The sequence below is a fragment of the Streptomyces sp. YIM 130001 genome, from assembly GCF_003574445.1.
In the GTDB taxonomy this organism is placed as follows: domain Bacteria; phylum Actinomycetota; class Actinomycetes; order Streptomycetales; family Streptomycetaceae; genus Streptomyces.
This window is the reverse complement of the sequence record NZ_KZ984548.1, coordinates 551,395-660,213: the sequence shown is the minus strand read 5'-3', so window position 1 is coordinate 660,213 and position 108,819 is coordinate 551,395. Positions and strand designations below refer to the sequence as shown.

The window sequence follows — 108,819 nt, the reverse complement described above, 5'->3', positions numbered from 1 at the left end:
GTCCCGGCCGGGGGTCTTCGTCGTCGCGTACGTGTGCGGAAGGCGCAGGACCGAAGGGACGGGCACCGACCTCAGGACTCGCTGAGCGCTCCCGCGAGCTTGGTCAGGATGCCGATCGAACCGGAGCCGGTGACCACCGTGGTGGACCCCTTGTCCTCGCGCACCAGGGCGTCGTACTCGGAACCCGAGTAGCGCTTCCAGGTGTGGCCGCCGATCTCCTGCGTCACCGAGGTCGCCCGGGCGCCCTGGCTGACCTCCTCGATGAACTTGCGCGGCGTCCGCGTCGACTGCTCGACGGCCGCGTACTGGCCGTTCGGCGCGTGGAAACCGAGGTGCCAGTGATCGTCCTCCTCGCCCCTGTACCGGACGGAGGTCGCCTTCCACTTCGGCGAGAGCCCGTCGGGCGCGAGGACCGGATACGCGGCCGCGCGCCGGGCCGTCGACAGCTCGACCGTGTAGTCCACCTCCTGGACCGGTTCCGTGTCCTTGTCCTTCGGGACGAAGACGTAGACGAAGGCCACGATCACACCGATCACTGCCATCGACAGGATCATGTCCCGGACGGTCTGCTTGCCTTTCATACCTGCCACGCCCCCTATCGTCGCAGGTGCACGCTCCGCTCATGCGTGGGCCCCTCTGCTCAAATTGTCGGCTTGGCGATAGAGTCACGTCGGGATGCCGTGCGGGTATCGGCAGGCGTCCCCTCGAACCCTCGACCGACCGACCGCCCATCACGCCACCCTCGCGGGGACCCCTCCGGGCGCAGGTTTTTCTCGTATCAGAAAGGTGCGCTCTGATGACCGAGCATCATCTCCCGTCCGCTCTGGAGGTCTCTCCCGAGGCTCCCGACCGCAACCTGGCTCTCGAACTGGTGCGCGTCACCGAGGCCGCCGCGATGGCCGCGGGCCGCTGGGTGGGCCGCGGCGAGAAGAACGGCGCGGACGGCGCGGCCGTGCGTGCCATGCGGAGCCTGGTCCACACCGTCTCGATGAACGGCGTCGTCGTCATCGGCGAGGGCGAGAAGGACGAAGCCCCGATGCTCTACAACGGGGAGCGGATCGGCGACGGCACCGGCGCCGAGTGCGACATCGCGGTCGACCCGATCGACGGCACGACGCTGACGGCCCGTGGCATGCCGAACGCGGTCGCGGTGCTCGCGGCGGCCGACCGCGGCGCGATGTTCGACCCGTCCGCCGTCTTCTACATGGACAAGCTCGTCACCGGCCCCGAGGCGGCCGACTACGTGGACATCAACGCCCCGGCGTCGGTGAACATCCGCCGGGTGGCCAAGGCCAAGCGCTCCGCGCCCGAGGACGTCACCGTGATGATCCTCGACCGGCCGCGGCACGACGGGATCGTCAAGGAGATCCGCGAGACGGGCGCCCGGATCAAGTTCATCGCCGACGGCGACGTGGCGGGCTCGGTCATGGCGGTGCGCGAAGGCACCGGCGTGGACCTGCTGATGGGGATCGGCGGCACCCCCGAGGGCATCATCAGCGCCTGCGCGATCAGGTGCCTCGGCGGCGTGATCCAGGGCAAGCTCTGGCCCAAGGACGAGGCGGAGAAGCAGCGCGCCCTCGACGCGGGCCACGATCTGGACCGGGTCCTGTCGACGACCGATCTGGTCTCCGGCGACAACGTCTTCTTCGTGGCCACCGGCATCACGGACGGCGAACTACTCCGGGGCGTGCGCTACCGCGCGGAGACGGCGACGACGCAGTCCCTGGTGATGCGCTCGAAGTCCGGCACGATCCGGCAGATCGACTCGACCCACAAGCTGGAGAAGCTGCGGGCCTACAGCGCGATCGACTTCGACCGGGCCAAGTAGTCGGTACCGGTCGAGCGGCCGCCCGGGCCAAGTAGCCGGTCCGGGCGGGCCGTTCGCCGGACGGACGCTGCGGGGGCGTTGAACGGACGGACTCCGCAAGGACGTTGAACGGACGGCCCGCCGCGCGCGTATCCATGGACGGCGCGCGCGTGGTGGGCCCGCGCGTGAAGAGGGCGCCCCTTGTGCGGAGGGGCGCCCTCGTCCGATTTCCGGGTGCCGACGGCCCGCACTCGCGGGCCGGTGGCGGCGGTCAGCCGGCGGCTGCGATGCGGTCCGTCGCGCGGGTGCTCTGCTGCAGCTCCATCTCACGCCGGCGGCGCCGGGCCAGGACCACTCGGCGCTCGGCCGCGGTCAGCCCACCCCAGACGCCGTACGGCTCGGGCTGCACAAGGGCGTGCTCACGGCACTCGGCCATCACCGGACAGCCTCCGCAGACCCGCTTCGCGGCGTCCTCACGGGAGAGCCGGGCGGCTGTGGGTTCCTTGGACGGTGCGAAGAAGAGTCCGGCCTCGTCCCGCCGGCACACGGCCTCGGTGTGCCACGGAGCATCCTGATCTCGCGCAGGCCCGCGCTGACTCGGAATCGCAGCGGCCCGCTGAGTCGGAACTGCGGCGACCTGCAGGGACTGATGCGGCGTTTGCAGCACGGCCTACTCCTGACGACGGCTTCGCGGCGGGGGTGACGATGCAGCAAGGCCTACCCGCTGTACGCACGCCTATGCACTGAGTTCCGATGAACGGAAGTTCAGACTCATGCCCCCTCGTGCGACCGGGGTGCGCCGTCACCCGCCGCGAAGCGCCGCCGTCAGCCCCCGAGGTGCTTGCGCATGTGCTTGTCGACGTATTTGCCGACGTACTTGTGGAGGTCGGCGATGAACTTGCCGCGCTTGGGCTTCGCCTCGATGTTCCCGAAGACCGAGTAGCCGTCGATCAGGACGACGGGGGCGCCCGGATCCGGCGCCTCCAGGGTCTCCACCTCGAAGTTGCCGAAGACGCCGCTGCCGTTGCCCTTCAGCGTGATGTTCTCCGGAACGGTGATCTCGACGTTCCCGAAGATCGAGAAGCACTTGACGAGGATCTGCTGGTGCTCGAAGACCGCCTCGGTGAGGTCGATCTCGATGTTCCCGAAGATCGAGTACGCGTGGGTGCGGCGGCCCACGCGCCAACGGCCCTTGCGGGTGCTGCTGCTGAAGACCGCGACCAGGTTCTCGTCGGGCTCGTCGGGGATCGGGCCCGGGCGGTACGAGGAGGGCGCGGACGTGGCCGTGCCGCTCCGGGCGGCCGGCAAGTCCCGGACCAGCGGCTCCAGTTCGCCGACCGTCTTGGCGCTGTAGACGCCCTCGACGCGGTCCGTGAACTCGTCCGCGGTGAGCCGGCCCTCGGCCATGGCGTCACGCAGGATGTCCGCGAAACGGTCGCGGTCCGCGTCGGAGGCGCGCAGGTCCGCCTCCGCGACGGGTTCTGCGGCAGCGGCCGGCGCGGTGGGGGCTTCGGGCTTCTCGGGTCGCTTTTCGAGGTCCACCTGAGCAGCGTACCGAAACGCGATAGATCGCGACTAGGGGGAACGTCCCTGATGTTTCCCGGGGCCCACCCCGAGACGACCCCCGGGACCGCCCCCGAGACGCCCCCGAGAGACCGCGGACAGCACCCCGAATCGCACGGACGGGACCCCGGGGACGGGAGGTGCCGGGTGGGCTGCCGGGTGAGCCTCACCTCACCGGAGCGGTCCGCGCGCGAGGTTCTACTCTGGAGGGCGCTGCCCAGGAGGCGCAGCCGTCTGCCGAGTGAGGAATGGCCGAAAATGCCGGAGTTCGCGTACACCGATCTGCTTCCGATGGGAGAGGACTCCACGCCGTACCGGCTGGTGACCTCCGAGGGCGTCTCCACCTTCCAGGCCGACGGGCGCACCTTCCTCAAGGTCGAGCCGGAGGCGCTGCGCAAGCTGGCGGAAGAGGCCATCCACGACATCCAGCACTATCTGCGCCCGGCCCACCTCGCCCAGCTGCGCCGCATCATCGACGACCCGGGGGCCTCGGGCAACGACAAGTTCGTCGCGCTCGACCTCCTGAAGAACGCCAACATCGCGGCGGCGGGCGTGCTCCCGATGTGCCAGGACACCGGCACCGCGATCGTCATGGGCAAGCGCGGCCAGAACGTCCTCACGGCCGGCGGCGACGAGGAGGCCCTGTCCCGGGGCATCTACGACGCGTACCAGAACCTGAATCTGCGCTACTCGCAGATGGCGCCCGTGACGATGTGGGACGAGAAGAACACCGGCTCCAACCTGCCGGCGCAGATCGAGCTGTACGCGACGGACGGCGACGCCTACAAGTTCCTGATCATGGCCAAGGGCGGCGGCTCGGCCAACAAGTCGTTCCTCTACCAGGAGACGAAGGCCGTCCTGAACGAGGCCTCGATGATGAAGTTCCTCGAGGAGAAGATCCGCTCGCTCGGTACGGCCGCCTGCCCGCCGTACCACCTGGCCATCGTGGTCGGCGGCACCTCCGCCGAGTACGCCCTGAAGACCGCCAAGTACGCGTCCGCGCACTACCTGGACGAGATCCCCGGCGAGGGCTCCGAGCTCGGCCACGGCTTCCGGGACCAGGACCTCGAGCAGAAGGTCTTCGAGCTGACCCAGCAGATCGGTATCGGCGCGCAGTTCGGCGGCAAGTACTTCTGCCACGACGTGCGGGTGGTGCGGCTGCCGCGGCACGGCGCCTCCTGCCCGGTCGCCATCGCGGTGTCCTGCTCCGCCGACCGGCAGGCCACCGCGAAGATCACCGCGGAGGGCGTGTTCCTGGAGCAGCTGGAGACGGACCCCGCGCGGTTCCTGCCGGAGACCACGGACGAGCACCTGTCCGAGGACGCCGCGTCCGAGGACGCGGTGAAGATCGACCTCGGCCGGCCGATGGACGAGATCCTCGCCGAGCTCACCAAGCACCCGGTCAAGACCCGCCTCTCGCTCACCGGCCCGCTGGTCGTGGCCCGCGACATCGCGCACGCCAAGATCAAGGAACGGCTGGACGCGGGCGAGGAGATGCCGCAGTACCTCAAGGACCACCCCGTCTACTACGCGGGCCCGGCGAAGACCCCCGAGGGCTACGCGTCCGGCTCGTTCGGGCCGACGACCGCCGGGCGGATGGACTCCTACGTGGAGCAGTTCCAGGCGGCCGGCGGGTCCAAGGTGATGCTGGCCAAGGGCAACCGTTCGCAGCAGGTGACGAACGCGTGCGGCACGCACGGCGGGTTCTACCTCGGCTCGATCGGCGGACCGGCGGCGCGGCTCGCGCAGGACTGCATCAAGAAGGTCGAGGTCGTCGAGTACGAGGAGCTCGGGATGGAGGCGGTGTGGAAGATCGAGGTCGAGGACTTCCCTGCGTTCGTCGTCGTGGACGACAAGGGGAACGACTTCTTTCAGGTCCCTGCCGCTGAGCCGACGTTCACGTCGATTCCGGTGCGGGGGCCGGGGCTGGCGTAGCGCCTCCCACGGGGGAAGGCCCGCCCGCTCCCGAAGAACTCCTGCCGCAGGGGCCTCCTCGAACGCCGGAGGGACTCCCGAGGGCCCGCTCCCCCGCCGACGGTGCCGCGCGGGACAGGTCACGGTGGGTGCGACGGAGCATCGTACGGGCCATGAACGGGTGGACGCGGCCGACCACGGCCCAGTAGAGGCGGGCGCGCGGTGAAGGCGTGGCGGCGACCGTGCTCAGGGTGATGTGGTCCCCGTCGATCAGGATCGAGGCGCGGGCCTTCACCCCGTTCGTCTCCACGCGCAGGAGCAGTTCCCCGTCCTCGTGGGCGATGACGGGGAAGGCGTCGCGGAGGATGCCGGTCCACTGTGCGGGGTCGCGCGGCAGGCCCGGCTGGAGCGGCATGCGGTACGCGTCCTCGTAGGCCGGGCTGTCGAGTGCGGAGCGGATGAGGCGGGCGCGCTCGGGGATCGCGACCGTCTCCGGCCTCGCCCACATGACCCTGCGCAGCAGCCGTACGCGTGCGGAGTGGCGCACCGGGTGGGCGAGCGAACCGGTCGCGACCCGCTCGATGTTGTCGAAGAGCTCCTCGATCATCGTGTCGTGCACGGGCCTGATCCCGGCGGCCCAGGCGAGGTACCGGCTGCCCCTGAACTCCATCTCCAGGACGTGCCGCACCCGGCACCGCCCGTCGTCGAGCGGCGCGACCGACACCTCGTGGTGGCCGACCCAGGGCGGTGTCCCGTCGAAGCGGATCCGCCGCCCCGGTTCGTACTCCGTGACCCGGTAGGTGACCGGGCCGTGGCCGCCGGTCGCACCGACGCCGAGCGGCCTGTCGAACCGCATCGCGTCCCAGACCGGCACCGGGAAGATCGGGTCGTCCGCGGCCGACAGGCGGTCGAGCAGTGCGCCCACCACTGCCGCGGGGACCGGGATCTCCCGCTCGTGGACGTTGTGGATCCAGCCCATCACGCACCTCCATACGCTGCCGTATGGTTTTACCGTACGGTACCGTATGGTCATGGCGCAACGGCAGCAGCGGACGCAGCAACAGGGCGGGAAGAAGCCCAGGTTGACGGCTCAGGACTGGGCGGACGCGGCGCTCGCGGCGATCTCGGAGGGCGGGCTCGCGGCCGTCGCGGTCGAACCGCTCGCCACCCGCCTGGGCACCACGAAGGGCAGCTTCTACTGGCACTTCGCCAACCGCGACGCGCTCATCGACGCCGCCCTCGACCGCTGGGCCGAGATCAACACCGAGGGCACCATCGCCGAGGTCGAGGAGGAGACGGACCCGGAGCGGCGGATCCGGCGGCTCTTCGCCTTCGCCGTCCGGGCGGCCACCGAGGACCCGCTCGAGGTCTCGCTGCTCGCGACCGCCGGACACCCTCGGGTGGCCGAGGCGTTCCACCGGGTGACCGAGCGCCGGGTGGCGTACGTCGCACAGCTCTTCGCCGAACTCGGCTTCCCGCAGGCGGAGGCGCGGCAGCGGGGGCTGCTCGCGTACTCCGTGTACCTCGGCCATGCCCAGCTCGGCCATGCCGCACCTTCCGTGCTGCCCGCCTCGGAGGGCGGGGAGTTCAGTGCGTATCTGGACGATGCGCTCGGCGTCCTGATGCGGCGGTGACGCGGGGCGACCGCCGGAAGGGCTCGTTCTTCAGGTCTCCCGTCAGCAGCGGCCATTTCCCCGGTCGGCCCGGGAACAGTGGCGCCCGTCCCGCGCTTTGTACTGGGTGAGGACCGCCAGGACAGGACAGCTGCTCGAGTTTCCAGGAGGATCGGGGACCATGACCACCGAAGACGGCGCACCGGCGACGGACGAGTTCCGTATCGAGCACGACTCGATGGGCGAGGTCCGGGTTCCCGCCGGCGCCAAGTGGCGGGCCCAGACCCAGCGCGCCGTGGAGAACTTCCCCGTCTCCGGGCAGCGCATCGAGCGCGCCCACATCGAGGCGCTCGCCCGCATCAAGTCCGCCGCCGCCAAGGTCAACGCCGAACTCGGCGTCATCGACAAGGACATCGCCGGCGCGGTCCAGGACGCCGCCGCCGAGGTCGCCGACGGCCGCTGGGACGAGCACTTCCCGGTGGACGTCTTCCAGACCGGCTCCGGCACCTCGTCCAACATGAACACCAACGAGGTGCTCGCCACTCTGGCCACCGAGCGGCTCGGCCGCGAGGTCCACCCCAACGACCACGTGAACGCCTCGCAGTCGTCGAACGACGTCTTCCCCTCCTCGATCCACATCGCCGCCACCGCAGCCGTCACGCACGACCTGATCCCCGCCCTCGATCACCTGGCGGCGGCGCTCGCGCGCAAGTCCGAGGAATTCGCCGACGTCGTCAAGTCCGGACGTACGCATCTGATGGACGCGACTCCGGTGACCCTCGGCCAGGAGTTCGGCGGCTACGCGGCGCAGATCCGCTACGGCGTCGAGCGGCTCCAGGACTCCCTGCCGCGGCTGGCCGAACTCCCGCTCGGCGGGACCGCGGTGGGCACCGGCATCAACACTCCGCCCGGTTTCGCCGCCGCGGTGATCGCCGAGGTGGCACGGGCCACCGGACTGCCGCTGACCGAGGCCCGCGACCACTTCGAGGCGCAGGGCGCCCGGGACGCCGTGGTGGAGACCTCGGGCCAGCTCAGGACCGTCGCGGTCGGCCTGACGAAGATCGCGAACGACCTGCGCTGGATGGCGTCCGGACCGCGGACCGGCCTCGCCGAGATCAACCTGCCGGACCTGCAGCCCGGTTCGTCGATCATGCCGGGCAAGGTGAACCCGGTCGTCCCGGAAGCGGCCCTGATGGTCGCCGCCCAGGTCACCGGCAACGACGCGACGGTCGCGGCGGCCGGCGCCGCGGGCAACTTCGAGCTGAACGTGATGCTCCCGGTGATCGCCAAGAACGTCCTGGAGTCGGTCCGCCTCCTCGCCAATGTCTCCCGGCTGCTCGCCGACCGCACCGTCGACGGCATCACGGCGAACGTCGAGCGGGCCCGGGAGTACGCCGAGTCGTCACCGTCCGTGGTCACCCCGCTCAACAAGTACATCGGGTACGAGGAGGCCGCGAAGGTCGCCAAGAAGTCCCTGGCCGAGCGGAAGACCATCCGCGAGGTCGTCCTGGAGTCCGGTTACGTCGAGCGGGGCGACCTGACCGAGGAGCAGCTGGACGCCGCACTCGACGTCCTGCGGATGACGCGTCCGTAACGCCGTGCCGAGGCCCGTTCAGGACGCTGCGTAATATCTGTCCATGACAGGCCACACGACGCAGACGACGGACGGCGGCGGCACGGGACGCTGGGAGCCCGGAAGCCCGATCCTGTGGCGCTACCGGGAGAACGGCGGGCACCGCCCGCACATCTGCCGCCCCGTGACCGTCGTCTCCGACACCGCGGACCTGCTCGTGGTCTGGCTCGCGCCCGGCACCGAGTGCATCAAGCCGGTCATCGCGGACGGCACCCCCGTACACCGCGAGCCGCTCGCCACCCGCTACACCAGGCCGCGCACCGTACTGCGCGACCAGTGGCACGGCACCGGCGTCCTGAAGCTGGCGCGGCCGGGCGATCCCTGGTCGGTGTGGCTGTTCTGGGAGCCTGGATGGCGCTTCAAGAGCTGGTACGTCAACCTGGAGGAGCCGCATACCCGCTGGTCCGGCGGCGTCGACTCACAGGACCACTTCCTCGACATCTCGGTACGCCCCGACCGCAGCTGGCGCTGGCACGACGAGGACGAGTTCGCCGAGGCGGGCCGCGCGGGCCTGATGGACGCGGAACAGGCGGCCGCGGTACGGGCGGCCGGCCGTGCGGCGGTGGAGGTGATCCGGGCGTGGGGCGCCCCCTTCGCGGACGGCTGGCAGCACTGGCGTCCCGATCCGGGGTGGCCGGTGCCCGCGCTGCCGGCCGACTGGGACCGTACGCCCGCGCAAGTGTCCACATGAGACCCTTGATGCGCCCCCGTGGTCCAAACGTAGGATCGTCCTCCGCAAGGGCGCACGGAAGCAACTTGCAGTGCCGGCACAGCGCTTGACCGTTCGTCATGAAGGGGCAGCAGCACGTGAGCGAGGGATACGAGGACTGGTCCGCGGAAGGCGGGCCCGACCGCAGAGGTCAGGCCGAGGCGTTCGACGCCCTCGGCGAACGGTACGACGAGGCCTTCCCGCACAAGGAGGGTCAGCTCGCCGGTGGTGAGTGGCTGATCAAGCGGCTGCCGCCGGGCTCCCGGGTCCTCGACGTGGGCTGCGGCACCGGACTGCCCACGGCCCGGCAGCTCACCGATGCCGGGCACCACGTGGTGGGTATCGACCTGTCGACGCGGATGGTGGAGCTGGCCCGGCAGAACGTGCCGGACGGCGAGTTCCTGCAGCGCGACATCGCCTCGCTCGAGGCCGAAGGACCGCAAGGAATCGGCCAGTTCGAGGGCATCGCCTGCTTCTTCTCGCTCCTCATGCTGCCCCGCGGCGAGATCCCCGAGACCCTCGTGAGGCTCCGCGAACTGCTGGTGCCACGCGGCCTGATCTCGCTGTCCATGGTCGAGGCGGACCTCGACGACGCGGTGATTCCGTTCATCGGAGAATCAATCCGGGTATCGGGATACCTGCGGGACGAATTGCGCCAGGTTGTGCGCGACGCGGGTCTGGAGATCGCCGGGGAGGACTCGTACGCGTACGCTCCGGCGAGCGCCACCACGGCACCGGAGCACCAGCTGTTCCTCAACTGCCGACGTGTGTGAGAACCACCGAAAGGCTCGTACTGCACGGCGCGCGCTGCGCGCAGCCCCGGACGGACGGATTCTGAACGCGTGACGGAGCACCCCACCTCGCACGAGGGCCGGCGACCGACCACCGCCCGCCCGACCGCCCCCGCGGAACCCCGCGGGGCGCAGCTGCGTTCCCAGGACTCCCCCGAGCACGCACAGCCGCCGGCGCCTGAGGAGCCCGGCGGGCACCGCCCGAGGCCCCGCGCCGCGGGCGAACAGCCGGCGGCCGCCACGGCGGACGCGCAGGCGGCCCGGCGCGAGGGCGACCGGCTGCGGTTCGTGGGGGCGGCGACGCGGCGCATCGCGCGCGGTATCGACCTCGACGAGATCGTGATGGGCCTGTGCCGGGCGACGGTGCCGACGTTCTCCGACGCGATCCTGGTGTATCTGCGCGATCCGCTGCCGGTGGGCGACGAGCGGCCGATCGGGCCGATGGTGCTGCGGCTGAGGCGTACCGACCGGCTGCGCCTGATAGGCGAGGACACCGACACCGAGGGCGGTGGTGTGCTGCTGCCGTCCGCGCAGCAGCAGCTGCAGCCCGAGATGCCGGCCGGCGCCGAGCTGTGCGAGGTGCGCTCCGGCGGCGCCCTCGCCGAGGTCCTCAGGGGCGTACGCCCGGTGTTCACGGACGGGCAGACCGCGCGTGACGCGCTGCCCGAGCTGCTCGGTCCCGGCCGCGTGGTGCCGACAGGACAGCGCACGATCCTGGCGCCGCTGCGGGGCCGGCGCCGGGTGATCGGTGCCGCGGTCTTCGTACGACGGGCCGACAAGCCGGCCTTCGAGCCCGACGATCTCCTGGTCGCAGCCCAGCTCGCCACCCACACCGCGCTCGGCATCGACAAGGCGGTGCTCTACGGCCGCGAGGCCTACATCGCCGACGAGCTGCAGCGCACCATGCTGCCCGAGACCCTGCCGCAGCCCACCGGAGTGCGCCTGGCCAGCCGCTATCTGCCGGCCGCCGAGACGGCCCGGGTCGGCGGCGACTGGTACGACGCGATTCCGCTGCCCGGCAGCCGGGTCGCCCTGGTGGTGGGCGATGTCATGGGGCACTCGATGACATCGGCCGCGATCATGGGCCAGCTCCGGACGACCGCGCAGACCCTCGCCGGACTCGATCTGCCGCCGCAGGAAGTCCTGCACCATCTCGACGAGCAGGCCCAGCGGCTCGGCTCGGACCGGATGGCGACCTGCCTGTACGCGGTGTACGACCCGGTCTCGCACCGCATCACCATCGCCAACGCGGGCCATCCGCCGCCGGTTCTGCTGCACATCGGCGGCCGTGCGGAGGTGCTGCGGGTGCCTGCGGGCGCCCCGATCGGCGTGGGCGGCGTGGACTTCGAGTCGGTGGAGCTGGACGCGCCCGCCGGGGCGACGCTGCTGTTCTACACCGACGGCCTGGTCGAATCGCGGCTGCGGGACGTCTGGACGGGCATCGAGCAGCTGCGTGAACGGCTCGCCGCCACCGCCCAGTTGACCGGCCCGGACCACGCCCCGCCGCTCGAGGCGCTCTGCGACGAGGTCCTCGACATGCTCGGCCCCGGCGACCGGGACGACGACATCGCGCTGCTCGCGGCCCGCTTCGACGGGATCGCGCCGAGCGATGTCGCGTACTGGTACCTGGAGCCGGAGGACTCGGCGCCCGGGCGGGCCCGCCGGCTCGCTCGCAGGGCGCTCAGCCGCTGGGGCCTGGAGGAGATGACCGACTCGGTGGAGCTGCTGGTCAGCGAGGTCGTCACCAATGCCGTGCGTTATGCGTCGCGCCCGGTGACGCTCCGCCTGCTGCGGACCGACGTCCTGCGCTGCGAGGTGGGCGACGACGTGCCGCAGCTGCCGCGCCTGCGGCAGGCCCGGGCGACCGACGAGGGCGGGCGCGGGCTCTATCTGGTGAACAAGCTGGCCCGGCGCTGGGGTGCGACCCGGCTCTCGACGGGCAAGGTCGTCTGGTTCGAGCTGAACCAGAACGGTCCTCAGAGCTGAACCGGAGCGAAGTCCGGCCGCGAGGGAGCGGCCGTCACCGAGCGGCGTGAACGAAGGGCGCCCAGAGCCCGATCGAGGCTCCGGGCGCCCTTTCGCGTGGCGCGTCCCGGCCGGCCGTCAGCGCTCCCGGCGGTCCGGCTGATCCGGGATGCCGATGGTGGGCTGAGACGGGTCGGGCTCCTGCGTCGGCGGGCTGAACGTCGGGGCGTCGGTGACCGGCGGATCCGGCGTCTCGGCGGGCGGCTCCTCCGGCTGGTCCGGCTCGTCGTCGGGAGGTTCGGGAGCGTCCGGGGTCTCGGCGGGCTCGTCCGGCTTCTCCGGCTCGTCCTCCTCCTCGCTCCGCGTCGGCTCCGGCGGCGGGGCGACCCCCATACCCATGTCGGTGTCCAGGTCGAAGCGCGCGTCCGAGCCGCCCTCGAGCGCACCCAGGGTGTACGCGGCCCAGATCCGGGACGGGAAGCCGCTGCCGTGGATCTTGCCCTCGCCGCCGGCTCCGGCGAGCGAGACGTGGTCGAACTCCTTGGCCGGGGTGCCCTCGGGGTTGTTCAGCTCGGCGACCTTCGGGTCCGGGGCCTCGCCGAACATGCCGACCACGGTGACCAGTTCGGGTGTGTAACCGGCGAACCAGGCCGAGACGTTGCTGTCGGACGTGCCGGTCTTGCCCGCCGCCTGGTACTTGCCGGAGCTCACGGCGGCACCGGTGCCGTCGCTGACGACGCCCTGCATGACCGAGGTGACCGAGTCGGCGGTCTGGCGCTTGAGGACCTGATCGCCGACCGGGTCGGGCTTGACGTCGTCCGGACGGTCCTTGTGCGAGGCCTGCTTCACGATGGACGGCGTGACCTTCTTGCCGTGATTGTCGAGGGTCGCGTAGACCCCGGCCATGTCCATCGGGCTCGCGCCCATGGAACCGAGCGTCATCGCCGGGTCCCTGCCGACCTCCTTCATGCCGAGATCGGTGGCGGTGCGCTGCACCCGGTCCATGCCGACGTCCGCACCCATCTGCGCGTAGACCGAGTTGACCGACTGGTCCATGGCCCGCTGCACGGAGATGCTGCCGTAGTCCTTCTTGCCCTCGTTCGGCGGGGCGTAGCCGGACTCGCCGCCCTTCACGGGGCGGCCGCTGGTGCCGTCGTAGACCGTGTTCGCCCGGATCGTCTCGCCGTCCTGGGTCTTGGCGTCGTTGTCCAGGGCGGAGGCGAGGATCACCGGCTTGAAGGTGGAGCCGGGCTGGAAGTCTGCGCGGGTGGCGTTGGACGTGTAGTGCTGTGCGTAGTCCTTGCCGCCGTACAGCGCGACGACCTTGCCGGTCTCCGGGTCGACGGAGACGGCGCCCGCCTGCACGGCGGCGTCGACCTTGCGCTTGTCCTTGTCGAGCTTGTCGGTCAGTGTCTTCTTGACCGACTTCTCCAGCGACTTCTGCTTCTTGCGGTCGACGTTGAGGGTGACGGTCCAGCCGCCGGCCTCGATCTCGGCCTCGGTGACGCCCTCTGCCTTGAGCTGCCGGTTCGCGGCCTCCACCAGGTAACCGGTCTGCCCCTTCAAGCCCTTGGCGGCCTTGGGCTTGTCCGGGTACGGGAACTTCAGGCCCTCGCGCTCGCTCGCGTCGAGCCAGTTCTCCTCGACCATGTTGTCGAGTACGTAGTTCCAGCGGGCCTCGGCGCGCTCCTTGCCCGACTCGGTCGCCGACGCCCAGTCGTACTGGCTCGGGGCCTGCAGCAGCGCCGCCAGGTAGGCACCCTCGCCGACCGTCAGGTCGTCGGAGTCCTTGCCGTAGTAGGCCTGGGCGGCGGCCTGGATGCCGTAGGCGCCGCGGCCGTAGTAACTGGTGTTGATGTAGCCCGCGAGGATGTCGTCCTTGGACTTCTTGCGGTCCACCTTCAGGGAGATGACCAGTTCCTTGAGCTTGCGGCTGACCGTGCGGTCCTGGTTCAGGTAGTAGTTCTTGACGTACTGCTGGGTGATCGTCGAGCCGCCCTGCTTGCCCTTGCCGGAGACGGTGTTGATCAGGCCGCGGGCGGTGCCCTTGAAGTCGACGCCGGCGTCTTTGTAGAAGGACTTGTTCTCGGCGGCGACGAAGGTCTTCTGGACGTCCTTGGGGATCCGGTCGAGGCCGACGATCTCGCGGTTGACGTCGCCGGTACGGGCGAGGACGGAGCCGTCGCTGTACTTGTAGACGTTGCTCTGCTTCTTGGCGTCCTCGGCGGCCGCGGGCACGTCCACATACAGGTAGAGGCCGACGAAGCCCGCCATGGCGATCAGGCCCAGGCCGAAGAGCGTGCCGAGTATCCGCTTCAGCGAGAAGACACGGCGTATGCCCCCGCCGGACCGTTCGCCCCGGCGAGCACCCCCGCCCTGCCTCGTTCGTTGTCCGTCCGCTCGGCCCATTGCCCAGTCGCTCCAGTCAGTTCGGCTCCCCCCGGGTCAGCTCATGAAGCTAACACCGGCCAAGTGGGTCAAGACGCCCCAATCCGGTCGTACCGGGGCGTGACAATCAGCACCCACTCCTAAGGGAACCGACGATCGAGAGGTGCGAAGGGTTGCCGTATCCGTTAAAGTGATATCACTTTGCTTGACCGGTGAAAGCGCGCCGCCGACTCACCGCGCGCCGACCATGACGGGGGACCACCATGTCCGCACAGCACGACACCCCACCCACGACCGAGCCCTCCGCCGGCCCCGAGATGCCCGCGCCCCGGGTCCGCGAGCAGCAGGCGCACTCGATCGGCGGCGGCCTCGCGCTGCTGCTCGGCCTGATCGGCCTGATCGCCGGTGCGGGCCTGATCGTCGTCGGCTCCGTCTCCGGATCGAACGCGGTCAAGGTCACGCTGATCGTCGTGGGCGTACTCGTGGCGATCGCCGCGTTCTTCGCCATGTGCGGCCTGAACATGGTGGCGCCGGGCGAGGCCCGCGTGGTCCAGCTCTTCGGCCGCTACCGGGGCACGATCCGCACCGACGGCCTGCGCTGGGTCAACCCGCTGACCACCCGCACCAAGATCTCCACCCGGGTGCGCAATCACGAGACGGCCGTGCTCAAGGTCAACGACGCCTACGGCAACCCGATCGAGCTCGCCGCGGTCGTGGTGTGGAAGGTCGAGGACACCGCTCAGGCCAGCTTCGAGGTGGACGACTTCCTCGAGTTCGTCTCCACGCAGACCGAGGCGGCCGTCCGGCACATCGCCATCGAGTACCCCTACGACGCGCACGACGAGGCCGGGCTCTCGCTGCGCGGCGACGCCGAGGAGATCACCGAGAAGCTCGCCGTCGAGCTCTCCGCGCGGGTCGAGGCGGCCGGCGTACACATCATCGAGTCCCGCTTCACCCACCTCGCGTACGCCCCCGAGATCGCGTCCGCGATGCTGCAGCGGCAGCAGGCCGGCGCCGTGGTCGCAGCCCGGCGGCAGATCGTCGACGGAGCGGTCGGCATGGTGGAGGCGGCACTCGCCCGCATCACCGAGCAGGACATCGTGGCACTGGACGAGGAGCGCAAGGCCTCGATGGTGTCCAACCTGATGGTCGTCCTGTGCGGAGACCGCGCCCCGCAGCCGGTCATGAACACGGGCTCGCTCTACCAGTGAGCGACGAGTCGACGGGGGCCGCGGCCCCCGACCCCGAGTCCCGGGCGCCGGCCGAGGGCCGGCGCCGGGCCAAGGAGTCGCGCAAGCAGGTACTGCTTCGCCTCGACCCGCACGTGTACGAGGCGCTGGCGCGCTGGGCCGGGGACGAACTGCGCTCGGCGAACGCGCAGATCGAGTTTCTGCTGCGGCGGGCCCTGAAGGAGTCGGGACGGCTTCCCGGCTCCACAGGGCCCATAGCGCGCCGCGGCCGGCCGCCCAAGTCCCCGCCGGACGGCGGGGATTCGGCTCCGTAGTCGCCCGTTCAGCCTCGATCGACGCCCGTTTCGCCTCCGCTCCCCGACCGTTCGCCGCCCGCGCCCCGCTTGGGCCCCGGCCTGGGCCCAAGCGCCCTGGGCCGCCGCTGCCGCGGCCGGCTGCCTTCGGCGCCCGGCCAAGAAGTTCCACTGGATGGAAGAGCCGGACCAGTTCATCAACGCGAACACCCGGTACGGGCCGGGCCGCGCGGCGACGGATGAGGAGGGCGGCGGCCTTCCGGCGGGGCGGGTCGGAGTGTTCGACGCGTACGTCTTCGAGAAGGGCGAGTTCGAGCTCGACGGCGACGGCGGCTTCCAGACGGGCACTACTACGGGAGCGGCGACCGGACCGACAAAGTGGTGGACTTCGACAGGCCGAGGCCGGCCGACCTGAAGAACACCCGCGACCAGCCCGGCACGGGCAAGGTCGACTTCAACGACGCCGACCCGAAGTACCTGGAAACCGACGAGAGCGAGTTCCCCGGCACTGACTATGACGGCGAAGTCCCCAAGGTCAGGGCCGAGTTGACGCATGTGCTCGTCGACGAGCACAGCAGGAGCTTCCCCGGCAAGAACATCTTCGTGGCGAAGTCGTTCAACGAGCTGACCTTCGCCCAGGTGTCCGGGCTCGAGCACTTGGCGGTGGTCGACGGGCACGACGTGTGGGCCGTCGACGACGGCACCAGCAGCACCGAGGGCGACGGCGGCTGTACGAAGCCGGGCCGGCAGGGCGACTTCGAGGCCGACGAGGCCGACGAGGCCGACGAGGCCGACGACAAGACGGTGACGTTCAAGAAGCAGTGAGCGGCCGGGACTTCCGGGGCCGAGGTCATATCCCGGCCCCGGCGCGGGAGTTCGGGCACGCCCGCGGTGCCCGCGGGCAAGGATCCCCCGCCCGCTCCAGGAGCGGCGCCCGCGGGTCGGCCGGCCACCTCCCACCGGTTGGTTTCCCGGGTACGGCCGCATGTGAGGGTGCACGCTCGGCCGGACGCCTCTTGCCCGTTTCGCCTCGCCTCCTGCCCGTTCCGCCCATCGATCGTGCCCGATTGCCCCCCACTTGCACTTTGGGCCCTGGTCTGGGCCTTGGAGCCCTGTGCTCCGGTTCGGCCTCGTGGCACGTTCGGCACTCCCCCCGCCGATGAGCCGCCGACACGGCGAGCGAATGACCAACGAGGTGACCCACGTGAACCGCAGAGACCGAACCGGACACGGTCTGCGCTACGACGCCGGTGCGGGGACCGCCGAATACCTGGCGATCCTCGGCGTCGTCGCGACGATCGTCGGTGCCGTCGTCGCCCTGAACATGCCGGGCGATGTGTCCACGACCACCTCGCAGGCCGTGTGCACCATCCTGGGGAACGGCGACGACTGCGGAGAGAGCTCCGACGGCGACAACGATGTCGGTGGCGGCGGCGACAAGCCGGGCGGCGACGGACCGGACGTCGATCCCGACGACGCCGAGCCGGCGTCCGAGGACCAGCCCGACGAGGACGCCGAACCCGGCGACGACAGCGGGAACACCCTGCCCAGCCTCTGCAACACCCCGCAGGAGCGGTCCTCGAACTCGAACGTGTCCGTCCCCGGCAACGGCCCGACCAGTACGGCAGCCGCCTGGGGCTACTCGCAGCTGGCCAACCTGGTGATCGACAAGATCAACAACGAGAAGAACAAGGAGAAGCGGGTCAAGGCCGCGCTCGACGACCTCTCCTACTGCCTGCCGGACTACAACATCGTCATCGCCAAGGCGCAGGACGGGAACCTCCAGGAGATGGACGGTTCGGCGATGATCCAGACCGTCGAGATCAGTGGCGAGAAGTACCGCATCTACGCCTTCAAGAGCGGCAAGTTCACCTGGGCCGAAGGCAACGACCTCGGCTGGAAGAACCGCGGCTTCCACGGGAACTTCGAGGTCAGCGAGGACCGGCGCACGGTCACCTTCGAGGAGAAGCCCCGCCCGAAGCGCAAGCCGGACTGGAAGCCAGGAGACGAGGGCTGCCAGGTCGAGGGGCAGGAGCCGCCCGACCGGAGCCGCTACTACAACACCTACAGCCCGCTCGACAACGAGGGCTCTTCGGCATCGGTCCGGATGCTCGTGAACGACATGCGCCGCTGCTACCCCGACTACAACGTCGTCGCCATGCACTCGGAGCAGAAGTCGCACTGGGAGGAGGAGCCGGACCAGTTCGTCAACAAGAGCCGGTACCGCCTGAACTCCACCGAGTACCACGACGACGAAGAGGGCAACGACATCGAGTCGGGCCGCGCGGTCTTCGACGTCTACGTCTTCGACAAGGGCAAGTTCAAGAACGACGGCGACGGCGGCCACAACAACTGGGCGCTCTACGGCGACTTCGAACGCGGCGGCAAGGACGACAAGGAAGTCGAGTTCGATACGCCCGACCCCGCCGACCTGAAGAACACCTCCGAGAAGCACGGCAACGGCAAGGTCAACTTCAACGACGGCGCACCGAAGTACACGGACACCGACAAGAGCAAGTTCCCCGGCACGGACTACGACGGCAAGGTCCCGGGTGACAAGGACAAGCTCAACCAGTCCCTGATCGAGGAGTACCGCAAGAGCTTCCCCGACAAGAACATCATCACGGCGAAGTCGTTCGACGACATGGCCTTCTCCGAGGTCTCCGGTCTCGAGCACCTCGCCGTCGTGGACGGGGTCGACGTGTTCGCCATCGACGACGGCACCGTCACCAACAAGGGCGACGGCGGCTGGAAGAACTGGGGCTTCGGCGGCAACTACGACCGCGACGAGGACGACGACAAGACGGTGACGTTCAAGAAGCACTGAGCCCGGCTCCCCCGCGAGCCGTCATGCGATCGAGCGCCGGACAGTCCGTCACGCGGCCTGTCCGGCGCTCGCACATTCTCTATACATGGGGGGTATACACGGCAGGTATACACCCCGTGTACAGTGCTCCGCATGTCCATCGGTCACACCTTGCTCGGACTCCTCGAGTCCGGCCCACGCCACGGCTACGACCTCAAGCGCGCCTTCGACGAGAAGTTCGGCCACGACAAGCCCCTGCACTACGGCCAGGTCTACTCGACGATGTCCCGCCTGCTGAAGAACGGCCTCGTCGAGGTCGACGGGATAGAGGCGGGCGACGGCCCCGAACGCAAGCGCTACGCCATCACCGAGGCCGGCATCACCGATGTGGGCCGCTGGCTCGCCTCGCCGGAGAAGCCCGAGCCGTATCTGACATCGACGCTCTACACCAAGGTCGTCCTCGCGCTCCTCACCGGGCGCGACGCCGGCGACCTGCTCGACACCCAGCGCGCCGAACACCTGCGGATGATGCGCGCGCTCACCGACCGCAAGCGCAAGGGCGACCTCGCGGACCAACTCATCTGCGACCACGCCCTGTTCCACCTGGAAGCCGATCTGCGATGGCTCGAACTGACCACCGCACGACTCGGCCAACTCGCTAAGGCGGTCACCGTATGATCCCCGCAGGCTCCCTCCTGGTCGCCGAAGGCCTCCGCAAGACGTACGGCCCCACGGCCGCGCTGGACGACGCCGGATTCTCGATCCACGCCGGCGAGACCGTCGCCGTCATGGGCCCCTCCGGCTCCGGCAAGTCCACGCTCCTGCACTGCCTCGCCGGCATCGTCACGCCGGACGCCGGCACCATCCACTTCGACGGCCACGAGCTGTCCGCGATGAGTGACGCCGAGCGCAGCACCCTGCGCCGTACCGAGTTCGGCTTCATCTTCCAGTTCGGCCAGCTCGTACCCGAGTTGACCTGCGTGGAGAACGTCGCCCTTCCGCTGCGCCTGACCGGCACCAAACGCAAGGAGGCCGAACAGCGGGCCCTCGGCTGGCTGGAGCGCCTCGAGGTCGACGACGTCGCCGCCAAGCGGCCGGGCGAGGTCTCCGGCGGGCAGGGCCAGCGCGTGGCCGTCGCCCGCTCCCTCGTCACCGGGCCCCGGGTCGTCTTCGCCGACGAGCCGACCGGCGCGCTCGACTCCCTGAACGGCGAACGCGTGATGCAGCTGCTCACCGAAGCGGCCCGCTCCACCAACGCCGCCGTCGTCCTCGTCACCCACGAGGCCCGCGTCGCCGCCTACTCCGACCGCGAGATCGTCGTACGCGACGGCCGCTCGCGCGACATGGAGCACGCCGTATGAGCAACCCCCGCATCTGGGCACGCGACCTCGGCCTCGGTATCCGCTTCGCCGTCACGGGCGGGCGCGAGGCCTGGGTCCGCACCCTCCTCACCGCGGTCGGCGTCGGACTCGGCGTCGCCCTGCTCCTGGTGACCGCGGCCCTGCCGACCGCGATGAACTCCCGCGAAGCCCGCGGTGACGACCGCAACGACAACACCTTCTCCTCGCAGAAGGTGCCTGCGGCCGAAGACACCCTCGTCATCTCCGCCGTCGACACCGACTTCCGGAGCAAGAGCGTCCGGGGTCGGCTCGTCGCACCGGACGGCGCGAAGGCGCCCCTGCCGCCCGGTGTCTCCGCGCACCCGAAGCCCGGCGAGATGGTCGTCTCCCCCGCACTCGCCGAGCTGCTGAAGTCCGACGACGGCAAGATGCTCCGCGACCGGCTGCAGGCGAAACAGGTCGGCACCATCAGTGACGCCGGCCTGATCGGCCCCGGCGAACTCGCCTACTACGCGGGCGCCGAGAAGCTGGTCCCGAACGGCTACCCGACCATGCGCATCGACCACTTCGGGCCTGCCGACTCCGCGGACGATCCGTTCGACCCCGTACTCGTACTGCTCACGCTGCTCGTGTTCGTGGTGCTGCTGATGCCGGTCGGTGTGTTCATCGCCGCCGCCGTACGATTCGGCGGCGAGCGTCGCGACCGGCGCCTGGCCGCGCTCCGCCTGATCGGTGCGGACGGCCGGATGACCCGCAGGATCGCGGCCGGTGAATCCCTCGCGGGCGCCCTGCTCGGCCTCGCTGTCGGCACCGGCTTCTTCCTGATCACACGCGCCGCAGCAGCCGACATCGAGGTCCTGGACGTCAGCGTCTTCCCCGCGGACCTCGACCCGTCGCCGGCTCTCGCCCTGCTCGTCGGCATCGCCGTACCGGCCGCCGCCGTCGCCGTCACCCTCTTCGCCCTGCGCAGCGTCGTGATCGAGCCGCTCGGTGTGGTCCGCACGGCCAAGCAGCCCCGGCGCAAGCTCTGGTGGCGGCTGCTGCTGCCGATCGCCGGGCTGGCGATGCTGTACCCGATGGTCGGGCAGGGCCGTGACGGCGGACGGTTCAACGAATGGCTCGTCACCGCCGGCGTGGTGCTCCTCCTCGTCGGCATCACCGCCCTGCTGCCCTGGCTCGTCGAGGCCGTCGTCGTACGCCTCGGCAGGGGCTCGCTCTCCTGGCAACTGGCCGTACGGCGCCTGCAGTTGAGCAGCGGCACCGCTGCGCGCATGGTCAACGGGATCGCGGTGGCCGTGGCCGGAGCCATCGCCCTGCAGATGATGTTCGCCGGCGTACAGGGCGACTACACCTCGGCGACCGGCCAGGACCCGCGCCGTGCGGAACTCGAGGTCCACGTACCCGACTCCGGGCAGGCCGAGCAGCAGATGCAGGAGACCCTGCGACGCCTGAAGCAGACCAAGGGCATCGACCGCATCACGGCCCCCCTGATGACCATGGAGGCCGCCGACGGCAGGACGGAGCCGGACCGCAGCACGACGTTGAACACCGGTACATGCTCGGCGCTGCGCGAACTCGCCCGGATCACCTCGTGCAAGGACGGCGACGTGTTCATCGTCTCGCGCACCGAGGACATCGGCGACGACGAGGACGCGACCCGTCTCGCCAAGGCCGGCAAACAGCTCTACCTCGACCCGAGCTACGACGGCTACCGGGGCAAGCAGGTGCCGTGGAAGGTTCCGACCGAGGTCCGCGAGGTCACGGCCCGCGACAGCCCCGGCGGCTACGCGAACACCGGCATCCTCGCCACCCCCGGCGCGCTCACCGCTTCAGGCACGCCCAACCAGAGCGGCACACTCTGGGTCAGCACCGACAACTCGGACCGGGACGCCGCCGAGCGGGTGCGCAACGCCGCGGCCGCCACCTCGCCCTTCATCGACATCTACCGCTACAAGGCCAGCGACGAGACCGACCGCTTCGCCTCGCTGCGTACCGGGCTCTACGTCGGCGCCATCGCGGTCCTGGCGCTCATCGGGGCGAGTCTCCTCGTCTCCCAGCTGGAACAGCTGCGGGAGCGCAGGAAGCTGCTCTCCTCCCTGGTGGCCTTCGGAACCCGCAAGCGCACCCTGAGCCTGTCGGTGCTGTGGCAGACCGCTCTGCCCGTCGCGCTCGGCCTGACCCTCGCCACCGTCGTCGGACTCACCCTCGGGTCCGTACTCCTGAAGATGGTGGACCGGCCGATCTCACCGGACTGGGCCTCGTTGGGGGCGATGACCGCCGCCGGCGCCGGAGTCGTCCTCGTGGTGACCGCGCTCAGCATGCCGCCGCTGATCCGCCTGATGCGCCCGGACGGGCTCCGGACGGAGTGACCTCCTGATACCAGGAAGGCCCCAAGTACCCGGATTGCCGGGGTACTTGGGGCCTTCCTGGTTCGTCGGGGCGCGGTCGCCTAGGCGGGGTCCCGGGAATCCTCCGGGTCCGCGCCGACCGCCCGAGCCGGTGCGGCGCCGGCGGCCGTCGCGCCCTGCGGCTGAGCCGAGTTCCGCAGGGACTGCTCCGCCGCGTAGGCACGCAGATAGCCGACCACGGTGTTGGTGACGGCGACCAGCGGTACGGCGACCACGGCACCGCCGATACCGGCGACGAAGCCGCCCGCGGCGACGGACAGCACGACCGCGAGCGGGTGGACCCGCACGGCACGGCCGAGGATGAACGGCTGCAGGATGTGGCCCTCGATCTGCTGCACCGCGAGCACCACGATCAGCGCCATCAGCGCGGTGAACACGCCCTGCGTCACGAGCGCGACGACCACCGCCAGCGCCCCGGAGACGACCGCTCCGACGAGCGGGATGAACGCGAACAGGAAGATGAAGACGGCGAGCGGTACCGCCATCGGCACATCGAGGAAGTAGATGCCGAGTCCGATGAAGATGGCGTCGATCAGAGCCACTATCACCGTGCCGCGCACATACGCGGTGAGGGTGCGCCAGGCACGCGGCCCCGCTCCCGCGACGCCGGGGCGCGCCTGCGACGGGACGAGCTTGAGGCACCACTTCCAGATGCGCTTGCCGTCGTAGAGCAGGAAGAGGGTGGAGAACATCGCGAGGAGGATGCCGGTGAGGATCTCCACCATGACCGTGACGCCTTCGAGGCCGGCGGTGGTGATCTCCTCGGTGTTGGTGCCCACGGCTTCCCGCAGGTTCTTGGCGATGTCCTTGATCTGGTCCTCGGTGACGTGGAACGGGCTCTCCAGGAGCCACCGTTGGAGTTCGTCGATGCCCTGCTGGACGCGGTCGGAGAGCGTGTCGATGTTCTCCATGACCTGCCACACCACGAACCAGCCGACGAGACCCATGATGACGAAGCCGGCGATGAACGTGACGGCGGTGGCCAGACCGCGCGGCAGGCCGAGGCGCTTGAGCCAGGCGACCGTGGGCTGCAGCAGCGCGGTGATCAACAGAGCTGCGACGAAGGCGAGTACGACCAGCTGGATGGCGCTGATGGCCTGCATCAGAACCCAGAGCGCTCCGGCGAGAACGAGCAGCCGCCAGCCGGCCTCGGCGGCGACGCGCAACCCCCACGGGACGGCGGCGGCCGCCTCGGGCTTGGCCGCTATGGCCGGTGCGTAGGCCGGGGGTGCGGGTACCTGGACTCCGGAGTCGTCGTTGTCGTCGGAGTCGTCGTCGGAGTCGTTGTCGTCGTAGTCGTAGTCGTCGTTGCCATAGCCGTCGCGACGGGAGGCCAGGCGGGCACGGGACTTGAGGAACGCGCCGGAAGTACGGGGGCGTTCGCCGGTGCCGCGGTGGTCCGAGTCGCGGTGATCCGAGTCGCCGTCGTGCGAACCGCGGCCGTCCGTGGCGCGGTCCTCCGGGGCGTCGTCGCTCGCCTCGCGGGCGGTCCGTTCACGACGCTCCTCCAACCGGTCCCCCACACGCGTCAGTCCAGCGCCGAGCCGGCCGAACCACCCTGGCAGTCTCGACATGATCTTTTCCTTTTCCCCCACCACATGACCCCGGAATTCCGTCTCGACGACCGTACACGCGCGAAGCCCCCCACCGAAGGACGGTGGAGGGCTCCGACAAGTTGAGCGCGTGAGCGACTCAGTACCAGTTGTTCGCCTGCCAGAACTCCCAGGCGCCGCACGGGCTTCCGTACCGGTCGTTCATGTAGTTCAGGCCCCACTTGATCTGCGTGGCCGGGTTGGTCTGCCAGTCGGAACCGGCGGAGGCCATCTTGGAACCCGGGAGCGCCTGGACGAGGCCGTACGCACCCGAGGACGGGTTCGACGCCTGGTAGTTCCAGGTGGACTCGTGGTCCACGATGTTGCTGAAGCACTGGAACTGGCCGCCCGGCACCATCTGCCGTGCCATCGCCTGGACCTCGGAGACGCTGTAGGAGCTCTGCGGCGCGAAGTCGCCCGAGTCGGCGGTGGCCTGGCTGCGTGCCTCGGAGCGGCTTGCCTTCTCCTCGGCTTCGCGTGCCTTGGCCGCCTTCTCGTCGGCGACCTTCTTCTCGGCCGCTTCCTTCTTGGCGACCGCGTCCTTGGCAGCCTGCTGACGGGCGGACTGCTCCGCCGTCTTCATGGCTGCCGAGTCGGCGGCGACGGCCTGGGCCTGTGCCTGGTGCGCGAGCGAGTCCGTCTGCACCTCGGCCTGTTGGCCTGCGGGAATGTCAGCGAGGAGAGTCGCGCCGTCGGCTGCCGTTGCCTCCATGTCGTTGGAGGAGTCGGTGTTGCCCGAGGCAACGCCGACGACAGCACCGACGGTGGTGACCGCGGTGGCTGACGCCACTGCGAATCCCCGGACCGAAATCCGGCTCACACGGTTTCCTTCCAGCATCGCCCGAGAGGTGACCCGGCGGGCGCTAATCGTGCCCCTGACACTGGCCTCCCCCTGATACACGGTCACGGGAGGCACGGACCCGATGGACAACCCTGTGGTGCGGGTGGCCTCTTGGAGCTCGGGTGGCATGCGGCTTCGCTGTGAAGTTTGTGTGGTGCTGCACCTCCCCCAGCGCTGAACGCCTGGGAGGCGCCCCCAGGGGGTGCCCTTGTGCCGCATGCGGGGCCTGACAGGACCCAGACTCTGCCGGAAGCGGACGCCCCGAGGCAATTCTGCGTTGCGTGTTAAAGCTCACACCCCGTTTGCCCCAGGAGTTTTGAGGAAATGCGCGCGTGTCACAACGCCGCCCGGCTAGGCTCTTCGCCTTTGCCGGGCGGCGCATGTTTCGGCCAACTGGGGTAAATGGGGCACCCTTTGCACCCCGGGCCTTACGGCTCAGATATGGCCGTCCTCGAGCATTTCGGTCACCAGGGCCGCAATCTGCGAACGCTCCGAGCGCGTGAGCGTGACATGCGCGAAGAGCGGATGCCCCTTCAGTTTCTCGACCACGGCGACGACTCCGTCGTAGCGGCCGACCCGGAGGTTGTCCCGCTGCGCCACATCATGCGTGAGCACAACGCGGGAATTCGCCCCGATCCTGGACAGAACGGTCAGCAGGACGTTCCGTTCCAGGGACTGGGCCTCGTCGACGATGACGAACGCGTCATGCAGCGACCGGCCCCTGATGTGAGTGAGCGGCAGCACCTCGAGCATGCCGCGCCCCACCACCTCCTCGATCACCTCACGGCTCGTCACCGCGGACAGGGTGTCGAAGACCGCCTGCGCCCAGGGGCCCATCTTCTCGGCCTCGGAGCCCGGCAGATAACCGAGTTCCTGTCCCCCGACCGCGTACAGCGGCCGGAAGACCATCACCTTGCTGTGCTGCCTGCGCTCCAGTACGGCGTCGAGTCCCGCGCACAGCGCGAGCGCCGACTTGCCGGTGCCGGCCCGGCCGCCCATCGACAGGATCCCGATCTCGGGGTCGAGGAGCAGGTCGAGCGCGATGCGCTGCTCGGCGCTGCGGCCCTTGAGGCCGAACACCTCGCGGTCGCCGCGCACCAGCCGCACCTCGCCGTCCGGCGTGACGCGGCCGAGTGCCTTGCCGCGCTCGGAGTGCAGGGTCAGCCCGGTGTGCACGGGCAGCTCGGCCGCCTCGGGCGCCAGGATGGATCCCTGCTCGAAGAGCAGGTCCACCTGCTCGCCGGAGAGCGTGAGTTCGGACATTCCGGTCCAGCCGGAGTCCGTGATGGCCAGCTCGGCGCGGTACTCCTCGGCGAGCAGGCCGACGGACGAGGCCTTGATCCTGAGCGGCAGATCCTTGGAGACGACCGTGACGTCGTACCCCTCCGCCTGCAGATTGCGGGCGACCGCGAGGATCCGTGAGTCGTTGTCCCCCATTCGATAGCCGGCCGGAAGCACGCCGGGATCGGAGTGGTTGAGCTCGACGCGCAGCGTGCCGCCCAGGTCGCCGAGTGGGATGGGGGCGTCGAGACGGCCGTACCGGACGCGGTAGTCGTCGAGCAGACGCAGCGCCTGCCGGGCGAAATAGCCGAGTTCGGGATGCTGCCTCTTGGCCTCCAGCTCCGTGATCACGACGACGGGGAGCACCACTTCGTGCTCGTCGAATCGGGCCAGAGCGCCCGGGTCGGCGAGCAGGACGCTGGTGTCGAGAACATAGGTGCGCCTGTCGGGCATGCGGCGCTTAGTGCTGGTCACCACGGAAGGACGTACCCCCTCGGATGAGGTCGGGGAGCGACGGCGTCGCGGGGGACTGGACCGGGCTCTGGCGCCCATGCGCGGGCCGAGCTCCGGCCCTCCGCGGGTCCGTACTGGGTACGGTCCATCTGGTGCAAGGGGCCTCCCGGGCGGACGGTCACGTACCGTCCGCTGAGATGCGGAGCCCCTTGGCGCGGGGCGCCGATCTGGAAGGGATATTCCCTCGAACACCCGAAGCCATGCCACCGCTTGTCACGGCGGGTGAGTGAAATCGGGGTGACGGTTGTCACCGGGGTGCGCGAGCCGCCCGCTCGGGGATGCCGGCCGCGCCCGTGGAGAGGGGCGGAATCAGGCGCCGTAACGCCGGTGACGGGCCGCGTAGTCGCGCAGCGCGCGCAGGAAGTCGACCTTGCGGAATGCGGGCCAGAAGACTTCACAGAAGTAGTACTCGGCGTGGGCCGTCTGCCAGAGCATGAAGCCGGACAGCCGCTGCTCACCGCTGGTGCGGATGACGAGGTCGGGATCCGGCTGGTCGCTCGCGTAGAGGTGGCTGCCGATCATGTCGATGTCGACGATGTCGGCGAGGCTCTCCAGGCTGGTGCCCTGCTCGGCGTGGGCGTGGAGCATCGAGCGCACGGCGTCGGCGATCTCCTGACGGCCGCCGTAGCCGACCGCGACGTTCACCACTATTCCGTCGACGTCGGCCGTGGTCTCCTCGGCCTCCTTGAGCGCGTTCTGCATCGGCGCCGGCAGCAGGTCGAGCGTGCCGACGTGGCGGACGCGCCAGCGGCCGTCGGAGGACAGCGTGCGCACCACGCCCTCGACGATCTCCAGGAGCGGGACCAGCTCCTCCTGCGGACGGTCGAAGTTGTCCGTGGAGAGCAGCCAGAGTGTGACGACCTCGACATCGGTCTCGGTGCACCAGCCGAGGAACTCCCCGATCTTGTCCGCACCGGCACGGTGGCCGTGGGCCGCCGTGCTGCCGGAGGCACGGGCCCAGCGGCGGTTGCCGTCCATGATCACACCGATGTGCTTGGGCACGGAAGCGGTGTCGAGGCGGCCTTCCACCCGGCGTGCGTAGAGCCGGTAGACCAGGTCGCGCAGGTTCACTCTCTTCAGCCCCTCTGTGCAGACGGCAGTCCGGCGGTCGAACCCGGTGGTCACACGGATCGACGACGGGCCGGCAGTGTCCAGCGGGCGTCCGCAGAGCCCGGTGCGGTGCCTGCCTGGCGCCGCGCGGGGGCCTGCCTGACACCCTCAGGGCCGACACACTACCGCTGCGGGTCAGGGAACCGGGACCACAGGTACGGGTGGCCCTGACGTAGCTTCGTCACATGAACGACGCCTCTTTGTACCGCGCATCCGCGGACCGCTATGACTCCATGGAGTACCGCCGCTCCGGTCGCAGTGGCCTGAAACTGCCCGCCGTCTCGCTCGGCCTGTGGCACAACTTCGGCGACGACCGCGCACTCGACTCGCAGCGGGCCATTCTGCGCCGCGCCTTCGACCTCGGGGTCACGCACTTCGACCTGGCGAACAACTACGGCCCGCCGCCCGGCTCCGCCGAGCTGAACTTCGGCAAGCTGCTCCGGCAGGATTTCGCCCCGTACCGCGACGAGCTGCTCCTGTCGACCAAGGCCGGCTACCTCATGCACCCCGGCCCGTACGGCGAGTGGGGTTCGCGCAAGTACCTGCTCTCCTCGCTCGACGCGTCCCTGAAGCGGATGGGGACGGATTACGTCGACATCTTCTACTCGCACCGTTTCGACCCGAACACGCCGCTCGAGGAGACGATGGGCGCGCTCGCGTCCGCCGTCCAGCAGGGCAAGGCGCTCTACGTGGGTGTCTCCTCGTACAACGCGGAGCAGACGCGTGAGGCGTCCCGGCTGCTGAAGGAGATGGGGGTACGGCCCCTGATCCACCAGCCCTCGTACTCGATGATCAACCGCTGGACCGAGGACGACGGGCTGCTCGACGCCCTGGAGGCGGAGGGCATGGGCTGCATCTCCTTCGTGCCGCTCGCCCAGGGACTGCTCACCGGCAAGTACCTGAAGGGGATCCCGGAGGGCTCGCGGGCCACGCAGGGCAAGTCCCTGAACCCGGACCTGCTTTCGGACGAGGTGGTGCGGCGCCTCAACGGTCTGAACGACATCGCCCAGCGGCGCGGCCAGTCCCTGGCCCAGCTGGCGCTCACCTGGGTGCTGCGGGACGAGCGGATGACCTCGGCGCTGATCGGGGCGTCCAGCGTCCGTCAGCTCGAGGAGAACGTCGCGGCGCTCGATGCGCCGAAGCTCACGGCCGAGGAGCTGACGGAGATCGACACCTTCGCGGTGTCGACGCCGGGCACGAACATCTGGGCCGGGCGGAACTGACGCACTGCCCGCAGCCGGGCCGCCCGAGGTGGTCCGGCTGCGCGGCGCGGCCCGTCACGAGCCGCTGTCGTCAAGGGAATTGCACGGCGTACGGGGCCGGGCTCGGCACGCAACGGCGGCCGGGCATGCGTCGGACCTGGGAGAAAGCCGGGGAACGGGGTGCGCTCGCCGGGCCGGACGGCGCGGGAGAACGGGCAAGAAAAAACGGGCCGGTCCGTGGGGGGGATACGGACCGGCCCGAGGGGGGGTTTCCACCATAACCCTTCGTGAGCGATGACGTGTGCATCGGCGTGGCGTAATTACACTCCGAGACCGCCGAGCAACAGCGCGGTGAAGGATCCGGCCAGCATGCTCGGGCCCAGCGGCATCGCCGTACGACGCCCCGCCCGCTTGGACGACAGCAGTGCGAACGCGTAGGCGCCGCCGTAGAAGATGCCGAGCACGAAGCCCCTCGTGACGGTGTCCCAGCCGTACCACCCAAGAGTTACACCGAGTACGAGCGCCAGCTTGACGTCGCCGAAGCCGAGGCCGCTCGGGTGGATCAGGAAGAGGATGAAGTAGGCGGCGCCCAGGGCGAGTCCGCCGAGCAGGGCGGTGGCCCAGGAGCCGGCCGCGGCGTCGCCGAGGGCGGCGAACCCGAGCAGGACGGCGCCCGCACCCGCGGCGGGCAGGGTGAGCATGTCGGGCAGCCGGTGGACCGTGGCGTCGATGACGGCGAGCAGGATGCCGAGCGGCAGCAGGAGCAGGAAGGCGGGCGTCTCGGGGCGCAGCCCGGAACTCGCGGCGAGGGCCGCGCAGAGCAGCGCGGTGACCACGGCGACCACGGGGGTGCGCGGGCCGAACCAGGGTGCTGTGGCGCGGCTGTTGACCGGGGCGACGGCCTCGGGGGCCTCGTCGTCCTCGGAGTCGTCCTGTGAAGTGGTCTCCTCCGCCGGGTCGGTGGCGTCCTCGTCCCGGCGCGCGGGCTCGGGGATCGTCGGCCCGTCGGGGCTCGCGTCCGGGTCCGCGTCGGTGCCGGTGACCCTGCCCGCGTCGGCGGTGCGGGGGGTGTCCGGCACGGTGGCCGGGACGGTGGCGGCGGGCGCCGGGGCACCGTCCGTGGCGCAGGCGCGGCAGCGGGCCGTGCCCAGCCAGGCGCGCGCGGGGCCGGTCAGCTCGTGGCCCTGCGGGCAGGTGGAGCGCCACGGCTGGCCGGAGCGCACCGAGAAGCGGTACGCGACCCGGGGCAGCAGAAGTCCGGCCAGGGCCCCGTAGGCGACGGATGCGGCTATCAGAAGTGCGAACACCCGGCGACCCTATGCGCACCGGTACCTCGGGTCATGGGTCCGGGGACCCAACCTCTGCGCGGCCGGCCGGGGGTACTGTCCGGGCATGGCGACGCTGACGGTCCTCGACGGGGCAGGTGGAGCGGGCACTGTGGTCGCGCTGGAGATCGCGGACTCCGCACGGGCCCGGCAGCGCGGGCTGCTCGGGCGGGACGGGATCGACGGGGCGCTGCTGCTGTCCCCCGCGTCGTCCGTGCACACGGTGCGGATGCGATTCGCCATCGATGTGGCCTATCTGGACCGGGAGTTGAGGGTGCTCGCGGTCCGCACCATGCGGCCGGGGCGGATCGGGGCGCCGCGACTTGGCGCCCGTCACGCACTCGAGGCGGAGGCGGGGCGGATGGCCGAGTGGGGTGTGCGGGCGGGGGCTCGGGTCGCGATCGGCCGGGAGCCGCTCTAGTCGGTCCGGTGCGGCCTACTGGGGCCCCTGGTCGCGTCGATCGATGCTCACGTCGACGACGACGGCGGCGAAGCAGCCGACGGCCACGGCGAGGCTGGCGAAGAGGATGCCCTCGGCGACCGCGTCCTCCCACAGGTACGTGAAGTTCACGGCGAAGGCGCCGAGCGGCACCGTCATCGCGGCGAGCAGGTGCTGCACGGGAGAGTTGCGGAACGGCTCGGGGTGCAGGCGCGCGGCGACCAGGGTGACCAGAGCGCAGGCGGCGGCGGTCGGCAGGTAGAGGACGAGCATGCGCCAGGCCAGGGAGCCGAGTTCGGTCTGGTCGACCAAGGGCTCCTGCAGGTACAGGTCCCGGAAGTAGAGGACGAGCGCCAGCGTGACGCATCCCGCAACCCATGCCCTGACGAGCGCGAGCAGCGCGGCGAGCGGTCCCGCCCGTCGCGTCCCTTGTCCGGATCGGCCCGCACCCCGGTTCCCTCGACCGGACCTGACCGTCCCGCTGTCTCCGTAGCCCATGTACGGAACGTACGGAAGGAGTGGGCCCAGTCACATGAGCCCGGGGGCCCAACATCTCGCGAAAGGGCCGCCCACCGGCGGAAAGACGCCTCACGGGCCACTCGGGCCCGGGCTGCACCACCTCCCCCGCCAGTGACAGAACGTCACCGAGAGTGGAGGGGGCGGCCCCACGGCACCGCGCGGTCCCCTCCACTGCGCGGTGCCGGGTCACGTCGGCGTACCGACGTGATTCAGCCAGGAATCGAACTTACGTCACACTCACACCTGATTCACTGGATCCGCATAACGATGCGGAATCAACTGAGACCATTTGCCCGTTTTGACGGGATTATGTGGTGAGTTACGCGGATTGGTGACCACCGTGCCCTGTGGCCGGAATCTCACCGGCGCCCCTCCGGGCCGCTCCCGTACCTTCACTCCCAGCACCGCCCTTCCGGCCCCGGCCGGCACCCGGGGCGTCCCGCCCGTACCGCCCCTGTCCTGTCCCTCACCACCTCCGGAGGCCGTGACCGATGACTCTCCGTGTCAGCTGGACCGCCGCGTACGCCCGGCACCTCGATCGGCAGGGCCCGAGCGGGACGCCGTCGTCGGATTCCGGCCCGCCCGGAGACGCGGCGGTCGTGACCGACGGCCTGACGGCGGGTGCCCATGCCTGAGGGACGGGGCAGTGCGGACGGGGCGGAACCCATGGTGATCGACGGCAGCGAACTCGTGATCGTCACCGGCGGCCCGGGGTCCGGGAAGACCACCCTGGTCGATGCCCTCGAGCGGACCGGGCTCGCCCGTACCGAGGAGGCGGGGCGGGCGATCATCCAGGATCAACTGGCGGTCGGTGGACGGGCGTTGCCGTGGCAGGACCGGGCACTGTTCGCCGAGTTGATGCTGGCCCAGGAGTTGCGTACGCACCGTTCGGCGCCGCGCGGTGGCGGGCCCGTGGTGTGCGATCGCGGGGTACCCGACCTGGTCGGCTATCTGCGGCTCGAAGGCCTGCCGGTGCCGGCGCATGTGACGGCCGCGGCACGGAAGTTCCGTTACCACCGGCTGGTGTTCGTGACGCCGCCGTGGCCGGAGATCTACGAACAGGACGCCGAGCGCAAGCAGAGTTACGGGCTCGCGGTGCGCACCTGTGAGGCGATGGAGACGGCGTATCCGGAGTTCGGCTACGACCTGGTGCACGTCCCCCGGGTTACGGTGCGGGAACGCGTCGCTTTCGTGCGCGAGGCGCTCGGGCTGCCGGCCGTGAGCTGAGGGTCAGCGCGGCTTCGCCGCCTCGAAGAGGGTGCGGGAGCTGTGGGCGACGAACGAGCCCTCGGCGACGATGAGTTCGTGCAGCGTCCGCAACCGGTCGCGGTAGGCGTCGACCGTGAATCCGGGGACCATCCAGACCACCTTGCGCAGGAAGTGGACGACGGCGCCGATGTCGTGGAACTCGATGCGCAGCCGCTCCGTCGTCACGTCGACGATCCGCAGGCCGGCCGCCTCGGCCTCGGCACGCTCTGCGTCCGGGTGCCGGCCGTTGCGCACGTCGTCGGGCTGCGGGCCGAGGAAGTACTCGACGAGTTCGAAGACGCTGGCCGGGCCCACGTGTTGGGCGAAGTACGTGCCGCCGGGGGCCAGTACGCGGGCGATCTCGTCGAAGTACGGGCGCACCGGGTGCCGGCTCACGACCAGGTCGAAGGCGCCGTCGGCGAACGGCAGCGGCGGCTCGTCGGGGGCTGCCACCACGGCCGTGCCGAGGGGGTGGAGCAGTGCGGTGGCCTTGGCCACGTTCGGCGGCCAGGCCTCGGTGGCCACGCACAGCGGCGGGCGGGCGGGCACACCGGCGAGCACCTCGCCGCCGCCGGTCTGGATGTCGAGGGCGGCCGAGGCACCGGCCATCCGCTCCCCCATCCGTCGCTGGTAGCCCCACGACGGCCGCTGCTCGGTGGCACGGCCCTCGAACCAGGAGAAGTCCCAGCCCTCGGTCGGCTCCGCCAGGGCCTCGGCGACCAGTGCCTCGAAGTCGGGAGTGGGGTCGGAACCGGGACCGGCCGGGCGTTTCGGGGACATCCCGCGATCGTGCCACCGCGGTCCACGGGCGTCCAACGCATTCCGGAGCACGTCCCCCCGCGGCTGGACCCGGCGCCGGACCGGGCGCCGAGCCGGCCGGAGAACACCGGCCGGCCCGGTGAGGACATGTCCTCACCGGGCCGGCCGACGCGTGTGCAGGAGGCGGTCAGCCGTCCGACACCTGTACCGAGTCGATGATCTCGTCGACCTGGGCGGCGGTGAGCTCGCCCTCCACGTAGTTGATGCGTACGAGGAAGAAGGACTTCTCCTCCTCGGTGCCGACGATGTCGGTGCCGGCGACCATGGCGCCCTTGGGCGCGAGCTTGTCGCCGCCCGGCGACTCCCGCAGCGGGTAGTCGTTGCGGCGTGCGTCGCCCGGCGCCCCGTCCAGCTTCACGTCGCCCACCTTGTCGGTGGCGCTGCCGAAGATGTACGTACGGGCCGCGTCCGCGGCGGCGAACTTGACCGTGCTCGCGGTCGAGAAGTCGCGCCGCACCGAGATACGGCCCACCGTGTCCTCGCCGTCGCGGAGTTCGGCCATCGCGTCGATGTCCTTGCCCGGCTCGGTCTTCTCCCAGCCGTCGGGCACCGCGACGGACACACTGCCCGCGGTCAGCGCCGATCCGTCACCCTCGCCCGAGCCGGAGCCCGAGCCGCCGGATGCGCCCTCGTCGCTGCCGCAGCCACCGGTCAGAGCGACCGCGGCGACGGTCGCGGCGGCCGTGAGGGTGCGGGCGATGGTGCTCCTCATGGGGGTTCCTCTCGGGCTCATGGTGCTCATGTTCCTCGGGGCTCAAGGCTCTCAGGCTCTCGAGGGGCTCGGGGACATCGAGGTCGTGCACGGTGTGACTCGTACGGGGCGGGGTTCGCGGGCCAGGGTCGTGGGTGTGGATCGTAAGCCGTCACCGGATTGTGGGCGGCGGCCCGCCATGGGGGGAGCGGACCGCCGCGGAAGGCAGACCCACCTGGGGGGCGTAAACGGTGAGTCCGCCGCTCTGGAGGCCCGGTGCCGTACCCGATGGCCGGGACGGCAGCCGGGCCATGCCGGTCATCCTTCGCAGAGCTGGTTCGGGATGTAGCGGCGGCTGTCGCCCTCGGGTGCGGGGGCGCCCAGGTAGTCGCCGGTACGGATCTTGGCGTCGGTCTCCGTCATCGTCCGGTTGTAGCCGAGGCTCGCCATGACGTTGAGCTCGAAGCCGAAGTCGTCCTTGCTCTCGACGGAGTCGTAGGTGACCTTGCTGCTCTCCGCCTCCTCGAAGAGGAGGTTGCCGAACTTGTCGTTCGCGTCCTTCGGCCGCTCGGTGGGCGACGGGTCCATGAACGCGGTCTCGAAGGGCTTGGCGGCGTTCGACGGGTCGTTCAGCCAGTCCTCCGCGGTCTTCCGCATCTCGTCGCCCTCGGGGCCCTTGGGAATGTCCAGGGTGGTGGTGACCACCTCGGTGTCGCCGATCTGGCCGCCGACACTCGTGGAGCCCGAGTCCTTCTCGCCGTCCGGGCCCTTCTTGTCACCCTCGGCACCGACGCCCGCCTCGGCGCCGGCCTTGGTGTCGACGGTCCGGGTGATGGTGATCTTCTGGAGCTCGTTGGAGTCCGCGTCGCGGGTGACACCGATCGCACCGTTGCGCTTCTGCCCGGCGTACGCACCGGCGTTGGCCACACCGGCGTCGATCTCCGCCTGCAACTCCCCCTCGAGGCTGAAGCCGTAGGTCTCCGTCGTGGTGTTCTTGATGTGGTCGTCGGTGACGGTCATCTTGCCGGCGACGTCGATGCTGCCGCTCGCGCCGACCTCGATGTCGTCGCCGACCGCCGGTCCCGCGAGGTTGCCCTCGACGCCCGCGCTCAGCTCGACGGAGCGGAAGTCGATCTGGTTCAGCTCCATGCTCTTGCTGATCCGGTCGCGCAGCTCCGGGTTGGACTTCGACACGTGCTCGCGCCAGCCGTCGCGGATGAGCTTCCAGCCCGGCTTCGTCCAGGCGCTCTCCTCGGCCTCGTGCAGCCGCTGGAGGTCGTCGCGGAAGCTGAGCGCCTCCTCCTCGCTGTCGAAGACCCAGGTGTTGCCCTGGGAGATCTCGACGTCTCCGCCGATGCTGACGCTGGCCTTGGCCCCCGCCTCCGCGTCCTCGCCGCCGGCCTTCGCGCCGCCGCCGGCCTTGAACTCGGCGCCCGCACTGTCTCCGTTGACGAACGTCATGTGGTACTTCTTCGAGACGTTGCCGTTCGCGTCCTCGACGTTGAACTCTTCCATCTTGAAGTCGAACTTGTCGCCGACCGTGAACCAGAGGATCTTCGCCTCGTTGCTCACGGTCTCGGTGTGGGCGCTGACCTTGCAGCGGTCCGGGCGGTAGTCCTCGTCCGTCTTCTTGTCGTCGGCCTCGTCCGATGAGCTGCCGCAGTTGCCACCGCCCTCCCCGACGATGCTGCTGACGGCACAGCTCACCCTGTCGGCCACGGTTCCGGCCAGGCCGAGCCCGCTGACGGCCACCACGATCGCGGCCACCACGACGAGTACGCCGGCCAGTTCGATGGTGCTCACGCCCTGGTCAGGGGCGAACCTCCGCCGCGCGTACCGCTTCGGTGTGTGCCGCCGGAGTGCCCGGCCGCCGGGGCCGCTCCTCGACGTCGTGACTTCGGCGCCCCCCGTACCGGCGCCGATGTCCCGTCCGTCCGCCTTGCGCGGCATGCCCATCCCCCTCGCCCCGACCCGGCCTCGCGGACGCAGGTGATGACTGTGATGAAGAGGAAGCTACGGTTCGGACCACCTCGAGAGGATGGGCCCCGGGGCCCAACTCCGGTTCCAAAGCCCCGTGGCCTGGGCCCACGCCTGCCGAAGCGTCCCTTCTGCCAGATCCGCGCCGAACGCCGCGTGAGCTGCTGCCCTGCCGCCCCTCTCGCGCACCGGGCACCCCGAGACCTACTCCGCGTACGGAGCTATCGGACCAGTGCGGCGGCGGACGGCTACCAGGGGGACCCGTCCGACTGAGAGCGGCAGGAGCGGCCCGCCGACACCGTGGACGATCGCTTATGGGGTCGAGCGTCACAGCGATGTTCCGGCCCGGGCCCGCGCAGTTGACTGACGGGCATGACAAACACCCAGAACGCACAGAACACCCAGAACGCACAGAACACGCAAAGTACGCAGAACACGCAGCACATACCGAACTCGCAGTACGACCGCACGCGGAATCGTGGCCGGCAGGCCACCCCCGAGGGCACCACCCTCGTCATCGGCGGCACCGGCAAGACCGGTCGCCGTGTCGTCGAGCGGCTGCGCGCTCGCGGTCTGCCCGTACGGGTCGGTTCGCGCTCCGGTGCACCGGCCTTCGACTGGGAGGACTCCCGCACCTGGGAGGCCGCCCTCGACGGCGTGGGCTCCGTCTACGTCACCTACTACCCCGACCTGGCCTTCCCGGGCGCCGCCGAGCACATCGGCGCGCTCTCGAAGCTCGCCGTGGCCAAGGGGGCGAGCCGTCTCGTCCTGCTGTCCGGCCGCGGCGAGGAGGGTGCGGTGCTCAGCGAGAACGCCCTCAAATCGTCAGGCGCCGACTGGACGGTCGTCCGGTCCAGCTTCTTCCACCAGAACTTCGACGAAGGCTTCTTCGTGGACCCCGTACTGGCCGGTGAGCTCGCACTGCCGACCGGGCAGGCCGTGGAGGCCTTCGTCGACGCGGACGACATCGCCGACGTGGTGGTGGCCGCGCTGACCGACATCCGGCACATCGGCCGGACGTACGAGGTGTCCGGGCCGCGGCTGCTCGGATTCGGCGAGGTGGCCGAGGAGTTGAGCCGGGCCACCGGCCGCGACATCCGGTACGTGCCGGTGAGCAAGGACGAGTACCGGGCGGCGCTGGCCGAGCACGGGCTGCCCGAGGACTTCGCCGACCTCTTCGAGACCGTCCTCGACGGCCGCAACGCACACCTGGTGCACGGCGTCGAGGAAGCGATCGGCCGCAAGCCGAAGGACTTCGCGGACTTCGCCCGCGAGACCGCGGCCCGGGGGGTGTGGGACGTCTGACGCGTGGCCCCCTTGCACAGGTGGCGATGAGTTTCCGTCCGAGGACCGGTCTAGCTTGATGACTCACTCGACTACGGAGGACACGGCCATGGGCGTACGGATCAAGGACTTCGACCACCTGGTGCTCAATGTGCAGGACGTCGAGCGGGCCCTGGAGTTCTACTGCGGCCCGCTCGGCCTGGAGCCGGTGCGGGTGGAGGAGTGGCGCGCGGGCAAGGTGCCCTTCCCCTCCGTGCGGATCAACGCGAGCACGATCATCGACTTCTTCGCGCATCCCCGCTCGGAGTCGAACGTGGACCACATCTGTCTGGTCGTGGAGCCGCTGGACTGGCACGAGGTGATCGACTCCGGCACGTTCACCGTGCTCGACGGCCCGGTGGGGCGCTTCGGAGCCCGGGGCGACGCGCAGTCGATCTACATCCACGACCCCGACAAGAACACGATCGAACTTCGCTGGTACCCCGAGGACGTGAACGACGGCCCGCAGTAGACCGCCGGCGGCCCGAGGCCCTGCCGTAGCGGGCGGCGCTTCCGCCGCCCCGGCTCACCAGGTGCGCGGGGCAGTCAGTTCCTCGTCGTCGGCGTCCTCGAAGCCGTACGCCTGGGCCACCAGCCAGAACCCCTCGCCGATCTCCTCGCGGGCCGTCGTCTCCAGCTCGCTGCCCGCCTCGTCGAACTCACCCTCCAGGGCGTTGAACTCCTCCGTGGCCGCATGCGTCAGCACGTACAGCGCGGGCAGGTCCGCGGGGCGCTCCGCCTCGATGCGCTCGCACAGCCTCAGCAGGATCGCCTTGCCCTTGTCGACGAGATGGTCCGGGAAGTACGAGTCGTCGTAGAGCATGCGCAGCAGATCGTCCTGCGCCAACCGCTCGTTCGTGACCGCCATCGTGCCGTCCCCCTTCTCCGCCGAACCGGCCGAATCCCGACCGGCACCGATCATGCACCCCGGCACTGACAGCCGCCCCGGCCGGGGCAGTTCAGACCTCGGCGTCGTCCTGGTCGTCGTCCTGGTCGTCGTTCTCGTCGTCGGCCTCGGCGTCCTCGTCGTCCTCGCCCTGCGACCAGGCCGCGACCGGCAGCGTCAGGTACACCCCGAAGTCCTCGAGACCGGTCGCGTCCGCGATCGCGGCGTGGAGGCCGTCCGTGCGTTCCTGACGGTCGTCGGCCCGGCTCGCGAACCACTTGGACCGCACCTCGATCACCACGTCAAGACCCGAGCGGTCGAACGGTCCGAGCGCACGGAAGCGGATCTCCACATCCCCGGGCCCGAGATCCCCGTCGTACGGCTCCTCCGGGCACTCGACCGCAACGGACACCAAGTGCGGCAGCACCGAGGAGAGTTCACGGAGCTCTCGCTCGGACACATCGGAGGAGTAGGTCACTTCGACAAGCGGCATGGGGCCACCCTAAGAGGCCACGCCGACAGCTCCGGCCCTCAGCCACGACGCGCCCGGAGGGCCAGATGGAGGTCAGCGCGCCGAGGACCGCTCCGAACGGCGGGCCGACGATCCGGCGCGGATGTCACACCGCAGGCTTCGGCTCCGAACCCGCCAGGTCCTGCAGCCTCTCCAGGTCGCCGCCGACCGACTGCCGTTCCTCATCGGTGAGTTGGACCGCGGCGGCCTTCTTCAGCGTGGACACCGCCGTCACCTCGTCACCGAGGCGCCCGGCCACGTCGCCGCGCAGCACGAGGAGGCGTACGAGCTGCACGGGCGTCGGCCGCTCGCCCTCGAGCCCGAGCGCCCGGTCGATGATCTTCGCCGCACCTGCCGGGTCCTCCTTGGAGTCGGCGAAGAGCGTGGCGTTGTGCAGCGCTCGCGCGAAGGTCTCCTTGGGGGCGGGCCGGTGGTGCAGGTCCTCACTGATGGGCTGTCCGACCCGGATGCAGTTGCCCCCGGGGTCGGTCATCAGGAACTGCCGCACCCCGTAGGACATGTCCTTGAGCGGCCCGATCCGCGGAATGCCCCGGCTCGGGATCTTCCCGTACGCGGCCTTGAGCCCCGCCCTGAACGCCTCGTACAGCCCGTCCACGTCATCCGTGAGGACATAGCACGTGCTGTACGACGCGCTGGGCTCGTACCTCTTCATGCCGAAGAACTGCAGCCCGATATCGCCTCGTTCGACAGCTGCGAACGGATTGGGGCTCTTCTGCAGGAAGGTCACCTCGAAACCGAGAGCCGTGTAGAAGTCGACGACGGGCTGGATGGTCTGGCAGGGGAGCAGGGGGATCGTCTTTTCGGCCATACGCAACACGCTAGTCAAAATTGATTAGAAGGGGAAGGGTTCTCGGGTCCTGTGCATGCCCGTGACCCGTCCCCTCGTCCCGGGCGCCGCCCGCCGGCGGGGCCGGCACCTCCACCGTCATCCGCCCGCGCGGTCCCCCGCAGGCTCTCCGTACACCCGCGCAGAGGCATCCACATGGGCAAGCCTGCGCAGCGCGCCGAACACCGCCTCGCCGAGGACGGTCGCGATGACCGCGCTCTCCACGATGTTCTCCACGTCCGTGTGCGCGTCGACGTACGCGAGGTCCGCGCCCGCCACCCGCACCGCGGCATCCGCATAGGTGTCGAGCGCACCGACGAAGGCCCCGTGCCCCAGCCGGTCCATGGCCGCGAGGGCCCTGGACAGCTCGGCCACGGCGGGGGTCGACTCGTGCACGCGCCACCCGCGCTTGGCGATGAAGTCCGCGACCACGGCATCCGCGGCCTCCGCCTCGGCGTCGTTCTGCCCGGCACCGGCGGAACCGAGGCCGTCCGTGGCGGCACCGAGCACCTTGTGCACCGGGCGGTTGCCGTCGTCGATGACCTGCAGCACGTCCGAAATCTCCGACACCTTCATGCCGCCGACGTCGAGCAGGGCACGGATCAGCCTCAGGCGCCGCTCGTGCGGCTCGCCGTAACTGGCCTGGTTCGGGCGGGTCAGTTCGCCCGACGGCAGCATCCCCTCGCGGACGTAGTACTTGATCGTCGGGACCGGCACTCCGGTCCTCCGGCTCAACTCCCCGATACGCATGGCCGGTTCACTCCGCTTCTCACTTCTTCGACTGCTCCTGGCCGCGCTTCGGCCCGTGCTTCGACGGTACTTCGGCGGCATTTCGGCGCCGGCCCTTGCCGATCGCCGCATCCATCATAGATAGTGGCGCTATCGGATAGCAGATAGTTCCGCTATCCATTTCGTGCAGCGATGCGGAAGGGGACAGGTGCGCCCGCACCTGCATGTCCCATCCCTTGCCATCCCCCCCCCTTCCGACTCGTCGGATCCGTCCGACTCGTTCGATCCATCCACTCCGCGGGAGGACCCATGGGTGACATGCGTACACGTGCGTTACGGCCAAGTCGATCGAGACTGGCGAGCAAGTCGGTCCATGCCTGGCGGTCGTGGCATCGGCCGCTGATGCTGTTCGCCGCGGCCATGGCGGTGACCGCGGTGGGGTCCGCCGTGGGGCTGGCCGTCGACGACCGGGTCCTGGCCGGCGCACCGATCTGGGCGAAGCCGTTCAAGTTCGCCGTCTCGTTCGTCGCCTACGGCCTGTCCCTGGCCTGGATCCTGTCGTTGCTGCCGCGCGGCCGGCGCGCGGGCTGGTGGGCCGGGACCGTCGTCGCCTCCGCGAGCCTGGTCGAGATGGTGCTCATCATCGCCCAGGCCGCGCGCGGCCGCCGCAGCCACTTCAACTACGCGACACCGTTCGACGAGGCCGTGTTCAACGCGATGGGGGGCACGGTCGTCGCCCTCTGGGCCGGCACGGTCGTCGTCGCCGTCCTGCTGCTCCGCGCCCGCATCGCGGACCGCGCCTCCGCCTGGGCCATGCGCTGCGGCATCGTCCTGGCCCTGACGGGTGCCGGGGTCGGGTTCTTGATGACGCGCCCCGCGCCGGGCCAGCAGCGCGGGGTCACCGACGTGGTCGGCGCACACAACGTGGGCGTGCCGGACGGCGGTCCCTCGATGCCGTTGACCGGCTGGTCGACCGTCGGCGGCGATCTGCGCATCCCGCACTTCTTCGGTATGCACGCACTCCAACTCCTGCCGTTCGTAGTCCTGTTGATGGCCGCCTTGGCGCCGCGGTTCGCACGGCTCGCGGACGAACGGGTGCGGGTGCGCCTGGTGTTGATCGCCTCCTGCGTGTACGCGGGCCTGTTCGCCCTCGTCCTCTGGCAGGCGCTGCGCGGACAACCGCTGCTCCGGCCGGACGGGGCGACCCTTGCGGCGCTCGGCGCGATCGTGGTGGTGGCGGCCGCAGGGGTGTACGGGGTTCTGCGGTCCCCCGGGCATGCGCCCGCACGGACCACGACTACCGCACGGCCCCCGATCCCGACCCCGACGGCGTTGTCTCCGGTCGGCCCGACTCACTTGTCAGACAAGGCAGATGACGCACGCGATGCGTCGAAGGTGGAGACATCATGACCGAGTTCCTGTTCGAGCTCTCCTTCTGGATGGCCGCGCCCGTCTGGCTGCTCATGATCTTCGCGCCCGGCTGGGGTCCGACCGTCCGTATCGCCGCGTCACCGCTGACCGTGGTGCCCCTGCTGCTGCTCTGCTACCTGGCGCCGGCGATCCAGGCGTTCCCGGAGCTCTGGACCGCGGTCGGCGATCCCGACCTCGGCACCTTCCGCGAACTGACCGCGCTCGCGGACGGCGCGAGCGCCATCTGGGCACAGATCATCGCCTGGGACCTGCTCGTCGGGCAGTGGATGTACCGGGAGGCCAGGCGGCTGGGGCTCTCCGCACTGGTCATGGGACCGCTCCTGGTCCTCACGATTCTGCTCTCGCCGATCGGACTGCTGCTGTTTCTCGGAGTGCGCGCCGCTGCCGGACGCCGCTCCGCCGCCACGGCCGACGTGCCCACGACCGAAGCGGCACGATGACCCCGGAACCCCGCCGACGGGTGACCCCGGAACCAGGCCGAAGGCCACGGCCCGCAGTCCACTCCGGCGCACCCGACGCGTTCACCGAACGGATGCGGCTGCACGCGGCCGCGACCGGACAGCGGCGCGCGGAGCTGCACATCCCCGGCCTGCTCGTCGGCACGGGAGTCCGTTTCGTCCGGGCTCCTGCACATCGACCAGGGTCACCCGCACGTCCTCGCGCCGCCCGACGCGTGCGGCGAGCTGCATGACCGCCGCCATACCCGCGTGACCACCGCCCAGGATCACGATCCGCTGGATGCGAACGCCGTCGTCGTCCTGACCGGGGCGCCGGGCGCCTGCCGTGTGCCGTCCACTCATGGTTCCGCCTCGCTCCTCGTACGGATGGGAGTACGCCCACGAGATGCGGCGGGCCCCGCCGTACGTCGGCTGGGTGCCCGCGGTCGACGCGGACGCACGGACCGTACGGACCGCACGGACCGATGACGAGCGGGTGCTCATGTACGACACGGCACCTCGCGCGACATAGCGGCCGGGCCCGGGTGGGTCCGGAGGCGGGCGCCTGACCGGCCGCGCCGTGGCCGCGCGCGAGCCCCGACCGCGGCCATCTGTCGCGGTAGCCGGACCCGGCCGCTCACCCGTGTCGCAGGCTCAGGCCACGCGTCGCTCGAGCACCTGGCCCGGCCAAGTGCCCACGTGGAAGCGGTTGGTGGACAGGAAGCCGTTGCGTTCGTAGTAGGCGACAAGTTCGCCGTCGCCTCCCGCCCAGCAGTCGACGCGCAGCAGGTCCACGCCGGCCCGCCGGGTCTCCTCGGCGGCGTGGACGAGGAGGGCCGCGCCGATGCCGCGACCGGCGTACCGGCGGTCGGTGATCAACAGGCGTACGTAGCGCTCGGGTTCGGCGGCCGCGGGGATCGCCGGCACCTTCGGGTTGGGGCCGGTGTCGAGGACGAGGGCGCCCACGGGGGTGCCGTCGAGCTCGGCGATGAACGGTTCGTTGTCGCTGAAGTAGCCCTCGACGCGCGCTGCCCCGCCGCCCGTCTGCGAGTACGGCACCGTGCCCCACTGCTCGGTGTTTCCGCGGGCGTTCATCCAGGCCACGGCGCCGTCGAGCATGTCGAGTACACGGGGGGCGTCCTGCGGGGTTCCGGGCCTGATGCGGAGCGAGGCTGGGCGGTTCCGGGGCTGCTGCGTGCTGTCGTTCACGCCGGAATCCTACGTCGATGGGGTGGTAGGCCCGGTGCCCGGAGGCCGACGACAGACATCGACGCCCACCCCGAGCGAGTCCCGCCACACAAGGGGGCGAATGCGCCAACTAGCGTTTTCACAGGTGGAGTTGAGACACCGTCACCTCGTGGGCGCGTAGCGCGCGCCCCGGACGGGAAACCTCCGTCCGGTACGGAACCGCCCGCCGGAGCCCGGGCGTCCGTGCCCACGACGGGATCAAGGGGGCGATGTCGTGTCTGAACCGTTCGACCCGGGCTGGTTCGCCATGAGTGGCGAGCTTCGCCGACTGGGTCCGTACCGACTGCTCGGTCAGCTCGCCACCGGCGGCATGGGCGAGATCTACCTCGGCCGGGACCCCGCGTCCCGCCGGATCGCCGCGCTCAAGACCGTGCTCGCTCCGGGCGGAGTCAGTACGGAGGCACGGAACCGGTTCGCCCGCGAGGTGACCCTCGCCCGGCGCGTGACCAGCAGATACACCGCGCGGATCATCGACTCCGACACCGGCGCGGAACGGCCCTGGATGGCCATGGAATACGTGCCGGCACCGTCGCTCGAGGCGCTGGTCGTGCAGCGCGGCGCGCTGGCGGACGAGCAGGCGCTGCGGCGGATCGGCGCCGGTGTGGTGCGCGCCCTGAAGGACCTGCACGGCAAGAGCATCGTGCACCGTGACATCAAGCCGCTGAACATCCTGCTGACGGCCGAGGGACCGAAGGTCATCGACTTCGGCATCTCGCACAGCAGCGACCTGACCAGCACCCGGCTCACCCTGGGCACGATCGCGTTCGCAGCACCCGAGCAGGCCGAGGGCGAGCCCAGCACCTCGGCCTCGGACATCTACGCACTCGGCATCACCTTGTACTACGTGGCCTGCGGCCGGCTGCCGTACCCGGACACCCAGGAGCCGCTGCAGCAGCTCAACCATGTGCGGCGCGGCGCCACCGATCTGACGGGCCTGCCCGCGGGTCTGACCGGCCTGATCACCGACTGCCTCGAGCTACGGCCCGAGCGCCGTCCGACGGCGGACCAGTTGATCCGCCGCTTCGGATCGGGCGAGACGGGTGCGCTGCCCGCGGGCTGGTCGGCACTGATCGCCCGGCACGCCGAGGAGGGCGCACGACTGCAGCGGGCCGCCGACGAGTCGGAGGCCGAGACGGTCACCCGCGGCTGGACCGGGGACGGTCCGGGGCACACGCGGCGGGCGACGCGCGATGGGGCGGGGGCCGGAGCGGGTGCGGGTGGTGCCCGTGGCGGTTCGGGACGTCCTGGTGGGGGCGGTGGGGGACCCTCGCGGCCTCGTACGGGTGGCGGGCCCGGTGGCTCGACCGGCCGCGGCCGCCCCGGTGGTCCCGCCGGGCCGACGTCGGCCTGGACCCCCGGCGGGGTCGCTGCCGCGGCGGTCGCCGCGGTCGTCGGTGCCGTTCTCCTCGCCTCGGCGCTGTCCAACGGCTCGGACGACTCCGGAGGCTCCAACTCCCAGGCAGGCGGATCCACTTCGACTCCGACGTACATCGACGACGACCCGACGTACTCCCCCGGCGAGCGCCCCACCTACACACGGCCGACGAACACCGGCCGCTCCGATCCCGACCTGTCGGAGGCCGACGACGACCCGGAGCCGACGCGCACCCGGACGTACCGCAGCCCGACGCCCGCGCGGCCCACCTACCGGCCTCCGCCGCCGACGTACTACGGCGCGATCGCCGTGAGCGGCGAGGGCAGCATCGGCAGGGCGTGGGACTACAAGTCCCGCAGCGCCGCCGAGCAGGCGGCGATGAACAACTGCAGCGGCAGTACGTGCAAGATCCTCGCGTCGTTCAACAACGGCTGCGGCGCCGTGGTCCACAACTCCGCCACGCGCCGCTACAGCGGCGGCTACGGCGACAGCCGCGGGGAGGCGCAGCGGGCCGCGATGAACCGTGCGGGCGCCGGGCGGTACATCACCTCCGCCTGCACCACCCGCTGACCCGGCGGGCGAGGACGACGGGTGCCGCCCAGGCGCACCGGCCCAGGTGTGCTGTCCGGAGAGTCCTGCACGGCGGCACGCACGGTGTCCGGCACGCACGGTGTCCGGCACGTCCTAACGGGCGAGCGGCACCCGCGCCGACAAACCGGGCTCGCCCGCGGCCCGACGGTGCTTGATCAGTACGGTCAGCGTGGCGGCGAGGAAGATGATCTGGGTGACGGTGCGCGGGCCCAGTTCGTCGTACCAGGGGACGTCGCCGCCGGATGCGAGGTGGACGTTGGCCGGGAACACGGCGAGGAGCAGCAGGCTGAGTCCGCCGGCTGCGAGCCGGGCGCTCGGCGACCACAACAGGCCTGCGGCGCCGAGGAGTTCGGCGATCCCGGAGAGGGTGACGAGCAGCCCGGGTGCGGGCAGCACGGACGGCACCATCGCGACAAGTTCCTCGCGCATGCCGACGAAGTGCGCGACGCCGGTGAGGACGAACATGGCCGCGAGCCCGCCGCGCAGGGCGGCCACCGGCCGGCCGTGCAGCCGGGTGACTCCGAGGCGGCCGGCGAGCAGCAGCAGGGCGGTCACAGCAACGAGGGTGATCAGCGGTTCCATGGGTGCGTCTCCTGATCGGCCGGCCGGGCGGAGCGGTCGCTCCGGGCCCTCGGCGACTTTCGCGGACCGTGCTCCTCAGCGTCCCGCCGACGGCCCGGGCGGGCGTTGTACAGTCACCGGGAATGCCGCGATCCGACATCGAAGAGGTGCATCATGGCGCGATCCGTCACCCTTGATGACCTGGACCGGCGTCTCGTCCACGCCTTGCAGATCGACGGCCGCGCCCCGTTCAGCCGGATCGCCGCGGTCCTCGGCGTACCGGAGCGGACGGTCGCGCGCCGCTACCACCGTCTGCGGTCGGCTCTGGTCGTGCGGGTCGCGGGCCTGGTCGACAGTGCGCGGATCGGTATGGCCGACTGGTTCGTACGGGTCGACTGCGCGCCCGATGCGACGGAGGCGCTGACCTCCGTACTGGCCCAGCGGGACGACACGTCGTGGATCGCACCGCTGGCGGGCGGAAGCGGCCTCGTGTGCATGGTCCGCACGCCCGCGCCGGGGCAGGCGGTGGGCGGTCGGGACGGGGGCCGGCCGTTCTTCGAGCAGCTCACCAGGACGCCGGGGGTGCGGAACGTCCAGGCGGGTTGCGTACTGCGGCCGGTCGCCGGGGTCGGCGGCTGGTCCGGCCGTACGAGCGCACTCGGTGCGGGCGAGCAGGCGCGGTTGCGCGCGGCGGAGGAGTCAGCGGCCGGCGAGGCGGGCGGCCCCCTCGGCTGGAGCGATGCCGATGCGCGCCTCGCAGGCGAACTGGCCCGCGACGGCCGGGCCGACATCCGGTACCTGGCCGACGCCACCGGCTGGTCGACCTCCACCACGCGCCGCCGTATCGCCCGCCTGCGGGCCACCGGCGTCCTGCACTTCGAAGTGGACGTGGACCCCGCGCACTTCGGCGCTCCGGTCGAGGCGCTGCTGTGGCTGGACGTGGCACCCGGCGCGCTCACCGCGGTGACCGAGGCGCTGGCGCAGCACGCCACGGTCGCCTTCGCCGCCGCCGTCACGGGCCCGGCGGCCGTCTTCGCCATGCTGCAGTGCCGCGACGCCGCCGCCCTCTACGACTACCTGTCCCAGGACCTCGGCGCCCTGCCCGGCATCACCCGCGCCGAGACGGCCCTCATACAGCGCCGCACCAAACGCGCGGGGGCGGTGCTCCTTCCGGAGAAGCGCAACTCGCCGTCCACCAGCGGTTCTTGACCACTCAGCGACTCCACGGGACAGCACCGGACGGCCCGTGTGCTCAACTCGCCGTTCGCGTCAGCTCGTAGGGCGCGGCGTCCGCGTCCGCCGCCCCCTCGGGGCCCCCGCCGGCCTCCGCACACCCAGCCGGCCGGCGCAGCGACGCCGCGCCAGGAGCCGCGTTCAGGTCTGGTCGCGCCGCCCGTCGAGGAGCCGCACGTGCGGGTGCTCGCCCTGCTCGACTCGTCGGCCGAGACCACACCGGCGGTCGTACTCGGACGGCGCGCGGCGCGGCGACGTCCTGGCCTGGAACGTCGCCGGGCACGCCCGCACGGCTGGCCGTCTCCCCTTCGACGCCCCGAGCGATACGGAGCGACGGCCTTCGGTGCCGCGGATGTTCTTCCTCGCACCGCTGACCCGTGAGCTGTTCCGCAACGGGGACCGGCTCGACGAGATCCATGTCGGTCGTCTGCGGCTGACGGCGGGACGCTGTCCGGACGACGCGAAGCCGGCCACGTCGATCGGTGAACTCACCATGGGCAGCCAGGAGTTCGCGTCCCTCCGAGCGAGGGGCGACGTCGCCGACTGCACGACCGCCGCGATGCACATCCAGCATCCGGCGGCCGGCGGCCGGCGCACTGAGCGTCACGTATCAGGTGCGGCTCCAGCCGGACAGCCCCGACCACCGCCTCGAGATCTACACGCCGAACGATCCCGGCTCCGCGCAGGCCATGCTCGCTACCGGCAAGTAGTGACGGGTACTCATATGTGCCCGCAGCAAGCTCAGTTGAGTACTTCGAGCGAGAGGAGTACAGGCAGGTGGCAGGGGGTGTCTGGGCCCGCGGGCCCAAATGTGGAGGTGTTGGGGCCTATTTGCGGAGGGAAGCGTTCTACGGCGTGGGTGGGGCGTGTTGAGTGGCTGCGGCGCCGGTGGAAGGTACCGCCACCCTCCGCCGGCGCTGCTGAGGTCACACCCCCTCTGCCCGCCCTCGGCCCGCGGCCCGCCTCCGACCAGGCGGGCATGCGCGCGGTGAGGGCCGCGGTCGCCCGCCCACCCCTGGGTGACCGTGAACCCCGGCCGGTGAGAGCCGCCGACCGGTCACCGCGACCCGGCCGATCCGCGGCGCAGTCCCCTGCCCCGAGGAGCACGTGCATGACCACGCCCGGACCCCCGCCCCCGTGGGGTGCCCGCGACCAGGAGGACCACCTCCCCGCCGCACATCGGCCCAAGACGCCCGTCGGGTGGTATGTGCCGGACGGCGAGGACACCCGGGCCGCCGACCGTGACACCTGGACCGGCACCGACACGGCCCAGCCGCCCCCGCACTCCGCCGATCCGGCCCCCACGCCCGAGCGAGGACGGCCGGCCCTGCCGGTGTCCGCGCCCGCACCGTACGCAAGGCCGTCGGCACCCGCCCTGCCGTCCCGGCCCGCCCTCCTCGCTCTGCCGTCGCCGCGCAGCCTCCCCGGCCCGGACGCGTCGAGGACTCCCCCGGTGGAGCCCGGACCTCACCCCACGCCGCGTCGACACCGGCTGCCCGGCCCCGGCGGCAGCCTGCCCACGGGGTTGAGTACGGACCGCGCCCCGGCCCCACTGTGGGAGGTCGCGGTCGACGACGTGCCGGTGTCGGTGAGCGCCCGCGGCGATCTGGTGGCCGTCGCCACCGCCGGAGGCACGGTCAGTGTCCTGGCCGCTGCCACCGGCGACACCCTCGACTCCCTGAGCCTTCCTGGCGGCGCCCTGCAGGTCGAACTCTCGCCGGACGCCGAGGACTTGATGGCCACGGGGCCCATGGGCCACGCGCTGTGGAACAGGAGAACGGGACGGTCGGACCCGTATGCCGGTGTCACCTCCGCCGACGCCGCCTGGTCGGCGGACGGTGCACAGGTCGCGATCGCCTCGGGCCACCGCGTGCTCGTACTGGACGCGCAGGGCCGGGAGTTGTGGCGTACCGACGACTCCGGCTCGCCCGTCACCGGCGTCGCCTGGATGCCGCAGGGACGCCTGGCGGTGGCCGCCTCCGGGCGCGTACGTACGCACGAGGCCGATTCGGGGCACCCGGTCGGCACGTACGTGTGCGACGGACAGGAGCTCGCGCTCGCCGTCGCACCCAACGGGAAGTGGGTGTGCGCCGGCGACGCGGACGCCGCGGTCCACGTCTGGCGCACCCTCGGTGGCAGCAGCATGACGGTGCGCGGCTATCCGGAGCAGGTGTCCCGGCTCGCGTTCGACGAGACGGGGTACTGGCTGGCCACGGACGGCGCCCCGGACGTCACCGTCTGGGACTTCTCACGCAACGGCCCCACGGGGGCACCTCGCCGGCTGCGCTGTCACCGCACGGTCACCGCGCTGGCCTGGCGCCCCGGCACCGACGGCCACCTGGCCAGCGGCGGGCGGGACGGCACGGTGGCGCTCTGGTACGCGACCAGCGGCCAGGCCCGCTCGTATCTGAGCCCGGCCCGGCTCCTGGACCCGGGACCGGACGCCGACCCGGACGGGGCGAGCGACGGTCCGTACGGCGCCGCCGAGGTGACCGCCCTGGCCTGGGCCGGCCCGCGGCGCCTGGTGACGGCCCGCCGCCACGGCCGTCTCCGCGCCCACGAGTTGCCGGCCAGGGCCGCGTTGTAGCGGGGCGCGGGCCGCCGAGTCGCGCCGCCCACCCGCAACCTGCCGCAGGGAACGCGGTGGTAGGTTCCGGATCAGGTACATGGCACGAGCATTCTCAGGGGGACCGATGCAGAAGTCAGCGCGGAGCCGGGGCCTCGGCCGGATCGCGGCCGGGGTGGCGGGTGGAGCGCTGGCGGCGCTGTTCGCCGCGGGCTGTTCATTCAGTGCCGGCGGCGCGGAGTCGGTGGACAAGGACGAGGTCGCCGAGCAGGCGGCCTCCGCCCTCGGCAAGAAGGTCGGCGGGAATCCCGACGTCACCTGCCCGAAGGACCTCAAGGCCGAGAAGGGCGAGACCGTACGCTGCGAACTGACCTCCGGCAGCCAGAAGTTCGGCGTGACGGTCACCGCGGCGTCGGTCGACGGCGACAAGGTCAAGATGGACTTCAAGGTCGACGACACCCCGGCCGCCGGCGGCGAGGACTCACCGGCACCTTCCGATCCCGCGCAGCCCACCGACACCCCGAGCGCCGGGACCGGTGGCGACGGGCAGTCCGTGAACCGGGCGGAGGTCGCCCGCCAGGGCAAGGCCGCCCTGGCCGCGCAGACGGGCGAGCAGCCGGACGCCTTCTCCTGCCCCCAGGACCTCCCGGCCAAGGTGAACGCCACCATCCGCTGCCAACTCTCCGCAGAGGGAAAGCAGTACGGAGTGACGGTCACCGCGACGTCGGTCGTCAACGGCAAGGTCAAGATGAACTTCAAGGTCGACGGCACACCGGCCGGCTGACGCACGGCCCCTGGGTCTGTCCGGCGGACAGACCCAGGCACCCGGTCACACCGGCAGGGCGTGCAGCTTCTTGCCGTGCAGGGCGTAGACCCGCTTGCGGTCGCCGGCCACCAGCCATGCATGGTGGTCACGGGTGTTGTCGTTGAACCTCCACAGCAGGTCGCCCGTCTTCGCGTCCATCGCGACGATGCCGCCCGCCTTGTCGATGTCGGTGGCGCCGTAGAGGACACCGCCCGCGGCGACGTAGTGCCGGGGCACCTGCACCTTCGCCTCGTAGAGGGCCTTGGACTCCCAGATCTTCTTGCCCGTCGCCGGCTCGAGGGCGCGCATGGTCCGACCGCTGTCGCCGACGTAGAGCACACCGTCGATGACGGCCGGCTCCTTGAAGAGGCTGAAGGTGTCCGCGGACTTGATGGACCACTTCTCCTTGCCGTCGGCCAGGTCGTAGGCCAGCAGCTTGGCGCCCTGCGGGATGATCACGAGGTTCTCGTGGATGGCGAAGAAGCCGTAGTTCGTCTTCGTCGTCTTGTGCGTCCACACCTGCTGACCGGTGGCCGTGTCGCGCACCGTGAGGTTCTTCTTGAAGTCGGTGTAGACGAGGTGGCGGCCCTGGACGGCGGCGTGCAGGCCGTTCTGCATGGTGCCGAGGTCGCGCTGTTCGTTCCAGGCCGGTTTGCCCGTACGGCTGTCGAGCGCGGCGATCACGTTGGTGTGCGAGGAGCCGTCCTTCTCGAGGATCTCGGCGACGACGTACACCTGCTTGTCGTCCACGGCGATCGGCCTCGGCTGCCGGTAGCGCTTGCCCAGGTGGCTGCGCCAGGTCTCCTTGCCGGTGGCCGGGTCGTAGCCGGCGACAGTGCCGTCGTACTTGGCGCTGGCCAGGTACAGGGTGCCCTTGCCGATGAGCATGGGCGCACCCGGGACGGCGCCGTCCGGCAGTGTCCAGCTCTTCTTGCCGGTCTCGCCGTCGAGGGCGGCGAGCGGCGAGCCGCTCGCGATGACCACGCCGCCCGCGGCCACGAGTTCGTCCTGGTCGCCGTACGTCTGCGCGCTGGTGGTCCTCGTCCACACCGGCTCGGGGGCCTGGCCCTTCTTGCCGCCGCCGGCCGGCTTGTCACCGCCGCCGCCGGGCTTGCCGCCGCCCTCGCCGCCGCCGGTGCCCGCGCCCGCCGCGTCGTCCTCGCGGCAGCCGGTCGCCCCTGCGGTCAGGACGGCCAGCGTGAGACCGCCTCCGGCCAGCCGCAGTACGCGTCGCCGGGACGTGGTGCCGCCCGTCGCGCTGTCTCGCATGGCCATCTCGCCGTACCCCCGTGAAGTCGTCCGGTTTCGTTCGATGTCGTCCGCGGCCGCCCGAAGCGGTCGACGCGGAATCCCGAGCGGGCCGGCGCGGCACTCCTGCACGCGCGCCCTCACCCGCAACCAGGAACGCTAACGGGTACCGCCCGCCACGAACGACCCCACCTCCCAACCGGGACAACGCCGTGAACCAACCGAGACATGGGCTTCGCCTATGCCCCGATACGCCCGCTGTCGGCCCGGTGATCACCGTCATCACCGTCATCACCGGTTCAGCCGGTGACGTCACCGATACGTCGTCACCGATACGTCGTCGCCGCCGGCCTCGTGACGTCCGAGCCGTACAGCCGGAGCCGGGCCTCCTCGTCCGAGAGCCGTCCGATGCGGATCCCGAAGAGCCACGTGGGGCCGAGGAACAGGCTGTTGGCGCCCGCGAGATCGAGGGCCAGGCACTTCGGCCAGTTCCCTGCCGACGTTTCGTACGCGCGGGCTTCCAGACACCGCAGCCGTTCGAATCCGTCTCCGAAGAACCGCTCGCCCCACGAGGCGACCACCACTTCGTCCTCAGGCGTCGAGGAAACCGTGCGGCGGCTTCCGCGGTCGCCGCGCCCGCCGGTACTCCGCGGGCGAGGCCACTCCCGGCGCCTCTCCCCCGATCGTCAGATCGTTGAACTCCTTGTCCAGGGCGGCGAGTTGGCGCGTCAGCAGGTCCAGCTCCGGGCCCGGCAGCTCGACCGCGTCGAGGGCGTCGCGGGCACGGAGGTCTTCGGCGTAGAGGTCGCGGCGGTACGTACCGTCCGGAGGCCAGTCCGCGGACATCCGGCGGATCAGGCGCTCCCAGAGCATCAGGGACTCGCGCGCGCGGTTGGCGGCGCTACCGGCAGGCAGCGTGCCGTCCGGGTCGACCTGGGCACGGAAGGTGTCCGTGGCCGGGGTGTCCAGCAGGACCGCCCGCAGCCGCTCCGGCAGCGGTTCCACGGGAGTGCCCGGCAGTCCGTCGACCGGCGCCTGCGACGCAGTCACCCGCCACGGCTCGTCCGCGTCGTCCGGCTCGACGACCCGCACCCAGGTCACCGCGCCGTCCGGCTCGACCGCGTCGTGGTCGACCTGGCCGACCGCGTAGAGCACGGTGGCACCGGCGTACCGCGCGAGCCGCGCCGCCGCCTCCGGCAGACCGGGCGGCGCGGGCACGGCGTCCTGGACGTACACGTCCAGGGCGAGCCGCACATCACCCCGCAGCCGCCGGTACTCGCACAGCACGGACGCGGACCAGTTCCGCCCGGCGCCATCGTCCTCCGCGTCCGCCTCCGCGACATCCACGTCCGCGACCGGCACCCGGAACACCTCGGCCAACAGCCGGGCCGGGTCGTCCGGTTCAGACGCCCCGGCCACGAGCAATCCGTAAGCGCTCACGTGCGACCGCCTCAGCGGTAGGACGTGACGGCCACCGCCGTTCCCGCGTCCGGGCCGTGCTGCCGGCGCCAGAATTCCTCGTCCGACAGGCGCCCGATGCGGATACCGAAAACCCAAGTCGGATCGAAGAACAGGGTGTTGGCGCCCTCGAATTCGAGGGCCAGGCACTTCGGCCAATTCCCCGCCGCGGTTTCGTACGCACGGGCTTCCAGGCACCGCAACTGCTCGAATCCGTCGCCGAAGAACTGCTCGCCCCACGAGGCGACCATCACTTCGTCCTCCGCCTCGTCCAAGAACTCGATGTCCGACCAGTCGACCCGCTCGGCCTCGCGGATCTCGAGCGCGTCGTACTGGCCCACCGAACGGAGCCGCAGGACACCTTCGTCCAACTGCAGCCATACGACCTCCGGCTGCGGCCGGAACTCGACGAACAGGCCGTCGCGGTCGGCCCATCCGGGCACCAGGACATCTGTCACGACACGGTCCCGCAGTACGTCCAGCCATCCGGAACGGTCTGAATCAGACATCGAGGCGGCCCCTTCCCGAGCTCATCACCCGCCGACCCTACTTCCCCGAAAGTCAGCCCTTGGGCTTGGGCATCTTCTTGGTGATCTCGATCCCGTTGTCCAGGCCTTCGCCGCTCTTGAGAGCGGTCCAGAAATCACCGTTCTCGCGCAGCACAATGGTCACACCGCGCCCCCGGTACACAAGGCCCTCGGGTTCACCCTTCTTGAGGGTTCCCTTGCCCACCAGGTCGAAGGTGCCGTCCTTGATTCCCTTGGAAATGTCCTCCCGGAATGCGGGACCGTCGTCCTTCAGCTTCTTGTACTTCTTGCCGAGGGCGTCACCGACCAGTTGCTTGTGCCGCTGATAGTGATCCTTGAACTTCTTCGGATCGCCCTCACCGACCTGCTTCGACCGTGCGTCCTTGACCTCGTCCGCAGACAGGTCGCCGCACCCGTCGTCGTTGTGAACGAGGGCGTTCGAGGCCCCGATTCCGACGTAGTAGGTGTGCATGCCGGAGACCGTGAGGTCGTGCGTGGTCTGGCGCTGGGTGTAGCGGGTCAAGGAGGTGACGGGGTGGTATCCACCGTCCGCGGTCCGGAGGTGATCACCGGCCGTGATGTCACCCGCGTCGACCCAACGCTTCTCGGCGGGGAGCCAGAAGGGGTGGGTGTCGGTCGCCGTCAGGGTGTCGACGCTGCTTCCGGCACCGGCGATCGTGAGGCGGGTGAAGTGCTTGTCGTCGTGGGTGGTGATGGTCCGGGTCACCGGCCGGGCCGCTGTGACACCCGTGGACGGGTCCGTCGCCACGACCCTGTCGCCGAGGTCGACCGATTCGATGGGGATGCGGCTGCCGTCAGCCATCACGACTGAAGTGCCGGGCAGGAAGGAGTGCTTGGACTTGCAGGCCACGCGCTTCTTCTTGGCCGCGTCCGCCTTCTTCTTGAGGTCGGCGGTCTCCTTCTTCAGCTTCTTGATCTTCTTCGACTGGCCGTAGAGGTCCTTGAGCCCCTTCGCGACCTTCGAACCGTTCTTGACGACCGACTTGCCGACCTGCCAGGCCTTCTTCGGGTTGAGGAGGTACTTCTTCGCCAGCTTGAGCGGCATGCCGCCCGCGGCCATCAGCAGTGCGTTGATGACCGTCTCCGTGCAGGCCGAACCGTCGCCCTCGGTGATGCACTTGAGGGCGTCGGTGATGCCGGTCTCCTCACCGGCGATCTTGATGAGTTCCTCGGCGGCCTTCTTCAGGTCCTTCTTGGTGACGTTGTAGTCCTTGAGGGCCTTGTCGAGGTCGCTCTTGGACTTGTTGTAGGCGATCTCGTCGGCGGAGAGGTTCTCGTCGCCGCCGTTCTCACCGCCGTTGTCGTTGGCGGGCTGGCCCTTGCCGCTGTCGTCGGGGTCGACGTCCGGCTTGCCGGGATTGCCTCCGTCGCCCTTCGGACCGTCGGCCTGGTTCTGTCCGCCGTCGCCGTCGCCGTCACCGCCCCCGCAGCCGTCCCCACCGGTGATCTCACAGACCTTGGTGCCGACCGTGCTGGCGACCGTCTCGTTGATCGACGTGCCGAAGACGGCCGCGACGATCAGGGCGACCAGAACGAGGACGCCCGCGTACTCCGTCACCGTCGCGCCGCGGTCGATGTGCCGCAGGCCCAACTGACGGGTCAGCGATAATTTCCTGCGCAGCCTCGGAGAGGCCGCCGCCTTCCGTATGCGTGCCGTCCTCGTCGCCGGCCTGACGCCGTTCCCCCGACTCATGCTCCCGCTCCGCCCGTCAGCTTCTTGATCTGCGCGTCGACCAGCCCCTGCGGGAAGGCCGTCTTCTTCGGGTCGAACGGGTTGTACGTGAGGAACATCGCCACCGTCGAACCCGAACGCGCGTACACGAACTTCATCGGCATCTCGCTGCTCATGCCCTCGGCGACCTCTTCGCCGTCCGCCACGTCCCCGACCAGGTCGTACGCCACGGCCTGGTCCGCGCCCTTCGGCGGCGTCTGCGTGTCGACGCGGGTGAACTCCTGGTTGTCCTCGGCCGAGGTGCCGGTCGCCTTGAAACCGTCGCCGCAGTTGTCGACCGCGTTCTTCAGCGCCTCCAGCGCCTTCGTCGCATCGGCCGCACTCTCGTACGACGACAACGCGACCTGGCTGCCGAGGCCCTCCTCGAGACGCTTGGCCTTCGGGCCGATCACCGCGCGGCGTTCGGTCTCGGCGGCGCCGGCGGGCGCGACCTCGTTGAGGGTGTCGATCAGCGGCTGGCACTCGCTGCCGCTGGCCTTCATACCGCCGGAGGTGTCCACCTCGTCCGGGCCGGGCTTCTCGACCACGTAGCCCTTCAGCGGTCCGGTGAGGTCGGACTTCACCAGCAGCAGTTTCGCCAACTCGGCGGTGGACAGCTTGCGTTCGGACCCCGAACCGGATCCCGGGTCCGAACCTCCGGACTCGCCTGACGTATCGTCACCTGAACCGGACTTCCCGGGCGCCGACGACGCCCCCTTGTCCGCGTCCGGCTTCTTCGCTGCGTCGTCCGATCCGCCGTCGTCCGAGCCCGACCCACAGGCCACCGCCGAGACGCTCAGGGCTATCGACGCCACCGACGCGGCGAGCACGCGCCGAACGGTAGACAGCTTCACGTACACCACTCCTGACGTTCCGGTGACCAGCCTGCACCGCACCCCGTAAGGAATCGCCACGACAGCGATGCGGCTCGACCGCCACCGGCGGCCCTTGAGCCGACGGGCGGCACACGCGCCCCGTTCCCCCGAATGCTGACGCAAATCATCGCGCGTTCACCCCGTCCCGCGCAGGGACTTATGAGACGAAATAGTGCAGGTGTGCGGTGAGTTCCGTCACGAACCGCCGTCGGGCGGCGTGTGCGTGTACCGCGATGTCCGTCGGTGAGGCAGTTGCCGCACGGCCGCGCCCGGCCCTTCGGCAGCACGCCGAGGAGCCGGGCGCGAGGCCGGTCAGTGAGGGGCGTCATGGGACACAGCGGTCACGCTGCGCGGCGCGGGAGCCGGGACGGCCCGCGAGCCGCTGCGGTACGTGGCGATGCCCACCGCGAGGAGCCAGTAGCTGAGCAGGGCGCCCATCGAGGCGGTGGTGCCCCAGCCGTTCGCGGCGTAGAAGTTCGCGGGGTCGTTGCCGAAGAACAGCGACGGTACGAACAGCACGTTGACGACCGCCAGGACGTAAGCGGACCGGCCCGTCCAGCGCGGAAGCAGAGCGGTGCGCGAGACGACGAAGCCCACGGCGGCCAGGAACATCGCGAGCATCAGACGGGAGATCGATCCGTAGAGGATGTAGGTGCCGCTGACGTCGATGGTCGGGTCGATCGCCTGGTCGGCGGCGATGACCGCACCCGCTTCCAGGCCGCTGGAGACCAGGGTGATCGTCGCGTAGACCAGGCCCGTGGCGAAGACGAGCGAGCCGGCCCAGGAGTACTGCGGAGCTGCCCGGGCCACCAACTCCCTCAGTGCGGTGACGAACACGAGCAGGCAGGCCAGGGCGACGATGCCGATCAGCAGCCTGCTCAGGACGTTCCAGTCCGGCGGCGGGCCCGAGTAGATGAAGTACAGGGGTACTTCGACGATGAGGGCGGCCGCAGCGGCGATGCCTGCCGCGCCGGTCAGGCGGCGCGCGAGCGTTTCGGGCATGACTGTCTCCCAGTTGGTGACTGCGTGGGTGGATGAGGCGTCGGCCGGGTCTTCGCCGGCGCCCGTCGGGCCGACACCTGAATCCTGCTCCTCGCCCAGGCCGGCGTCGCTGGGCCTGGGGACCGTGGTGGGGTGGCGTCAGCACCACCCTTGCGGGGTGGACTTGTACGCGCCGGGGCACGGTCGGAGGTGGATGTGTGCGTGCCGGGGCCGGCTGCTTCTTCGTGTCCTGCAGTTCATCGCGGGGCCGACGGAAGTTCGCCGTGGCCGGGGAACCCTGAAACCGGGGCGGCCCGTCCCCGGTTGCGGGACGTACTCGACGCCCACAGGGGCTGCTCGGCCACCGGGGAGAGCATGTGACGACGCGGATGCGGGTGCGGATGCCGGGATGGTTGCGCACCTCGCTGGGGACCTGGCTGCGGATGCCGACATGGCTGCGCAGGCCGGGAGTCCGGCGCATCGTGGTGCGGGGAGCTGCCACGCTGCTGCCGGTGTCCGCGGTGCTCGCGGTGTACGCGTGGACGCACTGGAGTCTCGCGGGCAGCTCCGCGTCCCCGCCGCCGACGGCCGTGGCGGTGGTCGTCGGGCTCGTGATCGGCGTGGGCTCGATGGTGGTCTGCTTCCGGCTGCGGCCCGACAACGGCGGCTGCTTCGGCGCCCTGTTCCTGGCCATGGCGCTGCTTGCGACGGTCGCCGCCGCCGACGCGCGGGCGACCCGGAGCGGTGAGGCGGTGTGCGTCGTACGCGAGGCCACCAGCCGGGAACAGGGTTCGCACGGTGAAGGCGGCCCGCCCACGAGGACGGTCCACCGGGTGGAACTGCGCTGCCCGGGCGGTTACCCCACCGCCCTCAAGGACGACAAGGCCATGGCCTCGAAGGGCGAGAAGATACGCGTCGCCTACGACCCGCGCCGTCAGGTGTCCCCGGAGATCGCGGGCCGCAGCACCCCGTGGGGTGCCTTCGTGGCGACCCTGGTTCTGACGGCGATCACCACACTCCTGGCCGCCTGGCCCCGGAAACCGGAGCGGGACCGAGGTGACCGGGCTGGGAGGTAGGTGACCGGGCTGGGAGGTAAGGGAGTTGAGGCGCGGACCGGCCGATGCCGCCACCTGATCGTCGTCAGGCGGCTCGGCTGACGTCCAGCCGTTCGGACGACGGCTCGTATCCGGCTGCCCGGTAGGTGGCGACGGCGGCGACGTTCGAGCTCTGGGTACTGACGAGCGCGCTCGATGCGCCCAGTTCCCGCAGCGCGGCCGCGGCGGCGACACTGATCGCCGTCCCGTACCCGCGACCGCGGTGGTCGGCGTGCACGCCCACCGGCTCCAGCAGGCCGGGGCGGCCGGGCCCGGCCGACCAGACCGTCGCCGCGGCCACCGCGTTGTCCTGCTCGTCGTAGCCGATCAGGCAGCGGGCGTCGGCGTAGACCGGCCCGGCCGCGAGGACGTGCCAGATCTCCTCGGTGAACCTCGGGCTGCCGAACGCCGAGCGGTGCACCGCGGTCCGCACCCCCGCCGTACCCGGACCGGCCACCTCGATCCGCAGGCCGGAGTCCTTCACCGGCTCGGCGAGGTCGCGGCGCAACGGCGTCCACGGTTCGTCCGGATTCCAGCCCGCCGCCAGGAGGACCTCGCGGAGCAGGGCGCCGACGGGGATTTCCAGACCGACCCGCCCGGGCGGCAGGACCCCGCGCTCCGGATCGTCGAGGTCCGCCAGCAGCCGGTGCGCCAGATCGCCGTCCTGTCGCAGGTCCGGCGCGGTCGTCAGGCGCAGCACATCAGGGCCGTCCAGGTACCCGACGGCAACGATCCGGCCGTCCGCGCTCCAGGTGCGGACGGCCGCGGCCAGCCTCTCCGCGCCCAATGCCCAGGCCCAGCCGAGGTCTCCCGGATGGAGTTGCAGCGGCGTGCGGTCGTCCTGCCATGCGCGGAGGGCGTCCACGACCCCGGGCAGCTCGTCGACACCGGGCTCGTGCAGGACGATCGTCATGTCCCGTATCCCACACCGGCGCGGCGACGGGCCGCACCTGGTTTTCCTCGGGCAATCCTGCGCTGCCGCCGGGCCGACCGGACACGCCCCAGGTCCGTCGCGAGGCGTCTTCCCCTTTCAAGTCCCGCTCCCTGCACGGCACATAAGCGACCGTGCCGTCGAGCCGCCCGCTACCGTGGGGCACGTGTGCTTCTACGCCATGACCTCCTACAAGCTGCACCACGCATGCACGTCGTGCCGTGTCAGCTTCAAGCGGCATGCGCCGGGGCAGGGGGTGCATCACCCGTGCCCGAACTGCGGGCGTCCGCTCGTCTGCGCGGGCCACGACTTCGCCCCGCCGCCCAGGCGCGACGTGCACGCATGGTCCGTGGTCGCGGCCGTACTGGGCGAAGGGCTGCGCTACGAGGGCCGCTCGGGCTGCGGATGCGGCAGGGAGCCCGAGTACCGGCCCCGCACCCGCGCCGAACTGCGCGCACGCCGCCTCGCCGCCGAACGGGACGGCCTGCCGCTGTCCGAGACGTTGATCCGGCCCGACGCGTCGACCACGGACGGCAGTTCGTCGGGCCGGCGCCAGAGCTTGTCGTAGCTGCGGGACCGTTCAGGCCGTCGGCCGACCCGATCCCAGGCACTCGGACCGGCGCTCGGGCCGGCGGTGAATTTCGGTCAATGCAGACGGTCAAAGCTTGAATAGTTCCACTACCTCTGCAGGTCAGCGCATCGTTCGTCGTTGTACCAAGCGGGATCGCCCGCACGGTGGGCACGTACCCGCGATGTGGTCCGGACTCATCTGAGCTGGCCGAACAGCTGCACGGCATCCGGCTATCGGGCACCTGCATCCGGAAATCGACCACCGACCTGGCGCTCACCCTCCGCAGCCGCAAGACTCCTCGCCGTTGCCAACGCCACCCGCATCGACCGAAGGAGCCCTTCCATGCGTCCCCTCATGCGTCCCCTCGTCCAGGCCACAGGTGCAGCCGCCGCCGCGGCCTCGGTCGCCGTGCTGTCGGCGGGCACCGCGCACGCCGAGCCGGACACGCGGTCCACGGCCACGAGCCTGTACGCCCCCTCCGCACTGGTCCTGACGATCGGACAGGGCGACGACCCGGCGACGATGATCTCGGAGCGCGCGGTGACCCTGACCTGTACGCCGACTCCTGGCGGGACCCATCCCGCGGCGACCGGCGCCTGCGCCGAACTCGCCGGCGTCAAGGGCCGGTTCACGGAGCTGGTCGGCGCTGCGCCGGGCGCGTGGTGCACGAAGGAGTGGCGGCCCGTGGTCGTCACCGCCGACGGCGTCTGGAACGGCAGACATGTCCGGTGGTCCGCGTCGTTCGCCAACCCGTGCGAGATGAAGGCCGGCCTCGGCGAAGGCACCGCCCTCACCTTCTGACCGCCACCACCGGGGTCCGCGCCGCACTGCGACCGCGCCGGCCCCACTCCCCCAGCATCCCGGCGGCCCCCGTGGGGGGAGGCCGCCGGGACCCCGGGCCATCGCCGCAGGACCGGCGGCCGGCCGCGACGGTCAGCGGCTCAGCCCCGCCACTCGCGCGCGAGCGTCGCGTAGATGCATTCGCTGCCCCAGCGGTCCCCGTCGAGGCCGCTCTCGATCAGGTGCGCCTCCCGGCGCATTCCGAGCCGCTCGCACACGCCCACCGAGCCGGTATTGAGGGCATCGAGGCGGGCGAAGATCCGGTGCACGCCCAGCTCGGTGAAGGCCAGCGAGGCCAGCGCACGTGCGGCTTCGGTGGCGTATCCCCGGCCGGCGTGCCGCGGATGGAAGACCCAGCCGATCTCGGCCTGCCGGGCCCGGGCGTCGGTCAGGGTGAGGACGACCTCGCCGATGACACCCGGCTCGTCCGCCCGGCACACGGCCAGCAGGAGCCTGTCGTCGTCCGAGCTCCAGGCCGTGCCGCCGGAGCGCGCGGCGATGGACTCGGCGCAGCCCTGGAGGGTGAGCGGATCGCGGTAGAGGTAGCGGGCCACCTCCGGCAGCGACTGGTAGGCGTGACGCTCTTCGGCATCACCTGGCTCGAAGAGCCGCAGGATCAGCCGGTCCGTGGTGACCGGCGCCGAGATGTACCGCGCGGCCGCGCTCAACGAACCTCCCATGACCCATCACCCATGACGTACGTCCGGCGATCGTTTCCGGTCGGAGCGCGCAAGGGCAACCCATTTCCGCCCGGCCACCCGGCCACCCGGCCATCCACCCTGCCGCGCTCGTCCGGTTCTCCGCGATCACCGCGATCACCGTCCGGCGGGCCTCTCGCCCCTCACCCCGTGGCCCCGCGCGCCGGCCCGCGCAGCATGCGTACGTACGCGCCCCGGCGGGCGGGCGAGGTGACGTGTCCGGCCGCGGCGTGTTCGGCGCGGTCGAGGCTGTCTTCGAGCAGGGCGTCGTGGAGGTGCCGGTAGGCGAGGGGCCAGGTGAGCCGGGCCGGCCCACGGACCCGCATGGCGAGCGTGTGCCGCAGGACGGTGCGCGCCGCGTCGACCGGGTGGACGGAGTACTCGTGGAAGCCGTGGAAACCCCGCGGCCCGCTGAACGTGAACCGCACCCACTGGCCGGGCGCATACGCACACACCGTGTACCGGACCGGCCCGTGTCCACCGCGAGAGCCGGGCGCGAGGCCGCCCGAGAGTCGCATCGCGGGCCATGCGCCGGCGGGCCACAGGCGGTCCGCCTCGGTGGCCAACGAGTCGACCAGTGCGCCGACTTGGGCGGCGCCGGCAGGGAGGAGGCGTTCGTGGACATCGAGTACGGCCATGGCGTATCGCATCCCCTTCAGGCGCGCCGGTGCGCGCCGAGGCGTATTGGAGAGTGCTCTCTATAATTATGGAGAGTACTCTCGAATACATGGCGAGGCCACCTCAGTACGACAGCGACCGGCTGCTGGACGCGGCACTCGAACTCGCGGCGGGCGCGGGGCCGCCCGCGGTGACCATGGCCGCGGTCGCCAAGGCGGCGGGCGCCCCGAGCGGCTCGGTGTACCACCGCTTCCCGTCCCGGACCGCGCTCCTGGCGGAGCTGTGGCTGCGTACGGTCGAGGACTTCCAGGAGGGCTGGCTCGCGGCCCTGTCCGGCCCCTCGGACCCGGCAGCCTCTGCCGCGGCGGGGGCCCGGCACGTGGTGGCCTGGAGCCGCGGCCACCGGCCATCGGCCGCCGTACTTCTCTACGGCACGGAGGACTACGGGCGGGCCGACTGGAGCGAACCGCATCTGCGCCGCGCGAAACAAGGGCACGACCAGGTGCACACCGCACTCCGCGCGCTGGGCAAGTCCCTCGGCCTGCAAGGGAAGTTGGAGTGGGACCAACTGACCCTCGCGGTCGTCGAGCTGCCCCTGGCAGTGGTCCGCGGCCCGCTGCGCACCGGCGCCCCGATCCCGGTGCGGTCCGAGGACCTGGCCGAGCGGAGCACCAGGGCCCTGCTCGCGGGACTTGCGGGTCAGGGCCCGTGATGCACGGCGCGCCCGCCGGCCTGCGGAGCTTCGGGCAGAGTGAGCGCCGAGTGGGCCGGATTCCCCTCCGCGGCGGGCATCGTGGCCAGGCTGCGCAGCATCGCGTTGCGCCGCTCCAGCGCCCGTCGCGTGGTCGGGAAGAGTGCGGCACCGCCGTCGCCGACCAGGTCCTGATTCAGCGTCACGAACGCGCGGGTGTCGCGCTCGTAGGCGGCGAAGCCCGCGGTGTGGTCCCGGTCGGCCAGCGAAGCGGCCAGCATGTACGCGCCGACCAGGGCGAGGCTCGAGCCCTGGCCGGTGAGGAACGACGGTGCGTACGCGGCGTCGCCCACCAGCGCGACCCTGCCGCGCGACCAGCGGGGCATACGGATCTGGCCCACCCCGTCGAAGAACAGGTCGTCCGCGTCGCGCAGGGCGTCGAGCATGCCCGGGACCTCCCACCCCGCGTCTGCGAACACCCCCTCGACCAGGGCCCGTTGGGACGCAGGGTCCCCGAACGCGTGGAACGGTGCCTGCGGGTGCGCGAAGTTCAGGAAGGCGTGCACGTCATCGTCCTTGCCGCCCACCGCGTAGAGCGCGGCGGCCCTGCCGGGGGTGTTCCACATCGCGACTTCCTCGGCGAGCCCGAGGGTGTTGCGCATGCTGAACACGGCGAAGCAGTAGCCGAGATACCGGTGGAACGGCTCCTCGGGGCCGAACGCGAGCCGCCGGGTGTGCGAGTGCACGCCGTCCGCTGCGATCACGACGTCGTACGTACGCCCGGCGCCCCCGCGGAAGGTGACGTCGACGCCGTGACCGGACCCGTCGGAGGCCAGGCCGTCGGCCGTGTCGATGGATTCGTCGAACAGGAACTCCACGTCGTCGCGTACCGCCGCATGGAGTGCCTCGGTCAGGTCCCCGCGCCGGACCTCCAGATCCTGTCCGGCGACACCGCCGGAGACACGGTGCGGTTCCACCGAGGCGATCTCGCCGCCGTCCTCCTCGAGGAAGGTCATCCGCCGCAGGTCGATGTGCGCCTCCCGCAGCCGCGGCAGGATGCCCATCCTGCGGACGACCTCCAGCGCGGTGCCGCGCACGTCGATGGGGTATCCGCCACCACGCGGGGCGGCCGCCTTCTCGACGACCGTGACCTCGAATCCGCAGCGGTTCAGCCAGAACGCGAGCGCGGGCCCCGCGATACTGGCTCCGGAGATCAGCGCGGTGCGGCACCTCGGCTTCGTACGACGGATTCTCAACTCACCAGTACCCGGCATTACTTGACTCCTCTACTCATGGTGCGGGCGACGAACAGGGCCGCCGCCGCGACGGCACCGGCCAGGACGAAGCCGACGACGAAGGCCGATTCGGCCGGGACGTCGGAGCCGGCCGGGGTGCCGGCCGTGAGGATCGCGCCGCTGACCTGCACGCCGACCGCGTAGCCGACCACGCGGGTCACCAGGACCAGACTGGTGGCGATGCCGGTGTCGCCCCGGTCGACGGACGTGGCGGTACTGGTCACCATGGCCGTGACACACAGCCCGTTGGCGAGCGCGATCAGCAGCTTGCCGACGACGAGGTGCCAGACCTCGCTGTGCCACGCCGCAAGGCCGATCAGCGCGCCGGCCATCATGACGATCCCGGCGACCACCACGGCCCGGGACCCGAGACGCCGCGCCCCGACCCCGCCGATCGGCCCGGCCAGTGACGCGGCCACGGCGCCCGGCAGCAGGAAGAACCCGATCTCGGTGGCACCGGCCCCGAATCCGTATCCGTCCGCGGACACCGCGAACAGCTGCGGGACCAGGTACATGGCCACCGAGGTACCGACACAGATCACGAAGGTCAGCACGCACGCCTTCCACACGGCGGGCCGCGCCAGCATGCGGGGGTCGATCATCGGCGACGCGGCCCGGCGTTCCACGGCCACCCATCCGGCCGCGAGGCCGGCGAGGAGGACCACGAGCGCGCCCAACGCGACTGGCTGTGCACCGAGTTCGGGCAGCAGCGCGAGCCCGAGCATGAGCGTGACCAGCGTCGCGCTCAGCAGGGCCAGGCCGGGCCAGTCGACGCCGGTGTCGTCGGGGCGGCCCGGCGGGTCGTCCGGCATCAGCCTGTTCACCAGCACGGTGGCGCCGATGACGGCGAGCGTCGGCAGCGCGAACATCCAGTGCCGGGACAGCCCTTCGGCCACCGGACCGGCCGACAGCGTGCCGGCCATCCCACCGCCGACGAACAGTCCGCTGACCACCCCGATGGCCACCTTCGACTCCCCGTCGGGGAGGTTCTTGCGCACCAGGATGAACGACAGGGGCAGCGCACCCACCATGGCGCCCTGCAGTACCTGGCCGAGCAGCAGGACCGGCAGATTCGGTGCGAGCGCGGACACCAGACCGCCGGCACCGACCACCGCCATCAGCCGGATCAGGACGCGCTTCCCGCCGTAGCGGTCGCCGAACTTGCCCGCGACCGGGGTGACGAGCGCCCCGGTGATCAGCAGGACGACGCTGAGCAACGCGCCTTGGGCCGGACTCATGCCCAACTCGCGCTGCAGGAGCGGGAGTGTCGGTGTCACCACCGACTCCAGGGCACCGGTGGCGACGGCCAGCAGGCCGAGGGCGCCGATCGCGGCCTTACCGATACGGGCCGGGGGAGCCAGAGTTGCGCTCATGGACGTCCTTTCCCTGGTGGCCGGGTGCCTCACGCCATCGCCGGAGGGGCGGCCGTACGCGGGGCGCCTCCAGCTCGCACTACACTACACCGTGCAGTGTAGGACGGTGGTGCGAGACGGCTAGGATGTGCCCATGCCGACCACGAAGACGCCGAGCGCGAAGACCCTGCGCGAGGGGTCCGCACCGAAGCGGGCCGCCATCCTGGCGGCGGCCCGGGAACTGTTCCTGGCCGACGGCTTCGACCGCTCGAGCGTCGACGCGGTGGCCGCGCGAGCAGGGGTGTCCAAACGGACGGTCTACGACTACTTCGGCGACAAGCGGACGCTGCTCAAAGCGGTCGTCGACTCCGTCGCCCAGTCACTGATCACCACGATCCGGCGCACGCTCGACGACACCGTCACCGAGGCCACCGAGGCCGGCCGGCTCGAGAACGCGCTGGTCACGTTCTCGATGCGGATCGCGACCGAGATGCTCGGCTCGGCGGAATACGCGACGCTGCGGCGCCTGGTCCGGACGGAGTCCGGGAACCTGCCGCAGCAGGACTACAACTCCATGGCCGACACCCCGGACGAGGCACTCGCCGAGCGGTTCGCCGCCCTCGCCGAGGCCGGACTGCTCGTCGTCCCCGACGCGCGCCTCGCGGCCGACCAGTACCTCGCGCTGACCTTCGGCGTCGCACTCGACCGGCTCGGGTCCGCGAACGCCGCCCAGGACGACCGGGTCAAGCCGCTCGTCGTCGAGGGAGTGCGGACGTTTCTGCGGGCGTACCGGTCCGCTTGAGCCCGTGAATCCGTGAGCGCGTCGGCGGACTACCGTCACCGCCCCGACGGCCGCCGCCACTGCAGGCCCTCGCCCACCATCGGGAGGCTGTGCAGCGACTGCGCGGACGGCGCGGGCAGCGGCACACCCACGGCATCGGCCGTCTCCGCGCGGAACGACTGCAGCAGGTAGGCCACCAGACGCCGGGACGCCGCAGCGTCGTCCGGCAGCGTGGCCACCAGACCGCTGTGCGCCGCGATCACCACCGGCACGTCCGACGGACGGAAATCGGCCCGCAGCGCCCCTGCGGCCTGGGCCCTGCGTACGAGGCCGGCGAGGTCACGTGCTGCCTGCTCCCGGGCCTGCGCGTGCTCCGGCCCGGCGTGCGGGAAGGCCGCGGCGAACGCGGTCGGGAATCCGCGCTCCTCCCGCTGGAGCGCGCAGAACGTCTCGATCAGACCCTGGAAACCGTGCCACGGATCGGGGTCGTCGAGAGCATCGGTGAGCGCCTGGACACAGGCCTTCATCTGCCGCGTGTACGCGCCGCGCACCAGGTCGTCCCGGGTCGGGAAGTGCCGGTACAGCGTGGCCACCCCGACCCGGGCCCGGCGGGCCACCGTCGCCATCGGTGCGTCGATCCCGTGCTCAGCGAAGACGGCGCGCGCTGCGACGAGGAGCGCCTCGCGGTTACGCAGGGCATCCGCGCGCACCCCGTCGGGATTTTCGATCCGATCACCGGCGTTCTCGGTCCGCGCGCCGGCGTTCTTGATCCGAGAGGATTCCGTCATCACTGTTTCTCGCTTCCGGCCAAGCGGACGATTCCGTCCACTTACGAGCCTACGGTCGACGACAGATCCCCGTACATCCCGGTTGACCGAGGCAGGCGCAAGTGAACGACCGAACGATGAAAGCAGTGCTCTACGACCGCTACGGCACCCCCGACGTGCTCTACGTGGGCCAGGTGCCCGTGCCCGAACCCGCACCGGGCGAGGCGCTCGTCCGCGTGCGGGCCTGCAGCATCAACGGTGGCGAGCTGCAGGCCCGCGCCGGCGGGATCCGGCTCCTGACCGGCCGGAAGTTCCCGAAGCGCGTCGGCCTCGACCTGACCGGCGAGATCGTCGCGGTGGGCAGCGGCGCGACGTCGGTCCGCGTCGGCGACCGCGTCTGGGGCACCCTGGGCCGGACCTCCGGCTTCGGCACCGCCGCCGAGTACGTGACCGTACCCGCCGAACGGCTCGGCCTCGTCCCCGACGGCGTCGACCTGGTGGACGCCGCCGCGCTGCCCGTGGCCACGACGGCGATCACCGCACTGCAGGACAAGGCCGGCCTGCGTCCCGGCGAACGGCTCCTCGTACGAGGCGCGGCGGGCGGCGTCGGCAACGCCGGCGTCCAGCTCGGCCGGGCGTACGGCGCCGAGGTCACCGCACTCGCCCGTGCCACCAACCACGACTTCGTCCGCGACCTCGGCGCGCACCACGTCGTCGACCACCGGGCCGTACCGCCCGAGCAGTTGGGCCGCTTCGACGTGATCCTGGACACCGCGGGTTCCGACCTGCGGACCTTCCGGGGCCTGCTGAATCCCGGCGGCCGCATGGTCTCCATCGCGTTCGACACGGCACGGCCCGTCCCGTCGCTCGGCTACATCGCCGCCAGCGCGGTGCACGGCCGCGGCCGGGTGCGCTTCTTCAGCGGCAACCCCAAGCGCGCGGACCTCGACACCCTCGCCCGCCACGTCACCGAGGAGAAGCTGAGCCCGGCGGTGGACACGATCTTCCCGCTGGAGGAGACGGGCGCGGCCCATCGGGCGCTGGAGGCCGGCGGCGTACGGGGGAAGTACGTGGTGAGGGTGGATTAGGGCTTGTCGTTCGGATCGACGTGGGTCCCGGAGGCGGGCGTCGGACGGCCTGCCGGGCCCGGCGTCACCCTTCGGCCGTCATCCGTGGTACTCGACCTTGTCCCAGAAGTCGGTCCGCGGGTCGGTGGCACGCGGGTCCTCGGTCCGCCGCATCCAGTGCTGCAGCTGCCTGCCGAGGCGGGCCTTCACCGCGGCATGCCCGGGGTCGTCCGCGAGGTTCACCAGGCTGTGCGGGTCGGATTCGAGGTCGTAGAGCTCCTCCGCCGGCCGCTTGCCGGTGGCCAGTTGGAAGAACCTGGCGAACTCCGGCTCGTCCCGGTGGTCGAGGAGCTGGGTCTTGGTGGGTCCCCCGTCGATGTCGCCGAAGATGCCCCGGTCGGGCGAGGGCGGTTGCGGGTCGCCGGCGGGCCAGCGCTCGGGGAAGAAGTTGCGCAGGTAGAGCCACCGGTCCGACCGCAGGGCACGGACGGGATACGAGACGTTCCCCTCCCGGGCGAAGGTGTGCCGCTCACGCTCGAGCACCACGAACTCGCGCGGAGCGCTCCGGCCCGAGAGAGCCGGCAGCAGCGACTGTCCGGTCATGTCCTCGGGCACAGGAAGCCCCGCGGCCTGCAGGAAGGTGGGGGCGAGATCACTCAGCACCGTCAGGCGGTCGATCTCCGTGCCGGGGCTGACCCGCTTCGGCCAACGGATCGCGAGCGGCACACGGGTGCCGGAGTCGTACAGATTCGTCTTGGCCCGTGGCCAGGGCCAGCCGTGGTCGCCGGTCATCACCACCATCGTGTTCTCGGCGAGCCCGCGGTCCTCGAGGAGCTGCAGGGCCTCACCGACCTCGCGGTCGAACCGCTCGACCTCAGCCAGGTAGTTGACGGCATCGTCGCGGATCTCCGGCGTGTCCGGGAGATACGGCGGAATGTCCACCGACGCCGGGTCGATGCCGGACTGCTCGCCGAACTCGGGGTCGTACGGGCGGTGCGGATCGGAGGATCCGAACCAGAAGCAGAACGGCTCCCGGTCCGACTGCCCGTCGAGGAACTCGGCGAACGACGGGAAGCCCGGGCCCGCCGGGTCGTGCGGCCGATACGGGTGCACGCCGGGGCCGTAGCCCTTGCGCATCCGGCCGATGCGGTAGCCCGCCTCCTCGAGGAGGTCCGGGTACACCTGGAAGTCGGCCGGGAGTTCGGACCACAGGTTCGTCCCCGCCCCGAGGCGGTGCGGGGCCTGGCCCGTGAGGACCGCGTTCCGCGAGGGCGTGCACGAAGGGGCCGCGCAGAAGGCGCGCTCGAACAGTGCGCCGTCCGCGGCGAGCCGGTCGAACGTCGGCGTCCGCGCAGCCGGAGAGCCGTTCGCGCCGGCGTCCGGGTAGCCCCAGTCGTCGGCGATCGCGAACAGGATGTTGACCGGCCGGTGGTCCGGCTCGTGCCTCGCCGCGGCCTGTGCGGGCGCGCCGAGCGCCAGCGCACCGGTGATCCCGGTGAGCCCGCTGATCAGCATGGTCCGCCTGCGCACCTCAGGACCGCCCGGATGCCTGGCACCCGTCGGAGCGCTGGGCGCGCTCGGGTCCTCGCCGTCCGCCCTCACCGGAAACGTGCTCGCCCCATCGCCCTGCACGACCAACTCCCCCATCCTGCGCGGCTCCCCAACGCCCTACGCCACCGAAGCGGCAAGCCTGACATCGTTTTCTCGGATCCCGTCACACCCTCCCCTCGACTGCCCCGGCGAAACGTGCGCAGGCCGGTGCAATGCTCCGACAAGTCACCGGCGATCCCGCAGCGTTCGTGCCGCTCACGCTCCGAACTCGGCGACGCCCCGCACCCCGCGCCCGCCTCCCAGAACCGATGCGTCCGCCGCGGGACGCATGCGACGATCAGCGGGTACCTGCCTGCCCGACGGCCAACTGTCCTTGTACTGAATGCCGTTGGGCCAGCCGTCCACGGGAGACAGTGTGTCCGCGATACCGGTCAGTGATGTCGATCTCTACACGCCCGAAGCCCGGACCGATCCGTACGCGATCTACGCGGAGTTGCGCTCGCTCGGGCCGGTGGTGCACCTGCCCCGCTACGACCTCTACGCACTCCCCCGCTACCAGGAGGTGCGCGCGGCACTCACGGACTGGCGTACGTTCTCCTCCGCCCGCGGAGTGTTCGTCGACCCCGGGATGAACGCTCAGCTCGAGGGCATCACACTGTGCAGCGACCCGCCCGAGCACACACAGATGCGCTCGGTGCTCGGCCGCCCCCTGCGCCAGGACCGGATGCGGGACGTCACGCCCACGATCGAGGCGGAGTCCGAGCGGGTCGTCACGGAGCTGGTGAGCCGCGGCCGGTTCGACGCGGCGACCGAACTGGCCGAGCATCTGCCCATGACCGTCGTATCCGATCTGGTCGGCCTTCCCGATCGCGGGCGCGCCAAGATGCTGGAGTGGGCTGCGGCCATGTGGGACATGCAGGGGCCGGCCGGCAAGCGCTTCGAGGCGGCGGCGCCGGTGGTCGGCGCCTTCATGGACTACGTCGCCCAGGAGGCCGTACCCGGGAACATCGACCCCGACGGCTGGGCCGCGCACCTCTACCAAGCCGCGGATCGCGGGGAGTTGGCGCACGACAAGTGCCCGGCCCTGATGCTCGACTACGTCACCCCCAGCCTGGACACGACGATCCTCGCGATCACCAACGCGATCGCCCTCTTCGCCGAGCATCCCGACCAGTGGGACCTGTTGCGGGCCGACCGCTCCCTGATGCCTCACGCCATCAACGAGACGCTCCGTATGGAGACCCCGGTCCCGCAGTTCAGCCGCGTCCTCACCGACGACCACGAGATCGACGGGGTCGCCCTGCCCGCCGGCAGCCGGGTCGCCCTGCTCTACGGCTCGGCGAACCGCGACGAACGCCACTACGTCGACCCGGACCGCTTCGACATCACCCGCCGCCCTTCGGACCACCTGGCCTTCGGCCGCGGCGAACACGTATGCGTCGGCATGCACTTGGCCCGCCTGGAGATGGGCACGCTCCTCGGCCACCTCGCCGACCGGGTCGCCCGCTTCGACACCATCACCTCAACTCCCCTGATCAACAACGGCCTCCGCGGTCTGGAACACCTCGAGGTCACGGTCCACAAGGCAGAGACCCCGGCGGTGTCACCGCACTGAACGCCGCGCCGGCCGACCGCACCTACCCACCGCCGAGCGAACCCGTCGAGCCCATGGACACCTCGACTCCCACCCGTTCGGCCGTAGCAGGGCGTTGAACGTGCTGGACATGGGTGCCGACCCGGTCGCCCACAACCGGGCGGCCTGGGACAGGTACGTCCAGGAGGGCAACGAGTGGTCGCGGCCGGTGAGTGCCGAGGAGGTCGAGCGCGCCCGCACGGGCGACTGGTCGATCGTCCTCATCGGGCGCGAGCCGGTCGACCGCGCCTGGCTGCCGGCGGACCTGACCGGCAAGGACGTGCTGTGCCTGGCCTCCGGCGGTGGCCAGCAGGGTCCGATCCTCGCCGCCGCAGGGGCACGGGTCACCGTATTCGTCAACTCACCCCGCCAGCTCGGCCAGGACCGGACGGTGGCGGCGCGCGACGGACTCGAGCTGCATACCGTTCTGGGAGACATGCGCGAGTTGAGCGCCTTCGGCGACGCGACGTTCGACGTCGTGTTCCATCCGGTCTCCAACGTGTTCGTACCGGACCTGGCAGCAGTGTGGCGCGAGTGCTTCCGCACCCTGCGACCGGGCGGAACTCTGCTCGCGGGCTTCTGCAACCCTGATGCGTACCTGTTCGACCACGAGGCGCTCGTCGAACGCGGCGAGCTGATCGTCGTGCACAAGCTGCCCTACAGCGATGTCACCCAGTACTCCGCGGAGGAGCGCGCCGCGAAGTTCGGCGCGGATGCCCCTCTTGAATACAGCCACACCCTCACCGACCAGATCGGCGGGCAACTCGCCGCCGGGTTCGTCCTCACCGGCTTCGCGGAAGCGCCGCACCAGTCCAACGCCTCCGCGCCCTACATGTCGAGCTATTTCGCGACGCTGGCGGTCAAGCCGACCTGACCCGCCGCCCGGCGGCCGGTCCACTCACGGCCCGCAAGCCCACCCCCGCGAACCGGACTTCATCCCCCAGGAACCACCAGGGTCTTGCCGGACGGGCCGCTCAGCAGCTCCCGGTACGCCTGCGCGGCCCGGTCCAGGGGGAAGCGTCCGCCGTCGTCGCTGACGACCCCCGGCGTGCGTACCGCGAGGTCGAGGGCGCTTGCGACGAGCTCGCGCAACTGCTCGCGTCCCTCGATGCCGCCGCCACCGAACTTGGTGACGAACAGGCCGCGATCCATCAGGTCGGTCAGCTCGACCACCGGCAACTCACCGGACAATTGCCCGTAGTTGACGTAGCAGCCTCGTGGCACGAGCATCTCCAGGCTGCGGCGGTACGTCGCGGGGCCGACCGGATCGAAGACGGCAGCCGCGCCCGCCCCGCCGGTGTGTTCCTCGACCGCGCCGACGACATCCTGCGTGGTGCGGTCGATGCCGAGCACGGCTCCGGCGGCGGTGACCGCGGCCGTCCGGTCTCCGGCGGCGATCCCGATCACCTCCGCCCCCGCCTCCGCGAGGACGGCGACCAGCAGCCTGCCGACCGGCCCTGCGGCTCCCCGGACCACCGCGTGCCTGCCGCGCAACGGCCATACGTCCGCAAGGAGTTGGGACGCGGCACCGGCACTGGGGATCGCCGCGGCCTGCTCGGCGGTCAGCCCCGGCGGGACCGGCACCAGCACCGCGGCGGGCGCGAGCAGGTAGTCGGCGCACGAGCCGGGGAACGGGCTCCAGCACGCCAACTCCCCTGCGTTCAGCTCGACATCGGGGCCGACGGCGACAACGGTGCCCGCGCCTTCGTAGCCGAGCAGGCACGGGAACGGGAGACCTTCGGCGTACTTGCCGCCTTCGAGCGCCAGGTTCTCGGAATGATTGACCGAGGCCGCCTCCACCCGGACCAGCGCCTGCCCAGGGCCGGGCTCACCGATCTCCTCGGTGACCCTCGATGACGTCCTCCGGCGCTCCGGGGCGGGTGGCACGTGCCACCCGGCGCACCATGGCCGCTGCTGTCATGGCTGCCTCCTCGGCCGCCTGGTTGCCCGCCGACGGTCATCCCGAGTGGCCGGGCCCGAGCGTGGCCGGATCGTCCGTACGCGTCAGTCGCTGGAGTGGCGCATCGCCCAGTGCCCCAGGAAGTAGTTCCTGTTCACCCAGCACCAGCCGATCACCCCCGCCGCCAGCGCAAACACCGTGACCTTCCGCGCTCGTGACATGACCGCCCCCTCTGTCCGCCCTCAGCTTCCCGCCAGATTAAGTGGCCTGGGCACGGATCACCGTACGGACGCCTCGAAACGGTGCGACGGGGGCGGTGCTATCGGGACGGCGCTACGGGAACGGTCAAGGGAGAGTGCTCGATCCGCCGGTCAGCCGTGCGCGCGAGGCACCGGAGGACGCCGGCCTCCTCGCCGTCACGTCCCGCGACCCCGACCGGCCGGTGTCGGCCGGACGCCCCTGCTCCGCAGTGCTGTCAGCGGCTGCGCCCGTTCGTCGCCGGCGTCGATAGCATCGCCTCTCCGGTGCCGGACGCCGGCACCCGGGCCAGGCGGTCCCGGTCGGGCAAGGAGGACACATGAGCGAGGCGTATTCGCCCGTCCCGGAGCTGAATCTGCTCAAGGAGTTCACGGACCGGATCGGCCCGGTCCACTACTCGGACGGTTTCGAGCTGCGGGAGTACGGTGCGGATGCCGGCCTCCACACCTGGTCGGAGAATCCGGAGTTCCTGAGCCGGTTCATCCCCTTCGCGCAGGCCAACGGCTCCGGCTCGGACTACGCACTCTGGCGGTGCGACGAGCGGACCGACCTCGCCACCCTGCCCGTCGTCCTGGTCGGCGACGACGGTGACCTCTATGTGATCGCGCGGAACCTGACGGAGCTGTTCCAGCTGCTGGCCATCGACAGTGAACCGCTCGCCGACGTCGGGTTTCTGGCCGCCGGGGACGCCGAGGAACACAGCGAAGGCCACCATGAGTTCCTCGCCTGGTTGAACCAGAACTTCGGTCTCGGCCCACCGGAGGACCCGCACGCTCTGTGGACCGCGCGTAAGGAATCCGACGACCGGTTCAGGGCATGGGTGAGCCAGTTCGTCGAGTTGGGCGATCGCTGACGGCCCGTCGGGGCGTGCGATCTTGCTGGCCGGGCGGCTTGTGGCCGGTGGGGCGCGGGGTGGCGGGTGCGTTCTTCGGCGCGGACGACGGCGAGGAAGCGGCCACCACCCCGCACCACCGGGGTCACGACGTATCGCGGGTGCGGCTAGCCGAGTTCCTCGATGTTGCGGATCTTCTCGTCCTTCGCGTCGACCTGGTACTCGACGCGGGTGTTCTCCGCGCCCTCCCACTTGAACGTGGCGACGACGAACGCACTGTCCTGGGTCGCCTTCGCACTGTCGGCCTTGACCGCGAAGGAGGCGGGTGCGTTCTGGGCGCGGAAGACGCCGTCCGCGTCGTTCTTCCGCTCCCAGTCGGCCAGCGGGGCCTGGTACTGCAGAGCGACGAAGTTCTTCTTCGCCTTGACCTTGGCCACGGTGTCGTTCTTCGCCGCGGCCTTCTTGTACGCCGTGAGGAAGTCGGAGACCTGCTTCTCCGGCGCCTCCGCCGTCGACTTCCCGTCGTCTCGGCGGCGTCACCGGATTCGGCGGACGGCGTCGACTTGTCCGCCGTCCGCGACGGCGAATCGGCCGAGCCGGTCTCGTCGTCGGGCCCGCACGCGGCGAGTGCGCATACGCCCACGGTGGTGGCGACGAGTGCGGCGGCGGTACGGAGGGCGCGCCTGCCGCGCGCCTGGGTCTGGGACATCCGGTCTCCCCGTGTTCTGTGCAGTCTGCAGTCTGCGGTCAGTGGTCAAGATCGATACGGGTCTCAGACGCGGGGACACCGTGCCTCAGTTCCACGCCGACGGGGACAAGAACCGGCGGCGGCCCGGCTCCGGGCTCTCGGTCCGGCGACCTGGCGCCTCCGACCTGGCACCGCCGTCCAGCCGGCGACTGGCGTACCGGTGAGTGACGCGGGTCAGTTCAACGGTCAGTGACACGTCGGCCCGCGGGGCTGCATAATCGCAGCCCCCGCCGCCTCAGGGCCCAGGAGTGTCATGACAAGTAGGTTCACAGAGCTGGCAGTTGACTGTCACGATCCGGAACGGCTTGCGGGCTTCTGGTGTGAGGCGCTCGGCTTCAAGGTGATCGACCGGAGCCCGTGAAGAACCGGCTGCACCTCGACGTCAGCCCGATCGACCGAAGCACCGCGGACGAGGTGGCCAGGCTTCTCGACCTCGGCGCCACCAGGGCGGACGTCGGCCAGGGCCAGGACGGAAACTGGGTGGTCATGGCGGATCCCGAGGGCAACGAGTTCTGCGTTCTACGCACTCTGGCCCGGCAGACCGAGCAGAAGTAGCAGTACCGGCGGAGCCGGGGGACCGGACGGAGGGGCAGGGGTCGAGATGTCGTGGTCGCGGCGAACCGTCGTACGTGACGGTGTCCACCTGGCATGTCGTGACTGGGGCGGCTCGGCTCGCCCCTGCGTCGTACTGCTGCACGGGCTGGCCGGTCATGCCGGTGAATGGAACGTACTGGCACGGCAGTTGACCGATGCGTTCCGGGTCGTCGCGGTCGATCAGCGGGGGCACGGCGCCAGCGAACGGCACCCGCGCGACGTCTCGCGCTCCGCCTACGTGGCGGACGTCGTGGCCGTCATCGACCAGTTGGAACTCGCCCAGCCCGTGCTGATCGGCCAGTCGCTGGGCGGAGACACCGCGATGCTCACCGCCGCCGCCCACCCCGCACTGGTGCGCGGCCTCGTCCTCGTCGAGGCGGCACCCGGCGACCCGGATCCCGGGCATCCCGAGCGCATCGGCGGCTGGCTGGACTCCTGGCCGGTCCCGTTCGCCTCGCGCCAGGCGGCGGTCGCCTTCTTCGGCGGCGGGCCGCTCGGCGAGGGCTGGGCGGAGGGGCTCGAGGAGCGCGATGACGGCTGGTACCCGCGCTTCGACCGGGACGTGCTGGTCGCGTCGCTCACGGACAACGCACAGCGCTCGTTCCCGCACGCGTGGCGGCACGTCGTATGCCCGGTCCTGGCGGTGTTCGCCCAGTCCAGTCTCATCCCCGCCGCCGACATCGACGCCATGCTCACCGAGCGGCCCGGAACACTGGCGGCGAGCATCCCCGGCACAGGCCACGACCTGCACCTCGAGCGCCCCGAAGCGCTCCACAGCGTGCTGACCGAGTTCCTCGATCACGTCGCCTGAACCACAGCTGCTCGGTCGCGCCGCAGCGCCCTCGGCGGGGCGCGCCGGTCACAGGTCGCGGCGGGCCAGGAAGCGCAGGAGGGAGCGCAGTTCGTCGACGGCCGGTCCCTCGAGGAGTACGTCCGCGAGGGCTTCCTCCACCGCCGCGAGATGCCGGCCGACCTCCACCGACGCCGCCGCCCGGCCACCCGCGGCCTCGATGAGGTCGGCCAGCTCGGCCGGCTCGGACGCCGAGGCCACCTCAGGCGCCTCGTCCCTCTCCGTCGCCCCCACCTCGGCTTCGAGCAGCCCCGCGAGCCGGCGCCCCTCGGGTGCCCCCGACTCGAGCGCCGCCAGCACCGGGAACGTCTTCTTACGCTCCCGCAGATCGCCATGAACCGGCTTGCCCGTAACCGCCGGATCGCCCCAGATGCCGAGCACGTCGTCGACGATCTGGAAGGCGAGGCCCAGATGCCGCCCGGCCCGGTCGAGCGCCGCGACGGTCGCCGGACCGGCGCCGCCCAGGAGCGCGCCGAGCGAGGCCGCGCAGCCCAGCAGCGCCCCGGTCTTGCCCTCGGCCATCGCCCGGTACTCCTCGGGCCTCACCCGTTCCGCCCCGGTCCATGGGCGCGCGGCGAACGTCAGGTCGTCGGCCTGTCCGCGCACCAGGTCCCCGAGGGCCGCGGACAGTTGGCGTACGGCCCCCGGCCCGGCCGGCGCGAAGGCGAGGGTCTCGACGGCGAGCGCAAAGAGCGCGTCGCCCGCGAGGACCGCGGGCCCGGTGCCGTACGCCTTCCACACCGTGGGGCGCCGCCTGCGCACCTGGTCACCGTCCATGATGTCGTCGTGCAGCAGGGAGAAGGCGTGCACCAACTCCACCGCGACCGCCGCAGGCACCCCGGCCCGCCCGGGCGCCCCCGCCGCCTCGGCCCCGAGCACGGCCAGCGCCTGCCGTACGCCCTTTCCGCCGGAGGCTTCGGCGGGTATGCCGCCCACTTCGCACCAGCCGAAGGAGTACGCGGCCATCTCGCCCACCCAGGGGTGCAGACCGTCGACCGCCTCGACCAGCGTGGGCCGCACCAGCTCGCGGCAGCGCCGCAGAACCTGCCGCGCGTCGGCGGGCGCCCGCAGCGCCGCGGTGGGCGCCGTCACCGTGCCCCCTCCATCACCATGCCGAATTCGTCCTGCGCACGGGCGACCATCTCCCGCGCATGCCGCAGCCCGATCCGCTCCATCTCCCGTCCCAGGTCGGCCAGTTCGGCTGCCGTGACGCTGCGGTCGCAGCCGAGGCGGGCCTGCGCCTTCGCCAGTCCGAGCCGCGAGAGGCACTCGCCGCGCGGCTCGCTCATCGCGCGGAACTCCGCGAGCGCCTCCTCGTACATGTCCCGGGCCTCGGTGTAGCGCTCGGCCCGGTACAGGACGTTGCCGCGCATCTTGTGGTTGTAGGCGAGCGCGCTGGAGAGCTTCATCTCCCGGCAGGTCGACTCCGCCTCGGACAGCAGCTCGAGGGCGCGCTCGACGTCCTTGTCCCGCACGGAGACGACGTCGGCGAGGCCGCGCAGCGCCCACGCGTGCCCGCGCCGGTCCTCGGCACCTGCCGCGATCCCGGCCGCCTCCTCGAAGAGCTCGTACGCCGAGTCGTACCGACCGGTGTTGCGGTGGATCTGCGCGATGCCTTCGAGCGCCCACACGGTGTGCCGCGCCTCGCCCCGTCGCCGCGCCTCGGCGAGCAACTGCTCGTGCAGCCGGGCGACGTCCTCGTAGTCGCCCTGGATACGGCCGGTCTCGGCGAGGCCCGCGAGCGAGTAGCCGCGTACGACGACGTCACCGCCCTGCTCGCCGAGGTCGGCCGCGAGCCGCAGCAGCCGCCGGGCCAGCGGGAACGAGCCCGACTGCCGCGCCAGCGTGCCACCGCTCCACAGCGCCCAGGCCCTCGCCGCCGTATCGCCGGCTTCCCGGGCCGCACGGTAACTCGCCTTCCACGCCCGCTCGGCGTCGCCGACCTGGCCGAGCCGGCGGTGCGCCTCGGCGACCGCGAGCCCGGAACGGGCGACCTCGCCCTGCTGCCCGGCCTCCTCCGCTTCTCTGAGCTGTCGGTTCCCGGCGTCCAGCACATCGGTCAGCGAGGAGTTCACGGACAGGGTGGTGAGGGCGCCCTGATACTCCGGGGCGAATGCCTTGCCGTACATGAAAGCCTTCCTCTAGGTATACACACCCTGTATACGCTCTATGTATACCCGGCGTGTATAGAGCCTTGGAATCCGGCCCCGGCCAGTGGCATCAGAGCCTGCGTCGTCTGTTGCCGATCAAGACGCAAACAATGGCCAGAGGGTTCCAGGAGTCTCCGTCCGCCTCACCTGCCACCACGGGGAAACACACAACTGGCGCGCTGCCGGACGAGTTGATCGCACGCCTGACGCAGGTCAGGACTCGCTCAGAACTGCCCGTGATCACGGGACCACGCCTTCGCGGCGGCGGCACGGCCGACACAAGCCGTCGGCAGGTGGCGCCGGTCCCGGACCTCAACAGGTACCGAACTCGGACGTTGTCACGGGCACGCCACAGCACGGCACGCCTCGGCAGTTCCCGCGCATTGCTGGATAGCGTGCCACCGAGATCACTGGGACATCAGAAGGGGTATTCATGAGACTCAAGCGTGTTGGACGACTCGGCACCGCCGCTGCGGTGGTTGCGTCGGCGCTCGGCGCGTCGATCATCCTCAACCCGTCCACGGCGTCGGCGGAAAGCGCCTGGGAGTGCTACGGCAAGGCCGTGAAGCGCTGCGCGACCGTCTGGTGGGACGAGGCGGCCGACACCTACCGGGCGCGGGCGAAGATCACCGACGTGGCCGGCGGAGCCAACTACTCGGTCAAGGTCACCGACGTGAAGCTCCAGAACTTCAACGGCACCAAGTGGGTGACCGTGCGCACCAAGAAGGACAACGACGGCTGGCACGCCACCCAGGACCTGGCGGGGACGAACACCGTCGACCCGTGCAAGTACAAGAACGCCTCGTTCGGCGTCGTGGCGAAGTTCAGCTGGAAGAAGGGGTCGAAGGTGAGCAACAAGACCTGGCGGCCCGACACGGGCTGGGCGATGATGTGCGACTGACCTCGTGACCCTGTCCGTCCCGCACGCTCCTCCCGTGCCGGACGGACTTGTCCGTTCCAGCGCTCAAGGGGTCAAGGACACCAGGCCTCCATGACTCGGCGCGGACCAGGCCCTCGTACGTGACCCCGGTTCGGATACAGGCCCGAGACGGATACGTACCCGCCTCAGTCTCCAACCCAGCCCCGGTGCACGCTCAACGCCCAGACGTCGCCCGCCCGGTGCAGCCGAACCTGATCCGGATCCCCGTCGGCCTCGGCATCACCGTCGTCGCCGTCCCCATAAGGGTCCGGATCGTCCACGACGAAGATGCGGGCACCCGACTCGACCACGCGATACCGGTGGATGTCCCCCGCGAGGTCCTCGGGCTCAACGGACCGGCCCAGAGCCAGAATCGTGTCCCGCAGTTCCACGAACCGCACTCGAGGCGCGAACGCCCCGTACGTGCCGCTCTCTCCCTCCAGCGAGGACGGCACGGGCAGGCCGTGGAGCAACCGGTGGACCTGCACGCTGATCCCGAAGCAAGGCGTCCCCTCCTCGTCCGAGAACGAGACCTCCAACAGCCCGTAGTCCCGGCGCAGCAACCCCGCCCCACGATCGTCGAAGTAGTCCCGTCCCACTGCTGCTTCCCATGCGTCGGGTCCGGCCCCGACACCGACTCCCAGGACGTCGCAGCGCGTGGCCACATGGGCGTAGAAGTCCAGGTCGGACACATGTCGACCTCCTTGGCCAGTCATACGTACCGGCCGAACCCTAGCGGCCACGACGCGCACGCTGCGGCCGGGTGGCTTGTAGCGTGATCGGCGTAGGCACACGCACTCTGGAGATCTCGTGACCGTCCACGTCAACGCGTACGACCAGCCCGTCGGCGAGCCCGTGCCCGGCTGGGCGCCCCGCGCGGTCCCCGAGCGGATCGGCCTGGAGGGCAGGTACTGCGGGCTCGAGCCGCTGGACGCCGAGCGGCACGCGGCCGAGCTCTACGCGGCGTACGCGACGGCGCCCGACGGACGGAACTGGACCTACCTGCCCGACGGGCCCTTCGAGAGCGCCGACGACTACCGGCGTTGGGCCGCGGCCGCCCAGCGCAGCGACGATCCGCTGCACTACGCGGTGATCGACCGCGCCACGGGCGCAGCGGTCGGCACCGCCTCGCTGATCCGGCACAACCCCGGCCATGGCGTCATCGAGGTCGGCTACGTCGTGTTCTCGCCCCTGCTCCAGCGCACCCCGATTTCCACCGAGGCGCAGTACCTGCTGATGGCGTACGTCTTCGACAAGCTCGGCTACCGGCGCTACGAGTGGAAGTGCGACGCTCTCAACGCCCCGTCGCGCAAGGCGGCTGAACGCCTCGGGTTCACCTTCGAGGGCATCTTCCGCCAGGCCGTCATCTACAAGGGCCGCAACCGCGACACCGCCTGGTACTCGATCGTCGACGGCGAATGGCCCCTGCTGCGCGAGGCGTTCCGCACCTGGCTGGCCCCGGAGAACTTCGACGAGCACGGCCGCCAGAAACACTCACTGACCGAACTGCGCACCGCCCGGCAGGATGAGTTTCCCGGCGCCGGGGAGTCGTAAGGACGGTCGCCGCCTCCACCGCCGTCTCCACCGCCGTCACCATCACCGAAGGAATCCCGATCGGTGTCACCGCAGGGGGTTGTCGTGCGCGCCAGTCGTGCCCGGCCACCGGGCCTGCCGCCCTCCGGACCTTCGCGTGACCGGTGGGGTGGGCGCGCAGCGGATGTGGGCGCGCGTTGCGGACCGGTGGGGCCGGGGGCCGACCGCGGGGAAAGAGGCCATCCTTGAGGTGTCCCTACGGTTGGATCGACCCATGAACTCAGATACCCACGCCCCGGAACTGAGGCCCGCGCGTCCCGACGACGTCGAGGCGGTTGCCGACATCTGGTATCGCGGATGGGGTGACGGCCACCGGGGCAACGTGCCCGATGCGCTGGTCGCGGCGCGCCCCCGGGACTCTTTCGACGAACGTGCCACACAACGCGTCGAGGACACGGTCGTCGCCGTGCTCGGCGGTCAGGTGGCGGGCTTCGTCATGGTGGACGGCGACGAGGTCGAGCAGGTCTACGTCGATGCCGCTCACCGTGGCACCGCCGTCGCCCCCGCCCTGCTGTCCGCCGCCGAGGACCTGGTCGCGACGGCCGGCCACCGGCGGGCCTGGCTCGCCGTCGTGCCCGGCAACTCCCGTGCCCGGCGGTTCTACTCACGACAGGGCTGGCGGGACGAGGGTGTCTTCGACCATCACGCACCCGGCCGGGACGGGCCGGTGCTGGTGCCGGCACACCGCTATGTGAAGGACCTCCCCGGCGAGTGAGGCCGCGGCCGTGCGCGTAGGACGGAACGACCGGGAGCGGGAGCGGGGACCGGGGCAGGAACCGGGACCCGCTTCGGACGACGCACGGTCGCCACCCGCCCGCCACCCGCCACCGTCGTTGCCCGTGTCGAGCGACGCGTCACATCCCGCCGGCGACCCTCACGACCGTGCCGGTGGCGTAGGAGGCGTCGTCCGAGAGCAGCCAGGCGACCGATCCGGCGATCTCCTCGGGCCGGCCGGCGCGCCCCATGGGGACGACCGCCGCCACCTTGGCGGGCCGCTCCGGGTCGGCGTGGAAATCGGTCCAGATGGTGCCGGGAGCAACGCCGTTGACCCGGATGCCGTCGGCCGCCACCTCTTTGGACAGCCCGACCGTCAAGGCGTCGACGGCAGCCTTGGCCGCCGCGTAGTGGACGTACGTGCCGGGGCTGCCGAGGGTCGCGGCGGCGGAGGAGATGTTCACGATCGCGCCGCCCGCGGTCATGTCACCGATGGCCCGGCGGGCGCACAGCAGGTAGCCCAGGACGTTGACCTCCAGGGCCTGCCGCATCCCCTCCGGGTCGGCGCCGACCAGCGGTCCGACCGGTCCGCTCACCCCGGCGTTGTTCACCAGTGCGGTGACCGGGCCGAGCTGCGCGGTGGCGGTGTCGAACAGCCGGTCCACGTCCGCCGCGTCGGCGGTGTCGACCGCCGCCACGACGGCCGCCCGGCCCAGCTCGCGCACCCCTTCGGCCACGCCCTCGGCCGCCGCGGCATCCGACCGGTAGCCGATGACGAGGTCGTGCCCCTCGGCCGCCAGCCGCAGGCAGATCGCAGCGCCGATGCCCCGGCTGCCGCCGGTCACCACCGTCACCCGCTGCTGTCGCCGCACTCCCTGTTCCGCCATGTCCGGCCCTCCGAGCTGGGCATTCGAATGATCGATTCGGCCGGCCACTCTACACAGGCGGCCACATCGTCGCCCCCTCCCGTCGGTGCCGCCGAGGGCACGGCGTTCACGCAGATGGGCACGGACTCCCTGGAGCGGATTCCCGAAGACCGCCCGAAGACCGCCCGAAGACCGATCACTGCTGCTCGATACGCGCCCCAACGCCAACGCCAATGCCACCGCCACCCTCCCCACCCCGCTCCACGGGCACGGATCGTGAACCGGCCCTGCGGATACGGCGATTCGTCTGCCCACAGGGGGCATGGCTGCGAGAGTGCCGAGATGTCTACCTTCGTTGTATTCGACCTTGAGTTCACGTCGTGGCCGAAGGCGCTCGAGCAGGATTGGGGAGCGCCTGGACAGCTCCGCGAGATCGTCCAGATCGGCGCGCTGCGCCTGAACGACGACCACTGCGTCGTCGAGGAGTACGAGACGCTGGTCAGGCCCACGGTCAACGGCCGGCTCTCCCCGTACTTCACCGAACTCACCGGCATCAGCCAGCGGGCCGTCGACCGGGACGGCGTCCCCGCGGCGGAGGCCCTCGGTGAGTTCCTCGGGTTCTGCCGGGACCAGTCCGTGCTCTCGTACGGCAACGACATGGTGGTGCTCGGCGAGAACGTCGGCTGGGCCCGCGCCCGTGGCGAGCAGGTCAAGAACGGCTTCCTCGACGCGGCCTTCGTGAACGTCCGTCCCTGGCTGAACGCGGTGGCGCCGACGACGGCCCGAGCGAATGTGGGCCGCCTGTGGAGCACCCTCGGACTGCCCGAACCCCGTACGGGACAAGAGCATTCGGCCCTCTTCGACTGCTATTCCCTCGCCGCCGCCCTCGACCACCTGAGCGAGCGGGGGACGCCCCTGCCGGAGGGTTACCGAACGGCTCCCTCGCCGTCGGACTGAGCCAGGCACGCAGACACGCAGACACACAGGCACACAGGCACACAGGCACACAGGTACGCACGGGACTACGCGCGCCGACACCAAGGGCTTCCGGGGACCGCTCAATCACCGGTCCGCTGCGGCTGGTTGTCGTCGAATTCGATCTCCAGCCGATGCGCGATGTCCCGATCCCTGGGGCGCCGCATGGCACGCAGCACCTTCGGAGTCTTGAACATGTGCACGGAGGTCAGACCGCGCAGCCGGCTGCCGCCCTTCGTGATGCCGTCCTCGATCAAGCCCAGGACGGCGCCCGTCAGCCCGCCCAGGAAGCCGCAGGCGGCAACGGCCAGCAGACCGAGATCCGCTCCCGTGGACGACACATCGTCCTGCGCGTCCATCCGGATCAGGGCCGACATGGCCAGATAGCACAGGGACAGACCCAGGAGCGCTGCCGCGTACTTCACGCACTTACGGCGCCGGGTGCGCGCCTTGCCGCGCACCCGGAAGGGCACCCACTCACCGCACGTGACACATCGCGCCCTGCCCGTACGGGACCCACGCGCCGGACGCTCCACCATGACGGTCTGGACCCCGTAGAAGTGCACCGTCGACCCCACCTCGGGCCCGCGGCCGGGCTCGTTGCCGAGGTAGTGGGAGAGCCGGAGTCCGACGGTGGCCTGGATTCGCACGTAGGTCCCTCGAGGGGTGCGGAGCACGGAAGGCGCAAGATGACCTGCCCGAGTCATCGTTCACCACCGGCCGACCCGAAGGCCATACGCGAGCGGTGGTCTGCATGGAATCTCCCCGAAGTCGGCCTGCACCGAGGCGAACCCGAGCGCAGACCGAACGCGGATCGAGCGCAGACCGAACGCGGATCGAGCGCAGACCGAGGGCAGCCCGAACGCAGACCGAACGCGGATCGGCGCCGGTGCCACCGCCTCGTCAGCGGACGTCGATGACCGCTTTGCCCGGCACCCGGCGGCCCACCAGGTCGGCGGCCGCCCCCGCCACCTGCGTCCAGTCGGTGCGCAGGGCGACTTGTGGGTCGAGGTCGCCGCGGGCCGTGAGGGCGGCGAGCCAGGTGAGGTCGGCAGCCAAGCCCACGGCGTCCTCGAGGAGGAAGTAGGTGGCGATCTGGCGGTTGTGGCGGCGGCCGTCGCCGAAGAGAGCTCCGTACGGGAACTGCTCGGCTTCGCCGGCGATGTGACCTGCGGCGACCAGTACTCCGTGATCGGCCAACGCACCGTGCGCGGCGACCAGGTGAGAACCGCCGACCAACTCGACCACGCCGTGGACGGGTTCGAGGGCAGCGAGCCCGGCCAGATCGCTGACGATCTCGTGAGCGCCGAGCGCGCGCAGCTCGTCCGCCTTGGCCGGGTCGCTGGTCACCGCAGTGACATGTGCCCCGCCTCGGGCCGCGAGCTGCAGCGCGAACCGCCCCACGCCGCCGCCCGCGCCGGTCACCAGGACGCGTCGCCCCAGGATCGGCCCGATACGGCGCAGCGCCCGCAGGGCCGTACCCGCTGCGACCGGCAGGGTACTGATCGGCCCGAGGTCGGCGCCTTCGGGCACGGTGCCCGTCAAATCGGTGTCCACAGCGCGCAGTTCGGCCCAGGCCCCTTCCGCGCCGACGGTGACGACAGGGGTTCCGGCCACGGGCCCGGAGCCGTCGGCGGCCGCCTGGACCACCACGCCGGCGGCGTCCCAGCCGGGCACCGTGCCGGCTTCCCCCTCGGGCACCACGTGGTGGACCTCGCCGGCGTTGAGGGAGAAGGAGCGGACCTGTACCAGGGCCTGGTGGGCTGCGGGTTCGGGGTCGGCGACCGTGGTGAGTGCGAGATGCCCCGGGGCCGAGTGATCGATCGTCAATGCCTTCATGAGGAGATAGTGCCACTGAGTGGCATGAGCCCACAAGGGGCAAAAGCGGCTGGTAGGCTGCTCCTCGTGCAGAAGGATCTGAAGGACCTGCCGCTACGTGAGCGCAAGAAGCTGCGGACCCGCCAAGCCCTGGTGGACACGTCCCTGGAGCTGTTCACCGCGCGAGGCTTCAGCGCGGTGACACTCGACGAGCTCGTCGATGCGGTGGAGGTCTCCAAACGGACCTTCTTCCGTACGTTCGCCTCGAAGGAAGATGTGGCCCTGGCCCCGGAGAAGGAGCTGTGGGCCGCCTACGTCACGGACATGGAGGCCCGGCCCCTGACCGGCGAGCACCTGCTGAGTGCCTACAAGGACGCGCTGTTCGCGGCACTGGAGCAGATGACGGACGGATGGGAGCAGCGCTTCCTGGCCAGTCGCAGCCTGGCCGATCTCACCCCGGCGCTGACCGCGCACAGCCTGCGCCACTGCTCGGAGGTCTCCGCGAGCGTCGTTCGGATCGTGGCGGACCGGCTGGGCGGTCAGACTCCCGGCCGTACCGAACTACGCCTGCTCCTGGACCTCATGGTCGCCGCCTGGAACTGCGCACTCGAGGCGTGGATCGGATCGGACGCCGCACGGCAGGACCGGGCGGCACTCGTCCGGCACACGCACCGCGCCTTCGCGGCCATCCCCGCGGTCGCGGCACTGGCGGCACAGGACAGCTGACCAGGACGAACTGGACCTCGCCCCGCGCAGACCGACCCGGAGACGGGGGCCTCGAGCCCGCCGATGGGGGCTTTGCGCCCGGACGTGGGAGCGAGCCCGGAGCGCGGGACCAGGAAGCTGCGGCGCGCACCCCGGAACTGACGGCCCGTACCCGGTCCCGGGGGGGGGCACGGGCCATGCCCGGAGGTCGCCTGTGCCCCGGTGCCGTACCCCCGCTCAGAACTCGGCGGCGACCCGGAAGAGCGCGGGATCGGCGACGGCGAAGTCGGGGAGGGCGGTGAGGCGACTCGGCTGGAAGCGGGGATCGTTGGCCGCGGCGCGCCATGCTTCGGGGCTGTCCCAGTGGGAGATGCCGACCAGCTGGAAGCGAGTGCCGGCGTCCACCGCACGGTGCAGCCGGTCGTCCCGGAATCCGGGCGCCTTGCTCATCGATTCTGCGCGTTCGCGCCAGTACGGCAGGAACTCGTCGATCCGAGCGGGGGGCAGTTCGTAGACGGTGACGAGGGTGACTCCCGACTGTCGCCGCCCTTCGCCCAAGTCGGTCTCCTCGGCGCGGAGTTCGGCCGCCATCTCGTACCAACCGCCCTGCACGCTCGCATAGCCGGCCGTAGTCGCTGCCGACGCGGTGAAGGCGGCATGTGCAGCCAACGGGACTTTCGGCACCGTCCGCGTCAAGGCGCTGCCGGGCTCGCCGATGACGGGGGAAGATGCGCAAGTTCGCGCCGAGTCCGAGCTCGCCGCGACGGGCGACACCAGAATCTCCGGCCTGGGCGACTCGGCCCGGATCGAACGTGACAGCTTCGTCTTCAAGCGCACGGGCGACCTGCATCGTCGCCACGAGCTGACCGTCCGCAAGGGCAACCTGCTGGTGAACATCACCTACGGACGCTGGGCCCACCCGTCGAAGAGCCGCATGGACTCGGACGTTCGACGGCTGGCGCGCCGTCTGCTGAGCGCGCACTGACGCCGTTCCCGCGTGCTCCCGGGTGTGTTGAGCGAGGATCCGGCTCGCTTTGACGATCCGGCCGCCAGGCCACCCGGGTCCGTGATCAACGATCGAATCTCCGCACCATGTGCGGGACACGATGTTCGCCGAGGACGCCTCGCCGCTCAGGGCCGGCAGCGCGCCCCGCGCGATGTCGACCCCGACTGCCTCGCCGTCGACGCCCTGAGACCGATCGGTGTCACCGACATCGACGCAGCGCTACGACACATGCACCGACGCGGCCCTGTCCACGCTCGGCCGCACATGTCCACGAACCGGGCACCGCTCGGAAACGACAGGCTCCTGTGTCACCAGGTGGTGGCGGGCGGGGTGTTGGGGAGGGTGGTCCAGGTTCGGGTGCCGCCGCCCGGTTCGTGGGAGGGGCCGAAGCCCCAGGTGCCGGTGCAGGTTTTGGTGACGGCGGCGAGTACGCGGAGGGCTGTGCGGCGGCGGGCGTTGCAGAGGGCGCCGAGGTGGGGCGAGGTGTGGGGTGGGTGGGCGTCGTAGGCGATGAGGCGGAGGGTGCCGGACGGGGAGAGTGCGTGGTCCTCGGTGGTCGGGCAGGGGTCGTGCGGGCGGTAGCGGAGGGAGAGGTAGATGTCCGGGGAGGGGGTGAAGTAGACGGCGGTGGCGATGAGTTCGCCGACCAGGACCATGGCCGGGAAGGTGAGTGCGGTCAGGCCGTGGGTGTGGAGGGTGGTTCGGACCGCGCCTCGGGCGACGCCGGCGGAGGTGGGCCGTGCGGGGAGGGTGAGGCTGTACGAGAACGGGTCCGGGGCGTCGGACGGGGCCGGGTACGCGGACGGGGCCCGGTCGGCGGAGACCCGTTGCGTGGCGGTGGGGCCGGGGTACGACGGGCTGGTCGGGGCGGCGATGTAGCAGGGAATCGGGCCGGATTCGGAGAGGCCGTCGCAGGCGTTCGGGTCGCTGTCGGGGGCGGAGTCGATGTCGGGGTGGGGGTCACTGAGGGGCATGGGTACTCCAAGTACCTCTGGGCACGGCCCAGTTGGGCTCGGTGTGTGGGGTGGTGAGTGGGTTCGCCGGCGGTTGGTGGCCTGTCTCCCTGACATCGGCCCGGCCCTCTCCCAGGGATGGAGTGCGAGGGCAGGCTGATGTGATGCGCTTCCGTGCGGCCGGCGGCGGTGCGTAGTTGCAGCACCACTGAACGTAGGGGATTGAGGTGGCATTTGCCACCCCCTCAAGGTATTCGCCACCCGGAAGTGGACCCTCCACGGCTCTATGGGCAGACTGGCAACCTGCAAACCGGAGGAAGATCGCGCATGCCGCCGAGAAGCACACCGACCGAACGTCAACGCCGACTGGGCGCGGAGTTGCGCAGGTTGCGCCTGGCGGCCGAGGCCTCGACCGAGTTCGCCGCCGGCCTTTTGGGCATCGACCGGTCGAAGGTCGCCAACATTGAAGGCGGCGTACGGGTCATCACGCCCGAGCGCGTACGCACGCTGGCCTGCAACTACGAATGCAGAGACGGCAGTTACGTGGAAGCCCTGGTCGAAATGGCCGAAGATCGGGGCCAAGACTGGTGGCACGTCTACCGTGGTCAACTTCCAGCCGGACTGCTGGACATCGCGGAGCTGGAGTGGCATGCCAGACGGCTGCGCTTGATCCTTTCCGTGCACGTGCCCGGCCTGTTGCAAACAGACGCCTACGCCCGCACGTTGTTCGCCGCCTCGTTGCCCGCGATGTCACGCAGCGAGGTGGAGCTTCGAGTGGCCATGCGTATGCAACGACAGCAGGTGCTGCACCGCGAACACCCCGTCCTGTACGAGGCCTACGTGCACGAAGCGGCACTGCGCATGCAGTTCGGCGGGAACAAAGTCATGCGTGCACAGCTTGAACAGTTGAACGACGCGTCGGAAGCGGAAAACGTACGTCTACAGGTGATCCCGTTCAGTGTCGGAGCATTTCCGAGCGCCGGGCAGTCAGTCACCTACGCCGACGGGGCGGTCCCTCAGCTCGACACCGTGATGCTTGACTCTGCACACGGTCCGGAGTTCACCCACGCCCAGGCCCAACTGGACAAGTACAGCGCGCACTTGGAATGGATGACGTCCTCTGCACTCCCCCCGGCGGAATCGCGGGATCTCATCCGAAGCATCACCCGCAGCTTCTGAGGAGGAATCCCGCATGAGTGAGATCCACTGGGAGGAACCGTTCTGCGCCGAGGCAGCCAACTGCTTCCGCCTAGGCACCGACGACTACGGCAACGCCTACATCACCGTCTCCGGCCAGGAGGACCGTTTCGTCACCGACAGTCGGGAGGCGCTGCAGACGATGATCCGCGACATCAAGGCCGGCAAGGCGGACCACCTGCTGTAGGGCGCATGCGCGTCGGTGCCGGGCGCGACGTCTGTGTCGGATTTCCGCCAGAAGGTGGGCGGCCGTCGATGTTTGATGGCGTCCATGACCGTCACACAGCCGGACAACGTCCGCGTCTTCCGATCCCTGCACACGCCACACGAACCTCTCGCGCTCGCCAACGCCTGGGACGTTGCGAGCGCCCGCGTCATCGAGGCCGCCGGCACCTCCGCGATCGCCACGACCAGTGCCGGGCTCGCCTGGTCGCTGGGTTGCCCGGACGGCGATGTCCTCACCCGGGAACGGGCGTTGGAGGTGATCGGCCGGGTCGTCGGTGCCGTTGCGGTTCCGGTGACCGCTGATATCGAGGGCGGGTACGGCAAGGACGCCGCCGGTGTTGCCGAGACCGTCGCCGGGGTGCTCGCCGCGGGCGCGGCCGGTGTCAATATCGAGGACGGCGGCCGGCCCCCGGCGGAGCTGGCGACTCGGGTGGCGGCGGCCCGCCAGGTCGCCGACCGGGCAGGCACGGACCTGTTCCTCAATGCCCGTATCGACACCTACCTGTTGGGGCTCGGTGTCCCGGAGACGCGCCTGAAGGAGACCTTGTCGCGGGCGCACATGTACGTCGACGCCGGAGCGGACGGCATCTTCGTCCCCGGCATCACCGACACCGCCACCATCGCGGCTCTGGCCACGGAGATCTCCGTACCGCTGAACGTCATGGCCGGCCCCGGAGCCCCGACCGTCGCCGAGCTCGGCGCCCTCGGCGTGGCCCGCGTCAGCCTCGGCTCAGGCGTGGCACAGGCCGCCTACGCCGCCGCCCGGCGCAGCGCGGAGGTGCTCTTCGGCACCGGCGGCTACGACTCCCTCGCCGAAGGCATGGCCTTCCCTGAGATCAACGCACTGTTCCCCGAGCTCCACTGACCCCAGCTGCGCCTGTGGGTGCGGCCGTAGCGGCCGACCTGCTGAGTCCGGAGAGACGCCGCACCATTAGGTTCTCGGCATGACCAAGTTTCGTGATTTCAACTTCAAGCTGCTGGTGATCGAGCAGCTCATGTACACCGACAGGGTGCTGGGCGAGCCCTTCGACCTGGCGCGGTACATGCAGGAGCACCGCGGCGTCGACGACCTCTACCAGTACGGCTACGAGAACGAGTTGGGGTACACGGTCCTGGACGAGGCGCGGCACTACTTCGATTCCCTGGAGCTGAGCACCGAACAGCTGGCCATCGTCGAGGAGTTGGTCATCGACGGCGGGAGCGAGGTGTACATGCAGTGCACCTCGACGTGGGACGGCGAGGACGACCTGTTCGACGTGCGGTCGCTCGAGGATCTGGACCTGTTGCCGAACCTCAAGCGCATCGACGGCGCAGAGGAGTCACTGCTGGCCGTCCCGGACAAGCTGGAGATTCTCCGCGCACGCGGCATCGCCGCGGTCTAGCGCCGGCTTTCACCGCCCCGTTCCGCCCCCGAGCGGAACATGCTCCTCCCCAGCCGGCACCTGGGCCTTTCATGCACCGCCAAAAGGCCTGGTCGACCGGGCCCGGGTCCGCGATGCTCGTGTCCGATGCGGATCGAGGGCGGGGGCCTACCGCATCACTGCAGGTCCGGCCGGACCCGGCGCATGACCCAGTAGCCACGACGAACGGGGAGAAACTCATGGCACTTACCCGGGCAAAGTACGGAGTCGCGCTGGTCACTGCAGCCTTGGGTACCACGGTGTTCGCCGCCGCACCCGCGTCCGCGACCACGTCCACGTGGGACCGAAACTGCTCCAAGGACACCACCTACACCGCCACGGTCTCCGACCACGAGGCCACCACCAAGAAGTCGGGCAACGGCAACTGCCAGGGCCTCGCCTACGTTCGGATCAAGGTGGGAGGCGGCGGCTGGGGACCGTGGTCCGACGGCAGCAGCGGGACGGCGACCAAGCTGAGCCCCGTGTACAAGATCGTGAAGTCCCAGCACAAGGACTGCAATTGCAGCACGGCCAACTACCGCACGCTGACGCCATAGAGGTGCGGCCTGGCCTGCGGTTCGCGCAGCCTGTCGGGTGATCGACGACGTGTGACGGCCGGGCAGCGGGACGACTCTCGCGGCCCGGCCTTCGTTCCGCCCGCAGTGCCGGTCGGCGGTGGCCCCGCCCCGGACCCCGGCGATACTCCACGAGAACCGCATCACCTCGCACTCGACTTCCCCACGAGCGTCCGCACGCCCCGCGTCCTGCCGGCAATGACCGCCGTGCCGGTACTGCCGAGCCGATCACGGATCCGCCCGCCGGCGAGGCGGATCACCTGCTGTCGAACGGCGTTACGGCTCGTACGACTTCGTGGTGGGGCCGGTGAAGCCGATGGTCTGACGCCAGCTCAACTCCGCGACGCCGGGGTCCATTTCCTTCCGGAACACCACTCGGTTACCGATCCAGGAGAAGCGCGTCCGCTTCCAGTCGTCCTCGTGCTCCGTGACGTGCGTGTCCCACTCGTCGAGATCGCCGTCGCTCACCGCGGCGATGGACTTCCGCGCCGCCTCGCCGTAGCAGCCGTGGTCCCAGTGAGCGATGACCGCGACCGTGTTCCGGTACGTGCTCAGGTGGACCCCGCAGTCGTCGTCCCCCTTCACCGGGGACAGCACCCGGGGGCGGGACCATGGCGCGCCCTTGTCGCTCTGATGGCGTTCGACCAGTCCCTGCGCCGTGAACTTCACCAGTACGCGCCGCCCGTCCGCCAGCTCGACCGGGCCGTCCCAGTCGTTGGTCGTCTCGGGCGTCTCGACGGGCCACTCGGCACCGGCGACCCATCCCCCGACCAGCGCGAGCACGAGTGAACATGCGGCGATGGCCCGCCTTTTGGTCATGCCTGTGCCTCAACTTCCTGGACGCCCGTCAAGCGGGCCCCCGCCGGATTGTCTCGTGGTCGAGTCAGGGGCAGGCCCACCGGGCGGGGGCTGCGGCTCCTGTTGCTGAGCGAACGCCGCGCCTACCGTGCCGAACATGCTGTGCGAGGTGACGCCGACGCGCGAACCGCGCCAGGCGAGCCCGCCGCCGAAGAAGGCCGCGAGGCCGATCACCCCGGCGTACTGCGCGGGCAGGTGCAACGCCATGGCACCGACGATCGCCCCGGCAGCGAGTGCCGCAAGAAGCAGGACGACCGCAGCCTCGGTCATGCGTTGCCGGCGTGTTCTGGGAGCGTCAGGCTGCAGGTCGACAGGAAGGTCCGCGGAGTCGAGCAGGCCCAGCCATCTGCCCTCTGCGACACGTTCATTGACTGTGTGAACACGGCGTGCCAAGCCCAGCACCGCATCGGGCTCACCCCTGAGTACGTCGCCCATGGACGCGTCCAGTGCCGCAGCGACGCGACCGATGTGATCCTTGATCTCGGCCCGCCGCTCCGGACTGCACCCGGTGTGCCCGTGACGGGCAAAGCATTGCAATCCAGCACTCAACTCGCCTGTGTCTATGTCTAGTTGCAGCGTGGACCCACGGTTTGCCGAGCCGTTCAGCCGCTGCGAGCAAGCCTTCAGGACTATGTGGCAGTCCACCAACAACAACAGGTCGACCTCCAGCCCCCGGACCACGGCCCGCAACCGCCACGACGCGGGAAGCCAGATCATCGACCCGCCGAGCGTGATCACCAGCATCGCGGCCTGCACGGAAGGGATCGAGCTCCAGAGACTCAAGACGCACCCCGCTGGCACGCAGGTAATCACCATGAGCAATGTCAGCGTCAGGCGGGCACGCAGCCCGCCGTCCATCACCGCCGCGTCCTCGAAGCGCTCCGCCCCGATGGATGACGACCATTCCCAGTTCTGCACCACAGCGGCGTGCTCAGTATGAGTAGGTGCTCGCCGGACGACCCTGCGTCGAGCCCACTTCATCACTCCGCGACGCTTGGTCCAGGGCCGCCGGTCCAACTCCAGCGAGATCCACACGAACCGCAGGAACCACACCAGGCCAAGCCCGGCGGATGACAGACCCAGCACGAACAGGGCCGCTCGAACTGTGTCCCACTCGAGCATGGTTCCCTCCCACAGAAACAGCCGGGCCGCGAGATGGTTCTCGCGGCCCGGCCTCTGTTCGTGCGGAACTTCCTAGCTCTGCGAGCCGGCGTCCGCTTCTCCGCGCGGGAAGGCGACTTCCACGCGGCGGTTCTTCTTGCGTCCTTCCTCCGTGGAGTTGGACGCGATGGGGTAGTCCTCGCTGTATCCGCGGACCTCGAACGTGATGTCCGATCCGAGGGTCTTGGACAGCTGGTCGTGCACGGCGTCGGCGCGCTCCTTGGAGAGCTTCTTGCCGTGCGCGTACGAGCCCAGGTTGTCCGTGAAGCCGAACACCCGGACCTTCTTCGCACCCTGGGCCTCGACCTCGTCCGCGATCTCCTTGATACGGGCGTTGGCCTTGGGGTTGAGCTTGGCGCTGTCCTTGCCGAAGAGGACTTCGGCCTGGAGGGCGAACTTGACGTCCGACCCAGTGTCTTCTCGGCGCTCTTCGCCGCCCAAGTCCTCGATCACGGACTTGACGTCGAGCACCTTGGCGGGTGCCAGCGTGGCACCGTCGGAAAGCTTCAGGCCTGGGGAGTTCCCGTCGACCTTCGGCGGGGGCTGACTCGTCGTAGAGCCCGGTGGCTGACTGGGCTCGTCGTCAGCTTGTGCAGTACTGATGCTGAGTGTGGCGAGTAGGGCCACTGCGGTCACTGTCGTGGCCGCGACCCTGCCTTGCCTGCGGCGAGTGAGTGAGTGGTGCATGGGTCACTCACCCTCGGAGATCTCGATGGTGGCCGGCGGCATGTCGGCAATGTTGAAGTCGACCTTGGTAGCCGAGTCGGGAGGAGCGGGGAACTGGGCGAAGAACTCTCGCTCTTCAGACTGCTTGAACGACCCCTGGAATTGGGTGCACAAGCAACGCCCGTTCGTGTCCCGCAGGACCAGATACTTCTTCTTGCCCGCCTTGTCGACAAGGTTGGCTCCGGCCATAGAGAACGCGTTCTTCCGAAGTTCTGTCTCGTCACCGCGCCACGCGTTGGCGATCCAGCGATCCGACCCACCGTTCGACACCTTGCCCTTGACGGTGACGAAGCCGCCGCCGTCGCGAACTGCCGAGTTGATCGTCAGCTTGATGTCTTCATTGCCAGTGACCTCAGCAATGACCTTGTCCTCGGCCGGCTCTTCGGACCCCTTGTCCTTGTCGCCGTCCTTCGCCGGAGCCGACGTCTCCTTGCCGGAGTTCTCCTTGTCGTCGCCTCCGTCGCCACCACCGCAGCCGGCCACCGTGAGGACCAAGCCAGTCGTGATCGCCACCGCGGTCAGTGCCCTGCGGGCCTTCATGGTGTGCCGCTTACTCATCAGTACTGCTTCCTTCTCTCGTCATTCCGCCAGGTGCACCTTGAACAGGTCCTTGGCCGTGGGCAGATCGCCGGCATTGAAGGTCTTGGGATCGATGTCCCACATCCCACTGCCTTCGCAGTAGAACTTGACGACCTTGGTGGGGACGTCGGCGATCATGTGGCAACGCGGCTCGATCACCGCGGTTGCATCTGCCTTGGCATGCTTTTTCTCGGTGCCGGGAACCAGGGAGTCGCCGACCGTGTAATCGGTCTCGACCTTGGCCTTGATGGCGAAGTCGCTTGCTACGAAGGTGGCTTGAGGTGCGCCGTCGAGGTGTGACTTGTTCTGCTTGGCAAGCTGAGCAGCAGACGCCGCGCCGTTCGTGACGGGCGGTGTCTCTCCCTCTAGCGGCAGGACCCAGGCACCGGAGGGGATGCCTGCGATCACCTGGACCAACAACTCTTTACGAGCCTCTTTCGCAGCAGCGAGAGCGGCGGCGTCCGCAGCGGACTGTGCTCCACTGCGAGCTACCGCCGCCTTGGCGAAGACGAAGAAGACGAACGCGACAAAGAGCAGAATCCCCACCAGCCACACATACAGTGGGAGAGTCTGCCCTTTGTCGTTACGCAAGCGAAGTGTCACTCGCCGCCCGTGATGTCCTCGACCGCGGTCTCGATCGCGTCGGAGATCGTGTCGTCCAGGCCGAGCGCGTTCACCGCAACGACGATCGCGGCGATCAGCACCAGGAGACCGGCGTACTCCACGAAGCCGGCGCCCTCGTCCGCGTTCTTGCCCTGCATGCGGGAGACGACGGTGTTCTTCCAGTTGCTGAACTTCGACATGGTGTTCCCCTTTGGATTCAGCCGACCGGGAGTCGGCCGACGGTGACGTTTCTGAAGCTTTGGCGTCTTCCGCGTAACCGGCTTCCTCCTGGCCGGTGCCGCTTTCGACACGAGAAACGTACGTCGGAACACCGGTCCCAACAGAGGGTCCGTGGACCCAAGTGCGGGCCCAAAGGGTGAGTTGGGTCCTGCGGGTGGGAGCGGGCCCACCCGCCCTACCAGGGCGGGCGACAGCGCGCACAGCGCCCGCCCCCGTCGTCTTCGTCCTTCGCTCAGTGCTTCGCCCAGTCATGTCATCCATGGCTGTTCGACCCCTTCCCCCGCGCAGTGCCGAGCCAGACCGCAATGGCTTCGCTCCGGCTGACACTGTGCAACTTCGCGAATATCCGGTTGATGTGGTTCTTGACGGTCTTCTCGCTGATGAAGCAGGTGGCGGCGATTTGCTGGTTGCTCATGCCGGATGCAATGAGTTCCATGATCTCCACCTCCCTCGAGCTCAGTCCGAAGTCCTGCCGGTTCCGCTGGCCGCCGGGGGCAGAGGCGGACGAGAGTCCGCCACCGTGGGCCGGTACCGACTGTGGCACATTCGGTTGCAGATGCGAAGAGCTTTGGGGAGCTCGATACGAATTCGAGACACCTGGGCCCAGGTTGGGCCCAGAGCCACCCTGTGCAGTCGCATCCGGCGTGCTCGGATGACCAGGTATCCGGCCGTACGTCGGACCGGTGGCCGGCCCGGCGCCGGGGACCTGACTGGTGCCCGTGAACGGCACACCCGTCTCGTAGACCCGGCCGAGGCCCTCCGGGAGGCCCGGGGCCGCCTGTCCGCCGCGCATGTGGGACAGCAGGGCGTTCTGCGCCGAGGCGGTGAAGTGGGCGCGGCCCTCCTTGATGTCCCGGGTCGCGAGCACCAACTGCTCGGCCGTGAACTCCCCGTGGACCAGATAGCCGCCCGCGCCGAGGCGCAGCGCCTCCTGCACGATCGTCGACTCGCGGCTGTAGGTCAGCATCATGACCGGCGCCACCTGCACCAGGTACGGGAGCGCCGAGATGCCGTCCACGCCCGGCATGCGGACGTCGAGCAGGACCACGTCCGGGCGGTGCTGCTGCGCGGCGGCGAGCGCCTGGCGGCCGTCCGCTGCCTCGGCCACGACGACGATGTCGTCCCGGCCGTCGAGCAGCACGGTGAGGCCCGCGCGTACGACGGGGTTGTCGTCGGCGATGACCACGCGCAGTGGCGCCGGCTGCTCGATGGATCCGAACGGGTCGGTGCCCTGGGCCTGTTGGGGCCCGCTGGGGTCGTCGCCGTTCTGAGTCGGGGCAGGGAACGCCGCTGCCGGCGGGGGAAGGGGGACTTGAGCGGGGGTGTGCTCGGAGCGGGGCTCCGTGGTGTGCGAGGACGTGTGCTGGGACACGTGCGACGACACCTGCTGGGGCCCTGAGGTGTGCGAGCTCTCGTCCGGCATGAGCGGCCTCCTCTCGGGGGTGTTCGCGGGTGAGCGGGGGTGTGGGGGCTATTCGGTTGTGGGGTGGTGCGGTCCTGCGGTCCGGTGCTGACTCAGGTGATACCCGCCGCACTGGCGGACGGGAACCCGTGAGCCGGTGTGCGCTGGCTCTCCAGCGCCGCGAGGGGCAGGTCGAGCCGGACCTCCGTACCGCCGGCGCTTCTGCCGCGGCCGATCCGGATACGGGCGCCGACCGCGGCCGCCCGCTCGACCATGCCGACCAGGCCGAAGTGGCCGGCCTTGCGGAGTTCGTCGAGGTTGGTGCCGGCCGGCAGGCCCTTGCCGTCGTCGATGACGCTGATCCTGAGCAGGTCGCCCACGATGCCCATCTCGACGGCGACGCGCGAGGCGCCCGCATGCCGGTGGGTGTTCTCCAGGGCCTCGGCGGCGACGGTGAGCAGCTGGCGGGCCACGGCGTGCGGGACGGGCGGGACGGGGCCCTCACCGATCGGGAGCCAGACGCAGTTGACGCCGGTGCGGGCGCTGAAGTCCCTGACACGAGCGGCCAGTTCGTCGGTGACGTCGGTGCCGCCGCCGGCGTCCGAGTAGTCGGTTCTGCGACGCAGGTCGGAGAGCAGTTCGCGGGACTCCGAGGCGGCGCGGCGGGCCGAGCGGGAGACCAGGCCCGCCTGGTGCTTGACCGTCATGGGGTCCATGCGGTCCGCGCTGTTGGCGAGGGCTTCGGCGGCCATGGCGACGCCGTGCAGGGTCTTGGCGACGGAGTCGTGCATCTCGCGGGCCATGCGGGCGCGTTCGCCGTCCACCGCGTCGTTGACCGCGATACGGGAGTTGGCCTGGGAGAGGGCCTCGGTGGCGGTGCCGAAGCGGAGCATGAGATTGCGCAGGGTGACGCCGATGACTCCGGCCGCCACGCAGAAGCCGCTGATCAGAACGGTACTTGCGGGGCCTTCCATGCTCTTGGCCCAGCCGATGTAGGCAGCGGCGAGCACCAGGATCTGGAGGGCGGTGTAGATGCCCGCGCCGCGCCAGCCGTAGAGCAGTCCGGCCAGCAGCGGCGTACAGACCGTGGCGTAGCCGAGTGTCGAATCGGGGGAAGCGGTGAGCAGGAGTACGGCGCCGAAGACCAGGTCCACGGCCATCAGCCAGCGGTACTTGAGGACGAGCGGGCCGAGTGTCTCCCAGTCCCTGAGCATCGCGAGCGAACCCATCAGGCTGAAGACGACGGCGCCGCCGACCAGGACGTTGCCGACCTGGCCGTCCGCTCTGGCGAGGGCGAAGGGTGCGCCGATGACGATCATCGCGAGGCGGAAGCCGAAGACCTGGCGGCACAGCGCCTGCAGTGCGTTGAGCTGGATGGAGAGGCTGGGCGCGGGGGTGTCGTCGGCGAGGGCGGAGGTCATCACGGGCTCCGCCTCGGGGGCGCCGCCGTGAAGTTCAGCCGGTGGTGGCGTCCTGTTTCCCCGGGCGGGGGTGAACGCGCTCAGGGCGCCCTGTGGTGTCGGGGCGCCCTGGGCCGCGGCATCTGCTTCTGCGCGGCGGACGGTGCTGTCGAAGCCGGCCGGTTCAGGGGGCATGCCGGGCTCCTTTGCTGTGGTTCGCCATGATCAGCCGCCGAAGATGGAGCCGAAGTTGGTCTCCGAACCCAGGAACATTCCGCTGACGATGAGGATCAGCGTGGCCGGGACCATGAACACCAGGGTGACCATGGTGGTCTTCGGGATGGTCTTGGCCGCGCGGCGGCGGGAGTTCTGGGCGTCGGTGCGGCGCATGTCGTTGGCGATCTGGATCAGGGTGTCGGCGATCGGCGCACCGAGTTCCTCGCCCTGCTGGAGTGCCGTGACGAACTGCGAGACCTGCTCGGAGGCGTTGCGCTTGCGCAGTTCCTCGAAGGCGTTGCGGCGCGAGACACCCATGTCCATCTGGCGCAGAGTGATGTGGAGTTCGTCCGCCCACGGGCCCTTGTAGCGGTCGGCGACGCGCTCCAGGGCCTGGCGGAAGCCGAGACCGGCGCTCACGACGACCGCGAGGACGTCGAGGAAGTCGGGCAGGGTCCGCTCGATGACCTCACGGCGCTCCTTGATCGCCTGGGCGATGAGGGCGTCGGCGGCGAAGAAGCCGAAGGCGAAGGCCAGGAGCGCGAAGAGCGGCGATCCGCTCGCAAGCATCGACAGGCCGCAGATGAGGCCGAAGAGTCCGTAGACGGCACGGCGGGCGGCGTAGCGGTCGATGGTGAGACCGCCGGGGTTGCCCGCCTGGTCGATCTTGCGGCGCTTGGCCTCGACGTTCTTCGCGCCCATGACCCGCAGGACGGCGGGTGCGAAGCGCATGCCGAGACGGTCGACGGCAGAGTCGGCGCCCGATACGCGCGATCCGCCGATCTCCAGGGCGACGGCGAGGTCGGAGGGCAGCTTGGCGTCGGCCCGGTACATCCGGACGCCTTGGAAGACACCCGCAACGGCGAGTGCGAGCAGCAGTGCGAGGAGAAGTCCCAGCATGGTGTCGTCGTTCCCCTCTCTCAGACGTCGATCTTGCCGAGGCGGCGGATGACCACGAACCCGACGGTGTACAGGGCGAGCGAGACGAGCATGAGGATCTGACCGACGGGGCTGCCGGTCACCCTCGCCAACGCGCCCTCGTTCATGGCGTTCAGCATGAGCATCGCGCCGATGCCCAGGCAGGGGATGGTGAACGCGGTGGCGTTGACCTCGGAGAGCATGGTGCGGACCTCGCGCCGGGTCTCCTTGCGCTCCTCCAGGGTCTCGGTGAGGTTCCGCAGGGAGCCGACGATCGTACCGCCGGAGCGGTTGGACAGGACCAGGGTCGTCACGAGGACGATCAGCTCCCGGGAGGGGAGCCGTTCGGCGAGCTCGTTGAGGGTGTCGTCGATGGAGCGGCCGAGGGCCAACTCGTTGGACACCTTCGTGAGTTCCTCGCCCGCCGGAGCTTCGAGCTCGTCCGCGGCCATGGCGAGGGAGGTGCGCAGGGCCAGACCGGCCGAGGTGCCGTTCGCCAACAGGCGGGCCAGGTCAGGAAGTTGGCCGATGAACGCCTCAATACGCTTCTGCCGCTGCCAGTTGAGGAAGACGTTCGCCCCGTAGAGGCCGATCAGTCCGGCGATCGGACCGAAGAACGGCGCGAGCAGCGAGCTGGCTATCAGCCACAGCCCGATGACGGCCGCGACCATGTAGACGAAGAACTCGCCCGGCGTCAGGTCGAGTCCGGTCGCCGACAGCTTCAGCTGGACCTTCCGCCCGATGCCGGTCTTTCTGACCCGTCGGTCGATGGCGCTGAAGCGGCGGCCCCGCCCGATCTTGTGGTGGCCGGTGGCGAGCCGGTCCTCGAGTGCCTGTCGCTGGGCCTTGCCCGAGGCGTACGTATGGAGTCCGGCGACGGCGAGGGTGCCGCACAGGATGGTGCTGCCCAGGGCCAGCAGCGCGGGGTTGTTCATCTTCCGGCAGCCTCTCTCCGGGACTCGTGCCCGTGGGAGCTTGTGGGGACGTCGCAGGGGCGGGTGGGCCGGTGCGAGCGGACCGGGGGACGGTGGGGCGAGCGGTCGTGCAGGTGGTGCCCGGGTCGTGTCCGTGCAGAATTCCGCGGACACGGCCTGGCGCGCGTGGGCAGCGCGCTCGCCGGGTTCGCGCCGGCGGGACGCGAGCCCGGTGCCGTACGGCTGTGGGTGGGGACCATCAGTCGGCGGCCTCTCGGACGGCTCCGGCGCCTTCGGCGACGCCGAAGGCCGGCGGGATCGGCTCGTTCGCCATGAAGAGCCGGTCCGCGATACGGCGCGGCAGCGGCAGGTGCTCGAACTTGCCGCGCACCACGCGGTCGGAGTCGACCGGCTGCGCCGCGTAGCGCGACACCGTGGCGATCTTGAACTGTTCGCGGCCGTGCGAGACGAGGAGCGCGATCTCGGTGATCTTCCTGGAACCGTCGGCGAAACGGGTCAGCTGGACGACCACGTCGATGGCCGAGTTGATCTGGTCCTTCAGGGCCTCGAAGGGGATCTTGACCTCGGACATGGAACCCAGGGTCATCAGACGCATCAGGGCGTCCTCGGCCGTGTTGGCGTGCACGGTGGCGAGCGAGCCGTCGTGACCGGTGGACATCGCCTGGAGCATGTCGAGGGTCTCACCGCCACGGACCTCACCGACGATGATGCGGTCGGGGCGCATACGCAGGGAGTTGCGGACCAGGTCGCGGATGGTGATCTGGCCCTTGCCCTCCACGTTCGGCGGGCGGGACTCGAGGCGGATCACGTGCGCCTGCTGGAGCTGGAGTTCGGCCGAGTCCTCGATGGTGATGATGCGCTCGTGGTCGGGGATCAGCGCCGAGAGCGAGTTCAGCAGCGTCGTCTTACCCGTACCGGTACCGCCGGAGACGATGACGTTGAAGCGGGCCCGCACGAAGCCGCTGAGCAGCATCAGCATCTGTTCGTCGAGCGAACCGAGCCGGATGAGCTCGCTGAGCTTGTACGGCTTGGGGAAGCGTCGGATCGTGAGCGTGGCGCCGGTGAGGCTGAGCGGCGGGATGATCACGTTGACGCGCTCGCCGCTGGGGAGGCGGGCGTCGACCATGGGCGTGGACTCGTCGACGCGGCGGTTGACCGTGGAGACGATGCGCTCGATGGTCTGCATCAGCTGCTCGTTCGACGCGAAGCGCATCGGGAGCTGTTCCACCCGGCCCGCGCGCTCGACGAAGATCGCGTCGGGGCCGTTCACCATGATTTCCGTGACGGACGCGTCCTCGAGGAGTGGCTCGAGGACACCGAGGCCGAGGGCCTCGTCGACGACGCGACGGACCAACTGCGAGCGCTGCGAGGTCGAGAGGACCGGGCCCTCTCGGCTGATGATGTGGCCGAGGACGCGCTCCAGGCGGGCGCGCCGTTCGGCTGCCGCGAGGTTCGACATCTCGGCGAGGTCGATCTCCTCGAGCAGCTTGGCCCGGTAGACGGCCACGATGTGGTCGTCCTCGCGTCCCGCGCCGTTGTCCTCCGGGGAGGCGATTCGGGCCCGCAGGCTCATTTCTGTCCACTCCTTACGTGGTGCGCTCCGGGCGGGGGCCCGGAGGTGTGGCACGGACGACGCGGCGTCGTGTGCCTGCTAGTCGTCGGCGGGCATGGTCACTTCCCGCTCCGCCTCCCAGCCGAAGTCGGCGAACGGGACGAGGGTGGGGATCTCGACGGTCGCCTTCACGGTGACCGTGTCGCCCATGCCGGGGGTGTCGATGTCCGTCTTGTCGGCGAGCCAGTCGCTCATGGCGGCCTTGGCGCTGAGTTCGGCGGACGCACCCTGGGCGGCGGACCGGGCGCCGGCGCGGGCGGCGGATCCTGCCTGGGAGTAGCTGTAGCCGACGAGGCCGAGCTGGATCACGGCCATGCCGATGAGGAGGAGCAGGGGGAGGAAGCCGGTGAATTCGAGGATCGCGGATCCTCGGTCTCCTTTTGCCCTGGCGACCGGGCCGGAGCGGGAGGTGCTGCCCTCCGGGCCTGCTGCGGCCGTGGCGGTGCGGAGGGATGCCCCTGACCGCGCCTTCCCGAAAACGGGACTCCGCCCCGGGCCCGGGTCCTCGAACGCCGGACGGGCTATCAAAAGCTTCTGCATGGGTCAGCCCTCCTGGGCGGCGCCGGCTTCGCCCGTGACGTGCCAGCCTGCGTTGAAGCCTGGGAAGAAGAGGGGGACGTCGACGTCCACCTTGGCGGTGTAGATGGCGCCGCCGGGTTCGGTGCCGCAGTCGGCGGTGAAGCTCTTCTGCCAGGAGTCCGGCAGCCGCTTCTTGGCGTGGTCCTCGCACTCGGTCTGGCTGACCGCTCCCCGTACACCGGCGACCGCGCCCGCTCGTGCGCCCTCGTCCGCGGCGTTGCCCGCGAGGGAGTACGAGTAGCCGTAGAGGACCGCCTGCCACAGGATCGCGACGATGGCGAGGATGACCGGGGCCATCCCGGCGAACTCGATGGTGACCGAGCCGGAGTCGCCGCCGCGGCGGCGCTTGAGGCCGATGGAGCCGCGGTCGTCCTTCTCCAGGCTGGCCGTTGCCGTACCTCGCTTGCCGGCTTTGTTCTTGCCGTCCTTGCCTTCCGGTGTCTTCACCAGGCCCAGCTCCCCCGCCAATCCCCAGAGTGCTTGCTTGACCGTGCTCCGGCTCTCCAGGTCCTGCAGCCGGCCCGCGTCGACGGCCGTCTGCAGTTCCTTGAAGTTGGACGGGATCGCAGCGGTCGCGACCCGGGTCCCGGTGATCCGTTCCACCAGTGGCGGCTGGATCTCCGTGTTGCGGGTGTAGCGGTTGACGACGGTGACCGTCTCCTCGGCCTTGCGGATCTGGAGACGGTCCCAGAGGCGGACCATACGCTTGGCCGCGCGCACCGACACGACGTCGGGCGTAACGATCAGGAGGGCCTGGTCGGCCATTTCGACGGCGGCGGCGTTGGCGCCGCTCATCTGGGTGCCGCAGTCGACGACCACCACTTCGTAGCGGTTGCGCAGGGCGCTGACGGCCTGGCGGGCTACGCGGTCGGTGACTTCCTCGCCGCGCTCGCCCTCGGCGGGCGCGAGCAGGATGCCGATGCCGGTCGGGTGGGCGAAGACCGCGTCCTGCAGCACGCGCGGGCTGATGTCGCTGATGCCCGCGAGGTCGACTATGGAACGCCGGAACTGCACGTCCAGGTACGAGGCGACGTCACCCGACTGCAGGTCCAGGTCGAGGATGGCCACGCTCTTGCCCGACGCCCGTGCCGCCAGGGCGAGTTGGACCGTGGTCAGCGTGGTGCCGACCCCGCCCTTCGACCCGGTGACGGTGACGACGGTCCCGCCGGGACCGGTGAACACATCGGCGCTGCTGCTGAGGTGCTTGCGTACGCCGACGGCCCAGGCGGCGGCCGTCGAGACGCGGGCCGTCAACTCCTCGTATCCCAGAGGGAGTCCGATGAGTCCGCGGGCACCTGCGTCCATGGCCGCGGAGAACAGCCCGGGGCTCGGGTCGGCGGTGATCAGTACGACACCGACCCCCGGGAAGCGGAGACCGACTTCCCGCATCAGCTCCAGGGCCGGTACCGGGCCGATCCGCTCGTGGACCAGGACCACCTCGGGCAGCTCGTCGAGCGACTCGCCCGCGAGGCGGGCCAGGGTGTCGAGCAGCGCCGTCGAATCGGAGACCGGCAGTGCCGGCTCCGCGTCGGGGAGCTGACTGAGGAGGGTGGACAGGGAGCGTGCGGCGTCGGGATCGCCGACGGCAGGGAGGATACGGGTGGTCACTAGTCCCTCACTTGTCCTCGTCGAGGGTGTAGCTGCGGTCGTCCGGCGAGATGGTGGTCGCGCCGCCCTGGCCGATGAGGGCCAGCCGGACGTGCGAGGCGAACGACTCGGCGTAGGCCACGCGCTGGGCGTCGAGCGTGTTCAGGGCGAAGGTGATCGGCACGGCCTCGGTGGGCTTGCCGGAGCGGTCGTCCTCCTTGGGCTCGAGCGGGGTCAGCTGACCGACGTCGAGGACCTTGGCGTTCTGGACGATGACCTTCGACTGGTTCTTTCCGCCGCGGTCGGGCGCCTCGAAGGTGGCGTAGATGTTGACCGTGGAGCCGGGCTTGATCTTGCCGGCGACGCCGGTCGCGGCGTCGATCATGATGGCGATCTCCTGCTCGCCCTCGCCCAGTTCGGGCTGGCGGACGATCATGTCGTTCTGCAGGAGAGAGCCGCTCCTGAGCTGGGTGACGGCGATCTTGCCCCGGATCTCGCCGAGGTCCGTGACGGCGTTCTTGGACATCCACCGCTCGGGCATCTTGATTTTTTCGAACTGCGAGGCGTTGAGCTTCTTGTACGGGGCTATGTCGCCCTTCAGGCGGTACGCCTCGACCTCGGGGCCGACCTTGGAGTTCACGTCACGGATCACCGATAGCACTCCGGCGAACGCGCCGAAGGCGCACAGGACCGAGAGGAGCAGCAGGATGACGCCGCGGCGCTGGCGAGAGTTCATGGGGCGAACAACCTCGTTCAGGGACGTTTGTAAGACGGACTGGGGGGCGTTGGTGGGGCTGGGATGGGGCTTTTATGGGGCTGTGTTGCGAGCGGAGTGGTGCGGTGGGGCGGGTGGTGCTTCGCGCGGTCGGACGGGTGAGGCTTGAGCGGCGGAACGGTTGAGCGATGAAGCAACGTGTCAGGGACCGGTCACGGGGTGTTCGTTTCTGGAAGAGAGGACACCACCGGAGCCCGTTTGGTTCTCGGGTGGCAGCAGCGGCGAGGAACAGAACCCACAGCGGTCACCGATAAGTTCGAGTCCGCACCAATGGCACTCTTCGCGTCGTACGGAGGAGACCAGCTGGTAAAGAACGGAGATGTCCGGAATCGCCGCGGCGAACTCGGTGAGTTTGGGGGTCGCCCACCAGCGCGAGGACTCCGCCGGCAGATGCGCCTCGCCGACGCCCTGCACCTGCCAGGCGGGCGCGAGCGTCTTCGTCACCCACTCGGTCTGCAACTGACCCTTCGCCACGAGGAGCTGCGTGCCGAACTCGGGCCCGTTCAGCATCGCGGTCTGGCCGGCGGAGCCGCCCAGCTTGACGAGCTGCGGATCCGGATTGGCCAGGACCGCGAACTGCGAGCCGGGCACCCACGATTTCGCGTGCGCCTTCAGGCTCACGGGGACGCGGTCCAGCTTCGCCACGGAACCGAGTACGGCGCCGGAGTAGATGTAGTGCGAGAGGAGCCGCGCGGCCGAGGCGAGGACGCCCGGACTGAAGTCGCAGATCGAGAGCTGCCGCAGCTGCAGGGCCAGCATCGCGATGCCGAGCGGCGGCAGATCGAGGTGAAGCAGTGCGATCCGGTCGGATTCCAGTACAGAACGGACCGTGTGCAGCCGGTGCACGGCAGGGGCGGGGAGCGAGGCGGGGCAGAGCGCGACGACGTATCCGTGCTGCTCGAGCAGGACGTTCATCTCCGCGAGCGACTGCTCGAGGCTCTGCTCTTCACTCCCCTTGCCCGCCTGCAGAATTGCGGCAGGCGGCGTTTGCTGATCGGTCGCTGGCAGAACCAGATCAGGACTGGTCACTGCTATGGCGGTCGGCACGCTGCATTCCCCGTTCGCTGCGACGGGTACGCGATGCACCCGCCTCAGATCGTCACTACGACGTCCTCCTGCATCAGCACCATATCCAGGTCATGCCCTGATCAACACACCAATCATATAACTCCTGGTCAGTCCATGATCAACTGGTCAGGACGATCATTCGGTACGCCGCTCAACGCATGACCGGAAAGCGGTACTTGAAGTACCGCCGCAGTCGCGGGAGTCCCGGCGGCCGAATTACCCCGCCCCAAAAGAAGACGAACGTCACAGCGGTGGGATCTCAAGAGGTGGACCGGAGGGCCCATTTGAGTACTGGTCGAGTAGCTCGGGAAGTACCGCCCGCCACCGGCTGATTCATTCCGGTCGCACGGTAATGGGCGATTTGTGTGCGGGGTGGGGGTACGGAACGGGGCCGGGGCGGGCTCCGGGGCGGGCCCGGGGTGCGCCCGTACCGGCGTCGCGGACGGCCGCGTTCCGCCTCCGCCCCGCATGGCGCCGGGATCTCTCGCACCGCCTCAACAGGCCCTGTTGCCACAGGTCTTGACAACTCAATTGGTCTGGACCAGATTGCGGTCTGATCGGCCACTCCCTCACCCCCGACACCCCCGACACCCCCATCGGATTCCCCCCACCGATCCCCCACCCCCCCACCCAGGAGGTAGTAAATGCACCGCAAAGCACGTAGAACCCCTGGAAAAGCCATAGCCGGCGCAGTAGTTGCCGGTGTCGCGGCCTGCGGACTCGCCATCACCTCGCTCGCGTCGGGCGCCGGCGCGGCCGAGACGGACGACGACATCCACAAGGTCTCGGTCGGCGCGGCCGACGTACCGAAGCACGCCGTGACCGGTTACTGGCAGAACTTCGACAACGGCGCCACGGTGCAGACCCTCGCCGAGGTGCAGGACGACTACGACATCATCGCGGTCGCCTTCGCCGACGCCACGGCCACGCAGGGCGGCGTCGAGTTCAACCTCGACTCGGAGGGCCTCGGCGGCTACACCGACGACCAGTTCAAGGCCGACATCAAGCAGAAGCAGGCCGACGGCAAGTCCGTGGTCATCTCGGTGGGCGGCGAGAAGGGCACGGTCGCGGTCAACGACGACGCCTCCGCGACAGCCTTCGCCGACTCGATCGGCGCCCTCATGGAGGAGTACAACTTCGACGGCGTCGACATCGACCTGGAGAACGGCCTCAACTCCACCTACATGAGCAAGGCCCTGAAGTCGATCGCCGAGAAGGCGCCGGGCCTGGTCATCACGATGGCCCCGCAGACCGTCGACATGCAGTCGCCCGAAGGCGAGTACTTCAAGACGGCGCTCGAGATCAAGGACATCCTCACCGTCGTCAACATGCAGTACTACAACAGCGGTTCGATGCTCGGCTGCGACGGACAGGTCTACAACCAGGGCACGGTCGACTTCCTGACCGGCCTCGCCTGCATCCAGCTGGAGGGCGGCCTCGACGCCTCCCAGGTCGGTATCGGCACCCCGGCCTCACCGAGCGCGGCCGGCGGCGGCCACGTCGACGGCGACGTGGTGAACGCGGCCCTGGACTGCCTCGCCAAGGGCGAGAACTGCGGATCCTTCAAGCCGGACAAGACGTACCCGGACATCCGCGGAGCCATGGCCTGGTCCACCAACTGGGACGCCTCGGCCGGTGACGCCTGGTCCGGCACAGTCGGCCCCCACGTCCACGGCCTCTCCTGACCCCACCCCCGCGCCACCACCCGGCGCACACCGATCCTGCAGCGCCGCCGCTCCCCCGGCGGCGCTGCGGTGTGTTCGGGGGCCCTGCGCGGGACGGGATCAACTCCCCTGCCTCACCAGGGCAGTTCGCGTACCTGCTGGATGCACAGGACGATGAAGAGGAGGCCCGAGACGGTGAGCATGGTGTTGCTGAGGGGGCCGTTGCGCCATTCCCGTGGGGTACGGGAGGAGTTGAGCAGCCAGACCAGGGTGAGGGCCAGGAAGGGCATGAAGAAGGCGCCGAGTACGCCATAGGTGATGACCAGGCCGAAGGGCTGGTCCAGCCAGAGGAGGGTCATCGGCGGGAAGGTCAGCCAGAGGAGGTAGGCGCGGAACGGGCCGGAGCGCTCCTTGACTCCCGCGGCCACCAGGACCGCCGAACCCGCCTCCGTCGAGACCCCCTTGCGGTCCTTCTGGAGTCGCTCGACGAAGTCGGCGAAGAGCAGGCTGACGCCGTGCCAGACGCCGATCAGGGACGAGAACGAAGTGGCGAAGAAGCCGATCAGGAACAGCTTCGCGGTCGCGGCACCGTACTCGCTCTCCAGGACGGCACCGAGGTCGACGAGCCCCTTGTCACCGGTGGACAGGGCGATCTGGGAGGCGTGCAGCAGCTCCGCGCCGACGATCAGCATGGCCACCACGAAGATGCCGGTGGTGATGTACGCGACCCGGTTGTCGAGCCGCATCACCTTCATCCAGCCGCTGTTGGTCCAGCCCTTGGCGTTCACCCAGTAGCCGTACGCCGCCATGGTGATCGTGCCGCCGACGCCGCCGATCAGGCCGAGGGTGTAGAGCAGCGAGCCGTCCGGCAGTACGGGCGCGAGACCGGCGAAGGCCGCGCCCAGGTCCGGGCCCACCCGGATCGCCAGGTACACCACGACCACGAACATCACGCCGACCATGACCGTCATGACCTTCTCGAAGACGG

General features: G+C 70.3%; 109 protein-coding genes and 2 pseudogenes. 51 read left to right on the top strand and 60 right to left on the bottom strand.

Features of this window, described 5'->3' with window-relative positions:
- Positions 1-71 precede the first annotated feature (71 nt).
- Positions 72-581: a DUF4245 domain-containing protein gene (locus DSC45_RS03125; RefSeq protein ID WP_119286723.1), complete on the bottom strand. Its 510-nt coding sequence runs from the start codon at positions 579-581 to the stop codon at positions 72-74.
- Positions 582-796: 215 nt separating this feature from the next.
- Here DSC45_RS03125 and glpX point away from each other — a divergent pair, with 215 nt between their 5' ends.
- Complete coding sequence (gene glpX, locus DSC45_RS03120; protein WP_119286721.1) at positions 797-1,828, top strand: class II fructose-bisphosphatase; 1,032 nt, start codon at positions 797-799, stop codon at positions 1,826-1,828.
- Positions 1,829-2,078: 250 nt separating this feature from the next.
- Here the strand turns inward: glpX and DSC45_RS03115 are convergent, their stop codons facing one another.
- Together DSC45_RS03115 and DSC45_RS03110 are read right to left on the bottom strand one after the other, a co-directional pair.
- Positions 2,079-2,474 (bottom strand): WhiB family transcriptional regulator, encoded by a 396-nt coding sequence (locus tag DSC45_RS03115; protein WP_119286719.1) that lies wholly within the window; start codon positions 2,472-2,474, stop codon positions 2,079-2,081.
- Positions 2,475-2,632: 158 nt separating this feature from the next.
- Positions 2,633-3,349, bottom strand: a complete 717-nt coding sequence (locus DSC45_RS03110) for a DUF1707 domain-containing protein (RefSeq protein ID WP_119286717.1) — start codon at positions 3,347-3,349, stop codon at positions 2,633-2,635.
- A gap of 279 nt (positions 3,350-3,628) precedes the next feature.
- Between DSC45_RS03110 and DSC45_RS03105 the strand changes: the two genes are divergently transcribed.
- Positions 3,629-5,305: a fumarate hydratase gene (locus DSC45_RS03105; protein WP_119286716.1), complete on the top strand. Its 1,677-nt coding sequence runs from the start codon at positions 3,629-3,631 to the stop codon at positions 5,303-5,305.
- Here the strand turns inward: DSC45_RS03105 and DSC45_RS03100 are convergent.
- Positions 5,268-6,263, bottom strand: coding sequence for an SRPBCC family protein (locus tag DSC45_RS03100; RefSeq protein ID WP_119286714.1), 996 nt, complete (start codon positions 6,261-6,263; stop codon positions 5,268-5,270). The two genes, DSC45_RS03105 and DSC45_RS03100, sit on opposite strands and share 38 nt — an antisense overlap.
- Before the next feature lie 52 nt (positions 6,264-6,315).
- On the opposite strand from DSC45_RS03100, the gene DSC45_RS03095 reads away from it, so the two are divergent.
- The 5 genes from DSC45_RS03095 (at position 6,316) to DSC45_RS03075 (ending at position 12,016) form a co-directional block, all read left to right on the top strand.
- Positions 6,316-6,918, top strand: coding sequence for a TetR/AcrR family transcriptional regulator (locus tag DSC45_RS03095; protein ID WP_119286887.1), 603 nt, complete (start codon positions 6,316-6,318; stop codon positions 6,916-6,918).
- A 160-nt stretch (positions 6,919-7,078) separates the two neighbouring features.
- The gene (locus tag DSC45_RS03090) at positions 7,079-8,491 is read left to right on the top strand and encodes a class II fumarate hydratase (protein ID WP_119286712.1); all 1,413 of its coding nucleotides are present in this window, start codon (positions 7,079-7,081) and stop codon (positions 8,489-8,491) included.
- Positions 8,492-8,534: 43 nt separating this feature from the next.
- Positions 8,535-9,221 (top strand): cytidylyl-2-hydroxypropylphosphonate hydrolase, encoded by a 687-nt coding sequence (locus DSC45_RS03085; protein ID WP_119286710.1) that lies wholly within the window; start codon positions 8,535-8,537, stop codon positions 9,219-9,221.
- 98 nt (positions 9,222-9,319) lie between these two features.
- Positions 9,320-10,012 carry a class I SAM-dependent DNA methyltransferase gene (locus tag DSC45_RS03080; protein WP_119286709.1) on the top strand — a complete coding sequence of 231 codons (693 nt, stop codon included), beginning with the start codon at positions 9,320-9,322 and terminating at the stop codon, positions 10,010-10,012.
- Positions 10,013-10,081: 69 nt separating this feature from the next.
- Entirely contained in the window at positions 10,082-12,016 is a 1,935-nt protein-coding gene (locus DSC45_RS03075) for a SpoIIE family protein phosphatase (protein WP_119286707.1), read from the top strand.
- A 117-nt stretch (positions 12,017-12,133) separates the two neighbouring features.
- Here DSC45_RS03075 and DSC45_RS03070 read toward each other — a convergent pair whose 3' ends face one another.
- Positions 12,134-14,404: a transglycosylase domain-containing protein gene (locus DSC45_RS03070; protein WP_119286705.1), complete on the bottom strand. Its 2,271-nt coding sequence runs from the start codon at positions 14,402-14,404 to the stop codon at positions 12,134-12,136.
- A gap of 242 nt (positions 14,405-14,646) precedes the next feature.
- On the opposite strand from DSC45_RS03070, the gene DSC45_RS03065 reads away from it, so the two are divergent.
- The 8 genes from DSC45_RS03065 to DSC45_RS03030 all read left to right on the top strand — a co-directional run bounded on the left by DSC45_RS03065 (position 14,647) and on the right by DSC45_RS03030 (position 22,381).
- The gene (locus DSC45_RS03065; protein ID WP_119286703.1) at positions 14,647-15,594 is read left to right on the top strand and encodes an SPFH domain-containing protein; all 948 of its coding nucleotides are present in this window, start codon (positions 14,647-14,649) and stop codon (positions 15,592-15,594) included.
- Positions 15,540-15,887 carry a type II toxin-antitoxin system antitoxin gene (locus tag DSC45_RS03060; RefSeq protein WP_119286702.1) on the top strand — a complete coding sequence of 116 codons (348 nt, stop codon included), beginning with the start codon at positions 15,540-15,542 and terminating at the stop codon, positions 15,885-15,887. Before DSC45_RS03065 ends, DSC45_RS03060 begins: the two co-directional genes overlap by 55 nt.
- Before the next feature lie 154 nt (positions 15,888-16,041).
- Complete coding sequence (locus DSC45_RS03055) at positions 16,042-16,281, top strand: hypothetical protein (RefSeq protein ID WP_119286700.1); 240 nt, start codon at positions 16,042-16,044, stop codon at positions 16,279-16,281.
- Positions 16,248-16,691 carry a hypothetical protein gene (locus tag DSC45_RS03050; protein ID WP_119286698.1) on the top strand — a complete coding sequence of 148 codons (444 nt, stop codon included), beginning with the start codon at positions 16,248-16,250 and terminating at the stop codon, positions 16,689-16,691. The genes DSC45_RS03055 and DSC45_RS03050 overlap by 34 nt, the downstream gene beginning before the upstream one ends.
- A 379-nt stretch (positions 16,692-17,070) precedes the next feature.
- Positions 17,071-18,693, top strand: a complete 1,623-nt coding sequence (locus DSC45_RS03045; protein ID WP_162929104.1) for a hypothetical protein — start codon at positions 17,071-17,073, stop codon at positions 18,691-18,693.
- A 132-nt stretch (positions 18,694-18,825) separates the two neighbouring features.
- Complete coding sequence (locus tag DSC45_RS03040; protein ID WP_119286694.1) at positions 18,826-19,350, top strand: PadR family transcriptional regulator; 525 nt, start codon at positions 18,826-18,828, stop codon at positions 19,348-19,350.
- Positions 19,347-20,033 carry an ABC transporter ATP-binding protein gene (locus DSC45_RS03035; protein WP_119286692.1) on the top strand — a complete coding sequence of 229 codons (687 nt, stop codon included), beginning with the start codon at positions 19,347-19,349 and terminating at the stop codon, positions 20,031-20,033. The genes DSC45_RS03040 and DSC45_RS03035 overlap by 4 nt, the downstream gene beginning before the upstream one ends.
- A complete protein-coding gene (locus DSC45_RS03030) occupies positions 20,030-22,381 on the top strand; it encodes an ABC transporter permease (RefSeq protein WP_119286691.1) in 2,352 nt (783 codons plus the stop codon). The genes DSC45_RS03035 and DSC45_RS03030 overlap by 4 nt, the downstream gene beginning before the upstream one ends.
- Positions 22,382-22,461: 80 nt before the next feature.
- Here the strand turns inward: DSC45_RS03030 and DSC45_RS03025 are convergent, their stop codons facing one another.
- From DSC45_RS03025 to DSC45_RS03010, 4 genes are all read right to left on the bottom strand, one after another.
- On the bottom strand, positions 22,462-23,994 hold the full coding sequence (locus DSC45_RS03025; RefSeq protein WP_240434355.1) for an AI-2E family transporter: 1,533 nt from the start codon (positions 23,992-23,994) through the stop codon (positions 22,462-22,464).
- Between the two features lie 118 nt (positions 23,995-24,112).
- On the bottom strand, positions 24,113-24,832 hold the full coding sequence (locus DSC45_RS03020; protein WP_119286689.1) for an aggregation-promoting factor C-terminal-like domain-containing protein: 720 nt from the start codon (positions 24,830-24,832) through the stop codon (positions 24,113-24,115).
- A 456-nt stretch (positions 24,833-25,288) separates the two neighbouring features.
- The gene (locus DSC45_RS03015) at positions 25,289-26,611 is read right to left on the bottom strand and encodes an RNA 5'-3' helicase PhoH2 (protein ID WP_119286687.1); all 1,323 of its coding nucleotides are present in this window, start codon (positions 26,609-26,611) and stop codon (positions 25,289-25,291) included.
- Positions 26,612-26,956: 345 nt separating this feature from the next.
- Entirely contained in the window at positions 26,957-27,718 is a 762-nt protein-coding gene (locus tag DSC45_RS03010) for an isoprenyl transferase (protein ID WP_119286884.1), read from the bottom strand.
- Between the two features lie 224 nt (positions 27,719-27,942).
- On the opposite strand from DSC45_RS03010, the gene mgrA reads away from it, so the two are divergent.
- On the top strand, positions 27,943-28,980 hold the full coding sequence (mgrA, locus tag DSC45_RS03005; protein WP_119286685.1) for an L-glyceraldehyde 3-phosphate reductase: 1,038 nt from the start codon (positions 27,943-27,945) through the stop codon (positions 28,978-28,980).
- 299 nt (positions 28,981-29,279) lie between these two features.
- On the opposite strand, the gene DSC45_RS03000 is transcribed toward mgrA, so the two are convergent.
- Positions 29,280-30,266 carry a prepilin peptidase gene (locus DSC45_RS03000; RefSeq protein ID WP_119286684.1) on the bottom strand — a complete coding sequence of 329 codons (987 nt, stop codon included), beginning with the start codon at positions 30,264-30,266 and terminating at the stop codon, positions 29,280-29,282.
- 85 nt (positions 30,267-30,351) lie between these two features.
- On the opposite strand from DSC45_RS03000, the gene DSC45_RS02995 reads away from it, so the two are divergent.
- A complete protein-coding gene (locus DSC45_RS02995; protein WP_119286682.1) occupies positions 30,352-30,705 on the top strand; it encodes a DUF192 domain-containing protein in 354 nt (117 codons plus the stop codon).
- 15 nt (positions 30,706-30,720) lie between these two features.
- Here the strand turns inward: DSC45_RS02995 and DSC45_RS35605 are convergent, their stop codons facing one another.
- A complete protein-coding gene (locus DSC45_RS35605) occupies positions 30,721-31,221 on the bottom strand; it encodes a hypothetical protein (RefSeq protein ID WP_162929103.1) in 501 nt (166 codons plus the stop codon).
- Positions 31,222-31,869: 648 nt separating this feature from the next.
- Here DSC45_RS35605 and DSC45_RS02985 point away from each other — a divergent pair.
- The gene (locus tag DSC45_RS02985; RefSeq protein WP_162929102.1) at positions 31,870-32,469 is read left to right on the top strand and encodes an AAA family ATPase; all 600 of its coding nucleotides are present in this window, start codon (positions 31,870-31,872) and stop codon (positions 32,467-32,469) included.
- 3 nt (positions 32,470-32,472) lie between these two features.
- Here DSC45_RS02985 and DSC45_RS02980 read toward each other — a convergent pair whose 3' ends face one another.
- The 3 genes from DSC45_RS02980 to DSC45_RS02965 form a co-directional block, all read right to left on the bottom strand.
- Positions 32,473-33,270: a class I SAM-dependent methyltransferase gene (locus DSC45_RS02980; RefSeq protein ID WP_119286677.1), complete on the bottom strand. Its 798-nt coding sequence runs from the start codon at positions 33,268-33,270 to the stop codon at positions 32,473-32,475.
- A 166-nt stretch (positions 33,271-33,436) separates the two neighbouring features.
- The gene (locus DSC45_RS02975; protein WP_162929101.1) at positions 33,437-34,021 is read right to left on the bottom strand and encodes a hypothetical protein; all 585 of its coding nucleotides are present in this window, start codon (positions 34,019-34,021) and stop codon (positions 33,437-33,439) included.
- Between the two features lie 297 nt (positions 34,022-34,318).
- On the bottom strand, positions 34,319-35,950 hold the full coding sequence (locus DSC45_RS02965) for a hypothetical protein (protein ID WP_162929100.1): 1,632 nt from the start codon (positions 35,948-35,950) through the stop codon (positions 34,319-34,321).
- A gap of 399 nt (positions 35,951-36,349) precedes the next feature.
- On the opposite strand from DSC45_RS02965, the gene DSC45_RS02960 reads away from it, so the two are divergent.
- Both DSC45_RS02960 and DSC45_RS02955 read left to right on the top strand, forming a co-directional pair.
- The gene (locus DSC45_RS02960) at positions 36,350-37,282 is read left to right on the top strand and encodes a Rossmann-fold NAD(P)-binding domain-containing protein (RefSeq protein WP_119286669.1); all 933 of its coding nucleotides are present in this window, start codon (positions 36,350-36,352) and stop codon (positions 37,280-37,282) included.
- A 58-nt stretch (positions 37,283-37,340) separates the two neighbouring features.
- The gene (locus tag DSC45_RS02955; protein ID WP_240434353.1) at positions 37,341-37,772 is read left to right on the top strand and encodes a VOC family protein; all 432 of its coding nucleotides are present in this window, start codon (positions 37,341-37,343) and stop codon (positions 37,770-37,772) included.
- Positions 37,773-37,826: 54 nt separating this feature from the next.
- Here the strand turns inward: DSC45_RS02955 and DSC45_RS02950 are convergent, their stop codons facing one another.
- From DSC45_RS02950 to DSC45_RS02935, 4 genes are all read right to left on the bottom strand, one after another.
- Entirely contained in the window at positions 37,827-38,168 is a 342-nt protein-coding gene (locus DSC45_RS02950) for a DUF5713 family protein (protein ID WP_119286882.1), read from the bottom strand.
- Between the two features lie 91 nt (positions 38,169-38,259).
- Positions 38,260-38,679, bottom strand: a complete 420-nt coding sequence (locus tag DSC45_RS02945) for a hypothetical protein (protein ID WP_240434352.1) — start codon at positions 38,677-38,679, stop codon at positions 38,260-38,262.
- Between the two features lie 124 nt (positions 38,680-38,803).
- Entirely contained in the window at positions 38,804-39,526 is a 723-nt protein-coding gene (locus DSC45_RS02940; RefSeq protein WP_119286665.1) for a bleomycin resistance protein, read from the bottom strand.
- 117 nt (positions 39,527-39,643) lie between these two features.
- Positions 39,644-40,294 (bottom strand): MerR family transcriptional regulator, encoded by a 651-nt coding sequence (locus tag DSC45_RS02935; protein WP_162929099.1) that lies wholly within the window; start codon positions 40,292-40,294, stop codon positions 39,644-39,646.
- A 381-nt stretch (positions 40,295-40,675) separates the two neighbouring features.
- Here DSC45_RS02935 and DSC45_RS02930 point away from each other — a divergent pair, with 381 nt between their 5' ends.
- The 3 genes from DSC45_RS02930 (at position 40,676) to DSC45_RS35600 (ending at position 42,673) form a co-directional block, all read left to right on the top strand.
- The gene (locus tag DSC45_RS02930) at positions 40,676-41,683 is read left to right on the top strand and encodes a hypothetical protein (RefSeq protein WP_240434350.1); all 1,008 of its coding nucleotides are present in this window, start codon (positions 40,676-40,678) and stop codon (positions 41,681-41,683) included.
- On the top strand, positions 41,680-42,144 hold the full coding sequence (locus DSC45_RS02925) for an ABA4-like family protein (RefSeq protein ID WP_119286664.1): 465 nt from the start codon (positions 41,680-41,682) through the stop codon (positions 42,142-42,144). The genes DSC45_RS02930 and DSC45_RS02925 overlap by 4 nt, the downstream gene beginning before the upstream one ends.
- 358 nt (positions 42,145-42,502) lie before the next feature.
- Complete coding sequence (locus tag DSC45_RS35600; RefSeq protein ID WP_162929070.1) at positions 42,503-42,673, top strand: hypothetical protein; 171 nt, start codon at positions 42,503-42,505, stop codon at positions 42,671-42,673.
- 122 nt (positions 42,674-42,795) lie between these two features.
- Here DSC45_RS35600 and DSC45_RS02915 read toward each other — a convergent pair whose 3' ends face one another.
- On the bottom strand, positions 42,796-43,260 hold the full coding sequence (locus tag DSC45_RS02915) for a GNAT family N-acetyltransferase (RefSeq protein WP_119286880.1): 465 nt from the start codon (positions 43,258-43,260) through the stop codon (positions 42,796-42,798).
- 343 nt (positions 43,261-43,603) lie between these two features.
- Between DSC45_RS02915 and DSC45_RS02910 the strand changes: the two genes are divergently transcribed.
- Entirely contained in the window at positions 43,604-45,334 is a 1,731-nt protein-coding gene (locus DSC45_RS02910; RefSeq protein WP_119286660.1) for a protein kinase domain-containing protein, read from the top strand.
- 114 nt (positions 45,335-45,448) lie between these two features.
- Here DSC45_RS02910 and DSC45_RS02905 read toward each other — a convergent pair whose 3' ends face one another.
- Positions 45,449-45,937 carry a DoxX family protein gene (locus tag DSC45_RS02905; RefSeq protein WP_119286658.1) on the bottom strand — a complete coding sequence of 163 codons (489 nt, stop codon included), beginning with the start codon at positions 45,935-45,937 and terminating at the stop codon, positions 45,449-45,451.
- 153 nt (positions 45,938-46,090) lie between these two features.
- On the opposite strand from DSC45_RS02905, the gene DSC45_RS02900 reads away from it, so the two are divergent.
- From DSC45_RS02900 to DSC45_RS02890, 4 genes and pseudogenes are all read left to right on the top strand, one after another.
- Complete coding sequence (locus DSC45_RS02900; protein ID WP_119286657.1) at positions 46,091-47,125, top strand: Lrp/AsnC family transcriptional regulator; 1,035 nt, start codon at positions 46,091-46,093, stop codon at positions 47,123-47,125.
- A 37-nt stretch (positions 47,126-47,162) separates the two neighbouring features.
- Positions 47,163-47,687, top strand: a pseudogene (locus DSC45_RS35595) (hypothetical protein); the annotation flags it as partial.
- A gap of 573 nt (positions 47,688-48,260) precedes the next feature.
- Complete coding sequence (locus tag DSC45_RS02895) at positions 48,261-49,736, top strand: WD40 repeat domain-containing protein (RefSeq protein ID WP_240434348.1); 1,476 nt, start codon at positions 48,261-48,263, stop codon at positions 49,734-49,736.
- A 106-nt stretch (positions 49,737-49,842) separates the two neighbouring features.
- A complete protein-coding gene (locus DSC45_RS02890) occupies positions 49,843-50,499 on the top strand; it encodes a DUF4333 domain-containing protein (protein WP_119286655.1) in 657 nt (218 codons plus the stop codon).
- Between the two features lie 45 nt (positions 50,500-50,544).
- Here DSC45_RS02890 and DSC45_RS02885 read toward each other — a convergent pair whose 3' ends face one another.
- The 7 genes from DSC45_RS02885 to DSC45_RS02855 all read right to left on the bottom strand — a co-directional run bounded on the left by DSC45_RS02885 (position 50,545) and on the right by DSC45_RS02855 (position 57,362).
- Positions 50,545-51,789 (bottom strand): PQQ-binding-like beta-propeller repeat protein, encoded by a 1,245-nt coding sequence (locus DSC45_RS02885; RefSeq protein ID WP_119286876.1) that lies wholly within the window; start codon positions 51,787-51,789, stop codon positions 50,545-50,547.
- A gap of 305 nt (positions 51,790-52,094) precedes the next feature.
- On the bottom strand, positions 52,095-52,349 hold the full coding sequence (locus tag DSC45_RS02880; protein ID WP_119286653.1) for a hypothetical protein: 255 nt from the start codon (positions 52,347-52,349) through the stop codon (positions 52,095-52,097).
- A 10-nt stretch (positions 52,350-52,359) separates the two neighbouring features.
- Complete coding sequence (locus DSC45_RS36045) at positions 52,360-53,208, bottom strand: hypothetical protein (RefSeq protein WP_205571223.1); 849 nt, start codon at positions 53,206-53,208, stop codon at positions 52,360-52,362.
- An 11-nt stretch (positions 53,209-53,219) separates the two neighbouring features.
- Positions 53,220-53,735: a hypothetical protein gene (locus tag DSC45_RS02870; RefSeq protein WP_119286651.1), complete on the bottom strand. Its 516-nt coding sequence runs from the start codon at positions 53,733-53,735 to the stop codon at positions 53,220-53,222.
- 52 nt (positions 53,736-53,787) lie between these two features.
- Positions 53,788-55,332: a polymorphic toxin-type HINT domain-containing protein gene (locus DSC45_RS02865; protein ID WP_162929098.1), complete on the bottom strand. Its 1,545-nt coding sequence runs from the start codon at positions 55,330-55,332 to the stop codon at positions 53,788-53,790.
- Positions 55,333-55,463: 131 nt separating this feature from the next.
- Complete coding sequence (locus DSC45_RS02860) at positions 55,464-56,339, bottom strand: hypothetical protein (RefSeq protein ID WP_162929097.1); 876 nt, start codon at positions 56,337-56,339, stop codon at positions 55,464-55,466.
- A gap of 333 nt (positions 56,340-56,672) precedes the next feature.
- A complete protein-coding gene (locus DSC45_RS02855) occupies positions 56,673-57,362 on the bottom strand; it encodes a hypothetical protein (protein ID WP_119286644.1) in 690 nt (229 codons plus the stop codon).
- Between the two features lie 356 nt (positions 57,363-57,718).
- On the opposite strand from DSC45_RS02855, the gene DSC45_RS02850 reads away from it, so the two are divergent.
- Positions 57,719-58,417, top strand: a complete 699-nt coding sequence (locus tag DSC45_RS02850) for a hypothetical protein (protein WP_162929096.1) — start codon at positions 57,719-57,721, stop codon at positions 58,415-58,417.
- 64 nt (positions 58,418-58,481) lie between these two features.
- Here the strand turns inward: DSC45_RS02850 and DSC45_RS02845 are convergent, their stop codons facing one another.
- Entirely contained in the window at positions 58,482-59,348 is an 867-nt protein-coding gene (locus tag DSC45_RS02845; protein ID WP_119286641.1) for a GNAT family N-acetyltransferase, read from the bottom strand.
- Positions 59,349-59,532: 184 nt separating this feature from the next.
- Here DSC45_RS02845 and DSC45_RS02840 point away from each other — a divergent pair, with 184 nt between their 5' ends.
- Entirely contained in the window at positions 59,533-59,934 is a 402-nt protein-coding gene (locus DSC45_RS02840) for a hypothetical protein (protein WP_119286875.1), read from the top strand.
- Positions 59,935-60,279: 345 nt separating this feature from the next.
- Positions 60,280-60,738: a subtilase-type protease inhibitor gene (locus DSC45_RS02835; protein WP_240434347.1), complete on the top strand. Its 459-nt coding sequence runs from the start codon at positions 60,280-60,282 to the stop codon at positions 60,736-60,738.
- Positions 60,739-60,878: 140 nt separating this feature from the next.
- Here DSC45_RS02835 and DSC45_RS02830 read toward each other — a convergent pair whose 3' ends face one another.
- Positions 60,879-61,457 carry a GNAT family N-acetyltransferase gene (locus DSC45_RS02830; RefSeq protein WP_119286639.1) on the bottom strand — a complete coding sequence of 193 codons (579 nt, stop codon included), beginning with the start codon at positions 61,455-61,457 and terminating at the stop codon, positions 60,879-60,881.
- Between the two features lie 161 nt (positions 61,458-61,618).
- Positions 61,619-62,113 (bottom strand): SRPBCC family protein, encoded by a 495-nt coding sequence (locus DSC45_RS02825; protein ID WP_119286637.1) that lies wholly within the window; start codon positions 62,111-62,113, stop codon positions 61,619-61,621.
- Between the two features lie 89 nt (positions 62,114-62,202).
- On the opposite strand from DSC45_RS02825, the gene DSC45_RS02820 reads away from it, so the two are divergent.
- On the top strand, positions 62,203-62,805 hold the full coding sequence (locus DSC45_RS02820) for a TetR/AcrR family transcriptional regulator (protein ID WP_119286635.1): 603 nt from the start codon (positions 62,203-62,205) through the stop codon (positions 62,803-62,805).
- On the opposite strand, the gene DSC45_RS02815 is transcribed toward DSC45_RS02820, so the two are convergent.
- Positions 62,793-64,058 carry an FAD-dependent monooxygenase gene (locus tag DSC45_RS02815; protein WP_119286633.1) on the bottom strand — a complete coding sequence of 422 codons (1,266 nt, stop codon included), beginning with the start codon at positions 64,056-64,058 and terminating at the stop codon, positions 62,793-62,795. The two genes, DSC45_RS02820 and DSC45_RS02815, sit on opposite strands and share 13 nt — an antisense overlap.
- Entirely contained in the window at positions 64,058-65,452 is a 1,395-nt protein-coding gene (locus DSC45_RS02810) for an MFS transporter (RefSeq protein ID WP_119286631.1), read from the bottom strand. The genes DSC45_RS02815 and DSC45_RS02810 overlap by 1 nt, the downstream gene beginning before the upstream one ends.
- Positions 65,453-65,585: 133 nt before the next feature.
- Between DSC45_RS02810 and DSC45_RS02805 the strand changes: the two genes are divergently transcribed.
- Complete coding sequence (locus DSC45_RS02805) at positions 65,586-66,233, top strand: TetR/AcrR family transcriptional regulator (RefSeq protein WP_119286629.1); 648 nt, start codon at positions 65,586-65,588, stop codon at positions 66,231-66,233.
- A gap of 35 nt (positions 66,234-66,268) precedes the next feature.
- On the opposite strand, the gene DSC45_RS02800 is transcribed toward DSC45_RS02805, so the two are convergent.
- A complete protein-coding gene (locus DSC45_RS02800; protein WP_119286628.1) occupies positions 66,269-67,000 on the bottom strand; it encodes a TetR/AcrR family transcriptional regulator in 732 nt (243 codons plus the stop codon).
- Positions 67,001-67,101: 101 nt separating this feature from the next.
- Between DSC45_RS02800 and DSC45_RS02795 the strand changes: the two genes are divergently transcribed.
- Complete coding sequence (locus tag DSC45_RS02795) at positions 67,102-68,067, top strand: NAD(P)-dependent alcohol dehydrogenase (protein WP_119286626.1); 966 nt, start codon at positions 67,102-67,104, stop codon at positions 68,065-68,067.
- Positions 68,068-68,145: 78 nt separating this feature from the next.
- On the opposite strand, the gene DSC45_RS02790 is transcribed toward DSC45_RS02795, so the two are convergent.
- Entirely contained in the window at positions 68,146-69,561 is a 1,416-nt protein-coding gene (locus DSC45_RS02790) for a sulfatase family protein (protein ID WP_119286624.1), read from the bottom strand.
- Positions 69,562-70,012: 451 nt separating this feature from the next.
- Here DSC45_RS02790 and DSC45_RS02785 point away from each other — a divergent pair, with 451 nt between their 5' ends.
- Both DSC45_RS02785 and DSC45_RS02780 read left to right on the top strand, forming a co-directional pair.
- On the top strand, positions 70,013-71,212 hold the full coding sequence (locus DSC45_RS02785; RefSeq protein WP_240434346.1) for a cytochrome P450: 1,200 nt from the start codon (positions 70,013-70,015) through the stop codon (positions 71,210-71,212).
- Between the two features lie 100 nt (positions 71,213-71,312).
- Positions 71,313-72,104: a class I SAM-dependent methyltransferase gene (locus DSC45_RS02780; protein ID WP_119286871.1), complete on the top strand. Its 792-nt coding sequence runs from the start codon at positions 71,313-71,315 to the stop codon at positions 72,102-72,104.
- Positions 72,105-72,163: 59 nt separating this feature from the next.
- On the opposite strand, the gene DSC45_RS02775 is transcribed toward DSC45_RS02780, so the two are convergent.
- Entirely contained in the window at positions 72,164-73,117 is a 954-nt protein-coding gene (locus DSC45_RS02775; protein WP_205571222.1) for a zinc-binding dehydrogenase, read from the bottom strand.
- 590 nt (positions 73,118-73,707) lie between these two features.
- Here DSC45_RS02775 and DSC45_RS02770 point away from each other — a divergent pair.
- A complete protein-coding gene (locus DSC45_RS02770; protein ID WP_119286621.1) occupies positions 73,708-74,241 on the top strand; it encodes a hypothetical protein in 534 nt (177 codons plus the stop codon).
- A 146-nt stretch (positions 74,242-74,387) separates the two neighbouring features.
- Here the strand turns inward: DSC45_RS02770 and DSC45_RS02765 are convergent, their stop codons facing one another.
- Positions 74,388-74,657 carry a hypothetical protein gene (locus DSC45_RS02765; protein ID WP_119286620.1) on the bottom strand — a complete coding sequence of 90 codons (270 nt, stop codon included), beginning with the start codon at positions 74,655-74,657 and terminating at the stop codon, positions 74,388-74,390.
- A gap of 564 nt (positions 74,658-75,221) precedes the next feature.
- Between DSC45_RS02765 and DSC45_RS02760 the strand changes: the two are divergent.
- Both DSC45_RS02760 and DSC45_RS02755 read left to right on the top strand, forming a co-directional pair.
- Positions 75,222-75,523, top strand: a pseudogene (locus tag DSC45_RS02760) (VOC family protein).
- Positions 75,524-75,569: 46 nt separating this feature from the next.
- Positions 75,570-76,373, top strand: a complete 804-nt coding sequence (locus DSC45_RS02755) for an alpha/beta fold hydrolase (RefSeq protein ID WP_119286618.1) — start codon at positions 75,570-75,572, stop codon at positions 76,371-76,373.
- Positions 76,374-76,421: 48 nt separating this feature from the next.
- On the opposite strand, the gene DSC45_RS02750 is transcribed toward DSC45_RS02755, so the two are convergent.
- Together DSC45_RS02750 and DSC45_RS02745 are read right to left on the bottom strand one after the other, a co-directional pair.
- Complete coding sequence (locus DSC45_RS02750; protein ID WP_119286616.1) at positions 76,422-77,504, bottom strand: polyprenyl synthetase family protein; 1,083 nt, start codon at positions 77,502-77,504, stop codon at positions 76,422-76,424.
- Positions 77,501-78,541, bottom strand: coding sequence for a tetratricopeptide repeat protein (locus DSC45_RS02745; RefSeq protein WP_119286615.1), 1,041 nt, complete (start codon positions 78,539-78,541; stop codon positions 77,501-77,503). Before DSC45_RS02745 ends, DSC45_RS02750 begins: the two co-directional genes overlap by 4 nt.
- 454 nt (positions 78,542-78,995) lie before the next feature.
- Between DSC45_RS02745 and DSC45_RS02740 the strand changes: the two genes are divergently transcribed.
- A complete protein-coding gene (locus tag DSC45_RS02740; protein ID WP_119286613.1) occupies positions 78,996-79,463 on the top strand; it encodes a hypothetical protein in 468 nt (155 codons plus the stop codon).
- 164 nt (positions 79,464-79,627) lie between these two features.
- Here the strand turns inward: DSC45_RS02740 and DSC45_RS02735 are convergent, their stop codons facing one another.
- Positions 79,628-80,173 carry a hypothetical protein gene (locus tag DSC45_RS02735; RefSeq protein ID WP_119286611.1) on the bottom strand — a complete coding sequence of 182 codons (546 nt, stop codon included), beginning with the start codon at positions 80,171-80,173 and terminating at the stop codon, positions 79,628-79,630.
- Positions 80,174-80,291: 118 nt separating this feature from the next.
- Between DSC45_RS02735 and DSC45_RS02730 the strand changes: the two genes are divergently transcribed.
- Positions 80,292-81,035: a GNAT family N-acetyltransferase gene (locus tag DSC45_RS02730; protein ID WP_119286609.1), complete on the top strand. Its 744-nt coding sequence runs from the start codon at positions 80,292-80,294 to the stop codon at positions 81,033-81,035.
- Between the two features lie 253 nt (positions 81,036-81,288).
- Positions 81,289-81,789 (top strand): GNAT family N-acetyltransferase, encoded by a 501-nt coding sequence (locus DSC45_RS02725; RefSeq protein ID WP_119286608.1) that lies wholly within the window; start codon positions 81,289-81,291, stop codon positions 81,787-81,789.
- Positions 81,790-81,928: 139 nt separating this feature from the next.
- Here DSC45_RS02725 and DSC45_RS02720 read toward each other — a convergent pair whose 3' ends face one another.
- Entirely contained in the window at positions 81,929-82,675 is a 747-nt protein-coding gene (locus DSC45_RS02720; protein WP_119286606.1) for an SDR family NAD(P)-dependent oxidoreductase, read from the bottom strand.
- Between the two features lie 321 nt (positions 82,676-82,996).
- Between DSC45_RS02720 and DSC45_RS02715 the strand changes: the two genes are divergently transcribed.
- Positions 82,997-83,611 (top strand): 3'-5' exonuclease, encoded by a 615-nt coding sequence (locus DSC45_RS02715; RefSeq protein WP_119286604.1) that lies wholly within the window; start codon positions 82,997-82,999, stop codon positions 83,609-83,611.
- Positions 83,612-83,712: 101 nt separating this feature from the next.
- Here the strand turns inward: DSC45_RS02715 and DSC45_RS02710 are convergent, their stop codons facing one another.
- Both DSC45_RS02710 and DSC45_RS02705 read right to left on the bottom strand, forming a co-directional pair.
- Entirely contained in the window at positions 83,713-84,279 is a 567-nt protein-coding gene (locus tag DSC45_RS02710) for a hypothetical protein (protein ID WP_119286602.1), read from the bottom strand.
- A 253-nt stretch (positions 84,280-84,532) separates the two neighbouring features.
- The gene (locus tag DSC45_RS02705; RefSeq protein WP_119286869.1) at positions 84,533-85,468 is read right to left on the bottom strand and encodes a zinc-binding dehydrogenase; all 936 of its coding nucleotides are present in this window, start codon (positions 85,466-85,468) and stop codon (positions 84,533-84,535) included.
- A 66-nt stretch (positions 85,469-85,534) separates the two neighbouring features.
- Here DSC45_RS02705 and DSC45_RS02700 point away from each other — a divergent pair, with 66 nt between their 5' ends.
- The gene (locus DSC45_RS02700; RefSeq protein ID WP_119286600.1) at positions 85,535-86,173 is read left to right on the top strand and encodes a TetR family transcriptional regulator; all 639 of its coding nucleotides are present in this window, start codon (positions 85,535-85,537) and stop codon (positions 86,171-86,173) included.
- Positions 86,174-86,389: 216 nt separating this feature from the next.
- On the opposite strand, the gene DSC45_RS02695 is transcribed toward DSC45_RS02700, so the two are convergent.
- Complete coding sequence (locus DSC45_RS02695) at positions 86,390-86,821, bottom strand: antibiotic biosynthesis monooxygenase family protein (protein WP_240434341.1); 432 nt, start codon at positions 86,819-86,821, stop codon at positions 86,390-86,392.
- Positions 86,822-86,867: 46 nt separating this feature from the next.
- Between DSC45_RS02695 and DSC45_RS36215 the strand changes: the two genes are divergently transcribed.
- Positions 86,868-87,137 carry a hypothetical protein gene (locus DSC45_RS36215; RefSeq protein ID WP_240434339.1) on the top strand — a complete coding sequence of 90 codons (270 nt, stop codon included), beginning with the start codon at positions 86,868-86,870 and terminating at the stop codon, positions 87,135-87,137.
- Positions 87,138-87,466: 329 nt separating this feature from the next.
- Here the strand turns inward: DSC45_RS36215 and DSC45_RS02690 are convergent, their stop codons facing one another.
- On the bottom strand, positions 87,467-88,132 hold the full coding sequence (locus DSC45_RS02690; protein WP_240434337.1) for a hypothetical protein: 666 nt from the start codon (positions 88,130-88,132) through the stop codon (positions 87,467-87,469).
- 306 nt (positions 88,133-88,438) lie between these two features.
- Between DSC45_RS02690 and DSC45_RS02685 the strand changes: the two genes are divergently transcribed.
- The 5 genes from DSC45_RS02685 (at position 88,439) to DSC45_RS02665 (ending at position 91,490) form a co-directional block, all read left to right on the top strand.
- Positions 88,439-89,290, top strand: coding sequence for a helix-turn-helix domain-containing protein (locus tag DSC45_RS02685; RefSeq protein WP_119286596.1), 852 nt, complete (start codon positions 88,439-88,441; stop codon positions 89,288-89,290).
- Between the two features lie 13 nt (positions 89,291-89,303).
- Positions 89,304-89,495 carry a hypothetical protein gene (locus DSC45_RS02680; protein WP_119286594.1) on the top strand — a complete coding sequence of 64 codons (192 nt, stop codon included), beginning with the start codon at positions 89,304-89,306 and terminating at the stop codon, positions 89,493-89,495.
- A gap of 84 nt (positions 89,496-89,579) precedes the next feature.
- Positions 89,580-90,398 (top strand): isocitrate lyase/PEP mutase family protein, encoded by an 819-nt coding sequence (locus tag DSC45_RS02675; protein ID WP_119286867.1) that lies wholly within the window; start codon positions 89,580-89,582, stop codon positions 90,396-90,398.
- Positions 90,399-90,477: 79 nt separating this feature from the next.
- Positions 90,478-90,915, top strand: coding sequence for a DUF6892 domain-containing protein (locus DSC45_RS02670; RefSeq protein ID WP_119286592.1), 438 nt, complete (start codon positions 90,478-90,480; stop codon positions 90,913-90,915).
- A 218-nt stretch (positions 90,916-91,133) separates the two neighbouring features.
- Positions 91,134-91,490: a hypothetical protein gene (locus DSC45_RS02665; protein WP_162929095.1), complete on the top strand. Its 357-nt coding sequence runs from the start codon at positions 91,134-91,136 to the stop codon at positions 91,488-91,490.
- Positions 91,491-91,784: 294 nt separating this feature from the next.
- On the opposite strand, the gene DSC45_RS02660 is transcribed toward DSC45_RS02665, so the two are convergent.
- From DSC45_RS02660 to DSC45_RS02590, 15 genes are all read right to left on the bottom strand, one after another.
- Positions 91,785-92,327 carry a hypothetical protein gene (locus DSC45_RS02660; RefSeq protein ID WP_119286588.1) on the bottom strand — a complete coding sequence of 181 codons (543 nt, stop codon included), beginning with the start codon at positions 92,325-92,327 and terminating at the stop codon, positions 91,785-91,787.
- 9 nt (positions 92,328-92,336) lie between these two features.
- Positions 92,337-93,488: a hypothetical protein gene (locus tag DSC45_RS02655; RefSeq protein WP_119286586.1), complete on the bottom strand. Its 1,152-nt coding sequence runs from the start codon at positions 93,486-93,488 to the stop codon at positions 92,337-92,339.
- A 72-nt stretch (positions 93,489-93,560) separates the two neighbouring features.
- Entirely contained in the window at positions 93,561-94,214 is a 654-nt protein-coding gene (locus tag DSC45_RS02650; protein WP_119286584.1) for an OmpA family protein, read from the bottom strand.
- 3 nt (positions 94,215-94,217) lie between these two features.
- On the bottom strand, positions 94,218-94,811 hold the full coding sequence (locus tag DSC45_RS02645; protein ID WP_119286583.1) for a hypothetical protein: 594 nt from the start codon (positions 94,809-94,811) through the stop codon (positions 94,218-94,220).
- Positions 94,812-94,832: 21 nt separating this feature from the next.
- Positions 94,833-95,423, bottom strand: a complete 591-nt coding sequence (locus tag DSC45_RS02640; RefSeq protein ID WP_119286581.1) for a pilus assembly protein TadG-related protein — start codon at positions 95,421-95,423, stop codon at positions 94,833-94,835.
- Positions 95,424-95,431: 8 nt separating this feature from the next.
- The gene (locus DSC45_RS02635) at positions 95,432-95,635 is read right to left on the bottom strand and encodes a hypothetical protein (protein WP_119286580.1); all 204 of its coding nucleotides are present in this window, start codon (positions 95,633-95,635) and stop codon (positions 95,432-95,434) included.
- Positions 95,636-95,928: 293 nt separating this feature from the next.
- Positions 95,929-97,098: a response regulator transcription factor gene (locus tag DSC45_RS02630; RefSeq protein WP_119286578.1), complete on the bottom strand. Its 1,170-nt coding sequence runs from the start codon at positions 97,096-97,098 to the stop codon at positions 95,929-95,931.
- 92 nt (positions 97,099-97,190) lie between these two features.
- Positions 97,191-98,498: a sensor histidine kinase gene (locus DSC45_RS02625; RefSeq protein ID WP_205571232.1), complete on the bottom strand. Its 1,308-nt coding sequence runs from the start codon at positions 98,496-98,498 to the stop codon at positions 97,191-97,193.
- Between the two features lie 204 nt (positions 98,499-98,702).
- Positions 98,703-99,593 (bottom strand): DUF5936 domain-containing protein, encoded by an 891-nt coding sequence (locus DSC45_RS02620; protein WP_119286575.1) that lies wholly within the window; start codon positions 99,591-99,593, stop codon positions 98,703-98,705.
- A 20-nt stretch (positions 99,594-99,613) separates the two neighbouring features.
- Positions 99,614-100,546, bottom strand: a complete 933-nt coding sequence (locus DSC45_RS02615) for a type II secretion system F family protein (RefSeq protein WP_119286573.1) — start codon at positions 100,544-100,546, stop codon at positions 99,614-99,616.
- Between the two features lie 238 nt (positions 100,547-100,784).
- The gene (locus DSC45_RS02610) at positions 100,785-102,119 is read right to left on the bottom strand and encodes a TadA family conjugal transfer-associated ATPase (RefSeq protein ID WP_119286571.1); all 1,335 of its coding nucleotides are present in this window, start codon (positions 102,117-102,119) and stop codon (positions 100,785-100,787) included.
- A 78-nt stretch (positions 102,120-102,197) separates the two neighbouring features.
- Positions 102,198-102,698 carry a TadE family protein gene (locus tag DSC45_RS02605; protein WP_119286569.1) on the bottom strand — a complete coding sequence of 167 codons (501 nt, stop codon included), beginning with the start codon at positions 102,696-102,698 and terminating at the stop codon, positions 102,198-102,200.
- 3 nt (positions 102,699-102,701) lie between these two features.
- On the bottom strand, positions 102,702-104,345 hold the full coding sequence (locus tag DSC45_RS02600) for an AAA family ATPase (RefSeq protein ID WP_119286567.1): 1,644 nt from the start codon (positions 104,343-104,345) through the stop codon (positions 102,702-102,704).
- Between the two features lie 7 nt (positions 104,346-104,352).
- On the bottom strand, positions 104,353-105,060 hold the full coding sequence (cpaB, locus tag DSC45_RS02595; RefSeq protein ID WP_119286566.1) for a Flp pilus assembly protein CpaB: 708 nt from the start codon (positions 105,058-105,060) through the stop codon (positions 104,353-104,355).
- Positions 105,061-105,240: 180 nt separating this feature from the next.
- Positions 105,241-106,146, bottom strand: coding sequence for a hypothetical protein (locus tag DSC45_RS02590; protein WP_119286564.1), 906 nt, complete (start codon positions 106,144-106,146; stop codon positions 105,241-105,243).
- Between the two features lie 665 nt (positions 106,147-106,811).
- Between DSC45_RS02590 and DSC45_RS02585 the strand changes: the two genes are divergently transcribed.
- Positions 106,812-107,852, top strand: coding sequence for a chitinase (locus DSC45_RS02585; RefSeq protein ID WP_119286562.1), 1,041 nt, complete (start codon positions 106,812-106,814; stop codon positions 107,850-107,852).
- A 113-nt stretch (positions 107,853-107,965) separates the two neighbouring features.
- On the opposite strand, the gene DSC45_RS02580 is transcribed toward DSC45_RS02585, so the two are convergent.
- The coding region (locus DSC45_RS02580) for an Nramp family divalent metal transporter (protein WP_162929094.1) at positions 107,966-108,819 on the bottom strand (854 nt) is incomplete at its 5' end.

Excerpts from the sequence above, each read along its gene's own strand:
- DSC45_RS02805 (WP_119286629.1), top strand. The coding sequence starts at position 65,586 with ATGCCGACCACGAAGACGCCGAGCGCGAAGACCCTGCGCGAGGGGTCC.
- DSC45_RS02955 (WP_240434353.1), top strand. The coding sequence starts at position 37,341 with ATGACTCACTCGACTACGGAGGACACGGCCATGGGCGTACGGATCAAG.
- DSC45_RS02960 (WP_119286669.1), top strand. The coding sequence starts at position 36,350 with ATGACAAACACCCAGAACGCACAGAACACCCAGAACGCACAGAACACG.
- DSC45_RS02715 (WP_119286604.1), top strand. The coding sequence starts at position 82,997 with ATGTCTACCTTCGTTGTATTCGACCTTGAGTTCACGTCGTGGCCGAAG.
- DSC45_RS02830 (WP_119286639.1), bottom strand. The coding sequence starts at position 61,457 with ATGGGAGGTTCGTTGAGCGCGGCCGCGCGGTACATCTCGGCGCCGGTC.
- DSC45_RS02950 (WP_119286882.1), bottom strand. The coding sequence starts at position 38,168 with ATGGCGGTCACGAACGAGCGGTTGGCGCAGGACGATCTGCTGCGCATG.
- DSC45_RS02675 (WP_119286867.1), top strand. The coding sequence starts at position 89,580 with ATGACCGTCACACAGCCGGACAACGTCCGCGTCTTCCGATCCCTGCAC.
- DSC45_RS03035 (WP_119286692.1), top strand. The coding sequence starts at position 19,347 with ATGATCCCCGCAGGCTCCCTCCTGGTCGCCGAAGGCCTCCGCAAGACG.
- mgrA (WP_119286685.1), top strand. The coding sequence starts at position 27,943 with ATGAACGACGCCTCTTTGTACCGCGCATCCGCGGACCGCTATGACTCC.
- DSC45_RS02980 (WP_119286677.1), bottom strand. The coding sequence starts at position 33,270 with ATGTCCCCGAAACGCCCGGCCGGTCCCGGTTCCGACCCCACTCCCGAC.
- DSC45_RS02900 (WP_119286657.1), top strand. The coding sequence starts at position 46,091 with ATGGCGCGATCCGTCACCCTTGATGACCTGGACCGGCGTCTCGTCCAC.
- DSC45_RS02845 (WP_119286641.1), bottom strand. The coding sequence starts at position 59,348 with ATGACGATCGTCCTGCACGAGCCCGGTGTCGACGAGCTGCCCGGGGTC.
- DSC45_RS02645 (WP_119286583.1), bottom strand. The coding sequence starts at position 94,811 with ATGAGTAAGCGGCACACCATGAAGGCCCGCAGGGCACTGACCGCGGTG.
- DSC45_RS02940 (WP_119286665.1), bottom strand. The coding sequence starts at position 39,526 with ATGGCCGAAAAGACGATCCCCCTGCTCCCCTGCCAGACCATCCAGCCC.
- DSC45_RS02985 (WP_162929102.1), top strand. The coding sequence starts at position 31,870 with ATGCCTGAGGGACGGGGCAGTGCGGACGGGGCGGAACCCATGGTGATC.
- DSC45_RS03095 (WP_119286887.1), top strand. The coding sequence starts at position 6,316 with ATGGCGCAACGGCAGCAGCGGACGCAGCAACAGGGCGGGAAGAAGCCC.
- DSC45_RS03100 (WP_119286714.1), bottom strand. The coding sequence starts at position 6,263 with ATGGGCTGGATCCACAACGTCCACGAGCGGGAGATCCCGGTCCCCGCG.
- DSC45_RS02915 (WP_119286880.1), bottom strand. The coding sequence starts at position 43,260 with ATGCTCGACGGCGCCGTGGCCTGGATGAACGCCCGCGGAAACACCGAG.
- DSC45_RS02625 (WP_205571232.1), bottom strand. The coding sequence starts at position 98,498 with ATGACCTCCGCCCTCGCCGACGACACCCCCGCGCCCAGCCTCTCCATC.
- glpX (WP_119286721.1), top strand. The coding sequence starts at position 797 with ATGACCGAGCATCATCTCCCGTCCGCTCTGGAGGTCTCTCCCGAGGCT.
- DSC45_RS03105 (WP_119286716.1), top strand. The coding sequence starts at position 3,629 with ATGCCGGAGTTCGCGTACACCGATCTGCTTCCGATGGGAGAGGACTCC.
- DSC45_RS02655 (WP_119286586.1), bottom strand. The coding sequence starts at position 93,488 with ATGCTCGAGTGGGACACAGTTCGAGCGGCCCTGTTCGTGCTGGGTCTG.
- DSC45_RS03125 (WP_119286723.1), bottom strand. The coding sequence starts at position 581 with ATGAAAGGCAAGCAGACCGTCCGGGACATGATCCTGTCGATGGCAGTG.
- DSC45_RS02835 (WP_240434347.1), top strand. The coding sequence starts at position 60,280 with ATGCGTCCCCTCATGCGTCCCCTCGTCCAGGCCACAGGTGCAGCCGCC.
- DSC45_RS03040 (WP_119286694.1), top strand. The coding sequence starts at position 18,826 with ATGTCCATCGGTCACACCTTGCTCGGACTCCTCGAGTCCGGCCCACGC.
- DSC45_RS02745 (WP_119286615.1), bottom strand. The coding sequence starts at position 78,541 with ATGTACGGCAAGGCATTCGCCCCGGAGTATCAGGGCGCCCTCACCACC.
- DSC45_RS02610 (WP_119286571.1), bottom strand. The coding sequence starts at position 102,119 with ATGAGCCTGCGGGCCCGAATCGCCTCCCCGGAGGACAACGGCGCGGGA.
- DSC45_RS02895 (WP_240434348.1), top strand. The coding sequence starts at position 48,261 with ATGACCACGCCCGGACCCCCGCCCCCGTGGGGTGCCCGCGACCAGGAG.
- DSC45_RS02660 (WP_119286588.1), bottom strand. The coding sequence starts at position 92,327 with ATGACCAAAAGGCGGGCCATCGCCGCATGTTCACTCGTGCTCGCGCTG.
- DSC45_RS02790 (WP_119286624.1), bottom strand. The coding sequence starts at position 69,561 with ATGCTGATCAGCGGGCTCACCGGGATCACCGGTGCGCTGGCGCTCGGC.
- DSC45_RS02825 (WP_119286637.1), bottom strand. The coding sequence starts at position 62,113 with ATGGCCGTACTCGATGTCCACGAACGCCTCCTCCCTGCCGGCGCCGCC.
- cpaB (WP_119286566.1), bottom strand. The coding sequence starts at position 105,060 with ATGAACTCTCGCCAGCGCCGCGGCGTCATCCTGCTGCTCCTCTCGGTC.
- DSC45_RS03085 (WP_119286710.1), top strand. The coding sequence starts at position 8,535 with ATGACAGGCCACACGACGCAGACGACGGACGGCGGCGGCACGGGACGC.
- DSC45_RS02650 (WP_119286584.1), bottom strand. The coding sequence starts at position 94,214 with ATGCACCACTCACTCACTCGCCGCAGGCAAGGCAGGGTCGCGGCCACG.
- DSC45_RS02965 (WP_162929100.1), bottom strand. The coding sequence starts at position 35,950 with ATGCCGCGCAAGGCGGACGGACGGGACATCGGCGCCGGTACGGGGGGC.
- DSC45_RS02930 (WP_240434350.1), top strand. The coding sequence starts at position 40,676 with ATGCTGTTCGCCGCGGCCATGGCGGTGACCGCGGTGGGGTCCGCCGTG.
- DSC45_RS02855 (WP_119286644.1), bottom strand. The coding sequence starts at position 57,362 with ATGCCCGAAACGCTCGCGCGCCGCCTGACCGGCGCGGCAGGCATCGCC.
- DSC45_RS02680 (WP_119286594.1), top strand. The coding sequence starts at position 89,304 with ATGAGTGAGATCCACTGGGAGGAACCGTTCTGCGCCGAGGCAGCCAAC.
- DSC45_RS02585 (WP_119286562.1), top strand. The coding sequence starts at position 106,812 with ATGCACCGCAAAGCACGTAGAACCCCTGGAAAAGCCATAGCCGGCGCA.
- DSC45_RS03030 (WP_119286691.1), top strand. The coding sequence starts at position 20,030 with ATGAGCAACCCCCGCATCTGGGCACGCGACCTCGGCCTCGGTATCCGC.
- DSC45_RS36215 (WP_240434339.1), top strand. The coding sequence starts at position 86,868 with ATGACGGGGGAAGATGCGCAAGTTCGCGCCGAGTCCGAGCTCGCCGCG.
- DSC45_RS02690 (WP_240434337.1), bottom strand. The coding sequence starts at position 88,132 with ATGCCCCTCAGTGACCCCCACCCCGACATCGACTCCGCCCCCGACAGC.
- DSC45_RS02620 (WP_119286575.1), bottom strand. The coding sequence starts at position 99,593 with ATGCTGGGACTTCTCCTCGCACTGCTGCTCGCACTCGCCGTTGCGGGT.
- DSC45_RS02810 (WP_119286631.1), bottom strand. The coding sequence starts at position 65,452 with ATGAGCGCAACTCTGGCTCCCCCGGCCCGTATCGGTAAGGCCGCGATC.
- DSC45_RS03090 (WP_119286712.1), top strand. The coding sequence starts at position 7,079 with ATGACCACCGAAGACGGCGCACCGGCGACGGACGAGTTCCGTATCGAG.
- DSC45_RS35605 (WP_162929103.1), bottom strand. The coding sequence starts at position 31,221 with ATGGGCTACGGAGACAGCGGGACGGTCAGGTCCGGTCGAGGGAACCGG.
- DSC45_RS02685 (WP_119286596.1), top strand. The coding sequence starts at position 88,439 with ATGCCGCCGAGAAGCACACCGACCGAACGTCAACGCCGACTGGGCGCG.
- DSC45_RS02755 (WP_119286618.1), top strand. The coding sequence starts at position 75,570 with ATGTCGTGGTCGCGGCGAACCGTCGTACGTGACGGTGTCCACCTGGCA.
- DSC45_RS03070 (WP_119286705.1), bottom strand. The coding sequence starts at position 14,404 with ATGGGCCGAGCGGACGGACAACGAACGAGGCAGGGCGGGGGTGCTCGC.
- DSC45_RS02885 (WP_119286876.1), bottom strand. The coding sequence starts at position 51,789 with ATGCGAGACAGCGCGACGGGCGGCACCACGTCCCGGCGACGCGTACTG.
- DSC45_RS02800 (WP_119286628.1), bottom strand. The coding sequence starts at position 67,000 with ATGACGGAATCCTCTCGGATCAAGAACGCCGGCGCGCGGACCGAGAAC.
- DSC45_RS02720 (WP_119286606.1), bottom strand. The coding sequence starts at position 82,675 with ATGGCGGAACAGGGAGTGCGGCGACAGCAGCGGGTGACGGTGGTGACC.
- DSC45_RS02605 (WP_119286569.1), bottom strand. The coding sequence starts at position 102,698 with ATGCAGAAGCTTTTGATAGCCCGTCCGGCGTTCGAGGACCCGGGCCCG.
- DSC45_RS02925 (WP_119286664.1), top strand. The coding sequence starts at position 41,680 with ATGACCGAGTTCCTGTTCGAGCTCTCCTTCTGGATGGCCGCGCCCGTC.
- DSC45_RS35600 (WP_162929070.1), top strand. The coding sequence starts at position 42,503 with ATGGTTCCGCCTCGCTCCTCGTACGGATGGGAGTACGCCCACGAGATG.
- DSC45_RS02665 (WP_162929095.1), top strand. The coding sequence starts at position 91,134 with ATGGCACTTACCCGGGCAAAGTACGGAGTCGCGCTGGTCACTGCAGCC.
- DSC45_RS02820 (WP_119286635.1), top strand. The coding sequence starts at position 62,203 with ATGGCGAGGCCACCTCAGTACGACAGCGACCGGCTGCTGGACGCGGCA.
- DSC45_RS03065 (WP_119286703.1), top strand. The coding sequence starts at position 14,647 with ATGTCCGCACAGCACGACACCCCACCCACGACCGAGCCCTCCGCCGGC.
- DSC45_RS03025 (WP_240434355.1), bottom strand. The coding sequence starts at position 23,994 with ATGTCGAGACTGCCAGGGTGGTTCGGCCGGCTCGGCGCTGGACTGACG.
- DSC45_RS02975 (WP_162929101.1), bottom strand. The coding sequence starts at position 34,021 with ATGAGGAGCACCATCGCCCGCACCCTCACGGCCGCCGCGACCGTCGCC.
- DSC45_RS03055 (WP_119286700.1), top strand. The coding sequence starts at position 16,042 with ATGGAAGAGCCGGACCAGTTCATCAACGCGAACACCCGGTACGGGCCG.
- DSC45_RS02935 (WP_162929099.1), bottom strand. The coding sequence starts at position 40,294 with ATGCGTATCGGGGAGTTGAGCCGGAGGACCGGAGTGCCGGTCCCGACG.
- DSC45_RS02890 (WP_119286655.1), top strand. The coding sequence starts at position 49,843 with ATGCAGAAGTCAGCGCGGAGCCGGGGCCTCGGCCGGATCGCGGCCGGG.
- DSC45_RS02870 (WP_119286651.1), bottom strand. The coding sequence starts at position 53,735 with ATGTCTGATTCAGACCGTTCCGGATGGCTGGACGTACTGCGGGACCGT.
- DSC45_RS02725 (WP_119286608.1), top strand. The coding sequence starts at position 81,289 with ATGAACTCAGATACCCACGCCCCGGAACTGAGGCCCGCGCGTCCCGAC.
- DSC45_RS02815 (WP_119286633.1), bottom strand. The coding sequence starts at position 64,058 with ATGCCGGGTACTGGTGAGTTGAGAATCCGTCGTACGAAGCCGAGGTGC.
- DSC45_RS02945 (WP_240434352.1), bottom strand. The coding sequence starts at position 38,679 with ATGCCGCTTGTCGAAGTGACCTACTCCTCCGATGTGTCCGAGCGAGAG.
- DSC45_RS02635 (WP_119286580.1), bottom strand. The coding sequence starts at position 95,635 with ATGTCGAAGTTCAGCAACTGGAAGAACACCGTCGTCTCCCGCATGCAG.
- DSC45_RS02630 (WP_119286578.1), bottom strand. The coding sequence starts at position 97,098 with ATGCCGGACGAGAGCTCGCACACCTCAGGGCCCCAGCAGGTGTCGTCG.
- DSC45_RS02770 (WP_119286621.1), top strand. The coding sequence starts at position 73,708 with ATGAGCGAGGCGTATTCGCCCGTCCCGGAGCTGAATCTGCTCAAGGAG.
- DSC45_RS02670 (WP_119286592.1), top strand. The coding sequence starts at position 90,478 with ATGACCAAGTTTCGTGATTTCAACTTCAAGCTGCTGGTGATCGAGCAG.
- DSC45_RS02995 (WP_119286682.1), top strand. The coding sequence starts at position 30,352 with ATGGCGACGCTGACGGTCCTCGACGGGGCAGGTGGAGCGGGCACTGTG.
- DSC45_RS02705 (WP_119286869.1), bottom strand. The coding sequence starts at position 85,468 with ATGAAGGCATTGACGATCGATCACTCGGCCCCGGGGCATCTCGCACTC.
- DSC45_RS02615 (WP_119286573.1), bottom strand. The coding sequence starts at position 100,546 with ATGAACAACCCCGCGCTGCTGGCCCTGGGCAGCACCATCCTGTGCGGC.
- DSC45_RS03080 (WP_119286709.1), top strand. The coding sequence starts at position 9,320 with ATGAAGGGGCAGCAGCACGTGAGCGAGGGATACGAGGACTGGTCCGCG.
- DSC45_RS02905 (WP_119286658.1), bottom strand. The coding sequence starts at position 45,937 with ATGGAACCGCTGATCACCCTCGTTGCTGTGACCGCCCTGCTGCTGCTC.
- DSC45_RS02740 (WP_119286613.1), top strand. The coding sequence starts at position 78,996 with ATGAGACTCAAGCGTGTTGGACGACTCGGCACCGCCGCTGCGGTGGTT.